The organism is Alkalihalobacillus deserti (assembly GCF_020734105.1).
In the GTDB taxonomy this organism is placed as follows: domain Bacteria; phylum Bacillota; class Bacilli; order Bacillales; family Bacillaceae_D; genus Halalkalibacter; species Halalkalibacter deserti.
This window is the reverse complement of the sequence record NZ_JAJAFR010000005.1, coordinates 230686-346028: the sequence shown is the minus strand read 5'-3', so window position 1 is coordinate 346028 and position 115343 is coordinate 230686. Positions and strand designations below refer to the sequence as shown.

The 115343-nt window shown below is 39.2% G+C and carries 106 protein-coding genes, 3 pseudogenes and 1 riboswitch (2 of these 110 only partly in view); of the genes and pseudogenes, 25 read left to right on the top strand and 84 right to left on the bottom strand.

From position 1 onward, the window contains the following. The 7 genes from LDX58_RS12605 to LDX58_RS12575 all read right to left on the bottom strand — a co-directional run. Nucleotides 1-4060: the 5' portion of a GH32 C-terminal domain-containing protein gene (locus tag LDX58_RS12605; RefSeq protein WP_227937179.1), read on the bottom strand. The gene continues 1502 nt to the left of window position 1, outside the view; only the first 4060 of its 5562 coding nucleotides appear in the window; the start codon lies at nucleotides 4058-4060; its stop codon lies beyond the left edge, outside the window. A gap of 154 nt (nucleotides 4061-4214) precedes the next feature. Continuing rightward, nucleotides 4215-5735 (bottom strand): glycoside hydrolase family 32 protein, encoded by a 1521-nt coding sequence (locus LDX58_RS12600; RefSeq protein ID WP_227937178.1) that lies wholly within the window; start codon nucleotides 5733-5735, stop codon nucleotides 4215-4217. 24 nt (nucleotides 5736-5759) lie between these two features. After that, a complete protein-coding gene (locus tag LDX58_RS12595) occupies nucleotides 5760-6416 on the bottom strand; it encodes a YesL family protein (protein ID WP_227937177.1) in 657 nt (218 codons plus the stop codon). Between the two features lie 16 nt (nucleotides 6417-6432). Beyond that, nucleotides 6433-7389, bottom strand: coding sequence for a PfkB family carbohydrate kinase (locus LDX58_RS12590; protein WP_227937176.1), 957 nt, complete (start codon nucleotides 7387-7389; stop codon nucleotides 6433-6435). Between the two features lie 33 nt (nucleotides 7390-7422). Continuing rightward, nucleotides 7423-8271, bottom strand: a complete 849-nt coding sequence (locus LDX58_RS12585) for a carbohydrate ABC transporter permease (protein ID WP_227937175.1) — start codon at nucleotides 8269-8271, stop codon at nucleotides 7423-7425. Between the two features lie 5 nt (nucleotides 8272-8276). Next, nucleotides 8277-9215 (bottom strand): carbohydrate ABC transporter permease, encoded by a 939-nt coding sequence (locus LDX58_RS12580; protein WP_227937174.1) that lies wholly within the window; start codon nucleotides 9213-9215, stop codon nucleotides 8277-8279. A gap of 221 nt (nucleotides 9216-9436) precedes the next feature. Further along, nucleotides 9437-10762: an ABC transporter substrate-binding protein gene (locus tag LDX58_RS12575; RefSeq protein ID WP_227937173.1), complete on the bottom strand. Its 1326-nt coding sequence runs from the start codon at nucleotides 10760-10762 to the stop codon at nucleotides 9437-9439. A gap of 553 nt (nucleotides 10763-11315) precedes the next feature. Between LDX58_RS12575 and LDX58_RS12570 the strand changes: the two genes are divergently transcribed. Next, nucleotides 11316-12314 carry a LacI family DNA-binding transcriptional regulator gene (locus LDX58_RS12570; RefSeq protein WP_227937172.1) on the top strand — a complete coding sequence of 333 codons (999 nt, stop codon included), beginning with the start codon at nucleotides 11316-11318 and terminating at the stop codon, nucleotides 12312-12314. A gap of 347 nt (nucleotides 12315-12661) precedes the next feature. On the opposite strand, the gene LDX58_RS12565 is transcribed toward LDX58_RS12570, so the two are convergent. The 9 genes and pseudogenes from LDX58_RS12565 to LDX58_RS12520 all read right to left on the bottom strand — a co-directional run. Further along, nucleotides 12662-15055, bottom strand: coding sequence for a GH32 C-terminal domain-containing protein (locus tag LDX58_RS12565; protein WP_227937171.1), 2394 nt, complete (start codon nucleotides 15053-15055; stop codon nucleotides 12662-12664). 381 nt (nucleotides 15056-15436) lie between these two features. Continuing rightward, nucleotides 15437-16783: a glycoside hydrolase family 68 protein gene (locus tag LDX58_RS12560; protein ID WP_227937170.1), complete on the bottom strand. Its 1347-nt coding sequence runs from the start codon at nucleotides 16781-16783 to the stop codon at nucleotides 15437-15439. 109 nt (nucleotides 16784-16892) lie between these two features. Beyond that, on the bottom strand, nucleotides 16893-18242 hold the full coding sequence (locus LDX58_RS12555) for a glycoside hydrolase family 68 protein (protein WP_227937169.1): 1350 nt from the start codon (nucleotides 18240-18242) through the stop codon (nucleotides 16893-16895). A 65-nt stretch (nucleotides 18243-18307) separates the two neighbouring features. After that, nucleotides 18308-19678 carry a glycoside hydrolase family 68 protein gene (locus LDX58_RS12550; protein WP_227937168.1) on the bottom strand — a complete coding sequence of 457 codons (1371 nt, stop codon included), beginning with the start codon at nucleotides 19676-19678 and terminating at the stop codon, nucleotides 18308-18310. Between the two features lie 560 nt (nucleotides 19679-20238). Next, entirely contained in the window at nucleotides 20239-21531 is a 1293-nt protein-coding gene (locus tag LDX58_RS12545) for an ABC transporter substrate-binding protein (protein ID WP_227937167.1), read from the bottom strand. Nucleotides 21532-21616: 85 nt separating this feature from the next. After that, complete coding sequence (locus tag LDX58_RS12540) at nucleotides 21617-22723, bottom strand: response regulator transcription factor (protein ID WP_265416658.1); 1107 nt, start codon at nucleotides 22721-22723, stop codon at nucleotides 21617-21619. Nucleotides 22724-22754: 31 nt separating this feature from the next. Beyond that, a complete protein-coding gene (locus tag LDX58_RS12535; protein WP_227937165.1) occupies nucleotides 22755-24560 on the bottom strand; it encodes a cache domain-containing sensor histidine kinase in 1806 nt (601 codons plus the stop codon). Between the two features lie 942 nt (nucleotides 24561-25502). Then, nucleotides 25503-25732, bottom strand: a pseudogene (locus LDX58_RS12525) (C40 family peptidase); the annotation flags it as partial. Nucleotides 25733-26203: 471 nt separating this feature from the next. Then, nucleotides 26204-26370: pseudogene (locus tag LDX58_RS12520) on the bottom strand (ATP-binding protein); the annotation flags it as partial. A gap of 12 nt (nucleotides 26371-26382) precedes the next feature. On the opposite strand from LDX58_RS12520, the pseudogene LDX58_RS12515 reads away from it, so the two are divergent. Further along, nucleotides 26383-26523 (top strand): annotated as a pseudogene (locus tag LDX58_RS12515) (ATP-binding cassette domain-containing protein); the annotation flags it as partial. Here the strand turns inward: LDX58_RS12515 and LDX58_RS12510 are convergent. Continuing rightward, the gene (locus LDX58_RS12510; protein ID WP_227937208.1) at nucleotides 26509-26718 is read right to left on the bottom strand and encodes a magnesium chelatase subunit ChlI family protein; all 210 of its coding nucleotides are present in this window, start codon (nucleotides 26716-26718) and stop codon (nucleotides 26509-26511) included. The pseudogene LDX58_RS12515 and the gene LDX58_RS12510 overlap by 15 nt on opposite strands. A gap of 285 nt (nucleotides 26719-27003) precedes the next feature. Here LDX58_RS12510 and LDX58_RS12505 point away from each other — a divergent pair, with 285 nt between their 5' ends. Then, the gene (locus tag LDX58_RS12505) at nucleotides 27004-27381 is read left to right on the top strand and encodes a PilZ domain-containing protein (protein ID WP_227937164.1); all 378 of its coding nucleotides are present in this window, start codon (nucleotides 27004-27006) and stop codon (nucleotides 27379-27381) included. 729 nt (nucleotides 27382-28110) lie between these two features. Here the strand turns inward: LDX58_RS12505 and LDX58_RS12500 are convergent. Together LDX58_RS12500 and LDX58_RS12495 are read right to left on the bottom strand one after the other, a co-directional pair. Beyond that, nucleotides 28111-28620, bottom strand: coding sequence for a hypothetical protein (locus LDX58_RS12500; protein WP_227937163.1), 510 nt, complete (start codon nucleotides 28618-28620; stop codon nucleotides 28111-28113). 89 nt (nucleotides 28621-28709) lie between these two features. After that, on the bottom strand, nucleotides 28710-28949 hold the full coding sequence (locus tag LDX58_RS12495) for a magnesium chelatase domain-containing protein (RefSeq protein ID WP_227937207.1): 240 nt from the start codon (nucleotides 28947-28949) through the stop codon (nucleotides 28710-28712). A gap of 410 nt (nucleotides 28950-29359) precedes the next feature. On the opposite strand from LDX58_RS12495, the gene LDX58_RS12490 reads away from it, so the two are divergent. Further along, nucleotides 29360-30247: a hypothetical protein gene (locus tag LDX58_RS12490; protein ID WP_227937162.1), complete on the top strand. Its 888-nt coding sequence runs from the start codon at nucleotides 29360-29362 to the stop codon at nucleotides 30245-30247. 205 nt (nucleotides 30248-30452) lie between these two features. After that, on the top strand, nucleotides 30453-30944 hold the full coding sequence (locus LDX58_RS12485; RefSeq protein ID WP_227937161.1) for a competence protein ComK: 492 nt from the start codon (nucleotides 30453-30455) through the stop codon (nucleotides 30942-30944). Nucleotides 30945-31195: 251 nt separating this feature from the next. Here LDX58_RS12485 and LDX58_RS12480 read toward each other — a convergent pair whose 3' ends face one another. From LDX58_RS12480 to LDX58_RS12470, 3 genes are all read right to left on the bottom strand, one after another. Then, entirely contained in the window at nucleotides 31196-31429 is a 234-nt protein-coding gene (locus LDX58_RS12480; protein ID WP_227937160.1) for a magnesium chelatase subunit ChlI family protein, read from the bottom strand. A 458-nt stretch (nucleotides 31430-31887) separates the two neighbouring features. Further along, entirely contained in the window at nucleotides 31888-32973 is a 1086-nt protein-coding gene (locus LDX58_RS12475; RefSeq protein ID WP_227937159.1) for an AbrB family transcriptional regulator, read from the bottom strand. 79 nt (nucleotides 32974-33052) lie between these two features. Then, on the bottom strand, nucleotides 33053-34135 hold the full coding sequence (locus LDX58_RS12470; protein ID WP_227937158.1) for an isocitrate/isopropylmalate dehydrogenase family protein: 1083 nt from the start codon (nucleotides 34133-34135) through the stop codon (nucleotides 33053-33055). A gap of 116 nt (nucleotides 34136-34251) precedes the next feature. On the opposite strand from LDX58_RS12470, the gene LDX58_RS12465 reads away from it, so the two are divergent. Then, nucleotides 34252-35127 (top strand): LysR family transcriptional regulator, encoded by an 876-nt coding sequence (locus LDX58_RS12465; RefSeq protein ID WP_227937157.1) that lies wholly within the window; start codon nucleotides 34252-34254, stop codon nucleotides 35125-35127. Nucleotides 35128-35168: 41 nt separating this feature from the next. On the opposite strand, the gene LDX58_RS12460 is transcribed toward LDX58_RS12465, so the two are convergent. From LDX58_RS12460 to tcuA, 4 genes are all read right to left on the bottom strand, one after another. Then, nucleotides 35169-35621 (bottom strand): tripartite tricarboxylate transporter TctB family protein, encoded by a 453-nt coding sequence (locus tag LDX58_RS12460; protein WP_227937156.1) that lies wholly within the window; start codon nucleotides 35619-35621, stop codon nucleotides 35169-35171. Next, nucleotides 35596-37107 (bottom strand): tripartite tricarboxylate transporter permease, encoded by a 1512-nt coding sequence (locus tag LDX58_RS12455; RefSeq protein WP_227937155.1) that lies wholly within the window; start codon nucleotides 37105-37107, stop codon nucleotides 35596-35598. Before LDX58_RS12455 ends, LDX58_RS12460 begins: the two co-directional genes overlap by 26 nt. A gap of 89 nt (nucleotides 37108-37196) precedes the next feature. Continuing rightward, nucleotides 37197-38285: a Bug family tripartite tricarboxylate transporter substrate binding protein gene (locus LDX58_RS12450; protein WP_227937154.1), complete on the bottom strand. Its 1089-nt coding sequence runs from the start codon at nucleotides 38283-38285 to the stop codon at nucleotides 37197-37199. Nucleotides 38286-38494: 209 nt separating this feature from the next. Next, nucleotides 38495-39997 (bottom strand): FAD-dependent tricarballylate dehydrogenase TcuA, encoded by a 1503-nt coding sequence (tcuA, locus tag LDX58_RS12445; RefSeq protein ID WP_227937153.1) that lies wholly within the window; start codon nucleotides 39995-39997, stop codon nucleotides 38495-38497. A gap of 196 nt (nucleotides 39998-40193) precedes the next feature. Between tcuA and LDX58_RS12440 the strand changes: the two genes are divergently transcribed. Next, entirely contained in the window at nucleotides 40194-41138 is a 945-nt protein-coding gene (locus LDX58_RS12440) for an NAD(P)-dependent oxidoreductase (protein ID WP_227937152.1), read from the top strand. Nucleotides 41139-41349: 211 nt separating this feature from the next. Here the strand turns inward: LDX58_RS12440 and LDX58_RS12435 are convergent, their stop codons facing one another. The 18 genes from LDX58_RS12435 to LDX58_RS12350 form a co-directional block, all read right to left on the bottom strand. Then, nucleotides 41350-41985: a hypothetical protein gene (locus tag LDX58_RS12435; protein ID WP_227937151.1), complete on the bottom strand. Its 636-nt coding sequence runs from the start codon at nucleotides 41983-41985 to the stop codon at nucleotides 41350-41352. 405 nt (nucleotides 41986-42390) lie between these two features. Further along, nucleotides 42391-42570: a hypothetical protein gene (locus LDX58_RS12430; protein ID WP_227937150.1), complete on the bottom strand. Its 180-nt coding sequence runs from the start codon at nucleotides 42568-42570 to the stop codon at nucleotides 42391-42393. A 566-nt stretch (nucleotides 42571-43136) separates the two neighbouring features. Then, nucleotides 43137-43985, bottom strand: a complete 849-nt coding sequence (locus tag LDX58_RS12425; protein WP_227937149.1) for an SDR family oxidoreductase — start codon at nucleotides 43983-43985, stop codon at nucleotides 43137-43139. Nucleotides 43986-44036: 51 nt separating this feature from the next. Next, complete coding sequence (gene uxuA, locus LDX58_RS12420; protein ID WP_227937148.1) at nucleotides 44037-45098, bottom strand: mannonate dehydratase; 1062 nt, start codon at nucleotides 45096-45098, stop codon at nucleotides 44037-44039. A 21-nt stretch (nucleotides 45099-45119) separates the two neighbouring features. Continuing rightward, nucleotides 45120-45770, bottom strand: a complete 651-nt coding sequence (locus LDX58_RS12415; protein WP_265416656.1) for a bifunctional 2-keto-4-hydroxyglutarate aldolase/2-keto-3-deoxy-6-phosphogluconate aldolase — start codon at nucleotides 45768-45770, stop codon at nucleotides 45120-45122. A 24-nt stretch (nucleotides 45771-45794) separates the two neighbouring features. Beyond that, nucleotides 45795-46811 carry a zinc-binding alcohol dehydrogenase family protein gene (locus LDX58_RS12410; RefSeq protein ID WP_227937147.1) on the bottom strand — a complete coding sequence of 339 codons (1017 nt, stop codon included), beginning with the start codon at nucleotides 46809-46811 and terminating at the stop codon, nucleotides 45795-45797. A gap of 23 nt (nucleotides 46812-46834) precedes the next feature. Next, nucleotides 46835-48109 (bottom strand): TRAP transporter large permease, encoded by a 1275-nt coding sequence (locus tag LDX58_RS12405; RefSeq protein WP_227937146.1) that lies wholly within the window; start codon nucleotides 48107-48109, stop codon nucleotides 46835-46837. Next, the gene (locus tag LDX58_RS12400; RefSeq protein ID WP_227937145.1) at nucleotides 48103-48585 is read right to left on the bottom strand and encodes a TRAP transporter small permease; all 483 of its coding nucleotides are present in this window, start codon (nucleotides 48583-48585) and stop codon (nucleotides 48103-48105) included. Before LDX58_RS12400 ends, LDX58_RS12405 begins: the two co-directional genes overlap by 7 nt. A 99-nt stretch (nucleotides 48586-48684) precedes the next feature. Next, on the bottom strand, nucleotides 48685-49716 hold the full coding sequence (locus tag LDX58_RS12395) for a TRAP transporter substrate-binding protein (RefSeq protein ID WP_227937144.1): 1032 nt from the start codon (nucleotides 49714-49716) through the stop codon (nucleotides 48685-48687). A gap of 108 nt (nucleotides 49717-49824) precedes the next feature. After that, on the bottom strand, nucleotides 49825-50775 hold the full coding sequence (locus LDX58_RS12390) for a sugar kinase (protein ID WP_227937143.1): 951 nt from the start codon (nucleotides 50773-50775) through the stop codon (nucleotides 49825-49827). Between the two features lie 46 nt (nucleotides 50776-50821). Beyond that, nucleotides 50822-51505, bottom strand: a complete 684-nt coding sequence (locus tag LDX58_RS12385) for a GntR family transcriptional regulator (RefSeq protein ID WP_227937142.1) — start codon at nucleotides 51503-51505, stop codon at nucleotides 50822-50824. Nucleotides 51506-51723: 218 nt separating this feature from the next. Further along, nucleotides 51724-52473, bottom strand: a complete 750-nt coding sequence (locus LDX58_RS12380) for an amidohydrolase family protein (protein WP_227937141.1) — start codon at nucleotides 52471-52473, stop codon at nucleotides 51724-51726. A gap of 21 nt (nucleotides 52474-52494) precedes the next feature. Further along, the gene (locus LDX58_RS12375) at nucleotides 52495-53985 is read right to left on the bottom strand and encodes a tripartite tricarboxylate transporter permease (protein ID WP_227937205.1); all 1491 of its coding nucleotides are present in this window, start codon (nucleotides 53983-53985) and stop codon (nucleotides 52495-52497) included. Between the two features lie 33 nt (nucleotides 53986-54018). Continuing rightward, entirely contained in the window at nucleotides 54019-54468 is a 450-nt protein-coding gene (locus LDX58_RS12370; RefSeq protein ID WP_227937140.1) for a tripartite tricarboxylate transporter TctB family protein, read from the bottom strand. Between the two features lie 35 nt (nucleotides 54469-54503). Then, complete coding sequence (locus LDX58_RS12365; RefSeq protein ID WP_227937139.1) at nucleotides 54504-55469, bottom strand: tripartite tricarboxylate transporter substrate binding protein; 966 nt, start codon at nucleotides 55467-55469, stop codon at nucleotides 54504-54506. A gap of 134 nt (nucleotides 55470-55603) precedes the next feature. After that, on the bottom strand, nucleotides 55604-56335 hold the full coding sequence (locus tag LDX58_RS12360) for a GntR family transcriptional regulator (protein ID WP_227937138.1): 732 nt from the start codon (nucleotides 56333-56335) through the stop codon (nucleotides 55604-55606). 628 nt (nucleotides 56336-56963) lie between these two features. Further along, nucleotides 56964-58643 (bottom strand): glycosyl hydrolase family 18 protein, encoded by a 1680-nt coding sequence (locus LDX58_RS12355; RefSeq protein WP_227937137.1) that lies wholly within the window; start codon nucleotides 58641-58643, stop codon nucleotides 56964-56966. Between the two features lie 31 nt (nucleotides 58644-58674). Then, nucleotides 58675-59322, bottom strand: coding sequence for a hypothetical protein (locus tag LDX58_RS12350; protein WP_227937136.1), 648 nt, complete (start codon nucleotides 59320-59322; stop codon nucleotides 58675-58677). 841 nt (nucleotides 59323-60163) lie between these two features. On the opposite strand from LDX58_RS12350, the gene LDX58_RS12345 reads away from it, so the two are divergent. Continuing rightward, complete coding sequence (locus LDX58_RS12345) at nucleotides 60164-60574, top strand: hypothetical protein (RefSeq protein WP_227937135.1); 411 nt, start codon at nucleotides 60164-60166, stop codon at nucleotides 60572-60574. Nucleotides 60575-60740: 166 nt separating this feature from the next. Here LDX58_RS12345 and LDX58_RS12340 read toward each other — a convergent pair whose 3' ends face one another. The 6 genes from LDX58_RS12340 to LDX58_RS12315 form a co-directional block, all read right to left on the bottom strand. Beyond that, entirely contained in the window at nucleotides 60741-61412 is a 672-nt protein-coding gene (locus LDX58_RS12340; protein ID WP_227937134.1) for a hypothetical protein, read from the bottom strand. An 893-nt stretch (nucleotides 61413-62305) separates the two neighbouring features. Further along, a complete protein-coding gene (locus LDX58_RS12335; protein ID WP_227937133.1) occupies nucleotides 62306-63577 on the bottom strand; it encodes a TRAP transporter large permease in 1272 nt (423 codons plus the stop codon). Beyond that, complete coding sequence (locus LDX58_RS12330; RefSeq protein ID WP_227937132.1) at nucleotides 63555-64094, bottom strand: TRAP transporter small permease; 540 nt, start codon at nucleotides 64092-64094, stop codon at nucleotides 63555-63557. The genes LDX58_RS12335 and LDX58_RS12330 overlap by 23 nt, the downstream gene beginning before the upstream one ends. 74 nt (nucleotides 64095-64168) lie before the next feature. Then, on the bottom strand, nucleotides 64169-65203 hold the full coding sequence (locus tag LDX58_RS12325; protein WP_227937131.1) for a TRAP transporter substrate-binding protein: 1035 nt from the start codon (nucleotides 65201-65203) through the stop codon (nucleotides 64169-64171). Further along, nucleotides 65200-66528 (bottom strand): Zn-dependent hydrolase, encoded by a 1329-nt coding sequence (locus LDX58_RS12320; protein ID WP_227937130.1) that lies wholly within the window; start codon nucleotides 66526-66528, stop codon nucleotides 65200-65202. Before LDX58_RS12320 ends, LDX58_RS12325 begins: the two co-directional genes overlap by 4 nt. A gap of 131 nt (nucleotides 66529-66659) precedes the next feature. Continuing rightward, entirely contained in the window at nucleotides 66660-68438 is a 1779-nt protein-coding gene (locus tag LDX58_RS12315; RefSeq protein ID WP_227937129.1) for a helix-turn-helix domain-containing protein, read from the bottom strand. Between the two features lie 388 nt (nucleotides 68439-68826). Between LDX58_RS12315 and LDX58_RS25985 the strand changes: the two genes are divergently transcribed. After that, nucleotides 68827-68952: a hypothetical protein gene (locus LDX58_RS25985; protein ID WP_265416655.1), complete on the top strand. Its 126-nt coding sequence runs from the start codon at nucleotides 68827-68829 to the stop codon at nucleotides 68950-68952. Nucleotides 68953-69307: 355 nt separating this feature from the next. On the opposite strand, the gene LDX58_RS12310 is transcribed toward LDX58_RS25985, so the two are convergent. Beyond that, on the bottom strand, nucleotides 69308-70306 hold the full coding sequence (locus tag LDX58_RS12310) for an HD-GYP domain-containing protein (protein ID WP_227937128.1): 999 nt from the start codon (nucleotides 70304-70306) through the stop codon (nucleotides 69308-69310). A gap of 554 nt (nucleotides 70307-70860) precedes the next feature. On the opposite strand from LDX58_RS12310, the gene LDX58_RS12305 reads away from it, so the two are divergent. Next, nucleotides 70861-71046, top strand: a complete 186-nt coding sequence (locus LDX58_RS12305; protein WP_227937127.1) for an aspartyl-phosphate phosphatase Spo0E family protein — start codon at nucleotides 70861-70863, stop codon at nucleotides 71044-71046. A gap of 704 nt (nucleotides 71047-71750) precedes the next feature. Here the strand turns inward: LDX58_RS12305 and LDX58_RS12300 are convergent. The 4 genes from LDX58_RS12300 to LDX58_RS12285 all read right to left on the bottom strand — a co-directional run bounded on the left by LDX58_RS12300 (nucleotide 71751) and on the right by LDX58_RS12285 (nucleotide 76057). Beyond that, a complete protein-coding gene (locus tag LDX58_RS12300) occupies nucleotides 71751-72860 on the bottom strand; it encodes an HD-GYP domain-containing protein (protein ID WP_227937126.1) in 1110 nt (369 codons plus the stop codon). Between the two features lie 208 nt (nucleotides 72861-73068). Continuing rightward, a riboswitch (cyclic di-GMP riboswitch) is annotated at nucleotides 73069-73153 on the bottom strand. 450 nt (nucleotides 73154-73603) lie between these two features. Continuing rightward, a complete protein-coding gene (locus LDX58_RS12295; RefSeq protein WP_227937125.1) occupies nucleotides 73604-74002 on the bottom strand; it encodes a helix-turn-helix domain-containing protein in 399 nt (132 codons plus the stop codon). 649 nt (nucleotides 74003-74651) lie between these two features. Continuing rightward, nucleotides 74652-75263: a thermonuclease family protein gene (locus tag LDX58_RS12290; RefSeq protein ID WP_227937124.1), complete on the bottom strand. Its 612-nt coding sequence runs from the start codon at nucleotides 75261-75263 to the stop codon at nucleotides 74652-74654. Between the two features lie 140 nt (nucleotides 75264-75403). Beyond that, entirely contained in the window at nucleotides 75404-76057 is a 654-nt protein-coding gene (locus LDX58_RS12285; protein WP_227937123.1) for a peptidylprolyl isomerase, read from the bottom strand. A 193-nt stretch (nucleotides 76058-76250) separates the two neighbouring features. Here LDX58_RS12285 and LDX58_RS25980 point away from each other — a divergent pair, with 193 nt between their 5' ends. Then, on the top strand, nucleotides 76251-76397 hold the full coding sequence (locus LDX58_RS25980; protein WP_308017509.1) for an N-acetylmuramoyl-L-alanine amidase family protein: 147 nt from the start codon (nucleotides 76251-76253) through the stop codon (nucleotides 76395-76397). 169 nt (nucleotides 76398-76566) lie between these two features. After that, entirely contained in the window at nucleotides 76567-76770 is a 204-nt protein-coding gene (locus tag LDX58_RS25975) for an N-acetylmuramoyl-L-alanine amidase family protein (RefSeq protein WP_308017508.1), read from the top strand. 586 nt (nucleotides 76771-77356) lie between these two features. On the opposite strand, the gene LDX58_RS12275 is transcribed toward LDX58_RS25975, so the two are convergent. Both LDX58_RS12275 and LDX58_RS12270 read right to left on the bottom strand, forming a co-directional pair. Beyond that, nucleotides 77357-79270, bottom strand: a complete 1914-nt coding sequence (locus LDX58_RS12275) for an iron ABC transporter permease (protein WP_227937122.1) — start codon at nucleotides 79268-79270, stop codon at nucleotides 77357-77359. A gap of 48 nt (nucleotides 79271-79318) precedes the next feature. After that, on the bottom strand, nucleotides 79319-80338 hold the full coding sequence (locus LDX58_RS12270; RefSeq protein WP_227937121.1) for an ABC transporter substrate-binding protein: 1020 nt from the start codon (nucleotides 80336-80338) through the stop codon (nucleotides 79319-79321). Between the two features lie 217 nt (nucleotides 80339-80555). Here LDX58_RS12270 and LDX58_RS12265 point away from each other — a divergent pair, with 217 nt between their 5' ends. Both LDX58_RS12265 and LDX58_RS12260 read left to right on the top strand, forming a co-directional pair. Further along, nucleotides 80556-81380: an ABC transporter ATP-binding protein gene (locus LDX58_RS12265; RefSeq protein ID WP_227937120.1), complete on the top strand. Its 825-nt coding sequence runs from the start codon at nucleotides 80556-80558 to the stop codon at nucleotides 81378-81380. 148 nt (nucleotides 81381-81528) lie between these two features. Continuing rightward, on the top strand, nucleotides 81529-82539 hold the full coding sequence (locus LDX58_RS12260; protein ID WP_227937119.1) for a DUF3231 family protein: 1011 nt from the start codon (nucleotides 81529-81531) through the stop codon (nucleotides 82537-82539). Nucleotides 82540-83765: 1226 nt separating this feature from the next. On the opposite strand, the gene LDX58_RS12255 is transcribed toward LDX58_RS12260, so the two are convergent. After that, nucleotides 83766-85955 (bottom strand): SEC-C domain-containing protein, encoded by a 2190-nt coding sequence (locus tag LDX58_RS12255; protein ID WP_227937118.1) that lies wholly within the window; start codon nucleotides 85953-85955, stop codon nucleotides 83766-83768. Nucleotides 85956-86313: 358 nt separating this feature from the next. Then, nucleotides 86314-87543: a dicarboxylate/amino acid:cation symporter gene (locus tag LDX58_RS12250; RefSeq protein WP_227937117.1), complete on the bottom strand. Its 1230-nt coding sequence runs from the start codon at nucleotides 87541-87543 to the stop codon at nucleotides 86314-86316. A gap of 331 nt (nucleotides 87544-87874) precedes the next feature. Between LDX58_RS12250 and LDX58_RS12245 the strand changes: the two genes are divergently transcribed. Next, on the top strand, nucleotides 87875-88486 hold the full coding sequence (locus LDX58_RS12245; RefSeq protein ID WP_227937116.1) for a cell wall hydrolase: 612 nt from the start codon (nucleotides 87875-87877) through the stop codon (nucleotides 88484-88486). A 107-nt stretch (nucleotides 88487-88593) separates the two neighbouring features. On the opposite strand, the gene LDX58_RS12240 is transcribed toward LDX58_RS12245, so the two are convergent. The 18 genes from LDX58_RS12240 to gvpA form a co-directional block, all read right to left on the bottom strand. After that, a complete protein-coding gene (locus tag LDX58_RS12240) occupies nucleotides 88594-90414 on the bottom strand; it encodes a bifunctional diguanylate cyclase/phosphohydrolase (protein ID WP_227937115.1) in 1821 nt (606 codons plus the stop codon). A gap of 145 nt (nucleotides 90415-90559) precedes the next feature. Further along, nucleotides 90560-91144, bottom strand: coding sequence for a DUF5317 domain-containing protein (locus LDX58_RS12235; RefSeq protein WP_227937114.1), 585 nt, complete (start codon nucleotides 91142-91144; stop codon nucleotides 90560-90562). A 625-nt stretch (nucleotides 91145-91769) separates the two neighbouring features. Beyond that, a complete protein-coding gene (locus tag LDX58_RS12230) occupies nucleotides 91770-92438 on the bottom strand; it encodes a hypothetical protein (protein WP_227937113.1) in 669 nt (222 codons plus the stop codon). Between the two features lie 484 nt (nucleotides 92439-92922). Beyond that, a complete protein-coding gene (gene thpD, locus LDX58_RS12225; protein ID WP_227937112.1) occupies nucleotides 92923-93852 on the bottom strand; it encodes an ectoine hydroxylase in 930 nt (309 codons plus the stop codon). Between the two features lie 629 nt (nucleotides 93853-94481). Further along, complete coding sequence (gvpU, locus tag LDX58_RS12220; protein ID WP_227937111.1) at nucleotides 94482-94886, bottom strand: gas vesicle accessory protein GvpU; 405 nt, start codon at nucleotides 94884-94886, stop codon at nucleotides 94482-94484. 23 nt (nucleotides 94887-94909) lie between these two features. After that, on the bottom strand, nucleotides 94910-95632 hold the full coding sequence (gvpT, locus tag LDX58_RS12215; RefSeq protein ID WP_227937110.1) for a YtxH domain-containing protein: 723 nt from the start codon (nucleotides 95630-95632) through the stop codon (nucleotides 94910-94912). A 22-nt stretch (nucleotides 95633-95654) separates the two neighbouring features. Next, nucleotides 95655-95981 (bottom strand): gas vesicle protein, encoded by a 327-nt coding sequence (locus LDX58_RS12210; protein ID WP_227937109.1) that lies wholly within the window; start codon nucleotides 95979-95981, stop codon nucleotides 95655-95657. A 24-nt stretch (nucleotides 95982-96005) separates the two neighbouring features. Then, nucleotides 96006-96290 carry a gas vesicle protein K gene (locus LDX58_RS12205; RefSeq protein ID WP_227937108.1) on the bottom strand — a complete coding sequence of 95 codons (285 nt, stop codon included), beginning with the start codon at nucleotides 96288-96290 and terminating at the stop codon, nucleotides 96006-96008. Then, entirely contained in the window at nucleotides 96256-96528 is a 273-nt protein-coding gene (locus LDX58_RS12200; protein WP_227937107.1) for a gas vesicle protein, read from the bottom strand. Before LDX58_RS12200 ends, LDX58_RS12205 begins: the two co-directional genes overlap by 35 nt. Nucleotides 96529-96544: 16 nt before the next feature. After that, nucleotides 96545-97351, bottom strand: coding sequence for a GvpL/GvpF family gas vesicle protein (locus tag LDX58_RS12195; protein ID WP_227937106.1), 807 nt, complete (start codon nucleotides 97349-97351; stop codon nucleotides 96545-96547). Nucleotides 97352-97361: 10 nt separating this feature from the next. Beyond that, nucleotides 97362-97616: a gas vesicle protein GvpG gene (locus LDX58_RS12190; RefSeq protein WP_227937105.1), complete on the bottom strand. Its 255-nt coding sequence runs from the start codon at nucleotides 97614-97616 to the stop codon at nucleotides 97362-97364. Beyond that, on the bottom strand, nucleotides 97616-98380 hold the full coding sequence (locus tag LDX58_RS12185; RefSeq protein WP_227937104.1) for a GvpL/GvpF family gas vesicle protein: 765 nt from the start codon (nucleotides 98378-98380) through the stop codon (nucleotides 97616-97618). The genes LDX58_RS12190 and LDX58_RS12185 overlap by 1 nt, the downstream gene beginning before the upstream one ends. 14 nt (nucleotides 98381-98394) lie before the next feature. Further along, nucleotides 98395-99309, bottom strand: coding sequence for a gas vesicle protein GvpN (gvpN, locus tag LDX58_RS12180; RefSeq protein ID WP_227937103.1), 915 nt, complete (start codon nucleotides 99307-99309; stop codon nucleotides 98395-98397). Between the two features lie 23 nt (nucleotides 99310-99332). Then, entirely contained in the window at nucleotides 99333-99599 is a 267-nt protein-coding gene (gene gvpO / locus LDX58_RS12175; RefSeq protein ID WP_227937102.1) for a gas vesicle protein GvpO, read from the bottom strand. A gap of 68 nt (nucleotides 99600-99667) precedes the next feature. After that, complete coding sequence (gene gvpJ, locus LDX58_RS12170; RefSeq protein ID WP_227937101.1) at nucleotides 99668-99928, bottom strand: gas vesicle protein GvpJ; 261 nt, start codon at nucleotides 99926-99928, stop codon at nucleotides 99668-99670. Nucleotides 99929-99954: 26 nt separating this feature from the next. Further along, nucleotides 99955-100401: a gas vesicle protein GvpQ gene (gene gvpQ / locus LDX58_RS12165; protein ID WP_227937100.1), complete on the bottom strand. Its 447-nt coding sequence runs from the start codon at nucleotides 100399-100401 to the stop codon at nucleotides 99955-99957. Nucleotides 100402-100436: 35 nt separating this feature from the next. After that, a complete protein-coding gene (gene gvpT, locus LDX58_RS12160; RefSeq protein ID WP_227937099.1) occupies nucleotides 100437-100922 on the bottom strand; it encodes a GvpT/GvpP family gas vesicle accessory protein in 486 nt (161 codons plus the stop codon). Between the two features lie 39 nt (nucleotides 100923-100961). Then, on the bottom strand, nucleotides 100962-101219 hold the full coding sequence (gene gvpA, locus LDX58_RS12155; RefSeq protein WP_227937098.1) for a gas vesicle structural protein GvpA: 258 nt from the start codon (nucleotides 101217-101219) through the stop codon (nucleotides 100962-100964). 889 nt (nucleotides 101220-102108) lie between these two features. Between gvpA and LDX58_RS12150 the strand changes: the two genes are divergently transcribed. Then, entirely contained in the window at nucleotides 102109-102486 is a 378-nt protein-coding gene (locus tag LDX58_RS12150; protein WP_227937097.1) for a hypothetical protein, read from the top strand. Between the two features lie 347 nt (nucleotides 102487-102833). On the opposite strand, the gene LDX58_RS12145 is transcribed toward LDX58_RS12150, so the two are convergent. The 5 genes from LDX58_RS12145 to LDX58_RS12125 all read right to left on the bottom strand — a co-directional run bounded on the left by LDX58_RS12145 (nucleotide 102834) and on the right by LDX58_RS12125 (nucleotide 107649). Then, on the bottom strand, nucleotides 102834-103847 hold the full coding sequence (locus LDX58_RS12145; protein ID WP_227937096.1) for a potassium channel family protein: 1014 nt from the start codon (nucleotides 103845-103847) through the stop codon (nucleotides 102834-102836). 452 nt (nucleotides 103848-104299) lie between these two features. After that, a complete protein-coding gene (locus LDX58_RS12140) occupies nucleotides 104300-105541 on the bottom strand; it encodes a glutathionylspermidine synthase family protein (protein WP_227937095.1) in 1242 nt (413 codons plus the stop codon). A 14-nt stretch (nucleotides 105542-105555) separates the two neighbouring features. Continuing rightward, the gene (locus LDX58_RS12135) at nucleotides 105556-105972 is read right to left on the bottom strand and encodes a DUF350 domain-containing protein (RefSeq protein ID WP_227937094.1); all 417 of its coding nucleotides are present in this window, start codon (nucleotides 105970-105972) and stop codon (nucleotides 105556-105558) included. Beyond that, nucleotides 105969-107213 (bottom strand): glutathionylspermidine synthase family protein, encoded by a 1245-nt coding sequence (locus tag LDX58_RS12130; protein WP_227937093.1) that lies wholly within the window; start codon nucleotides 107211-107213, stop codon nucleotides 105969-105971. Before LDX58_RS12130 ends, LDX58_RS12135 begins: the two co-directional genes overlap by 4 nt. Next, nucleotides 107194-107649: a hypothetical protein gene (locus tag LDX58_RS12125; RefSeq protein ID WP_227937092.1), complete on the bottom strand. Its 456-nt coding sequence runs from the start codon at nucleotides 107647-107649 to the stop codon at nucleotides 107194-107196. Before LDX58_RS12125 ends, LDX58_RS12130 begins: the two co-directional genes overlap by 20 nt. A 914-nt stretch (nucleotides 107650-108563) precedes the next feature. On the opposite strand from LDX58_RS12125, the gene LDX58_RS12120 reads away from it, so the two are divergent. The 4 genes from LDX58_RS12120 to modB all read left to right on the top strand — a co-directional run bounded on the left by LDX58_RS12120 (nucleotide 108564) and on the right by modB (nucleotide 112015). Then, complete coding sequence (locus tag LDX58_RS12120) at nucleotides 108564-109229, top strand: hypothetical protein (RefSeq protein ID WP_227937091.1); 666 nt, start codon at nucleotides 108564-108566, stop codon at nucleotides 109227-109229. A 24-nt stretch (nucleotides 109230-109253) separates the two neighbouring features. Continuing rightward, complete coding sequence (locus LDX58_RS26445) at nucleotides 109254-110462, top strand: efflux RND transporter periplasmic adaptor subunit (protein ID WP_227937090.1); 1209 nt, start codon at nucleotides 109254-109256, stop codon at nucleotides 110460-110462. Nucleotides 110463-110606: 144 nt separating this feature from the next. Further along, on the top strand, nucleotides 110607-111362 hold the full coding sequence (gene modA, locus LDX58_RS12110; RefSeq protein WP_227937089.1) for a molybdate ABC transporter substrate-binding protein: 756 nt from the start codon (nucleotides 110607-110609) through the stop codon (nucleotides 111360-111362). Continuing rightward, on the top strand, nucleotides 111362-112015 hold the full coding sequence (modB, locus tag LDX58_RS12105; protein ID WP_227937088.1) for a molybdate ABC transporter permease subunit: 654 nt from the start codon (nucleotides 111362-111364) through the stop codon (nucleotides 112013-112015). The genes modA and modB overlap by 1 nt, the downstream gene beginning before the upstream one ends. 49 nt (nucleotides 112016-112064) lie before the next feature. On the opposite strand, the gene LDX58_RS12100 is transcribed toward modB, so the two are convergent. Beyond that, a complete protein-coding gene (locus tag LDX58_RS12100) occupies nucleotides 112065-112559 on the bottom strand; it encodes an endolytic transglycosylase MltG (protein WP_227937087.1) in 495 nt (164 codons plus the stop codon). Next, nucleotides 112549-112935 carry a hypothetical protein gene (locus LDX58_RS12095; protein ID WP_227937086.1) on the bottom strand — a complete coding sequence of 129 codons (387 nt, stop codon included), beginning with the start codon at nucleotides 112933-112935 and terminating at the stop codon, nucleotides 112549-112551. The genes LDX58_RS12100 and LDX58_RS12095 overlap by 11 nt, the downstream gene beginning before the upstream one ends. A gap of 248 nt (nucleotides 112936-113183) precedes the next feature. On the opposite strand from LDX58_RS12095, the gene LDX58_RS12090 reads away from it, so the two are divergent. The 5 genes from LDX58_RS12090 to LDX58_RS12070 all read left to right on the top strand — a co-directional run. Beyond that, on the top strand, nucleotides 113184-113387 hold the full coding sequence (locus tag LDX58_RS12090) for a DUF1659 domain-containing protein (RefSeq protein ID WP_227937085.1): 204 nt from the start codon (nucleotides 113184-113186) through the stop codon (nucleotides 113385-113387). Nucleotides 113388-113422: 35 nt separating this feature from the next. Continuing rightward, nucleotides 113423-113638 (top strand): DUF2922 domain-containing protein, encoded by a 216-nt coding sequence (locus LDX58_RS12085; protein ID WP_227937084.1) that lies wholly within the window; start codon nucleotides 113423-113425, stop codon nucleotides 113636-113638. 232 nt (nucleotides 113639-113870) lie between these two features. Continuing rightward, nucleotides 113871-114047: a YvrJ family protein gene (locus LDX58_RS12080; RefSeq protein ID WP_227937083.1), complete on the top strand. Its 177-nt coding sequence runs from the start codon at nucleotides 113871-113873 to the stop codon at nucleotides 114045-114047. Nucleotides 114048-114860: 813 nt separating this feature from the next. Beyond that, complete coding sequence (locus tag LDX58_RS12075; RefSeq protein WP_227937082.1) at nucleotides 114861-115250, top strand: GntR family transcriptional regulator; 390 nt, start codon at nucleotides 114861-114863, stop codon at nucleotides 115248-115250. Beyond that, on the top strand, nucleotides 115243-115343 hold the beginning of the coding sequence (locus LDX58_RS12070) for an ABC transporter ATP-binding protein (protein WP_227937081.1). The gene runs 799 nt beyond the window's last position; the window shows 101 of its 900 coding nt (coding positions 1-101); it begins with the start codon at nucleotides 115243-115245; its stop codon lies off the right edge, out of view. The genes LDX58_RS12075 and LDX58_RS12070 overlap by 8 nt, the downstream gene beginning before the upstream one ends.

Here is a 115343-nt window from a genome sequence, read left to right as displayed (position 1 = left end):
TCTCCGGATAGTTCGCGTAATCACCAACAAAAAATGGCTTTTCGTATGTCCAATTTTCTAAGTCTGTTGACGTATAAAGCAGGGCTGTTCCTCCTACACTTTTGTCACCATTTCGAATACCAGAACCGACTAACTGATACCACGTATCACCGTCTTGCCACACATATGGGTCTCTAAATTGTCCGTACCAAACTTCCCCTTCATCCGCGTGTAAATTTGGTTCTTGAACGGTTACAGGCTCCTCATTCATTTCCCAATTTGGTAAGTTTACATCACCATCTTCAGTAAATGTACTTCTTGCAAGTCCTGTCATTTGATTTGGAACTTTGCTATCATCACCAGCTGTAAACAATAGAACTGGCAGGCCATCTTGATCAAACGTAGCATCCCCTGACCATACTCCATCCGGTGTCACAGATCCTCCCTCTGGTGCTAAGGCAACCGGCATATCTTCCCAGTGGATCATATCATCACTGACAGCATGTCCCCAGTGAATATGGCTCCAATATGGACCTTGCGGGTTATGCTGATAAAAGATATGGTATTTTCCATTATAATAAAACGGCGCATGCGGCTCATTCATCCAATGTTCAGGCGAAATAAAGTGATATTGCGGTCGATGACGATCTCCGTCAAAACGACTACGATCCATTGCTAAATTCGGCGTTGGCTGCTCGCTGTTTTCAAATGTGTCCACATATTTATTGTAAATCTCGCTTACCTTTTCTGCACTATAGGAAGCATTAACAATTTTCACTTCATCCATTAATCCATTAAACATATTCGCTGAAAATGTTCCATTAATCACGGCTGGATGATTATGCTTCCCAATAATAAGCGGCTCTATTGACGGCGTAATATTTGCATTTAATGGCGTTTTTGTCGTTCCGACTGCTTCTCCATTTAAATACAATGTCAACTCACTCTTTTGCTTATCATATGTTGCGACGATATAGGACCACTTAAACTTCTCTAACGGCTTATCTTCATCTGCCCAAAGTTCAATCCATTCCCCGTTCATGCCGACTTCAAATGACCAGCTCCCATGTCGACCCATTCCTAATGCAAAGCCTTCATTTTTACTCGTATCATGCTGGTTCAAAATCATCGACTTTTTGCCTTCATTTCCCCATTCATAGGCTCTTGGTGCTACCCAAGCTTCAATCGTGAGGGTATCTGTGATTTTGGTGAACTCACTCGCTTCTCTTTCAATAAAAGTAGAATAGCCGTCAAACAGCAAAGCCCTGCCAGCAATTCCTTCTCTCCAAAGCGGATCCGATGATGGTTTATCAACCGCATCATTAAAAATATAGTCAATATAGTCTTCGGTTCCACTGATTTCGTCTATGACAGTCGTTCCTGTGCCTTCATCAAAAGACCAATACGAAACAGGACCATGATGTAAGACGTTAAAATCATCGACATTAATATGGGTCCAACCGCCGGAATCATCGTTATCAACGATTAACAGATACAGCTCTTCTCCGATGTACTCAGAGGCATCCCACATTACGCGGTGGTAATTCTCGGAATCATCAAACCACTCATTCGTTTGCCGCATTAATTCTTGATCATCAGACGCTCTCATTAAGGCAACGTATTGATTTTCAAGGTCGTTTCCTCCACCGATTAAAAACGTAATCTTCCCCGTACCAGCTAGAACAAAGTGACTAGATTTTATTTTTGCTATCTTCTCATCTTTTCCCCACAGGTGATATTCGCCAGCTTTATTAATCGGATCAGAATGCCAGTAATTGACTTCTGACATTACATCATCGTCATCATACGTTCCTTCAACAATCGTCCATCCAGTTAAATCTCCTGTTTCAAAGCCTGGATTTTCAATCTCGTTCGGAATGACCTCCTCACTTGAATTTAACACACGAAAATCATCAACATTAATGTGGCCGAAGCCGCCAGAATGTCTATCAACGACTTGAATAAACACCGCTTCACCTAAGTGTTCTGAGGCGTTCCATGACACTTTACGATATTGTTCTGTATTTCTGCCTGTCGTTCTAAATAACTCTTCTCCAGTTGAAGCCTTAACCAAAGAAACGTATAGATTCTGATCGTTTTGTCCTCCCCCTATTAGGAAGTTAACGGATCCATTTCCATCTAACTTAAATAAGCTAGATTTCATCACACCTGTACGGATGTCTGACTGATCATCATTATTTGCACCAGCAAAACCCCAAACATGGTACGCGCCTTCTTGATTAAACGTCCCACCCCAAAATTGAGTTTCATCAGACACAACCCCATTAAATGCACTTCCATGCGTAATCCAACCAGTTAGATCGCCCGTTTCAAAACTTGCATTTTCAATGTCAGTTGGTAAGCTCTCAACATCAATTTCACTAGGAAAATGACCATAGCTTCGTTTAAAGTCATTTTTATAGCCTGGTGCAAATTCAGCGCTATTTAATTGATAGATTTCTAGATTTTTTAGATGAATGGTTCCGTCATCTGCAAATAACTCCAATCCCTTACTAGTTGGATCAGGGAAGATTTGTTCCGTAAAGACAGCCTCACCATCGTTAATAAACACTTCGACAGAAGAACGATCCACAAACATATGCAGTTTTAACGTCTCAGCATTTGTTTCTAACGAAGCCGTATGTTTTGCAGCAAAATCAGGATGGAAATCTACTATTCCTGAATTTTGTCGATCGACATATGCTTCTTTCACATCCTCTTGATAGCCAATCGTAGTATACTCTGTATCGCTTTTTCTTACGTTAAAGCCTACTTCATTGGCAGTCGTTTTCTCCATATCAATTTCAGCAATGATCTCTAACGTATCTCCTTCAACACTTGATAGAAGAGTATTTGTACTTTCTACCGTCTCATTCTCCCAACTCACTTTTTCTCCACGCAAAGACTGTAACTCATTAACTGGAGCTTGCGCTAAACGAATTCCTGCATCCGTTTGTTCTAACCTTAGCTCTCGCGGTAGTGTCATTGCACTTCTCCAAGGATCAGTAGGTGTTTCCCCAGCATATTTTGGCGGACTCATCCAGCCAAGTAACGTCGGGCGATCATTTGGTGTGTTACTCCATGTAACACCCGCATAAATATCTGAACCATAGTCGAACCACTGAATTTCTTCTTCATCTGGGGTGAAGTTCGTTCCATCGAACTCTCCAATAAAGTAGCCCATTCCTTGTCCACCAGTTGGACCATTCGCTACACTGGTAATGAGAACCCATTTTTCTTCTATTCCACTTTCTGTTGTGACAGGCAACTTAATTAGATCGGAACACTCCCAAATTCCAAGATCTCCATTAACCGCTGGATTTTCAAAGCGACTTACCTTTGTCCAGTCTTTTAAGTTTGGTGACGTATAGAAGTCTACTTGTTTTCCGCTAGCTATAACAAAGACCCACTCATTATTGTCTTCATTCCAAAATACTTTCGGATCCCTGAATACACCATCTCCACCATTGCTCACTTTCGTTTCTTCTGGCATATCAATCACAGGATTCCCTTCATACTTTTCCCATGTTCTCCCTTTATCGTTGCTGTACGCTAAACCAACTGTTTGATTATCGTTACCTAACTCATAAGTGAATATCGCTACTAACGGCGGCCCGCTCCCATCGCCTAATCCACTTGTTTTGTTCTCATCAACAACCGCACTCCCCGACCAAATGAACCCGTTTTCATCTGGGTATAAAGCAATCGGCATATGCTCCCAATTAACGAGATCTGTACTAATCGCATGACCCCAATACATCGGTCCCCAAACTTTATCAGTCGGATTGTGTTGATAAAACAAATGATATTCTCCATCTACATAGACCATTCCATTTGGATCATTCATCCAATTTTTTTCTGGTGAAAAGTGAAATTGCGGTCTAAACGTTTCATTATAATAGCCTGTAGGCGTATTCTCACTTGTTTCATTTTCTATCGGTGGTTGTGCTTCTTCTTGCGATTCTTCCTCTTCAGATGCTTCTGTTTCCTCAGCTGACACTGGATACTTTAAGAATGGTTGACTTACTAATAAAATTGTCAGAAATAACAGCATAAATTTCTTAAACTTCCTTCCTTTCATACCCTTCTCCTCCTTGTACTTATTTATAGAGGCGCTTTCATTTCAATGTATCATGCAAGCGGTTACATAATCGTTTGCGTAAAATTAAAAATGGCTTCTACTACACAACCTTAGTCCAGTAACTTACCGAACTAAGGTTGCTTATAATCATTTTTTAAATTTCAGACAGACTTTTAGAATGAACAGGTTCGCACCCTACACTTTCGTTTAAACTCCACTTTCTCAAACTCTTAATTGAAACCGTCCCCTCAGCAAAAAACTCAATCCCAGTTGACGCTTGCACAGGGTAAATTCTTGATGTCATCACTTTCTCTCCACCATTAACAAAAGTTTCGACAGAGGATTGATCCATGAAAATTCGCAAATGAAGCTCGTTATCCTTTAACTCAACAGGCGCTTGACGAATACCATCTAATCCTTTTCCTGATTTGTTGCGATCCAGCGTTAGAAAACCTTCAGCCAAGTCATAACGAACAACCGTTTCTTCGCCTTGCTCTTCATTTACTCGTAACTTCAAACCAAACAAAGAAGCATCTTTTGCATCGATGACTACGTCAAGCTCTAGGCAATCACCAGATACCCCTTCTAGTACTTTCTTTCCTTCAAAAATTACATTTTCATATGCCGTTAGCTCATTTCGTAATTTCTCCACTTCTGGCATCGGTCTACTTATGATCTTCCCGTCCTGAATGAATAACTGGCGCGGCAACGTCATAGCTCCAGCCCAGTTAAACTCTTGTTCTGGCATATCACTTTCCCACATCGCCATCCAAGCAACCATAACTCTTCTCCCTTGAGCATCAATGGTCGTTTGCGGAGCATAGAAATCAAAGCCATAATCAAGCAGTTCAAAGCTGCCATGGTCTAGCTTCCCACTCTCATAACCTAATTCGCCAATCACGTAACCCGACTGATGAAGATTATGATAAAGGTAATCTTCAGGCTCCATTCCTTGTGGCGACATCACGAGGACATCATGACCATCAAGATGGAAAATATCCGGGCACTCCCACATGAAGCCAAAGTTGCCTTCTCCTTTTGCTACTACATTTACAAACTCCCATTCTACTAAATCACGAGAGCGGTAAAGCAGAACCTGGCCTACCTCGTCCTTCGTTTTATTCCCAATCACACAGTAATAATCGTCTCCACGCTTCCACACTTTCGGATCTCGAATATGATGTGGATGAATATCCCCAACAGGTGCAGCGCCAATCACTGGGTTGTTTGCTAGTTTTTCAAAATTCACTCCATCTTCACTAACAGCAAGACACTGAACTTGCTCTAAATCTTCATCTTGGTTATCCCCTGTCCATTTGTGGCCCGTATACATAAGATACAGTTTTCCATCCTTCTCGATCGCACTACCTGAAAAACAACCATCTTTGTCATACTCTTCACTTGGCGCAAGGGCAATCGGAAGATACTCCCAAAATGTTAAGTCTTTGCTTTTCACATGGCCCCAGTGCATCGGACCCCACTGGGCAGAATAAGGATGGTGTTGATAAAACAAATGATATTCTCCATTGTAAAAACTAAAGCCATTCGGGTCATTGATCCAATAGGCTGGAGAAGATACATGATACTTTAGTCGCCACTGATTCGTACCGACTTCTTCTTTTACTTGATTAATCGATTTTGTTGCTTTTTCAACTGCTTGCTTATGTCGTGTCATATGGTACCTCCTAGATATCCTTCTTTACGCCTTAACCATCTTTTCACTCTCTATCGGTAAACCTTCATGTTTCTTTTTCTGTTCACGCTCAAAAATCGGCGATAAAATAACCGCTGTCCACATTCCAATAAGACTCACACCATAAAATGGAATCATTCCCGGGAAAGACCTAATAATCAAATACAAAAGACCGAACCCTCCTACTAACACCCCTGTACGAAGTGGATGCAAAGCACTCGTTATAAATGACATTTTGAATGTATTCCATACTCCTTGAGAATGATGTGAGAAAATCGGCAATACATAAAGAACAATCATGCTATAAAACACGAACAACACGATCATTCCATACTTTAAGAAGACGTGTAATAAGCCATCCATCGCTTGAACGATATAAAAATTTGCAATAAGCACCGCACCAACCATGACAGCAAAGACCAGCAAAATATTCGCTTTTACAAACGATCTTTTAAATACAGCAACGAAATACGGCACAACTTTACATTCTTCTTGATTGATCCAACGATTAAGGACGGATAGCATGGCAACTGTTGCAGGGAATATCCCAAATAGCCCGAGACCAACCAAAGCAAATAATAACCACAATAGATTTACTATTGCTAGTTTCATCAACCAGTCACATACTTTGTATATTCCGCCTGTTATTCCACCTACTTGCATATCCGTCACTCCCGTTCTACTTTACTTCACTTAATACCGGCAAAGCTGGAATCGCACCGCGACGTGTCGTTGTAATTGCCCCGCACGTACTCGCAAAATGAACCATCTCTTTGACCTTCTCTTCATCTATTAAAAATGATGATACATTTCTATTCTTCATTTCTTTTTGTAAAAAATATAATAACCCGCCAACAAAGGCATCTCCTGCGCCTGTTGTATCTTGCGCATCAACCTTCAATGCTGCAACCTCACAAGTAAAACCATTCGTATAGATACTCGAACCAAGAGCCCCTTTTGTGACGATCACGAGTTTGTTCATTCCACCAAACAACCCGCGAACAGCTTCTGCTTCGTTTTCTATCCCCGTTAAAAACAAGAGCTCCTCATCACTAACCTTTACGATATGAGCCCGGTTAAAATAACAAAGAATGCTCTCTTTTGCCGTATCAGCATGATCCCAAAGAGCAAGACGAACATTCGGATCAAAACTAATAGTTAACCCTTTTTCTTCTGCAATCCGAAGTGCTTCAACCGTCGCCTCTTTCACAGGACTATGGATTAAAGAGACAGATCCAAAGTGATAGATATCCCCTTCTTCAAACCACGTTTCCTCCACTTCATCAGCAGATAACATCATATCGGCAGATGGATCACGGTAAAACAAAAAATCTCTTTCACCGTTTGCTTGATTCGAAACAAAGGCCAGCGCTGTTTTATACTGATCACTTTTTAAAAGAAAACGAGTGTCTACACCGGCCTGTTGTAGTGCTTCCTCAAGAAAGTGCCCGAAAGCATCATTGCCCACTTTCCCAACAAAACTTGCCTGACCTCCAAGTTTTGCAATAGCTGCGACAACATTTGCTGGTGCTCCGCCTGCAGCTTTTTCAAATTCCATGACGTCCTTTAATGATTTTCCTTTTTCCTTTGGTACAAAATCAATTAACAGCTCACCTAAGCTCATCACTTTCCCCATTGCAAGTCACTCCCAATCGTTGTTACATCTAAATCAGTTTTTCGAACCTGTATGTGTTAACCCTTGAATATAATATCTTTGTAAGAAAATAAAGATTAATAACATCGGAACCGTTGTGACAGTAAGGGCTGCCATTACTTGCCCCCACTGGATAGGTGGTTGGTTCATGAAATACTGCAAACCAATTTGAATCGTTCTCATCCGGTCCTCAGTCGCTACTACTAAAGGCCATAAGAAATCATTCCAGTGGTTAATAAACGTAAAAATCGCAACAGTGGCAAAAATCGGTTTAGATAGTGGCACAATGATCTTAAAAAAGATACCAATCTGTGAACATCCATCAATTTTCGCCGCTTCCTCAATCTCTCTTGGAAAATCTATAAAGAACTGTCTAAAAAGAAAGATACTAAAGGCATTTGCTATAAACGGAACAATTAAGCCTGTATACGTATTGACCCAACCAAGATCATAAACAAGGACATACAGCGGTAAGAAAATACTTTCTGGTGGAATAATCAGTGTCGCAATGATGACTGCTAACCAGAAATGACGTAACGGAAAATGAAAACGTGATAAAGCATAACCCGCCATTGAATTCACAACTAACCCACAAATCAGAATTCCAATTGTGTATATTAAGCTATTTAACATATAACGGAATAAATCAACACGTTCGAATGCCGCGATGTAATTGGCAAAATAGCCACCCTCTGGTGGTGCTGGTGGTAAAAAAGCCTTAATCGAACCGATATCCTGAAAGATTTGAAATTCATTTTTCAATGAAGAAACTAGCATCCAAATAAGAGGAAATAAGAAGATGAACGCTAATAATGTCATAAAAAGGTAAAGAATCGTATTTTTGATTACTCTATTCTTTTCCATTACGTTCAACCCCTTTCCTCAGTAACGACCTTACGTTGTACGATCGTAATAATTAATACTAATATTGTAAAAACGACCGCCATCGAAGACGCGTAGCCAACATCCCGATAGTTAAAACCAGTTTCATAAATATGGTAAACTAATGTTTTCGTCGATCCTAATGGCCCACCTTGTGTCATAATCATCGGTTGAACCAATAGTTTCACAGCAGCAATGGTGATCGTAACGAAAATAAACACTGAGACATTTCTTAGACCTGGCAACGTAATATTCCAAAGTCGTTGCCATGGAGTTGCTCCGTCAATCGAAGCAGCCTCATACAAATGCTTCGGAATATTTTGCAATCCCGCAAGGAAAATCAACATTTGGAACCCCGCCCCTTGCCATACGGACATAACAATAATCGAATTCATCGCTTGATTTGGACTTGTTAAAAAAGGTTGTGGCGATATGCCGAACATTCCCAACATTTCATTAATCAAGCCCTCATTTGGGTTATATAAAAACGTCCATAAAATTGATACAACAACTAACGACATCACGACTGGACTGAAATACGCGGTACGGAATAAGACTTTCATTTTTAATTTCTGATTAATTAATAAGGCCAACCCTAACGCGACAGCCATTTGAATTGGTACAACTAGAAGTGCAAAATAGGCTGTATTTTTAAATGCTTGCTTAAACTCTGCATCTTGGAAAATATAAGTGAAATTTTCTAATCCAATAAATTGGATCTGATCCGGTTTTAACAAATAGAAATCTGTGAAGCTATAATAAAAAGCCATTCCCATTGGATAAAGCAAAAAGACTCCTAGTAGTACTAAAGCAGGAAGTAAAAATAAATAACCATTTATCGTTTCTTGTGACTTTTGAGAATTGAAGTTAAAACGTACTTTTGGTTTTATCTGACTCTTCATTTTCAAACTTTTCTCAGTTTTCATTACCTATCACTCCACATCAGGCATTTAACAGTACTAGAGGTTTGAAGCCGCCTCTAATACTGAGTGTGTTCAATCTCACTTTAGGTGGTGCAATGGCTTCTCCCGCTGCGCGTCTTCTATGAGAAACCCGCTCATAGAAGACTTAAAACCTTGCAGCGGTTCCGCTCATTGCTTCGGGATTTTCCTAAAAGGTAAAATGCGACCTTTTTGGAAAATCTCTTTTATTTGTTAAATCTGCGTAGTTCGCGTTCTACACGTTGTACTTGTTGGTCTAATACTTCTTGAGGATCTTCACCAAGCGCTACTGCGTGAAATGCTTGTGCAAATGCGTCTGTTAATACAGGGTATGCCGGTGTCGTAGGACGAGCATGTGCTGTATTAACAACTTGGTCACGCATAATCTTCTTTGGTAACTCATTGTATGGTTCCATGCTTTCAAAAGCAGACTTACGAGCAGGAGGCATTCCTGTTACTTCAGATAATCCAATTGTTGACTCTTCATTTGTCATCCATTGCATCACTTTGTACGCTGCTTCTGGATGTTCAGCTTGTGATGAAATCGCATAAGCCATACTACCTGATGGAGATTTTGGAACTTCACTATACGGATAAGGCATCATGCCATAGTCAAGACCTGCATTTTCTGCAGAGACAGCAATCCAAGGTCCTCCAAGGGCCATTGCAGCTTTCCCTGATTCAAATTGCGTTTCTGAAGGGGTTAAGCTTACAACGCCCTCTTCAAACAAACTCTTCACATATTCAAGCGCTTCAACACTTTCTGGTCCATTTAGATAGCCATCAACCGTTGTGCCATCTTCAGAAATTAACGCTCCTCCATTTGACCAAACAAACGGTGCACCCATATACGTATACCACTCACCAACACCATAATCCATAAACAAGTTAAGTCCGAAACGATCTTCTGTCGTTAATTGCTTAGCTACCGTCATAAACTCGTCCCAAGTCCATGCATCTTCAATCGTTGTTGGAGCTTCAATTCCTTCTGCTTCAAAAATTTCTTTATTGTAATAAAGAACAACGGAAGATTCCATCGCACCTAACGAGTATAACTCCCCGTTGTACGTACCTTGTTCAATAATCGAATCAACAAAATCTGCTTTGTCTTCATCTGAGATGTAATCAGTAACAGGAGCAATAATCTCAGCATCTGCATAACTAGCAACAAAAGGACCATCAAGCGCTAATACATCTGGTAGATTCCCAGCAACTAAAGCTGCGTTCAGGCTGTCATTGTATGAGCTACCGCCATCATCCATTACAACCTCAACATTGATTTGAATCTCACCTTCATGAGCTTCATTAAAATCTTCAATGCGTTGTTTATTATAGTTCGTCTCATCTTCACCAGATTGATGGATCCACATATCTAATTCAACTACTCCAGCAACTTCTTCTTTGTTGCCATCATTTGCGTTATCGTTTTCCCTTTCATCACTTGCATTTGAAACATCTTGATTATTATTACAAGCTACTAACATAACACTAACAATAAGCATTAATACAAAAGCTAACTTAGCTCTAGTCATTAGTACTTCCCCCCTATATGATGATTGTTTTTTTCAAAGACTTAGGAAACTAGCAACCTTAAAATTTCAAATTGTACATTCACACCTCCTCATGTAAGGGTTTACACAAAGTATATATCCATAACTAATTATATGTCAAACGTTTTCATAAAAATTAAACACATGTTTTTTTGTGATTTTAAATAAAACCGTATTAAATCAACGATTATACAAGATAGAATATATTTCATTTCACTAGAAAACACATAAAATTGGATAAAATCGTATAAATTTAAGGTTACGTTACCATCTTTCAAACTAACTCTACCTATTTTTCTAACTGATTGACTATAAAACTATGGTACGGTATGGTAAAACGCTAATTATAGTGCCTTTTCTATCATATCCATCATTAAAAAATTAATGTGTCATACGTTACCACATCTATGCTACACTTGTTAATAAGTCAGAAGATTAGATTGAAATGGAAGAGCTTTTACTTTCTCATTCGATTCTTGTCTGCATTTTAAATAAAAAGCGTCTGTTTTTTGAATTCTAAATAAAGGAGATAACTATGGTAAATATAAAAGATGTTGCAAAAGAAGCAGGTGTGTCTGTCACAACCGTTTCACGTGTGCTTAATAACAGAGGCTATATCGGTAAAGAGACACGCAAAAAAGTTGAAAAGGCCATGGCTGATATTGATTATTCTCCAAATCAAATTGCTCGAGCACTGCAAAAAAGCCAATCCTACCTATTAGGCGTGATCGTTCCTGACTCCGAACATCCTTTTTTCGCTGAATTAATAAAACATATTGAGATATTCGCTTATAAAAACAACTATAAAATCTTGATCTGCAATTCGTTAGATGAAGCTGAAAAAGAAACAAAATATATAGGAATGCTCAAGGAAAATCGAGTCGATGGGATTATTATGTGCAGCCAAACATTAGATATAGAAGAATATCGAAAGGTGAAGCTTCCGATTGTATCCTTTGACCGTATCATGTCAAAAGACATCCCGTATGTAGGATCTGATAACTTTAACGGCGGTACGATTGCAACGCAACACTTGATCGAAAGCGGTTGCAAGAACCTTTTGCATTTATCCGGCCCGCTCGATATCGATGTGTTGCCAAATAGACGTGCAGATGCTTTTAAACTGGCGTGCATGAAACACAATATCCATTTTAAAGTCATCGAAAAAGAATATAGCAGACATTCATTCTCTGAATACTACAATTACGAGCAATTTATTGAAGAACAAGTGTCACATGAGCTCACAAATTTTGATGGCGTGTTTTGCAGCAATGATATGTTGGCTTACGCTCTTTATATCCATGCACAAAAAAAACAGATTAACGTACCGAAGCAACTAAAAATTGTTGGATATGATTTCAATTCCTTTACCCGGATGTTACAGAATCCAAAGCTAACAACAATAAAGCAACCAGCTGATCGACTCGGACGAGAACTATGCTCTACCCTAATTAAGATGATTGAAGACAAGGATGACGAAAAACCGAACAACACGATTGTTGATGTCGAACTGATAAAAGGAGAAACGACGTAATGATCAGACGCTTTTATCGGGCACCTGGCTTGTACGCTTTAATGCATCACCTCACTGGGGGGCAGGCACTTTTTTCAAAGGCACCTTTTCATGAAAAAGGGTCAGTCCCCCCTGTATTTTTGCGAGCGAACTGAAAAAGGTTGCTTTTTACCTTTTTCAGTGGTCTCTAAGCAATGAGCGTAGCCGTTTCCTGGTTTTAGTGCCTGCTATGAGTGGGGTTCTCGTAGCAGGCGCGCAACGTGCGGAGCCATTACCGCTTCCTCGATGGACTTATTTTGTGACTTCCGATTTTCCCTTTTCAGTTCACTCTACTTTTGCAATCGGGGTCTAACCCTTTTTAATTCTTATTAATACGCACTTCCCATTCTCCATACATTCATTTTCTGCACTTCAGACTCTCCTTCTGAAAATAATTCTAAATAGAGAGAATCGTCTCTTGATGGATAGACGCGTGTCGTTAAACTGTTTACGCCATTAATATAGGCTTCAACCATGGAGCGATCAAGAAAGATACGGAGGCGTAAAAGGTCGTCTTCAAACTCAACCTTTCCTCCTTGAATTCCTTTTTCGACATGATCTGAAAGACTGGAGCGCTCCCGATCGACATTCATCATTTGTTCGTCAAAATCATAGAATAGGAGCGTTTCTTCCTCTTGATCTGGTGATTGACGAACTTTTATCCCGACTTTTTGAGCCTCTTTTCTTTCAATTTCTAATTCAATTTCAAGCATGTCTCCACTGAGGTCTGCTATTTGTTGGTTCACGTCTTCTATGGTAGAAGGGGTGTCGAGTGCATAAAGGTGTTCTTCTCTTAAACGTTCTACTTCCTGAACAGGTTCCACTCCTAGACGGTGATTGTCACGAAGCGAAAGGACGATTGGTAAACCAGCATTATGTGCCCATCCGGCATTGTACCGACTTTCTTCCGTTCTTCTATCCTGTGTAATCGAAAAAACAACGGCTCGGCCTTTATCATCGACCATTCCACTTGGTCCTGTAAAGTGTTCGCCGACATCTAGCAACTGCGGATCCTCTTGATCAGGGATAAACTGATAGGTTTCATCATCCCACGAGCCGATCCAATACCAGACGTATTTCACCGCATATTCACTATCGCCGTCAAACCATGGATTAATGAGAAAAACATATTTTTCTTCACCGCTATCGTTTTTCCCAATCGGTAATAGAATGGGAAGCTCCCACACATCACCCGTTTCCGGATAGTTGAGGACATTTCCAATCATAAGAGGATGCTCATAATGCCAATCGATTAAGTTATCTGATGTGTAAACAAGCGCCGTTCCTCCAACTGACTCCTCGCCATCTTTTATGCCTGAACCCACAAGTTGGACCCATTTATCTCCAGATTTAAAGACAAACGGATCTCTAAATTGACCATGCCAAACCGTTCCTTTTTCCGTTTGAATCTCTTCTTCTTGAATGGTTACGGGTTCTGGATGCTTGATCCAATGAACTAAATCAGGATTTTGATCATCTAAAAACGTACTTCTTGCTAGACCTGTCATTTGATTTGGCCTCATGCTATCATTTCCTGCGGTAAAAAATAGAGCTGGGTTGCCTTCATCATCGATAATCGAATCGCCAGACCATACACCATCAGGGTCGACTTGATCTGCTTCAGGGGCTAAGGCAATGGGTAAGTCTCTCCAGTGAATCAAATCATCACTGACTGCATGTCCCCAGTGAATACCGCCCCAATAAGGACCAGCTGGATTAAACTGATAAAATAAATGGTACTGTCCGTTAAAATATAGCGGGGCATGCGGTTCGTTCATCCAATGCTCTGGGGGTGTAAAATGGTACTGGGGTCGATGACGATCCCCCTCATATCTGCTTCTGTCCCAGGCAAGTTCCGAACTAGGGTCAGGAAGCTCTTCACCAAAGAATTGATCAAAACGCTCCACAATGATATGCGGCTCAAGTGCTGTTTGATAAAGTTTCACCTCATCAATTAACCCATTAAACAGACTCGCATCAAATGTATCACTTATTTTAGCAGGGTCATTATTTTTTCCGATTCGAAGTTCTTGATCGGGTAAGGCGATCTGAGTATGAGGCGGAATCTCTAGACGGCCCGCTTGTTCGCCATTACGATAAAGGACGACTTCATTTCTCTCTTGAGAAAAAACAGCCACAAGATGGGACCATTCATTTCTTGGAAGTCTAAATTCCTCATCTGCCCACACTTCGAACCATTCCTCACCTGTACCAAATTGGAACGACCATGTTCCATGACGAAAGACACCTAAGTGAAAGCCTTGATTTTCCTCTTGATTATGAAAACTAATAATAGAAGAAAGCTTTCCTTCATTTCCCCATTCAAACGCACGAGGCGCCACCCAAGCATCAATGGTCATCGCATCTTCTGGAAGATTTAGTCCCGATGTATCTGCCGAAACCCAGGTTGAGTAGCCATCAAACAGCAAAGCATGCCCAGAAACCCCTTGTTTCCAAAGAGGATCGCTGCTCGGTTTATCTACTGCTTCATTAAATACATATTGAATGTGGTGCTCTTGATTGGAACGTGTTTCAACGGTTGTTGTACCTGTTCCTTCATCAAATTTCCATACGGCAGCCACATCCTCTAAAGATTCATCTTCTTGTTGTAGTTCAGGCGGCTCCTCTTCAACTTGCTCTTGCTCATTATTTAATTCTTCGGTCTTAAACCAGATGATTAGTGCTGTAACAATAATAAAAAAGATGAATAGATAACGTTTCATGATGCTCCTCACTTTCCTATATGAAAATTAGATGAAAGCAGCCTCTCACTTTAACCATAAAAGGGTGACTCGATCATTATTTGATGACACCTTGTCCTATATCACCATATGCATACGGTCATGATTTAAAGCAATCGCGGGCATCCCACCAAAATGTTCAACTTGATATTCAGGAGTTAGAAGACCAACGTCTGCAAGGTTAGTAAAGTGTACAAAGATAATGACCGTTCTAAAAGGAACTATATACAATGGCGCTCAGTAAAAAAACTGAACGCCATTGCTTGTCCTTCTCGTTTATTCCTAATCAGGCAGGTAAAATTTGATAAGTCTTGCTAGCCATCAGGGGGGGTTGAAAAATAACCAACTGATGAAAGTCTCACCTTATTTAAAAACCCCTTGCTTCTTTTCATGAAGGATTTTGGTTTCATTACGTGTGATCGCTATTTTTAATGAAGGTGCCAGCATTCCACCGAAATGTTCCATTTGATAGTTGGGTGATTGCTCGCCAATTTCATAAATATCTTTATCATCCACATCCACATAATTCACAAAACTAATGACGGTGCCATTCGACATAACCATCCAAGAATAGGCTTGATACGGGTTATCGGTCGGATTTGCGATGACGAGCCCACTTTCATTCAAGGGTTGATAGCCTCCAAAAAGGGAATCTGAAGTAAATCCATATAACCCTTCCGGTGCCTTAAGGCCGGAGGCGAATTTCTCACTGTGCGTCTTTACAAAAAGATAATAGTTGTTTCCTTTTACCATCACACTTGGTCTCTCTAGTTCATCATTTACATAGTTTGCTTCTAGCAATGGTGGCAGCAATTTAAATTTAGACAAACCTTTATTCGTTGCTTTGGCAATACCCACACTGCCATTAAACGCTTTTGATCCATCAGGGATCACATGGTTTTGACGAAATTTCGCCAAGCCAATATATTCATGTTTATATGGTCTCTTTTCAAGTGTCCCTGCGGAGTTTCCTTCAAACAAAAGATATTCTTCCCCAGTTTTTGGATCCTGGAAAAAGTAAGGATCACGGAATGCATATGAAGATTCTTGAGGACCTGTTTGTTCACTCGTTTGATAGTGTTCTCCATCCGCTTCAAGAATGATTTCATGTGTGGACCAATCCTCAAATGTCACACTTGTGTTCGTTGTTTTTATATTTGCCGTTGCGGTTGCGATTCGCTGATCATAGCTTAGGTGAGTTTCACCTTTCTTACCTGTTGCGGTGTAAAAAAATTGTAATTTCCCATCTTTGTGAACAATCGAAGATCCAGCCCATTGTCTTGAGCCTAATGCTTCTCCATCTTTGAAAACAGGGCCACCGGATTCCCAGCTCTTCCCGTCCTTTGAAAAGAAATAATGAATTTCAGCTGTATCATGTCGCTTCCCAGGAAGGACATCCTTAGGCACTGACAAAGCAAAAATAATTTTAAAGCCGTTGACGACAGCTGGATGGCCATTCTTTTCTTGCAATGGCCAAGTATCCCAAATATAAGAGTCTGATGTGATTTGAATAAGTTCGTCTTTGTCAATAGTAGGTGCCGTATTTTGAGTATTCATTGAAAGAGTACTAACATCTTCACGAGTCCAATTAGAAGGATCCATATTTTCTTTGGCAGATACACCTGTGCTTACAAAGGGAGCGAATACAGCAGAAAGACTTATCATTGCTGCTAAAAAAAACTTACCCTTCTTATCTCTTTTGCGTTCCATTTATGTTCCCCCTATTCTTCAGTCAATCATAGACTCATACTTCCTTAAAATGAACAGAAAGGCCAGCTAATATTTGTACGATTAGCCGACCATTTCTATTATCATTTTCTTATTGCTTAATCCAACCAGGACTAAACTCTTTTCCTATTTTGGTCGTATCGCCTTTGATGGAAAGCTTAACGGTTGGAGGCAATGTTCCTCCAAAATGTTCAAATTGGAATTCATCTGACTGATTTCCAACATCACTAATGGACATATCACCTAAATCCCCAAAATGAGCAAACGCTACTACATTTAAATTCGGAAGAACTAGCCATGAATAGGCTTGGTATGGATTTTCCGGAGGATTAGCTAAAACTAAACCACTTTCATTCAACGGCTCGTAACCACCGATCAATGTATCAGAAACAAAACCATACAGACCTTCAGGACCTTGAAGCCCTTCAGCATATTTATTGATATGGGTATCAGTGAATAAATAATATTTATTATCCTTTACAACGATATGTGGACGTTCTAATTCTTCATTTACATAATTGGCTTCCAAAAGCGGTGGGAGCATTTTAAGATTTGAAGGGTCGCCATCAACTACCTCTGCAATACCGATGTTCCCATTCGCATGTACAGCACCTGCAGGAACTGGGTTTTCACTAGTGTACTCAGTACTTCCTGCATATTCTTGTTTAAATGTGCGATCATCTACAGCACCGCCTGAATTCCCTTCAAACAGAATATATTCCTTATCGGTTTTTGGGTCTTTAAACCACATAGGATCACGGAAAGCATAGCCTCCGCCTTCACCTTGCTGAGCTTGCTCTCTTGACTGATAATAGTTACCGTCCGGCTCTAAAATGATCTTGTGATCACCCCAGTTTTCAAAACGGACTCCTTTGCTGTCAGCAACGATATCACCTGTAGCCATCGCCAATCGCTGTTCAAACGTCAAAGGCTCTTGACCTCTATGTCCAGTTGCTGTATAGAATGCGTGTATTTTACCGTCATCCGTCATTGCAGATCCAGCCCATTCACGAGAACCTAATGAAGCTCCCTCAGGGAAAAGTGTTCCACCAAGTGTCCAATCTTTCCCGTTTTTCGAATAAAAATAGCGGATTGTTGCAATGTCATGTACTTTACCTGGTAGCACATCGTTAGGAGCAGATAGTGCAAACAACACTTTCCAACCTTTAATTGAAGCGATATTTCCATCGCGATCAGTTAGTGGCCATGAGTCCCAAATATGATAATCTTCCGTAAATTTCTCTAGTTTACTTATATCTAGATAAGGTAAGGTATTATCTTTATTTAGCTCAATTTTTGATACTTGTTCACGAGTCCAGTTAACAGTCGTGTCCGCGACCTCGGCGTGAACAGGAATAAGCGCAGAAACAGCAAGGGTTGTCGCCAAAGCGAGACTCGTTAGAGCTTTCCCTTTTTTTTGAAAACTTTTTTGGATAGACATGTTATCGCTCCTTCGTTTCAAGAATTTTGGTTCACCCATTACATATACCCTTCGTACTTACTCTTTTAGCGTAAAGATCTACCGTAAGGACCGAATGGTTTGATTTCTCCAGCTTGCATTTCTTTCACGATCTTTGTTGTGTCTCCGTCAAAAGATACCTTCAGCGTCGGTGCAAAAGTTCCACCAAATTGAACCTGACCATTCTCGTCTAAAGGTTCATTAATGAAGCTGATGACCTGACCATCCGGAGCCGCCCACCAAGAATAAGCTTGAAATGGTTTTTCCGCTGGATTGGCAACAACCAGACCAGTGCCATTGACCGGCTTATAATCTGTACGCAAGCTTCCCTCACCGACAAAGCCATACAATCCATCAGGACCGCTTAAGCCTGGGGCAAACGTAAATTCGTGACTGATCGTAAGTAGGTAGTAAGTGTCGTCTTTTACCACAACATGCGGACGTTCCATCTGATGGTTGACCCCAACCGACTCAAGAAGTGGTGGTAATATTTCCAGTTTAGTTATATCGTTGTCAAGCACTTTCGCAATCCCGATATTTCCGTTGTAAAATTTCGCATGATCCGCAACGGTATGAGTATCGCGGTATTCTTTATCACCGATATTTTCCGGTTTTAAATCATTTCTGTTAGTGCCTGCCTGGCCTTCCCAAATAATGTATTCTTCGCCAGTATTCGGATCTTGGAAGAAAAACGGATCGCGGAACCCAGTGATGATATTTCCGTGCTCTTGGAACTGTTCGATCGTTTCATAATGATGGCCGTCTGCTTCAAGAAGGATTTGGTGATCACCTTCATTCGTCAGATGTACTCCATTTTTGTCTGCACTGATATCAAATGTCGTCTTAGCGAGACGTTGCTCAGCTCTTTGCACCCATCCGTCTTTATTAAATTCTTTACCACCATTGGCATTCATATCAGTGGTTGCCGTATAGAAGAAATGCACTTTCCCTTTCTCGTCCAACATAGCAGAACCAGCCCATTGCATATGTCCTAACGCGTTGTCATAGTCATATGGAATTCCAGCGTAAGTCCAATCCTTGCCGTTTTTAGAGTAGAACATACCGATTCTTGCTTCAGTATGACGGTCATGCCAAGTATAAGTACGAGGTGCAACCAATGCGAATGCAATTTTGTAGCCTTTCACGTTCGCAAGTGAACCGTCTCTGTTCTGAAGGGGCCACGTATCCCAAACCCACACATCCGGAGCTACGTCTTCAAAGTCCATATCGATGATTGGAGCTGTCGTCTCTTCCGTTAGAGCCACTTTCTCAGCTTGCTGTCTGGACCAGGCCGACGTGTAATCATCCTCAATACTCCAGTTAGAGCTCGCAGCAACGCTAATGCTTGTCAAACCGCTCGCTAAAATCGCAGCACACAAAACTAATTTCCCTACCTTTTTACGAGTTTTCATTTTCATTTGTTCTTTCCTCCCTTGAATTGATGAATCTTTTTTCTATTACAAACAACTATTTTTTCATTCTTACCTCCTATCTTTTTGTTTGGTGGGATAACAGACCTAAAAGGTTCATAGATTCCCGTACCGTACGGTTCGTCTTATAAATTTTGGTTTTCCTGTAGAAAAACAGTAACAATCCCGCCATACTTCGTTTACATCTTAAATTATAATTAAATCTACCTTTTTGAAATACGGTTTAAATTGAGGAGAATTTAGTCTTAAATTGATGCTGTATGATATCTTTTGGAAGGACTTTGGAATAATAAATTTTATATCATTCACTTCACATTGAAGCATTGGATCGAAGGAAACCCGCATCAATGGACTGTAACGAGTTATATAAGAAGGATGGTATTACGGCTGCTTTTTCGTTTACACTTGGACAAAAAAAATAGAAAGAGCACTGGCTAGAGCGGACAGTGGTACTCTTTCTACTTTTTCTCTTTAGGCTGGTCTTACCTAGCCGCATCGGTGTCGAAGAAATGAGTTGATAAGGAGGATCACCTCTGCGGGATGATAAATTACTTCCTCGCAGCCTTCTCCCACGACTTCTGCAACTCTTGTAGCAATTGATCATGATTAAGCTGTTTATCTACGTAAGCTTGCATGGCAAGCCCGAACTCATGATCGAACTCATCCCTTGCTCCCCCAGGGTATTTAAACCAGTTGAAGGACAACGTCTTCTCCTCAATGGTGTAACGAATAATATCGTCTGCGAGCGGTCCTAAATGGTTGGTCTCAATATGTTTAAACGCCGGAATAAATTTGAATTGTTCCGTCATAAATTGTTTTCCTAGTTCTGAAGAAACCATCCAGTTTAAAAATTTCTTTGCTTCTTTCTTCTTCTCCGGGGTCGATTGTTTATTCACAACCCAGTAATTGGGTACACCGACCGCTAAGGCATCGTTTTTAGGATCGTCATTAATCGCGATTGGCAGAAATCCGATGTTCATATTTGGCGTTTGTTGATCGATCATTGGTTGAATCCAGTTACCTTGCTGAATCATCGCTGCTTTCCCAGTGGCAAACAGGTTCACTTCCATGTTGTAATCCGTAGTCAACGGATTCTCGTTGCCATATATAATCGTTACATCCAACAATTTGACCAGATCTTTGAATTTTTGATTGTGTTCGATTTCTTGCGTTCCGTCATTCAGGCCTTTAATAAAGGCATCCGGATCTTCCTGTTGCGCAAAGGCAATATTTAAAAGATGACCCAATTTCCACTTTTCATAATATCCGTTTGCAAAAGGCATGATGCCCGCTGCTTCCAATTTTTCTGCTGCTGCTATTAATTCCGTAAGTGTTTTTGGCAACGTTTCAATGCCTGCCTCTTTAAATAAATCTTTATTATAAATGAATCCGTATCCTTCAAGGTTTATCGGCATTCCGTAAATTGCGTCATCGATTTTCATGGATGCCAGCGCATCTTCAAACGCATTCTCAACCCAAGGTTGATCAGAAAGATCTTCCAAATAGTCACTCCACATTTTGGCCTCTTCATATCCACCGTTCGTAAATATATCAGGACCTCTTCCAGAAGCTAACTGTGCGATTAGATCGCTGCGGTCATCGACCCCTCCGCCTACGGTACGAACGATAATATCCACACCCTGGTTTTCCTTTTCATAAGCCAGAACCATCTCTTCGAACTGTGTGGAAATTTCGACTTTCCGATTCCACACTTCCAACGTGGTCTTCTGATCTTCACTTATCGTTTCTGATTTCACTGTTCCATTGTCAGCCTCACACGAGAAGAGTGATAGGATGAGCATACCGGTCCAAAACATTTGCAAAATAATCCTTTTTTTCATTGTCTCCCCCTCAGGTAAATGTAACTATTTATAAATACTTCTTGTTTTAAAAGACGAAAACGGATCTATTTTTAGTTTTTCTGCTTTAGCACTTCTTGCCGTGTTTCCGGTACTCGATCGGTGTCATCCCAACCATTTTTTTGAATAGCTTCGAAAAGAAGTTTCCGTCCTGATATCCAAGCTTTATGGATATCGAGTACACCTTCTCGTCCGTTTGAATTAACCACTGTTTCGCTTGTTCAATTCTTAGTTGAGTGACGTATTCTGACAGGGTCACTCCTTTTTCTTGTTTGAATCTTCTTGAGATATGTTCGCGACTCAGGAAAAACCGGTTGGACAGTTTTTCCAAACTCAACTCTTCTGTATAATACTTCTCAACATAAGCAACCATGTCATGCATGCGCATCGCATCATCCACATTGGTCAATCGGTGTATGGATCTGAAATGTTGATCAGCCATTTCTTTTTGCGCAGCTTGAAAAGACGTAGGTAGTTCTTCCAATGAGTTCAATGGAACGCTAACAAGACGAATGGGGACATCAAAGTGATGACTAATCCATTCTTCTACCGCTACCGACTTGCCATGTACATTAATAACCACACAGAGATTATAGTCGTTCAGAAACGCAAATGCATTCCCCCACTCCCGATCACATAGCTCATTAGCCAACAACTGAATATAAGAATCGGAATCGTGCATTTGGTAAAAGGAAATTAAAGCAAGATCGTATACATCAGCTTGCGGAAGACATGAGGCAATTTGTCCAGCGTCAAAAGGCTCGCGGTTACAAGCTGCCGTCACCACCCGGTTCATACGCAAACTTTTGACATCTTCATAGAAGCCCGACTCTTTGTTATGGCGTTCCTCCTCTTCATTAGCCCAAGCATTAACAGCTCCGAACAATGCTTTATTTAGCGCTTCAGCTTCAATCGGTTTCAACAAATAATCGAAGCTACTGTACTGAATCGCTTTACGCATGTATGAATAGTCGTCACACACCGTGACCAAAATCACTTTACCCGGATAAGATATAGCATCTAACCACTCGATTAATTCAATACCGCTCATTTCGGGCATTTTTACGTCTGTAAAAATGATTTCCGGGGATTCCCGTTCAATCAATCTTTTTGCCTCTTTGCCATTGTTGGCTTCCAAAACAGTCGTAATCCCGTATTTTTGCCACTGCCCCAAAGAGCGAATGACGTCCCGTACATTGAATTCATCATCCACCAACAGAGCTTTCATGTATTTCATCCTCCTTTGAAAGTAATGGAATCATAAGCCGCACGGAAAACCCTTGTCCATCCTTCGTATCTAGTTCAATTCCTGCTCCCGGTCCATAATTTAGAACTAATCGATCATGAATATTTTTCAAACCGATATGCTCGTGTGAATAGGCTTCATCATCCGATGTATAGATTTTCTCCCTTAATGTCTTTAGCTCTACATCCGTTAAACTAGGTCCATTATTTTCTACAACCAGATATAAATGTTCTTCTCGTATTTCTCCGTAAATGCGCAAATGAGCTTCATAAACCCCCGCTTCATAACAGTGTTTAAAAAAATTTTCAACGAGCGGCTGTAGGATCATACTTGGAACGATCCTATCAAGAATCGTCTCGTGTATATCAATAGAGTAGCTTAAACCGGTTCGAAAACGCTCCATTTGAAGTTCCAAATATGCTTTTATATAATCCACTTCGCTTTGAACCGACACCCATTGATCTGCACGAATGGAGTATCGCATCATTTTAGAGAGGGACGTCACATATTTATACACATCCGGAGAATTGGACCTTAGAGCAACCGCACCAATGGACTGTAATGAATTATATAAGAAGTGCGGATTAACCTGAGACTTTAGAGCCTTGAACTGGTTTTTCCTATTCTCAATCTCCAGTTTATATTCACGTTCAATATGAAGATTAATCCGGTCCATCATACCCTTTATATGCTTTTCCAGATGGCCGATTTCATCTTCCCGTTGATCATCAAACAGCACGTCCATATCCATATTCTCGCCCTCAATTTTCCGTACTTTCCTGCTAAGGAGTTTGATTGGACGAGTAATCTTGTAAGAAATAATGACAACCATTAATAAACCCAAAAATACCACTCCCACACCGACAATGATATTTGTATGGGCGGTTTGCCTCACCTCATTGAAGAGGAACTCACTCGGAGTTATCTTAACTAATTTCCATTGTTCCAACGGCCCAGGCAACGTTCTGGACAAGATAATATCACCATCATCAGAATAGATTTCCTCCTGATTGATCTGCGACTGTAAATCGGCAGGTATAGGTTTTCCGATCAAGTCTTGATCACTTGCATATATGATTAAACCATTCGAATCAATTAAAAATGCCGATTCCTCCCCCCCCTGAATGAGACGGTCACTTATGCGGGTATATTCATCCATATCGATATCAATCGTGATGATGCCAAGAAGTTCGTTTGACAGGACATCTATGATTTTATGATGAATCGTCAAAACCATCGTTTTGTCCGACTGGGGAATAATCGCGGCATCGGTATAATTCTGAATCTGATGCGGCGGCTCAATCACAAAATTCTGGTCAGAGTTGACCAGATCCTGAATCGAAGCTAGCTTCAATAAATCTGGTTGATGCTTACGGGTACTGATCATCGCATTATAAACAGAAAACGAGTTTTCTTCGTTAGCAATATAATACCGAACTTGACGAATTTCTCTTCGCATCAAATAAAAAGTTTTCAGGGCTTTTTCAATAACCAATGGGTTTGAATAAGTTGAATTTTCAAAATCATTTTCTGAAATTCGAAATAAATCAGCATTTCGATACAAAATATACGGAAGATGGATCATGTCATGAAAGTATTGTTCGAGATGATCAGACACCTCTTGCATTTGATCGTGACTGCTTGCAAGCTCATACCGCTCCACATTCTTCTTCGTATACCCATAAATCAAAAGCACAGATAAAAAATACGGCAAGATGATAAAAATAATAAGCATGATCAATAGGCGACTTTGAATGCTTTTCACAAGAATGATCCTCCTTTCGCTCAGAAGCGATTGCCCTGTATGTGGCCATCGCTACTTACTAACGCTACTAGCTCTCTAAGATTCTATATAACTCTTACATCTGGATGTATCGTTCTCTATAGCCCCTAAACAGACTGTTCAGTTATAGTGAAATAACTTATTCTTACGATCAAGGGGGCTTTTATGATGAAACGACCAAAACACTAAAGAAGAAATTAAACGGTATAAGAGAAGTACTTGAAACAGGGAAAAAATCGATTGTTGCTCGTCACTACAAATTAAATCCAAACATAGTTAGTCGTTGGATTAGAGAATACAATGATGGCAAGTATGGAGACACGCAAGCAACCAATATAGAACTCTTAGAAGTTAAAAAATTATCTCAAGATAATGATCAATTAAAAAGCTATTAGGTGAGAAGAATCTTGAAAAAAGGGCTGTTCTACAAGGCCTTATAAAAAAGAAAAACCCTCACTTGCTGAAAAATTTGAAGTAGCTGACAAGTGGATCTCCAAAGGCTACGCGATACAAACGGTGCTAAGAATCATTGGCATTTCTCGTTCTACCTACTACGATCAAAAAAAATTATTAAGTAGAAGAGAAAGAAGGAAGTGAGGGACGTCCACCACCAGGATACACATCACAGAGGCCGATCAAAAGGTCCCAGACGAACTCATTATTGGTTACTTGAAGAAATAGCTGGTGATGGATATGAAGCCGGCTATCGAAAATGAACCAAGATTATTCGCTCAATAAAAAGAAGGTCTATCAACTGTGCAAGGAACTCGATAGTTTGCGTCCACAGCGCGAGAAAAAATGTAAGTTTCCTTGAAAGCTGTATCATCACCACTTCCAAACAATTATGGGAAGTGAATTTATATCTTCAAGAGGTTAGTACGATTGAGCTTGTACTCTTCGCTTACTGAATACAGAAGAAAATTTTTATCCAATCCTCTTAACACGACCATTAAAAACCTTCGCCCAATATCCGGAAGTCATATCTACAAAAGCTACTCCTGTACTAGATTGCGCTCCTAAAAACTGACCATCACCGACGTAATCCCAACACGACCGTCAATTTTGTACGTATCAAAGAATACTAGATCTCCAGGCTTCACTTCATCAGGAGGGACACTTTGTCCCATATGTTTCAACGTATCTGTTGTAACCGAATGTAGACGGCTTATATTCCTGGGGGGCTTGATCGTGAAAGTCATGTTGACTCATCAATCCTCACCCCCGTTACTAACTATTCAGTCAATTCCAATAATGAAAGACTGGTCATTTAATCCAAGTTTTGAACGTTGAAATAACAACCTATCAGCCATTTCTTTTATGGCCATTCTATAACCTCTCTTTCAAAACTACCCATCCATCTTTCAGCCTGAGCAATATATATAAGATTATGGTATTTAAGTCACTCAAAGTTAAGGATACAGGTTTAGGTACTGACATTATTTTTACGATAATCTTCTTTAGAGAATACCACAAACAGCACGGTCCTTGTATTCACTTATTGCATATGGAACCATATGGACGATAATTCCTTCTTGTTCCATCCCACTTTACTCACGCGATTTTTCCAGAAGCAGGATTATCGCATGTTCAAAGAAGCGTGATCAAACCAACGAGCAAGTATAAAAAGGTGCCTGACCCCCGCCAATAATCGCAACAGAAGAAGCGGAATGATGAGGGTGTCGATAAGGGGCAGTCTGAGGCGATCCCAACTTCTCATGAGCAAGCTTTTCCCACAGCCAGGAGGACCGCTCATCAGTACATTATGGCCTCCAGCTGCCGCCACTTCGAGCGCATTGAATTAGTGGGGCTTTCCCAATATGCTGATTTTCCGATTCCCTCTCTTTCTGGGGGGATGAAACAACGGGTTGCGCCTACTAGGACACTTGCTACAGAGCCAAAACTTTCATTGTTAGATGAACCATTTAGTGCGCTAGATGCGCAAACTTTCGTCTGTCACCCGTGACTCTCCCTCTAAATCAGAAATGGTTCTTGCAAGATGGTTCATTTTAACTTGGACACGATTGCTCCATTGCTGCTTGGATGAAACTTGAGTGATCATTTTTTGTTGATTCACTGTTAATGGACTCACTTCTGCTAGTTGCTCAAAGGGAACTCTTGCTTTCGTTTTGGCTAACACCATCGCCATTCATCTCCCCCTTCCAGCGCTTGAAGAGGGGAGTCTTCTGTCGGGGAATGATAAATTCATTTTTAAAATTATCAATTGCTGCAGGATTCAATACAACTAAAGTATTATGATCCTTACACAATTTCAACCTGGAGCGAATATTCAATTATCATCCAAAGAAATTGGGTTCGAGGAGTGACAGGTACCAGAATTAATTTCATCAGCCTTTACAAATTACGACAAATTTCTCGGGTGATTAGCACTATAATCAGTGTAAATACGGTAAATGCGAGGGCTAACATGAAAAATCGATTATATCCGAGAATATTATTCCAGCAACCACTAGAAGGTTATCTTGTCATTCATACCATTAATGAACAAGCGATAGACTCTAATAAGAGAAAAGTAAAGATCCATAACATTGGGCTCGGGGGGTTGTCATTTTCGACAGACCTTGACTTCCCTATGAAAGATGGAATTTCACTAACTCTAAAGGTAGACATTTTATCTTTAGGTACTGTAAGTGGTGAATTAGCATGGAAACAAAAAAAGTATAACGATACCTATTACTATGGATTAAAAGCAATAGTCTGTAATTTAAACTATCTAAAGGGGTGCCTTAACGCAACCATTGTGGGGGAAACACCATACAAACCATTCAATAATCGTGTTTTATAGAATCTAAGTCAACCTGGAATAAAAGAGAGGAAATGCTAAGAGCGGGACAAGAGACTGGTTCCGTCCTTAACGAACACAATGAATAACACTTTTGATATCCCCGTTATTCTCGACAACTGTCTTACTGTCACTCCATTTAGCTCTTTAAGCATGATGGATAAGTAGTGCCTTCCTCCGTCAGCCTACCTCCTCACTCCCTCATAATACAGCTTCCTCCTATCCTCCACCGTTCCAACATAATAATCCAATATCTCCTCTATTTTCATAAACCTCGGCTGCATCGCATTCGGGTAAAAATATTGAATTTTCAATAGATAAGGGATCTAATATTCGTCATACGTTTACTTTTAAGGGTACGAGGTATATTTTGTAAGAAAAAAGTGTAGAAAAATGCAAGTATTGGTGCAGAGTATTGCCACCCAGTGATTTTAATTACCTTGCCTATGGTCATGCTTATGACGTTGTTACAAACAGATTAGCTTTCCTTTTGAAAATGAGTTCTTTAAAATGTGGGGTCTGTAACAGAACGTTGCACTTTGATGTTCGAATGGTGATAGGAGATTGTTAGAGTTGTCATAAGAAAATTCGTGTTTACTTAAGGGGTAGAATTGTTTTAAGCGTTAGGTTTGCTTTTTAATAGATCTATCATATACTATTTTATTTCAATTTTCAAAAAATATTTATTTGGTTTAGGAAGCATGGGAACCGTTCCCATGCTTCCCCTGCTAATTAATCTTCAATTACAACTGTTACTGTAGTTTGTGTACCTTCTATTGGAGCATGATTGTTTTCTGCTAATTCGATTTCCACTTCATAAGTTCCAGCAGGGAATTCCTCTGAGTCTAGCTCTTTTGTGAAGTTGTAATCGTTGATACCTACTCGAGTCGCAGGTCCTTCTTCACCTTCTTGTTTGAACCAAAGATGAGCATGCCCCTCACCATCAACATTTTCTAGACCGTAGTTATCTACTGAAAGCTCAAAGTTTGTTGGCTCCCAATCAAAAGTTAACGTGCGTCCATCGATGTTAAAGTCATATGTAAAGTCAGCTTGTGCTCCTTCTACTTCTTCTTCTTCTACTTCTTCTACTTCTTCTACTTCTTCTTCAGCCTTAGCCTCTTCTTGCGCATCAACCTCTGCCACTACTTCTGTAGCAGCTTCCTCTTCATTTCCACATGCCGTTAGTGCAACAGAAGCAATAACCACACTTGCTAACACTGTTTTCATTTTAAATTTTTTCAACTGTAATACCCCCATTTTTTTCTAAAATTTACATTTTTCAATATATCATATCTACAATTGGTCTACAATGAATTTTTTCAATTTTATGCCTATTTTGATATTATTGTAACCGTCAAGTAGAATTCAACAGTTTTACTCAATTTCAAATGGTGAACAACGGCGCATTCAATCCCTTCTAACATCTCAATAGGAAGAAGCCGATCATATGGAAGAAAAACTTGTTTAAATCCTAGCCCTTTGGCTACAATCAAAGCAGGCAACATGCCTTCCACTTTTACCACGTGGCCATCTAAAGACAAGGCTCCAAGGAAGGCCGCATCTTCATGGATCTTATTCCAATAAGCTCTATGATTTTTTGTCTTCTATAACCAATTTACCGCTAAAAAACTATAGTACCTTTGCGCTTTAAAGGGCTGGGTGACAGCCACGCAATACCGTGATTCCAGTCGGAAGATAGTCGGACAGCTTTTCTTTTGTTCGAAATTTTCATCGGGGTTCTATTTTCATTTTTTTGGGAGTGACAGGTACCTCCCCCTCGCATCCCCAAAATTACACCATTTCCACAAAACCACCTTCACTCCCACTCCCATTCTTGCAAAACGGCTAGATCAAACTTCAAAAACCATACCTATTCACCCTACCAAATATCCTTTTTCACGATATGACGGATCGTAAAAACTCCATTATGGTAGAGCTACCAGCGAGAAAAGACACAACTTCTATCTAAGGAGGCTACCAAATGAAGCCAGGTCATGTATCAAAATTCGCGCACTTAAGTCCGTTTGAAACGGTGAAGGAATTCAATGAATCGATGAAACAAGCCCAGTATCTACACGGACATCATTTCACAAAAGGAGAACGCACCGCTTTGTTCACGCTCGCACAGTTTAGTGTCAAACATATTGGTGTTTGCAATGCACGAATTGATAAGCTAGTTCAGGCCTCACAAACAAAGAAACAAGCCATCTCCCGCTCGACCTTTGAACGCATGCTTAGAAAAGCAAAAAAATACAACATTCTTTCGGTCCACCATACGATTAGAGAGAAAGGTGGTTACTCCCATAACGTCTATATCTTCCACCGCTTTGACGGAGCGATTTTGACAGACCGTAAAAAGCTCCCAACTCCAACACCAACAATCACTCCAACCACAAATCAGCCATCTGAAACTAGTTCTATTAAATCTATAAAATCTTTAAAAAATCATCTAATACAAAAGATACGTATAGAATCAGTAGAATCACTCGATTACACCTTTGTTCCTTCTAATGTTCCAGAACCTTTTGTCACAGCCGTTAAACCTTTTTTCAACAAAGCAAAGGAGATTTGTAGCTTATGGGATCGAGCGAGGTTGGCCCACTATAGTAATCGATTAAGCCAACCCATTGATGTACATGTCTACACTGTGATTCAAGCTTTCAAACAATCCATCTACCAACTGAAGAGCAATCAAATCAAAACAAGCTTCATTCCCTATTTCTACGGGACGGTGAATAAGATGTTCACTACGGAAAAAAGAAAAGAAACTCCCGTTGTGGAGCATTGGAATTGGTTAGATACAAACGAAGCACGGATTAAGAGTGAATCTTTTCCTGCGTGGCTATCAGGTGCACAGTCAGGTAGCTAACTTACTAACAATCCAAATTAGATTCCGTATCACTCCTAATTCCTAGCTACTACTACTAGCTAGGAATCTACCAAAAAAACGAAACAACTTCAGAAGGGACAAGCACATAAAAAAAAAATTCTCTTTCTAACCTTCTTTGTGGACGATCGTCCGTCGTCAAACCTTCTTCTTAAAACCCAATTCAATCTAAAGGAGCCCGAAAACGATGCCAAAAATCATTCTTGAACACTACGAAATCAACCCGGATACTTTTGCTCTACTCCCCGCCTATCATACCGATTACGACACCATCGTTTGGGAACGAGACCAACTGCTTTATGTGAGAAAAACACCCCTTCAACTGTTGAAAGAGGCCTGCTTAGAAGGAGGAGCTGAATACGACGGCAGACGAATCGCGGTCACCCACAAAACAGGCATCCAAAGCAAAATCCCGATTCCAGTAAACCCACTTGAGCACATTTATGCCTTTCCCACCCACTCACCGAAACAATCTGAATGCAGTTGGATCTTCTATCACCACATTAAATCAATCAAACGCCATCCAAAGAACTCGACACAATCCATTATCACCTTCAAAAACATCAAAGAATACTCGCTCAACGTTTCGTACCACGCCCTAGACAAACAAGTGCAACGTACCTCTTATTGCATCGTCCGCTTTTCCCATCGACCCAACCACCAACTGTATTTCAATTAACACGATTGTCTACCTATTAATAAAAACAATCGAAAAAAGGAATCATTCCTAAATTCCCGCATTTACGTCAAAAACTAAAGCAGTCATAAGCCGAATACGATATGCTCTTTGACAAAATCCGGGTGGTAACAGCACCCGGATTTGGGGATTAGATGTGGATAGTTCATCCCTTGATCGAAATAATCTTAGTCACCTTTGTGGATAACCAACGTAATGTGGAAAAACCTATGTATAAAGTGAAGGTTGTCCACTTATTGTGAGAGAAAGTCGGTTTCTCTCTTACCGGATTTTTTAACTAATCCACAGCCTCTGACGCGATTACTCCATTGCTGCTTTGATGATACTTGAGTGATCATTTCTTGCTGATTGTCTGTTAATGGACTCACTTCTGCTAGTCGCTCAAATGAAACTCTGGCATTGCACAATTCTGCCTGATAGCGATCATATTGCCTTTGTCTTGCTTGTTCCACTCTTTTTTTAATCACCAAAGATGACTCCCTTGTTTCAAAAGGCTGATCAAGACTCACAGGGTATAATGAAAGTAATACATCGGTTCGGTCATAGATGGGTCCTGAAACGCGGTTTGATACGTTCAGGAAAAGTCACAATCAGTAGAGCGCACTCCACCGTTACGTATCCATCCTTTTTTTCAAGCGGCTGCCGTAACATCGCCATGTTGACGAAAGGATAAAAAAGCGCAAAATAAAATAGCCCATCACCAATTAAGGAAGTGAGCTAATAGGGCAAGTTTCTTCTATATGATTATTTTATAACTTTAATCTTTTTGAAACCTTCTTAACGAAATATTGATTACTTACCATTTTGTTTCTTTCCAGTATCTCCGTAAAGAATTCCGACCTTGTTTTGGGTTCCTGCCCCCCCATCCTTTAACGTATCAACGTATTAGGGGTCAGGAACCTGCAGGAACCTACAAGGCACGATCTTATTTACTTTCCTTCTTTATGTAAATCTGTTTTTCTCGTAACATAGTTTCGTTTTCTTTGATTTTATCTGATTTCGCAAACATCTTAATTAAAAATGGCAACACAAGAAATAAAGCCAACACCCTTGCCATCTGTAATGTAGCTACCATGGATGGCTCAATGTTCAATGCTGTTGCCGTTGACGCCATTTCTGCAGCACCTGCTGGGACAATACTTAATAAACTTGTAAACCAATCAATCGGTGTTAGCAGGAAAAAAATCGTTGCTAATCCTAAGCTCATAAAAAAATACATCGTTAACGTAACTCCGCTTATGAATCCAATACTTTTTATTTGCTTAAATGTATTACGGTCAAATCTCATCCCAATAATAGCTCCCATAATACCTTGGGCTATACCTGTAATAAATCCTGGCATTTCAACAGCTGGAAACATTAAGTGTGCTAAGAATCCCAACCCGATCGCAAAAAACAATGAAGCGCCAGGAAAGCTGAAGCGTTTACTTAGAACTATTGTTAACACCATTACAATAAACAAAAGGAAAAGAGCAAAAACATATTGAGTAAAAGCATAATTGGTCGTTTGAAAGGCTTGAGTGGAAATTGGCGCATGTAAACCAACGACTAATGGAATAACTAGGACAAATAAGGTGATTCTCGTTGTATGAAAAGCAGCCACAATTTGCTGATTAGCTCCGTATTGATCACTTAGTCCAATAACTTCTGATGCTCCCCCAGGCAAACAGCAAAAAAACGCTGTATTGGCATTTAAATTGGAATACAGCTTCAAAAAAAGTCCTAAAGAAATCCCCCCAGCAAGCGTCAGAATAAGAGTCAAAAGAAACGGAGCCATAAGTGCGTGGTAGTCCAAGAATTGGTCTGGCCGCAGCATCAACCCAATATTTCCTCCTATCATTGCCAGGGATAACTTAAATAAATTATTGGGGAGATGGATTTTTACAACGAAAAATGCACTCACAATCCCAGTTGAAATCGAACCAAGTAGCCAGCCTGCTGGAACGTTAAGAGATGAGAAGAGACCACCAATTGCAACAGCTATGCAAATATACAAAACTTTTTTAATCATAGGGTTCGCCTTCTTTGATTTTAAAAGAGAAAAAAGGAAAAAGCCTTTTCCCCTTTTTAGAAAATTGTATAAATGACTGTTAAACTATAACACTATTCTCCATAATTTCGATTAGCTTGTCACCAAAATCTGTTGTTGATAGAGTACCACCTAAATCAGTAGTCTTCATGTTTCGCTTGAATGCTTCTTCAACTGCACAATCGATAAGAGCCGCGGCTTTACTGGCACTCTTGTCGTCGTTTCTGATGCCGAGCCATTCTAGCATCATTTTTGCAGACAAAATTTCTGCAACTGGGTTTGCCTTATTCTGTCCAGCAATATCGGGCGCAGAACCGTGTGTTGCTTGCGCGATTAAAAAAGAATCACCTAAATTCAAGCCTGGTGCAAGTCCTAGCCCTCCAACTAACCCAGCAGCTTGATCAGATAGAATATCACCAAACATGTTGGTCGTTACGACTACATCAAAGTCCTCAGGCCGTTGAATTAAATGCATGGCAAAAGCATCAATATGATAATCATCGATCTTGATATTTTCAAATGATTCTCCTATTGTATGACAACTTTCAAAAAAAAGACCGCAGCCCTTTCTAAGTACGTTTTTCTTGTGAACGATCGTCACCTTCTTTTTACGGCTTTGAGCCAACTCAAAACCAATGCGGGCAAGACGTTCACTACCTTTACGTGTAATGACTCTAAATGATAGTACTGTATCGGGGTTCGGCATGAATTCCCCTGTATTAAAATGCATGTTTCGATCAGCGTACATTCCTTCTGTATTTTCCCTTACAATAACAAGGTCCACATCGTTAAACCTAGTATCGACTCCTTCATATTTTTTCGTAGGTCTAATATTGGCATACAGATCAAAAAACTTTCTCAATGCGCCACTAGGATTGACCATATTAGGGTTTTCAGTGTCGTAAATATGTGTAGTTAAAGGCCCAAGCAGTCCGGCATCACAGTTTTGTAAGCCTTCTATCGTTTTCTTTGGGAGGGTTGCCCCATTTTCTTGATAGGATATAAGACCAACAGGATAATAGTTATATTCTAAAGTTAAATCTTCAACGATGTCTTGAACAGCATTTAAAACCTTAATTGTTTCTCCAACAATTTCCGGCCCAATGCCGTCGCCTTTCATTATGCCGATTTTATAATGTGCCAATACAAAAACTCCAATCTATTCCTTCACTTGAAGGTTTTTAAGTGAATAAATTACCAATTTACAATCGTATGGAAAGTGGGTGTATAGTATACTTTTCATATAAGGAGTTGGCTACTATGGATGAAAAAGACTGGTTAATCTTAAAAATGGTTTACGAAGAAAAAAATATTACGAGAGCTGCTGAAAAGTTATTTATTTCTCAACCTGCCCTTACATATAGACTTAACCATCTTGAAGAGGAAGTTGGCGTTAAAATTTTATGGCGTAATAAAAAAGGGATTAAATTCACATCTGAAGGCGAATACCTAGTAAAATATGCCGATGAAATGTTGTATAAGTTACAAAAAACAAAAGATCATCTTCTAAATATGAATGATAACTTAGAAGGCATTATTCGCCTAGGTGTCTCTAGTAACTTTGCTAGATATTTACTTCCAGACATTCTAAAAAACTTCTTAGATAAATATAACAATGTTCAATTCACTGTATTTACAGGCTGGAGCCACAAAATTTTAAAGCACCTAGAGCAAGATAGTGTCCATATCGGTATTATCAGAGGAGACCATCAATGGCATGAAAATGCAATTTTATTAAACACAGAATCAGTTTGTGTTATTTCAAAGACACCAATTGATTTAACTCAATTACCGACACTCCCGAGAATTACTTTTAATACAGATCCAAAACTCCAACAAATTATTGATAAATGGTGGCACCAACAATTCTCTCAACCCCCAACGATAACGATGGAGATTGATAATATTGAGACATGTAAAAAGCTAGTAGCCAAAGGTTTAGGATATGCTATAGTCCCTAGCTTAGGGTTATCAAATATCCCAGACTTAGAAAAAATAGAACTAACTGATTATGAAAATAATCCATTACAGAGAAATACTTGGCTTCTTTATAAAGAATCAGAAATAAAATATCCAATCGTAAAAGAATTCATTGATTTTTTAATTGAATATTCTACTGCTCACGTCAAAAAATAATATCTAATCATCGAAAACCTCCTTAGGAGGTTTTTTACCTTTTATAAATTTAATAAGTTTTTCGGCCAATTTAAATTCAAATACCAATCGCCAACTATAATAAAAAACAGCATGACACAAGCAATGGCTATGACTGTTTTGATCCAGCTAAAGCCTGACTCCATTTTTAAAAATGCAAGTAAGAATAAAACTGCTGCTAGTTTAAATCCCATGATAAAGATGAGTAATAAAAAGCTCCCTACCCAAGCAATATATCTTAAAGCAAGTTTCAAATGTGGGTGAAACAACGTAGGATCACCGTGTGATTGTTTTTTAGTTTTAAAAAACGTAATAATAAGCTCTAGAGAAATAAGAACGATTCCAGATGCAGAAACATACAAAGGAAAGAATCTTGCTGCTTCTGCAAAGTGAAGCGCATCAATAAAGGTATAGACAAAAACAACAATTAACAATCCTAAGAAAATGAAGTTAATTTTTGAACGTGTTAGTTCCATGATGCATCTGTGCCTCCTCTTGTTTCTTCTCTCTTGAGTTCAAAATAAAACCACCTATTAAAACAAGGATAATAATGATGCCGATAATAATAACACCCGGTCTCATAAGCCAATCATATTCGTACCTTGTCATTGAAATCCATAAATATCGTTCTGTTGAAGCCGCTAGGACAAAACCAATTAACATCGGAGCTCTTGGCCAATCCAACCGACTCATCACCCAGCCAAACAAACCAATCACCACAAACAAAAGCAGATCTCCCCAACTTGTTGTACTTTGGTAAGCCCCAAGTAAGATGATAATTAGTAAAAACGGCATTAGTTTATTTGCTTGAATGAAGCTGAGTTTTGAAATTGGTTTAATTAATAGAATACAAAGTGCTGCACCGATGACATTGGCAATAATTAACGTCCAGATTATCGATAATGTTAACGATAATTCTGTTGTCACTAACCTCGGACCGGCCTGTAAACCCATTAATGTTAGGCCACCTAGAAGAATGGCTGTTGTTCCACTTCCAGGAATCCCAAACATTAACGTAGGTATTAATGCTCCACCTTCTTTTGCATTGTTTGAGCTCTCCGGTGCAATTACACCTCGAATGTCGCCTTTTCCAAAGTTTTCACTGTTTTTAACAGTTTGTTTCGCTACGCCATAAGAGACCCAGTCTACAACACTACCGCCAATCCCTGGTATAAATCCGAGGATTGCCCCTAGTACAGCGCTTCTAAAGATGAGAAACTTGTGTTTAACTGCCTCTTGTACTCCACTAAACCATTTGCCCTTTACCTCCGTTTTTTTCGAAATGCTACGGTCAGCAGCTAGAAGGTCAATAATCACAGGGAAAGCAAATAGAGCAAGAGCAAATACGGCAAGGGGAATTCCACTGCTTAAATATAAACTATCAAACGTATAGCGATACTCCGGAGTTGAGGGCGCACTCCCAACACTTCCAAGCATTAAGCCGATTACTCCAGCAATAACCCCTCGAATCGGAAATTTACCTGCTAGAATACCTACCATACTGAGTCCGAGTAAGGCAAGCATAAACAATTCGGGAGAACCAAATGCGAGTACTAATGGCCGAACGATTGGAATTGAAAGAAAAAGGACAACTCCACCAATAACTCCACCAATCATTGATACAAAAAATGCTGCACCAAGAGCTTTAGATGATTCCCCTTGTTCTGCCAACGGGTGACCATCCATAATCGTTGCCTGCGATCCTGAAGAACCTGGTACTCCTAGCAGAATCGAAGGAAATGTATCGCCTGTATGCAATACGGCTGCCATTCCAATTAACAAAGCCATTCCTGTAAAAGGATCCATTCCATAAACAAATGGTAGTAAGATTGCCATCCCTACTGTGCCACTTAAGCCCGGTAAGACCCCAAGGGTTAAACCAATAGCAATTCCTAAAAACATAAATAAGAGTCTATTTGGATCTAAAATCATTAATAGTGCTTCATATGCAGCTTCTAGCACTCTACCCCATCCTTTCAATTACTCCTTTTTAAAAACCTGTTCTGATTTCTGACCATATTGAAATCAGAAATCAGAACAAAAGAACCTTCCTATTCTACTGTCACATCATACTTTTCCTTAAGGAAATTCTTAACCCAATTAATATTTTCTTCTGAAACATTAACAAAGCTATCATCGAAAACGCTTTCAAGTTCTTCTCCAATGTACGGTTGATATCCTCCTAAAATCTCCTCACCTCCTGCAAAGAACGACTCATCATCTAGCAAACTAGTCAACCCAGCGTTAAGTGTATCAGCTGCTTCTTCTGGGGCATCTCCATGAACAAAGATCATTTTTTGTAAAGTGAACGCAGAGCCTACAAATGTCTTATAAGAGTCCCAGGCTGGTCCAGATGGTTCTTTCCCATGAAGTTCTTCGTAAAATCCCTTAATACTTGGTAGATCTGGGAATACAGGATCCCGAACAATTTCTCCCTTTTTCATTTGACCGAAAGAGAATAAAGGTTCTGCGAATCCTTCTTGAACAAGTGGCTCAACATTTGTTAAATAGGCAGAGGTTGTTTGATAATCAATGGTTGACTCCCCTTGCTCGAATGCAACACGGGAAGGTCCTCTTCCTTCATATCCTAAAACGCTTTGCACATCTAGCTCCAGTACTTCAAATGCTAGAAGTGTAACAAGGTCAAGTCCTGTTGCACTAATTCCCGCATAGACTAACTTTTCATTTTGAATATTCTCTTTAATTTCTGGAGTTGTATAAACAACGCCACCTGAAGTAAATCCAACTAGCGGAGTTAATTTTGCTAAATCATATTGGACTGCACTTTCTCCTAGTAAGTAAGGCGTATGAGTAGATCCACTCGTTGCAAGAAGGTTCAATCCGTTTGCTTCTTTAGATCTGTAAAATTCGTTTGCACCTGTAATACTACCGCCTCCTGGTACATTTATTACTTGAACTTTTGGCTCGCCTTCAATGTTTTCAGTCATATAAGGTCCAACAAACCGGGCAAATACATCTGTTCCTCCCCCAGCACCAAATGGTACTAACATTTCAATGATTTCATCTTCATAAAACTTACCACTGTCTGAACCGGCTGATTCATCTGACGAACACGCTGCTGAAAACAATGTAACCGCTAACAAAATAGTTGGTAGAAACATCTTCTTTTTAAAAGTCATTTTTCTCCCCCTTAAGTAAGATTGACACTCATAAACTTTATTAATAATTTCTAACTGTATAGAATGTTACATCAACATCTTTGATAAGTGAAATATAATTATTTTATTAATCTTAATAAAAAAAACTTATTTTATTTCAAGAAAGTATAATCATGGATACAAAACCAAAAAACCTCCTTTTCTATTAAAAAAAGAGGTTTTTCTAGTATTTATTTTATTGTATCCGCTTTCACTTCATTTGCATATTGAGCTGCAGATTCGCCTGCTAGTTTGCCAAAAACAGCACCTGACATTAAGCCAGATCCACCAGGATAATTTCGGTAAAATATCCCTCCTACCATTTCACCTGCTGCAAACAGTCCAGATATCGGTTTCTCTTCTTGGTCTAGTACTTCACCAACTGAATTTACATGTAAAGCTCCAAAAGAGAACGTAATACCGCATGTAACTGGGAACACATAAAAAGGACCTTCTTTTACCTCTAATGCCCAATTCGATTTTGGAGGGGTAATTCCTCTTGTGTTTTTGCCGTCTTTTTCTGTAGGGTTATAATTCCCTTCTTGTACAGCACTATTATATTCTTTTATCGTCTGAAGGAATTGCTCCTTATTTACAGGCAATTGGTCTACTAGTTCTTCAAGAGTTTCAGCTTGATAGAAAGTCGCTTCTTCGAGATCATATTCTTTTCGCAACATTGGACGAACTTGTGAATCATAAACTTGGTAAGCAATATGACCTGGTTGTTTGAGAATTTCACGTCCATACTTAGCATACGTATAATTTCTAAAATCTGCTCCTTCATCAACAAATCTGTAGCCGTCCTTGTTAATCATGATTCCAAGAGGATATGAATGCTTTTTGAAAATATCACCAGGCTTTGTAAAATCACCAACCTTAGGAGCATTAGCATCTGTTCCAATTGAATGGCATCCAGACCATTCCCCGTAGCGTTGTGCTCCTATTTCTAACGCCATTGTAATTCCGTCACCTGTATTAAATTCAGTTCCACGCACAATAGCCGCTTCCCACTCCTCTCCTATATGCTCACTACGCATTTTTTTGTTTGCCTCAAAACTACCACACGCTAGTACAACACTCTTTGTCTCGACTGTAACTTCCTTATCACCTTGTTGAACAACAATAGAGGAAATTCGTTGATCTTCCGTATTTAATTTAATAGCTCGGGAGTCATACCAAATATCAATCCCCAGTTGTTCGGCACGTGCATTTAACTGTTTAATTAACCCAACACCTTTGTCTTCTGTCTTGACAGGTAGGCCACCCCAAAATTGATAAACACCGTCTTTCAAAAATGATTGATTATCATAGATGAGATCAAAGTTGACTCCTTGTTCTTTCATCCATTTAATCGTTTTATAAGATTTAGTTACAAGTTGCTTGGCTAGCTCTGGATTACTTTGTCCGTTTGTGACTCTCATGAGATCTTCATAATAATCTACTTCACTATATCTAGGAATATTAATTTTTGATGCTTCTTCATCTGTTAATTTAGGAATGATTGCTCTTATGTCATCCTTACCATTAAAAGCAAAACGAATGGCACCATCTGTAAAAAATGAGTTACCACCTCTTTTGTGGCGAGGTCCACGTTCTAGGACCAATACATTTACACCTTTCTCTTTTGCAGAAATCGCAGCACAAAGAGCTGCATTTCCTGCTCCAACAACTACCAGGTCAAATCGTTGTGGCATAATAGGCCTCCTCAAATAAGTATAATTTTATCTACATAATTACTTTTTCTTCCTAGTTCAAATCGTACATGAACCAATTATGTAAGTGAAATATAATTATTTTATCAATTATCATAAGTAATTTTTATCTTAAAATAGATTTAAACAAAACTAATTTTATTGTAATATTTAAAGTAACCAATGAGGAGGTAGAGATATGAGTACGATCACTATATTAGGTGATTATGAAAATGTTTTTTCAAACTCAGAATTTTACTTAGAACTACTAAAAGCAGGACATGATATTCATCTTCATCATGAAAAAATGAAAAGCAATCAAGAGATTATTGATGTTTTAGAAGATACTGAAATTGTTGTGCTCATGCGTGAACGCACTCCACTAAATGGAAGCGTTATAAATCAACTACCAAGCTTATCTTTAATCTCTCAAACCGGTAAAGGCCTAAACCACATTGACCAAGTTGCTGCCAAAAAAAACGGCATTGAGATTCTCACTACGGAAGGAGTTTCTTCTCAGTCTGTTGTTGAATTAACTGTTGGGCTTATGATTGGTTGTGCCAGGCAATTTTCATACCATCAAGTTTCAATTAAAGAAGGAAAGTGGGAACAGTTACCCGGTATTGAATTAAGAAATAAGCGCCTAGGATTAATTGGCTTTGGGAAAATCGGGAAAGGAGTTAGTCAAGTAGCTAATAGTATTGGGATGGAAGTTGTTGCTTGGCGTCCTCGAGGTAGAGAAGGAAATGAAAAAGAAGAGTACAATGTAGAAATCGTCAGTCTTGAAGAAGTTCTTGCTACTTCAGATATCGTATCTTTACACTTGCGACTCCTGCCTGAATTCCGTCAATTATTAGACCGTGACAAACTGTCTTTGTTAAAAAAAGGAGCTATTTTGATTAATACATCTCGAGGTGAGCTGGTCGATGAGCAAGAATTAGCAAGAATTTTAAACAATAATCATCTTTTAGGTGCCGGAATTGATACTCTTTCTACTGAGCCTTTAGTCGAAAATCCATTTAAAAATTGTTCAAATACAATTCTAACTCCACATGTAGGTTATATAACGTATGATGTCTTAAAGCGATTTGCCGACTCTTCTTTAAAGAATGTCTTACAATGGTTATCTGACAATAAAAAATAACAAGCTCCCTCCAATTTTTTAAGGCCAGTGAAAAAGGTACGGTTTTCCCCTTTTTCACTGGCCTTTAAAGCAATGATCGGAACCGTTGCTTTGTTTTACTGCTTTTTAGTGGATTTCTCATAGCAGGCGCGCAACGTGTGGAGCCATTGCTTTCCCGGCGCTTTACAGCATTAACGCAGTGGGGGTCAGGCACCAAAAAGGGTACCGCAACCTACTCATCAAACGCATCAGGATACACCGTTGTATCAAACACCTCACCTGTCTCAGCATTTTTAAAATGTACCGTTACTTTCATGTGATCTGGATCATCTCCATTAAATTGTTGATAATACATTCCTGTCATCGCCAGCCCTAATGCCGCCAACCCATCAAAACTGTTTTCAAAAGCTTCTTGATCAACGACTAAAGTAAACTCAGAATAGGAGTTATTAGCAGTTACATCCTGAATGGACGGATAGTCTTCACTATCTTTTATTTCCTCAAGGTTTTCGTTGATTCCTTCTTCCATCTCCTTTATCATCTCATTATGTGTCGCCCTAGACATTTCATAAGTAAGCGAGCCATCTTCGTTTTCTGTCGCTTCTCTTACACCAGCTTCTTCTGCATCCGCAATCAATTGCTCTATATCTTGGCCTTCAAGCATATCTGGAGGGATTGTAATCACGACGCTTAAAAGACCTGTATCAACGTCAACCGACTGATCCTCGTCAACAGCCTCTCCCTCTTCAACTGGTATAGGTTCCACTTCTTCTTCCCCAACCGCCTCATCTATTGCTTCCGATTCACCACATGCTGAAATCATAGCAAAAAATAAAGCGAGCATCATAAATGTGATTCCTTTTTTCATATGTAAAATGCCTCCTGTCTCTTTCTGTAATCAAATCCCCAATGTCTTTTTAGTATTTATTATTGTGACTAAAAAAGACAACTGAGCTACTAGTAGTATAACCGCTACTAAAAAAGTTATAGCAGCGAAAGTTGTACCTGCCATTGGCTAATCTAGGTTCCTCCCCCACCACAAGAACTATAACGCTTTATAACAGAACTCCAAAAAAGAACCAAAGCCCATTGGCGCATTATCCGGGGAGAGACAGGCACCATATCCATTGCTGAAAATACAAAATGATTGTACCTATGACCATATTTTTCTATATTATTACAAATTTCTACTTCCTAAGAATGAAGTCATTACTAGATTACTGTAAACAAAGACAGCCAACCTAAAAGGAGACTGCCTTTATCATTTTTTAAATTAGCAAATCGCACTAATCAATAACCGGTTCGTGTAATGCGGCAGATACCCTCTCTTTCGATTCTTATCTGGCAGTCCTACGACGACAATGGATTCGAACCCATCAATGAGTTGAACTTCCGCTTGGACACGATAGCCATCTAAGCCTTTTATGCCAATACTCGTTATTTTCGCTGGCATATGTTTTCCTCCAGACATAAGAAAATGGTCTTATTCGATTTGTATTTCAAAAAAATGATGGGAGATTACTTGTGTGATGACTGGGGCTTACTTTCTTCTATGAAGGTCTGTTAAGGTTTTTGAGGTTTGCTATCCGAAGGGAAATGGTAGAATTCATTTCTAAAAATTACGATGATGAGGTTTTTATACTTTAAAAGTAGGTTGACTTGCTTTTACTTATTTGAGTTAATAAAGTAGTTTGCTTACCTGTGAGCTCTTTTGGGTTCATATATAGTAAAAAGTAGGCACTTTGCTGTTCCATAGGTGATAAGGTGATTGCTTGAAAAGAAATGATCAAGAGGAATTTATGTTTTTTTTAAGAGGTTGAATAGTATCAAGAGTAGTATTTCCTTTTAATAAATTTATCATATACTATTTCATTGCATTTTTCATCCATTTTTTGTGTGGGTTTTTAAATAGGATGTAGGTACTATAGAAGAATCCTTTATCTTTCCATAGGTTCTTTGGTTACATTGCGAAAAAAGATTTGGAAGCATAGGAACCGTCCCCATGCTTCCCGTAAACGCCTAAACACCCGAATACGCCATAAATCCACCATCAACCGGGATGGTTACACCTGTTACAAATCTAGACATATTGCTGTCAACTAACCATAATAATGTTCCAAGTAAATCTTCAGGATCACCAAATCTTCTCATCGGTGTATGTGTAATAATCTTATTCGCTCTCTCAGTGAGTGAACCGTCTTCATTTGTTAATAGATTTCGGTTTTGTGCTGTTAAAAAGAAACCTGGTGCGATGGCATTTACACGTACTCCTGCTTGAGCCATATGTACGGCTAGCCACTGTGTAAAATTATCAATACCCGCTTTTGCCGCACTATAGGCAGGAACCTTCGTCATTGGGGACGGGGCACTCATTGACGACATATTGATTACAACCGCATCTTCTTTTTGAATCATTTTCTTTAAAAAGATTTGTGTTGGGTTTACCGTTCCTAAAATGTTCAAGTTAAAAACATGGCTAAATCCTTCACTCTTTAAATCAAAGAAAGTAGAGACGTCATCCTTTTCCAAATCTTCTTGTTGGAAGATTTCATTTGTCGTAATTCCGTCTGGATGGTTTCCGCCGGCTCCATTTATTAAAATGTCACAAACACCAAATGTATCTGTTACGATTTGTTCTGCTTTTTTGATGTTTTCAATATCCAGAACATCACAAGCAATCGCTAAAGCCTCTCCTCCCGCTTCTCTAATACTTTGTTCAACTTCTTTCCCTTTTTCTTCCGTTCGATTAAGAATCGCTACCTTAACTCCCTGTCTGGCCAGTTCCTTTGCCATCGCACTACAGAGGACACCACTTCCTCCAGTAATCACGGCTACTTTTCCCTTAAGGTTTTCATTTAGTGGCAACATAACCCAACACTCCCCTCATAAATTTACTATACTTGCAAGAAGTCTTCACACTTACTTCTGTCTTTCAAGAGAATCCCAAATTCCCCACATATACATAATTCCTAGCGCACGGTCATATAACCCATATCCAGGTCGGCATTCTTCGTCCCAAATATGCCTTCCATGATCGGGTCTCGCATATCCTGTAAAGTCATTCTCATGATACGCTTTGACAATGTCGTAAATATCAACTGAGCCATCCTCGGTTCTGTGGGATGTCTCGATAAAGTCACCATTTTCATATATTCGAACATTGCGGATATGAGCAAACGCAATGCGATCTGCAAATTCACGAACCATTTCTCCGATGTTATTATTCGGATTGGCTCCTAAAGAACCGCTACATAGCGTTAAACCGTTATACGGGTTATCAACAAGACTTAACAATCGTTGAATGTTTTCGCGATTAATAATAATCCGCGGCAAACCGAAAACCGGATATGGCGGATCATCTGGATGAATCCCCATTTTAATATCATGTTTTTCTGCAACTGGAATAATTTCATCTAAGAAGTATTTTAAGTTATCCCATAAATCTTCTGTTGTCACATCTTTGTAAGCTTCAAATAACTTAGCCAAATGAGAAAGTCTTTCAGGTTCCCAACCAGGGATCGTTAAATTTGAGTTTTTACTGATTTTTTTGACTAAATCCATTGGATCGATATTTTCAATTTTCGATCCTTCATAAAAAAGCGCCGTTGAACCATCCTCAAGCTCTTTAAATAGATCTGTACGAATCCAGTCAAATACAGGCATAAAGTTATAACAGATCACCTTAACCCCGACTTGCGCTAACTTCTCAATGGTCTTTTTAAAATTTTGAATGTATAAGTCCCTTGTAGGCAAACCAAGCTTAATATCTTCATGAACATTTACACTTTCCACAACATCAATATTAAGATCATGCTTATCAGCTTGCTTTTTCACTTCTAAAATTTTATCCATTGGCCATTCTTCTCCAACGGGGACATCATGAAGCGCCCATACTACACCTTCTACGCCCGGGATTTGGCCAATGTGTTTTAAAGAAACACTATCGTTCCCTTCCCCGAACCATCTAAATACCATTTTCATATGATCCACTCCAATATTCTATTACATTTCAGCTCTTGCTTCTTTAACGAGATCACAATATTGTTTAGCTAAAGCAGTCACTTCTTCATAGTTTCCTACTTTAGCAGGTTTGGCTAAGTCGCTGCCAATTCCGACTGCAACGGCTCCACTTTTGATCCACTCTTTTGCATTTTCAAGATTAACTCCGCCTGTTGGCATAATTGAAACTTGCGGAATGGGACCTTTAATTGATTTCACGATTGATGGTGAGTAATGATTTCCCGGGAACATTTTGACAATTTCTGCACCGTACTCCATCGCCGTTTTCATTTCCGTTACTGTCATGCAGCCCGGCATGTAAGGGATTTGGTACCTGTTGCACAGGATGGCGGTATCTTGATCAAAACAAGGACTTACAACATATTTTGCCCCAGCAAGTATCGCAATCCGAGCTGTCTCACTATCTAAAACGCTCCCGGCACCAACGAGTAAGTTTTTAAACTCAGGCTTTTTCGCCAAAGTCGAAATAACATCTGCTGCCCCAGGCACGGTAAACGTTACTTCAATCGATCTAATTCCACCTTCCATACAAGCACTAGAAGTCTGGATGGCTTCCTCTTCACTTTCTGTGCGGATAACTGCCACTACGCCAGACTCCACCATTTCCATTATGATCTTAGATTTTTGAATCATCGTATTTAACCCCTCAATCATTTTTTAAAATGTGACTACTACTTTGCGGATTTCATTAGGAGACTTTTCAATTAATGAGATCGCATCTTTAATCTTCTCTACTGGAAATTCATGTGTCACCATATCTTCTATTCCTAACGTCTTTTCATTGAATAATTGAATCACTTCAGGAAATTTATCCGTTTGTAATCGTGAACCGACAACCGTGACTTCCTTTTTCGTAATAGGCAACTGCGGAATACTAGAAGCAGCTGTATCAAATCCAAGCACGACCACATATCCAGCAGGAGAAACCACTTCAACGGCATCCTCAAATGTTTTCGGGATACAAACCGCATCGATGACAATGTTTGCCCCTTCGCCTTCGGTTATGCTCAATACTTTTTCTCTTACATCTTCCTTTGCGGCATTGATCGTGATATCTGCTCCCCAAGACTTTGCAAATTCTAGACGATCCTCACTTAGATCTGTAATCATACAGGTTGCGCCTTTTGCCTTGGCCATCTTCAAACAACAAAGACCAATTGGACCAGCACCCATGATTAACACCGTGTCTCCCTCTTTCACATTTCCACGCCAAGTGGCCTGTGCCCCAATTGTAAATGGCTCAACCAATACAGACTCTTTCCAATCTAAATCCTGACTCACTTTATGAACTAAGTAGTCTGGCATGACTAAGTATTCTTGCATTCCGCCTTCCAGGTGAACGCCATATACTTCTAACTTGCTGCAGACATTCTTTCTTCCCGTACGACAGGCATAGCATTCACCACATGTTTCAATGGGCTCTATGACTACTTTATCTCCAATAGAAAGGCCCGTCACATTAACTCCAATTTCTTCTACTTGACCTGTGACCTCATGCCCAATAATTCTGGGCAGTGTCGCTAATGGATTGGTTCCGTGGTAAATATGCATATCTGACCCGCAAATACCGACCATTTTCACTTTTACTAGTACTTGATTTGCCTCTGTTATGACTGGTTTTTCCTTTTCAATAATCGCAAGCTTATGTGCGCCTGTTACTTGAACAGCTTTCATGAAACACTCAACTCCTTTTAAAATTAGTCTAATAAGCTAGGTAAATACAGCGTTAATTCTGGTATAAATGCAACTAACAATAACACCAAAATACTAACAGCTAAGAATGGAATAAGAGCAACAGACGTCTTTCCTACAGATACCTTCCCGATACTAGAGGCAACAAATAGACAAACCCCGACTGGTGGTGTTGAAAGTCCAATAATTAAACCAAGAACCATCACTACTCCAAAATGGACAGGATCCATTCCTACTGACGTTGCTACAGGTAAAAGCACTGGGAACAAGATGACAAGTGCTGCGATCGTTTCCATAAAAGTACCGACAAAGAGCAACAGTAAAATAATCAGTAAGATGACAACAATCTTACTATCCGAAATCGATAGAATCGTCTCTGCCACTAATTGAGGAATTCTTTCACTCACTAAAATCCATCCAAATAAATTTGCCAAACCAACTAGAATCATAATCGAAGCTGTGCTCTTCATTGATTCCAATAAAATAGCAGGAATTGCTTTTACTTTAAGATCCCTATACACAAATAAACCGACTATCAACGCATAAACAACCGCAACAATAGAGGCTTCCGTTGGTGTAAAGTAACCGCCCAAGATTCCGTACATAATGACAACGGTCATCATTAGAGCCCAAAAAGCATCCATAAATGATTTTCCAATGACTGATAACTTTTGTTTTTCTCCTTTTGGATACTTTCGCTTAACGGAAATAATGTAGACGGCGATCATCAAACCAATCCCTAAAAGTACTCCTGGGATGGCCCCCGCTAAAAAGAGATCTCCAATAGAGACACTTGCTAACGTACCAACAATAATTAATGGCAATGAAGGCGGAATAATTGGACCAATGGTTGATGATGATGATGTAACAGCAGCAGAGAAATCAGCATCATAACCTTGTTTTTTCATGGCTGGAATTAAAACCGATCCAATACTGGCTGTATCTGCTAAAGCTGTACCAGATATACCTGCAAACCCCATTGAAGATCCTACATTTGCAAGCCCTAACCCACCACGGATATGGCCTACGATATTATTGGTAAACTGAATAATTCTTTCCGTAATTCCCCCTGCATTCATTAAACTCCCTGCCAAAATAAAGCCCGGAATACACAAAAGAACAAAAGAGTTTAATCCACCAAACATTCTTTGTGGAATAATCGATAAAGAAATATCCGCCATCAACAAGTAGATGACCGAAGAGATGCCTAAACTAAAAGCAATTGGCACACCTAAAAAGATTAATAATATAAATGAAACAAATAGTACAAGCGCTAGCATTCGTCTTCACTCTCCCTTTGGAGCCCTCTAAAATAGTCAATCATATGGAGAAATGCATAAACTCCAATGAATAACATCGTAATAAAAATACACGCATGGATGATCGACATGTCTATTGCCATTGTTGCAGACGTTTGGCCACGGCCAATTCCGATAAATTTATACCCCCAATACGAAACGACGGCACTAAATAATACAATGGTCAAATAGATGAATCCCTCATAGATTTCTCTTACTCTTTTAGGAAGATAATTGAGCAATAGATCTACATTGATAAATTCTTTGTCTTTTAATGCCAACGGAGCACCAAAGGAAACTGAAAATAAAAATAAAAACCGTGATAATTCTTCAGTCCAAACAAAAGTCTGTGGTAAATAGCGGGAAACAATTTGGATAACAACTACAATGATTAAAGCTATAAAACATAGAATTGTAGCTATTTCTAAGGTGCGGTTTAATATTTTTGTACTCCTCACTTTTCTTCAATCCTTTACCAATAAATTAGGTACACCACTCACTTCATGATTGTTCATTTATTTGATAGTAGCGGTGTACCTTCTATATTTCAAGTATGACTATTCTACTCCCAAGATTTGTTCGTAAAGAGAATACTGTTCTTCAGATAAGCTTTCTTTTATAGCAGGCATCATCGCTTCACGGAATGCATCTTGATCAACATCACTATTGAAATTCATTCCTTTTTCCGTTAACTCTGCACGATAGTTCTCAAATTCTGCATCAAATAGTTCTTTACCGTAAGTTTGAGCTTCTTTTGCAGCTGTTAAAACGCCTTCTTTTAACTCATCAGATAAACCATTGAACTGTTCATTTCCTACTAAAATATAAATCCAAGAGTAAACGTGTTCTGTTTCATTGACATAATCTTGTACTTCAGCAAAACCAGCACTATGAATTAAGTCTAGTGGGTTTTCTTGACCATCAATTACACCTTGTTGTAATCCAGTAAATACCTCGTTAAAGTCCATGACTTGTGGTCTTGCACCTGCTGCTTCCCAAACACTTAAGAACAATGGAACGTTTGGTACACGCATTCTAAAATTCTTTAAATCTTCAGGTGTTGAAATCGCTTTATTTGACGTTAAGTTACGAGGTGCACGTGTGTGATAGTAAAGTGGTGTTAAACCGACTTTTTCGATAATCTCATCTTCAATTTGTTGACCGATGTCCCCTTCAATGACGTTTACTAAGTGATCTTCACCTTTAAAAGCATAAGGTACTGCCATAAGTGCTGCTTTTGGAGCCCAGTTTGCCATTGTTTCTCCAGAAATAACTAAGTCCGCCGAACCTGCTTTAATACTGTTGATTGTATCCGTTTCCCCACCTAGTTGGTTGTTAGGATAGATTTTAATTTCGATTTGACCATCTGTATTTTCACTTACCAACTCACTGAATTTCTCTGCTGTTTTATGCCATAGGTGATCTTCAGCTGCCACATGTCCGAATTTCCAAGTAATCGTCTCACCTGCTGCTTCTTGAGCTGAATCGCCACTTCCATTTTCTGTCTCTGATGAAGATTCATCAGATCCACATGCTGACATTACAAACATTGCTGCAAAAACGGCTGGTAAAAATTTTGATTTTTTCACTCTAAATCCCCCTAAAATGTTAGATTATTAGTACTAGCTTTTTGGAAACCGACTAACTTTTGTTAAGTTCAACCACCCCCCTGGATAATATCCATTCATGATCATGTCTTATCTTTCAATAAATTCTTTCTCTCCTAATTTGATCAGAACATCCTCTAGGTATGGCAGCCCTTCATTATCACCTTTAATACTTACAACTATTGAGCCAATCACGTTTGCAAACTTTAATGTTCTCTCTAACGGCCAATTATTTAAGACACCGTAGACAAATCCTGCATCAAAGCCATCTCCCGCTCCGACAGTATCAACAACCTTTTTAGGCACAATTGGAGCAACCTCTATATACTTGCCGTCATGGTAGCCAATGGCTCCTTTATCACCAAGTTTAATGGCTGTATAAGAAATCCCTAACTTTTTACATTCATTTATGATTTCTTTTGGTTGATTCGTTCCAAGTAAGAGCTTTGCTTCATCTAACCCTGTTAACAAAATGTCCACGTGAGGCAGGAATTGAAGTAATACTTCTTTCGCTCTTTCTTTCGTCCACAACTTTAAACGAATATTTGGATCAAACGAAATGAGCATATTTTGTTTTTTAGCTTCTGAAATAGCCGTATGAATTATCTCAATGTTTTTTTCATCAATAGCTGGAAAAACACCTGTAATATGCAGTAATTTAGCGCTCTCAAAATAGGTGCTTTTAATGCTATCAGGCGATAAAGTTAATGTTGGTGAATTAGAACGATAGTAAAAGGTGCTTCCTTCTCCACCCTCCATAATCTCTTTAAAATTTAAAGAGGTAGGAAAACCATCGACTAACTTTACTTCTGACACATCAATTCCCTCTCCACGAACAGTGTTGAAAATATGCTTACCGAACTCATCATTTCCAAGCCTGCTAATCCAACCAGTCTGTAAACCGAGTCTCGAACAGCCAATCGCAAAATTTAACTCTGCCCCGCCAACTTTTCGTTCAAACGATTGAACAAACCTCATGGGTCCCGTTGAACTGGGATTAAACGTAATCATTGCATCGCCTATTGTAATGACATCTTTCATTGTGCTTCACACCTTCCAAAGAACCTATTAAAATGGATTGATCACTCTAAAAGTAATCTGGGTACTTTTTATTTAATGCCTTTCTGTCAATGACAACTAAATTTAAATGTTCACGGACAACCTTCTCGGCACGCACCGGATCTTTCGCACGAATCGCATTTACAATCTCATGGTGTTGAGCAATAATTTCATCCGTATTTAATTCTTCAGATATACTTAAAAATCTCATTCGATTAAAATTAATGCTCATCATATTTTGCAGCACATTCCAAATTCGTGCTTTGTTACACTCTTTGAAAATAATGGAATGAAAATCATCGTCCAGATCATAGAACTCTTTATACTTTTTTTCACTAATACACTTTTCTTGTGCCTCTAGGTTAGCTGTCATGAGCTGAAAACTTTCTTCAGTAAATAGCTCACATGCGAGTATCGTCGTAGCTACTTCTAAATGCTCCCTCATAAATCTTGTTTCCTCTAAATGATCTAAATCAATTAAAGAAACAATCGATCCTTTCTGAGGGAAAACGGTTACTAAATCCTCTTGAGAAAGTTTTAAAAAGGCTTCTCTCACAGGCGTTCGACTTACTTGTAACCTTTCAGCTATTTCATTTTCACTAATTGATTTACCTGGTGGCATCTCTAAGCTAACAATTTCTTTTTTCAGATATTCATATACTTTTGTTCCCATCGAGGTGTTTTTTCTATTTGAAAAATCAATAACAGTCATTTTTTTACCTCCAGATACATGAAACGAAGTAGAATTCGTTTTCTTCCATACTTGTATACTAGTATATAAGTGAAAGCGTTGTCAATTACTTTTTTTTTACTTTTTCGATTACATCTGCGATAGAATAGCTGTAGTGTATACAGATAGCTACTCCCGAGAAGCGCCGGGACGGTTCCACAAAAAGAAAAGGACGGTGTGTCAACCGCCCCTTTCGAACTTCACTTTTTCATATACCATTTTTGGGCGTTCGAAAATAATACATTTTCTGCCCCCTTTTCACCGAGCACTTCGTAAATCAATTCGATATCCTCAACTTGAAATGGCCTCTTAGCCCTGGTTGAAGGAAGATCCGTACCAAACAGTAACGCTTCTGGATTCACACTATAAATGGACTTTAGTGTTTGTTTAATGTTAAAGTCTACCCGACCAAATCCTGAAGCCTTTACCCTTACTCCATGATCCACTAGCTCAAATAACTCCGATTGTCCTTCTTCTTCCAAGCCTAAGTGGTCAATGATCACAGCTGGAAGCCGCTTAATTAATGCTGCGATTCCGTTTAACGAAGGAGAGGCAATATGTAGTTCGACATGCCAGTTTGCCAAGTCATAGACCCGATTGGCCAGGCGTTCTAGATAATCCGGGTCTGCTGAGAGGCCATTGTAAATGTTGAACCTGATCGCTCTTACTCCGTGTCTAGAAAGCTTGAGAATCTCCTCATCTGTCGTATCCTTCGGCAATTGTGTGACTCCTACAAAATTGGGTCCTAGTTTTTCTAGAGCCTCCATTAGGTAGGTTTGGTCATATCCTTGATAGGAAGCAGAGACAATGGCTCCACCTTTTATATTAAGTTCTTTTGCTCGTTTCATATATTCATTGAAAGGGAATGGATCTGGCAGAAACCCTCTATTTCTCTTAAGTGGAAACCTAGGATCAATAATATGAAAATGAGCATCAAAAATTGGATTCATAGTCGTTCCTTTCAAACTTTTTTATAAACTTTTCTTCTTGAACATACGTTGAAACAAAACCACTAATAAAGGCATAAATAGTGCCAATACGGTTAAAATCGCTAGTACGAATGAAATGTTAGACGCGTAAACAAAAGAAACGGGCCCATCTGACATCGTCACGGCTCTTCTGAAGTTTTTCTCCATGTCCGCACCGACAATAATCGCTAAGATTAAAGGGGCAATCGGAAAATCTAATAACTTAAACAATAACCCTAGTACACCAAAAATTAAGAGAATATAAAAATCAACCGTACTATATCCTAGAGTGTAGGCTCCAATGAAAGATAAAATAATGATCAATGGATACAAAACTTTAGGTGGAGTATCTAACACTTTCGTTAAGACACTAATCAAAACAATATTAATAATGACTAACATAATGTTTCCGATAAACATACTGTTAACAAGTGTGGAAATTAATACGGGATCGTTTTGAAACAACAAGGGTCCTGGTGTGATCCCAATCATGATTAATGCCCCTAACATTACGGCTGTTGCTCCAGAGCCTGGAACTCCTAATGTTAACATCGGAATCATCGCACCAACGCTGGCTGAGTTGTTCGCTGATTCCGGTGCTGCTAGGCCTTCGACGGCTCCTTTCCCGAACTCCTCTGGATGCTTAGAGAGCTTTTTCTCCGTTGTATATGCAAGCAAGGAGGCAACAACGGCTCCGGCTCCGGGAAGAACCCCGACAATGAAACCTAATGGACCGCTTCGAATAATCGGCCATTTCGAACGCCTCCATTGCTCCCTTGAGAACCAAATCTTCCCTATTTTATTTTCCATTTTGTCCTTAGGCTTTGAATTGTTGATGTTTAACATATTTTGAAAGACTTCTCCTAAAGCATATAACCCAATGATCACAACGAGAAAATTAATTCCATCAACGAGATGAGCTATCCCAAACGTATTTCGATAAACCCCTGTTTGCAAGTCAACACCAATCGTACTAATTAACAATCCCAAAAACACGGACGTATATGCTTTGATCAACTGCCCACTTGAAGAGGAAACAAAGGCGGCAAGTGCAAATAACAATAAAAAGAAATATTCAGTTGGACCAAAATTCAGAGCAAACTTCGCTAATGGCGCTGCTAAAAAAATAAATCCAATGACAGCAATGACCCCGCCAATTAAAGAAGCTACCGCAGATATGGCTAATGCAGGTCCTGCTTCACCTTTTTTGGCCATTGGATACCCATCAAAAGTCGCGGCGATCGCCGTTCCGTCTCCGGGTGTATTAATTAAAATCGAACTTCTAGACCCGCCATACATCGCACCATAGTATATAGCAGCCATTAGGATAAGAGCACTGGTCGGATTCATCCCAAAGGTTAGCGGAATTAAGACCGCAATCCCTGTAGCTGGCCCAAGTCCAGGTATAATTCCAATCACCGTACCTAAAAACGCACCTACGAGTAACCACCATAAATTACCTGGTTGAAGAGCAATAAATAACCCATCCAACATTGTTTGTATTTCCAACTTTATCCCCCCTTTTCGTTAAGGTAGATTCACCTTTAAGGCAATGTTAAATAAGTACCAAAATGTAAAGGATGATAGCAAAGCCACACTTACATTTAAAACCCACCTCTTAGGGCCGTTCAGATAAAACATTAACGCCCCTAAGAAAAGAATCGTCGAGAACAAAAAGCCGATTGTTTCAAATAAAAAGGAGTAGATTAAACAAAGAACAATGATCGTTCCAATAATCTTTACGCTTTTCTTTTGAACGAGCCTCTTTAAATCTTCACTGTCTACCAGTTGTTTCCGCATTTCTTGGACCAAGTAGGCGATACTTAGAATAAATAAGCCAACGGACGTAAATAGTGGAAAGTAGAGTGGCTCGCTTGGATTACTTAAGCTTGCTGTCTCAATTGAAAAGGTATTTATGAAAAAGAAGATACTAATTAACATTAAGAAAATAGGCATTCCATAACGAACTGCATTCAATTTTGGTCTCTCCTTTCTCATAATAGAGCTAAGAGTTAATCAATTAACTTTGCACTTTGTAGTAACTCTCTAGCATTATCATTTTGTTGCTCTAAGAATTCTTTTGTCTCTGCACTATTTTTATAATAGTTAGACATACCTGTATTTTTTAAGAACGTTCTCCATGTTTCTGTTTCAACCATTTCAGCAAACTTGTCTTCCCAATACTTCACTTCTTCTTCTGACATGTTAGGAGGACCTACGATACCTCTCCAGTGAGGGAATTCTAAATCAATACCAGCTTCTTTAAATGTTGGAACTTCCGGTAGCTCTTCAATACGCTCACTTGAGCTTACAGCCAAAATATTAACTGAACCTACTTCATGATGTTCAGCAAGAGCTGCTACTCCGTGTGTCACGACGTTAACATGACCACCAAGTAACGCATTTGTAACTTCCCCACCACCTTCATAAACGACAATATCTAGCTCAGAAGGATCGATTCCGGACATTTGAGCAGCTTGCAAAAAGAGTAAATGGTGATCCCCACCCAAACTTGGGCCAAATGCTAGCTTAAGAGATTTTGGATTTTCGCGAAGTTGATCAAACACTTCCTCTAAACTTTCCAATCCTGACTCGGCATTTACCGCTAAAACAAGCCATTCAGATGCTAATGTCACAATGGGTGTTAAATCTTCGTATGATAAATCACTCTTGTCACGTAAATAGTTGGTTAAAAGTAAACTTGTCGTCAAACCGACAGAATGACCATCTTTTTGTTTCTTAATATGCTGCCAAGCAACCTCTCCACCGCCACCAGACTTATTGGCCACGATGATGTTTTGTTCCATTAGCTCTTCTTTTGTTAACGTATCTTGTACCGCGCGTAATAATCGATCATTCCCGCCTCCTGCAGATGAAGGAACAACGAGCTCAACATTTTTTTGAGGAAAGCTCCCCGTCTGCGACGAACAACCTACCACCATAAATAACAAAGCAATGACTAATAGTTTTAATTTCATCTTACCCACCCCTTAAATAAATTAATTAAAACGCTTACTAAAACAAAAATAATAATGACAAAAGATCTAAAATGCACGAATACGATTTCAAAAGTTTCTTGTTTGGGTCATTTAGAACCAAACAAGTTTCGCGATTATGATTCTGAGCTTAGAACTGATTTATATTTGTACATATCCCCGCGATAGAAGGATGCTCCAGCTAACACACAACCATATAACTCCACTCGTAAATCGACACTTCTGTACAAAATAGGAGACCCTGTTGAAACATTAAGTGTTTCAGCAACCTCGTCATTCGCCAAAATCGCCTCAATCTCGATCTCACCCTCGGAGAAAACCCAACCAAATTTCATTAAGAAAATATGAGAGAATGAATATTGAACATATTCATCATCGCTAATTTGCTCCCCATACTCTTTTAAAAGGTATCGATTATCAATAACAACGGGAATGTCTTCAGATAAACGCAGTCGCTTAACTTGGTACACGTCATCCCCAGGACTAACTCCAAGCTTATCCGCAACTTCTTCGGGACAAGGCACCACGCCTCTAAATAGTAACTGAACGGTAAAATTCTTTTCTAGATACCATCCCTTAAAAAAAGTATTTAACTTAGCAATATCCGTTTTCAATTTATCCTTCCGAACAATAAAGGTACCTCTTCCTTGAATACGCTTCAACAATCCCTGATCAACCAACATCTGAACGGCCTGACGAATCGTCATCCTAGATACATCAAACATCTTAATTAACTCATCATCACTCAAAAACTTGTCTTTACCCTCTTTATATAATTCATCTACTTTCACTTTTAAATGTTCAGAAATTTGAACATATTTGGGAATTGGAGAATTATTATTAATCATTTAAACCCCTCCTCACAGTCTAGATATCTAGATGAATTATAACAAAAAAAATAGAACATCACCATTCAATTCCCATCCCACTCAATTAATCTATACATCTAGATGACTTGATCTTATCTTATACGATGACTCAATAGGAAGTCAATATATTCGTAATGTTTTTTTAGTTTTAGCTACTTCTTGGCTAAAGACTACTCCTCTTGGAAGAAGCCCCGGGACGGTTCGAGACTGGTGAAAAAGTCCATTTTCATTTGATGAATTGTGTTCAACTACAACAAACGGCACCTTATTAGATGCTATATGTCTATATATGGTATTCCGAATAATAGTTTTTGTTTCACTGATCTCGAACCGTCCCCGTGCTTCCCTTTACATTTCCCCCTTTCCACTCATCTCCTCCGGTTATCAACCTCAAATAGCCGGAGGGAGTTCCAACCGGCTATTTGACAAATGCGATAAACATCGTAACAATCAATGTACCGAATTGAAATAGCATGTTCATTGCTTCATGTGTCACCATTATTTGAGCGTTTTCCCTCGACAAAATATTACAAACTTCGAGGAGTGACAGGCACCATATCCACAGGCACCTATCCAAACGATGCCTGATATAGGCTAAAAAGAATGATTAGTTTTTCATATAATTAACTTTTTTGCGATCATCTAAAATGTAATAGCCTCCTCCCACTTCAAATTTGTTGCCATCAATTGAATAAACTCTATAGGTCTCTCCTTTTTTTAGCTTGCGATATTCCATGCCTTGAGGTGTGTATAGTGGAGTATCTTGCAAAGTCGTAACGAACCCGACAAAGAATAATACGTTATGGTCATTCTTTATATAATAGCCTCCTCCCACTTCGAATTTCCCTTGATCAAAGTTGTATACTCGAATCAACTCATTTGTCTTTATCTTACGGTGAGCTTGCCCATCCGGCCTGTAAAGTGTCGTTTCATTTCTGATACTTAACCTTCCTATTAGTAATTTCATTTTGTCATATTCGTGTTTTACAAAATAACCGCCGCCCACATGATAATAGTGACCTTCAACTCCATATGTACGGTAAAATTCATCCCGACGTAACATCCAGGCTTCTGTATAGGAACCATTAGCTTCTTTTTTCATTAATGGTACGGACTGACGGATGTGTAGTCTTGCAATCGGATGTCTATGATTCACATCCCAAAATCCAGAATAAATTTCAAATGGTGGATATAATTCGTCAATATTATCTCCATTCAGCCATTGCTTATAATAATCCCATGTATCTGGCGTTTCATGTAAAAGGGCCCAGGAACCCGTGCCCTTGATGTCAAACTTTCGCGGGGCATGTAATTTCGCTTTGATCGATTTTTCATTTTCATACCAAATGACATAATCGCCTTCAGTTAGTTTAGTTGCCCCTACAAATGTACTTTGTCCTTTTGGGATAGTAAAGGTGACATAGGGGGTTTGCGATTGTTCGTCATACAAAAATTGACCATTAAACTGCTTTGCAAGTGGACTAACTTGCCTGTTCGAAATCCCTCGTCCATACAGATTCACTCCTTCTAACGTCGGACCATCTAACTTCCACATCCTCCCGTAAAACGGAAGTCCATTAACGACTTTGTTATTCGGTACAGCTTGATTGAGTGCATATTGTATAGACCGCTCAAAAAAAGAGAGACTCGAGACAGGACCAACAGGACTATCCGGAGATTCCCAGCTTTCGTCATACGCCATAATCATTAAATAATCAGCGTATCCTGATAACCCTTTGTAATCATAAAAACCATGCCACCCGGTTTGCCAACCATTTGGATTAGCTGCTACAGCAACCGATACTTCTTTATCATTTGGGATATATTGGCGTAAAAGCCTAATGAAGTCGGTATGCTGATCTCTATACGTATGACCAATACCTTCTATATCAACATTTACCCCGTCTAAATTATACTTTTGGATCGCAGCTGCAACATCTTGAGCTAGCATTTCTCTATTCTCAAGTCCGTTTATACCAGCCATACGATTCCAGTGATTTGCTAAAAACGGAACGACACGAACTCCTCGTTTATGCATTTCATCAATAAATGACGTTTGCAGTCTCCATGTAATCTCTAATTGACCGTCTAGATTTAAGTCAAAGTAGTTTGGTGAAACAACATGAAGACTTCCTTTTGTATCATCAACTTGCTTTACATACGTACTCGGACTACCAAAAAAGAGATAGGACATATTGAACTTTTCTACATCAGCTAAAGATTTACCTGAAAATAGGAAAATAACTATTATCATTATCGCAAACAAACTTACTTTTTGTGCTTTCATCTGCACTCATCCCCTCATTTCATAAAACTGTTTATGGATAAGTTGCCTCGAATAAATAATGTCCTCCTTCCTTTGAAACAGAATAATGAACTCCTCCGTAGGTAAAAGTTGTATTTTGCACTGCTGTTACGTCAGCATTGGGACCGACTCCAACACCTGCCAGCAGAATATCAATATCGGATAACGAATCAACCGAATTCGTAATCAACACCATTTGCCACCAGGCAGATATCATTAATAGATGGTCTGAGCTTGTAAAACCATTCTCGACTACTTGAATCCGATTAATGTGTTCCCTATCTTTAAAAAGTTTTAACTGTAAATGACCGTGATCTAGTAAGGCTAGGTAGTATGGTTCATTTTCAACTTTTTGCAGGGAAACAATATAATTCTCTAAGGTGTATTCATCTGAAATTGCATTCCATCTCTCTTGAAATTCACTGAAGGGAAGTGGCTTTGCTTTTGGCTCCTCATGTTGATAGTCGTCCTTTCCCACTTCTTGTTGATAGTCGTCGCCAGATCCTTCATTAATCTGGTCCTCTTTACTTAATGTTCGATGTAATGAATTTTGTGTTTTTTCATAGGTTCCTTGGTCCTGTTCGTCGATAGGTGGAGTCATGCATCCACTTAGGTTTAGAACCATGAAAATCAGGAACAGCTTATGTATATTGCGTATCATCCTATCCCTCCACTTTCACTGATAGTTTTATTAGCTTCTTCAGGATTGACTTACTTTATTTATCTGATTTTTACTTTTTTGATTTCTCTTTCTCCTTTTTTCATATTTGAAATAAGGTTAGATTTACATGCAATTGAGATTCGCTTACAATCATGCTTTATCTTGATACGTTTAATTAGCGTTTAGCTTTACTTGGAATCAAAGTTTTTTTAGGATACAGATAATTCGTACTACCTCAAATTTGATTTGGAACTTTTTAAAAAAGAGTTATATAATATATTGTCTACTAATTTTTCATCGAATCCTCTAGTGAAGTTTTTCGAACTTTGTCACACCTACAGCTTTATCAAGTATAATAATAATTGGGTGAATATGTATAAATGAAATGTAGTGGATCAATGTCGTAATACGTTGTCCAGGAATTACGATTGCGTCGTGACAATACCCATTCCGTTCTCCCCCATCTACCGAGCAATTATTTACAAACCCCTTTTTCGATTCAGCTTGTTGAATTTCCTTGCAAAAAAAACCGTCCACCTTGTTGCTTTTGGTTTATTGCGTTATATTTATTTTCAAGTCTAGGGGTCAAAGGGGGAAACTGATGTTCGACTGTTCTATCCTACGCTGAATAATGAATGTACGGTTTTTATCCCATCTTTATTTAGTTTCTACCTATAAGGAGATATTTTGTACAAATTCGGATTGGATTAGTAAATGATAAAGGATTATTTGTTAAACAAAGGTTTGCTGTGGCGATAAAAAAATGAGCTTCCCAATTACCCGTTGTTTGCAACACCTTAATTAGGAAGCTCACCCAAGCTACCTGAAAGGACGAATCATCATGTTAAAATGGATAGTAGCTGTATTTATTGTCATTGGCCTTGTAGGATTTTTCGGTTATCAATTTGTTATTAGCAAGGGCTCTAATCTATTAGTTGATCGAGTCGTCAATCAAATAAACAATGATGAACTCCAGCAATTAATCGATGATCCAACATTCCAGGCATTCACTTCAAATGTTGATGTCAACACAGACAAAGACCTTCCTTTTGAAACAAAAGAAGAAGCGTTAAAAGTCGTACTCAAAGAATTCTCGATGAGTGAGATTACCGATGTAGCCACCAAAGCTCAAAAAGGTGAAATAAATGTTGCCGAGGTAGAAGCGCTCCTCCAAGAACGTTTCACAGAGGAAGAAATCGAAGCGTTGAAGATCATTGCTATTAAGGAAATACAAGCTAAACAATCTAAGTAACGATGAAAGCTAATGATTTTTTCATTGGCTTTTTTACTTGTATTAAATGTTGCAAAGGTAAAGTCAAAGCTATAGTACTAAAAGCCGCCTCCAAAAAAACGAAAGCACAGGATCGCTCTCCCACGCTCTCGTTTTACCTTAACCCCATTCAATATGATTGCTGCCTTTATTTTTTTACAAGCGTCGTTTGAATCTCTTGTTCCTCTAAGAAGTCTTCGGCAAAGGTTTCTGAGTCAAACGCAGAAGAAAGAACAAACGTTAAATTCTCGACATCAGGGTCTTCAACCACGACTCCAAATTGACTTTCTTGCTCAACCCCACTTAACATCGTCGAACCTGAATTATCTTCTGTCACAAAGTCATCAGTAATTAAATCAATTTGAGTACTTCCGGCAGCTAACGTATGTACGCCGGTAAACTCGATCGAGATATCGGTGTTATTTTTCTTTGTTTCTGTTCCAATCACCGCATAAACGGATTCAGGGAGTTCGCTCACGTCATCAACACCCATTCCCCACATCAATTGAAATTCTCCATCTTCTGTATAATCTTCTATTTTAACAAGTTTGATATTCGTTAATTCGTAATCGACACTTTCATTTCCTTCTAGGACAAATGGCTCTGCTTCACTGAGGACTGTAACGGTTCCGTAATCATGAACATAGCCTAATTCTTCATTTCCACCTTCTTCTCCGTTTTCAGTCGTTTCTTCTGGAATTTCTTCAACGATTTCTTCTTGTTCAGCAGGTGGAGCAGTCTCTTCTTCCGTACCTCCACAGGCTGCTAAAAATAAGAGCATCGACATTGCTACTAGTACTTTTTGATATCGTTTATGCACAACAATCTCCCTTTCTGATCTATACTGTTACATCATATACTTTCCTATTCTCTTTATTTAATAAGTCTTTTTAAAAAAATCTTATGTAACAGGAGCTGTTGTAGTTCTTCTAGTAAAGGAGATAGGGGGAGGTTAAGCCATGTGGGTTGGTTGCAATCGATTAGCATAGGTGGCAAAGTGACTTTGATGTTGTTACTTAAGGATTTAGGATGTGATTGAGGATTGACTAGGTTCGTTTAATTCAGAAAAATGCTATTGAGGGATTCGATGAGCTTCTTGACGACCGCTTCCTTGATGATTGGCCTTTTCGGGCTTTATTCGCCTCTTTAACGACCGCTTCCCCTCATTACTGGCCTTGACGGGCTTTATTCCGCTTCTTTAACGACCGCTTCCTCTCATTACTGGCCTTCCCGGGCTTTATTCCCCTTCTTTAACGACCGCTTCCCCTGATTATCTAGTAATTTGGGTGCCTTACCCCCGCCCCGGTGCGATGAAGCAATAAAGCTATACTGTTTAAATGGCATTGGGGTCATTAACAAGGGATTCATTCAGTTGAAACAAGGGGAGCTGTGGTTTTAGAAAAGAAGAAGGAATTTAAGGGGCTTGGTGCAGCTATTGGATTGATCTAGCTACCCATTTGTCTAAAACCGTTATTCGGTTTGACAGGTGGTTGATGGTTCGACAGGCGGTTGATGCTTTCACAACTGGACGTCCAGAGAATAACGTCAGGCAGTCGGTTTGGGTTCTAAACAAGCTGAAGGAATGTAGCTATCATTTCTAGCAACATTCCTTTAAGAGCCTCTAGTCATACCCATTGCTAGAGGCTCAATCTCATAATTAGTATCATTCAGTTTCAGTTTCACTTTCATCCACTATCTATTAGGCAACCGGTCCTACTCAAACCATTCCGGCAACCACAGTGTAAAGAACGGTACATAAGCAATTAAAAGGACAACGACAATCCCTGCTACAAAGAATGGAAGAATGTCTTTAATCGTTTTCTCAATTCCAACCTTGGCAATGTAACACGAAATAAATAGCGTTGCCCCTACTGGTGGTGTGAACATTCCTAAGGCAAGACTGACGAGCATGACAATGGCAAATTGCATCGGATCCATGCCAATCTCTGTTGCGATTGGGAAGAAGATCGGGATAAATAAGAACAAGTTAGGAACAAGCTCCATCACCATACCGGCTACTAGCATGATCGCAATTAAAACAAGTAGCAATGCCCATGCCGGTAATCCAAATCCTTGCAGCATCCCTGCAATCAGTTTGGGAATCCCTTCTGAGATTAACACCCAAGTGAAGATCATCGATGTACAGACCGTGACCATGACGACACTTGTGCCGTGGATCGTCTCTTTGAGCGAGATCATTATATTTTTAAAGTTGAGGCTGCGGTAGATAAACAATCCAACTAATAACGCGTAAATAACGGAGAGTGCAGCTGCCTCTGTTGCGGTTGCAATTCCGAGCACAATTGAACCTATGAGAATGACCGGCAGCAACATCGCCCACGATGCTTTTTGCAGGTTTGTCGCAAATTCTTTAAAGGTTGGCTTACTCTCTCTAGGGTAGCCTCTTTTTACGGCGATCATAACGGTTGTAAGTAAATATATAAGTCCAATTAACAAACCTGGTAAAATACCAGCGATAAACATTTTCGCGATAGAGAGGTTGGATAACCAGGCAATGATAATCATTGTACTACTTGGCGGAATGATAATCCCAACAACCGAACTCGATGCATTAATGGCCGCTGAAAAAGACGCGGTATAGCCTTTTCGCTTCATTTCTGGAATCAGGACACTTCCTGTTGAGGCAGCGTCGGCTACAGATGAGCCTGAAACACCCGCCATTCCCATACTAGTCACAACAGATACACAGCCAAGCCCACCTGGTAATTGGCGAACCATCGAATCCGCTACATTAATAATACGGTGTGCGATTTTCCCGTGAATCATTAAGTTCCCAGCAAGAATAAAAAAGGGAATCGCTAAAAAGGCGAAGGATTGTGTATTTGAAAAGAATCGTTGAGCAACCATTTCAAGCGGGATTCCGGCAACCATAATGTACATTAACGCTGATGCGCCCATCGCAAAGGCAATCGGAACTCCAAATACTATTAAGGCAAAGAAACTAGCGATCATGACCCAAATCATTTAATACATCCTCCTCTCTTGGTGGTTCTAGACGGTTCATCAAAATCAAGACAATTTGGTAGATAAGAATAATCGTGATAAAAGCGAACGACACGGTCAACGAAGCAAATAACCATGCTCTTGAAATTCTTAACATCGGCATCACCTGATTCACAACTGATTCGGCTAGTCGATAACTTGATAACATCATGTAAACCGAGAAATAAAGCATGACCAGCTTTGAAAACAAGAAAGCCCATCTTTGCATAGCCGGTGGCAATTTTTCACGAAAGACATTGATCGAGAGATGCCCTTCATTTTTTGTTACTGAAATGGCCGCGACGAAAATGACCCATGGAAAGAGAAGCATCGTTAATTCATTTGAAAACGTAAGCGGCAAACTGAATGCATAACGACTGACTACCTCAGCAAACACAACTAGCGTTAACAGGACCATCATGATACTAGCAAGAACATCAATGACATCAATAAAGCGGTCGATCATGGCAGCAATGATGTTTTTCTTTTCTGTTTCCATAAAAAATCCCTCCTTATGCAAGAATGAGGCCCCGATGAGGCCCCATCTAACAAAGCTATTTACTAAACACTCTATTATTTCCGGTATTCTTCAAGAAAGCTCTGCATTTGCTCGATAATATCTGCACCCATAACGCTTTCTACTTGTTTGTAAACGGGTTTAACAGCCTCTTGGAAAGGTGCTAAATCCGGATAAGTCACTTCTTTAAATTCTGCTTCCGCTCTTTCAAGATAACCTGCCTCATCTCGTTCAATAATAGCACGTGAAGCTTCTTTTGCTTTTTCAGATCCTTCAAGAACGACTTGCTGTAACTCAGCATCCAATCCGTTAAATACATCTTGGTTAATAATTAAATAACAGTAGTAGTACGTGTGATTGGTAATCGCTAAATAATCTTGAACTTCATGCATATTTTGATCAAAAATATTCATTAACGGATTAAATTGTCCATCAATTACACCTTGTGAAAGTCCACTGTAAATTTCCGTATAGGCCATCGTTGAAACCGGTGCTCCTAACGCATTAAACGTTTCAATTAAACTAACGTCGTTTGGTGATCTCATCTTGATCCCTTTTAAATCTTCTGGTGTGTTAATCGGACGAACATTGTTTGTAATTTGAGTAAATCCAAGTTCGACGTCTGCCAATGCTTTAAATGAATGCTCGTCACTTAATTCCTTTAAATGATCGCCTACAGGTCCATCTAAAAGAGCATGTGCTTCTTCAGATCCTTCTGTTAAAAACGGCAATGATAAGGTCGCGTATTCAGGAATCACATTCGCTAACTCATTCGCACCTGGAATGGCCATTTCAAGGGCACCGACTTGAACGGCATCGATCATTTCTGGAGAGCTTGCGTACGTTTCATTTGGGAAAAATTCAATTTCAATTCGACCATCTGAATGCTCTTCTACATACTCTTTAAACGCTTTTGCCGCTTCTCCTTTTGCATCGTCATCGACACCAGAGTTCCATCCTAACTTCCACGAATAGGTCGGTTGGTCCGTATCAGTTGCCGGCGCCTCCGCTTGTTCATCTCCGCCTCCACAAGCAGTAAGACCTGTCATTGCTGCAATTGCGATAACACCTAACCATTTCATCTTTTTCATTTTTGTTCTCCTCCATTGTCTTCGCATAGTTGCTCAATTAAATTTTTTAATACGTGAATGGTTTGAACACAATCACCAAGTGATGACCACTCTTTCGGATTATGGCTAATCCCATCTTTGCTTTGCGTAAAGAGCATCGCCATTGGTACATAACGACCAACGACCATCGCATCATGACCAGCTCCACTTGGTAAGAGGTAAGGACTCAATCCTAGTGAGTTTTCAACCGCTGTTGCTGCCTTCTCTCTCATTTCGTCACTGATCACAACTGGTTTTACATTTAACGTTTCGTTTATCATTACGTCAATCTCGTACTTAGCTGCTTTTTCTTCAGCAGCTTTTATCACAAGACGAACGACCTCATCTTTTGTATGTGCTTGAATGTCGCGAATATCAACAGTCAATCTCACTTCACCCGGGATCACATTGACCCCATTAGGACGAACTTCTACTTTCCCAACCGTTGCCACTGCTGATGAACTAACGGTTGGAGGAAAATCCTTCACACTCGCAATAAATTCACTTGCTGCAATTAAAGCATCTTTCCGATCATTCATTGGTGTATTACCAGCATGACCAGCCTCACCTTTAAAGGAGATATTTAACCAGGAAGGACCAGCAATTCCCGTAACAACCCCAACTGGCAATCCTTCTTTTTCAAGACGTTTACCTTGTTCAATGTGAACTTCAACAAAAGCGGCAATGTCTGAGAGATCCCTTTTCGCTTCTGTAAAACTGTCTAGCGTTAATCCATCTCTGCCAACGACTTCTTCAAACGGATCGTCATTAAAGTCCCTCAACTGTTTCAGCTCATTGACATTAATTGCACCGACCATTGCCTGACTACCTAGCAGTCCTCCATTAAAGCGAGCACCTTCCTCATCTGTGAAAATGACGACTTCATACGGCTTGTCTGGTTGAAAGCCAGTTTCTTTCCATGAAGCAGCCACTTCAAGAGCTGCTAGGACACCAAGTGGACCATCAAAATGTCCACCCGTTGGAACACTATCAACATGAGATCCAGATAACACAGCAGATCGATCCTTTTGTCCCTCGTAACGACCAAAGACATTTCCTGCCCCGTCTTCTCTGACCACAAGTCCTGCTTCCTTCATCCACGTCTTCACTAACTCTTTTGCTTGACGCTCTTCTTTTGAAAAGGCCATTCGATTACAGCCTTCTTCATTCGTAAGACCAATTTTAGAAAGCTCGGCAAGTCTTTCTGCGACTCTCTTCCCATTCACTCCTGAATAATCCAAGGACGTGTCATACTCTTCTATCAATTTAGTCAAGAAACGTTCTTGAAACGACTGAGTTTGTGACACCTTAATACCCCCAATTACATTGCTTTCGATTCGTTCATGTACTTGAAATTATAAGATAATTCTTGAAATTAATTAATGTCGTTTAAGCACAAACATAACAATCGATATTTATCTGATTCCAACAACCTTAACTATTGAACTTTTAAATACTCGTATATATAAAGGCCCAATTGCAAATCAAATGCCTTTCTACCATCTAGCGAATCCAGATCGAGGATTTGTTTGATCGTGCGCAGACGATATTTAATCGTATTCGTGTGTACATAGAGTTTTTTAGCGCTTTGAACCATATTTTGGTTACACTCTAAATACACCTTTAACGTTGGCAAAAGCTCTGTCTCATGTTTTTCATCATAGGAAAAAATCTCCCCAAGCGTATCGGCAACAAAGTCTTTCAATTCATCGACCTCAGTTTTTAAAAATAAACGTTGAATTCCTAACTGTTGATACGACAGCACCGTCTCTTCTATTTGAGTCGTTTGCAAATAGTCCACACATTTCTTCGCATCTCGGTACGAAAGCTTTACCTCATCTAAAGTATGTACAATTCTACCAATCCCAATCAAAATTGATAAATTAATACTTCGATTGGCACGTCGTTGAACCGCTTTAAACAATTTTCTAATTTGTTCATAGATTCCTTCCTCGGCTAGATGGCTTGGGACCACAAACATAAAAACAATTTCCATGTTTTTATCAAGAACCAATGCCTTAAAGTGACTATTTGAAAGTTCACGATAAATGAGTCGCAACAGTTGATGCTTCTTTTCGGAAATCTGCTTTAACGACAATAAAGTATCCTTGATCTCAATCTGAGCCGTAATGTAGTGATGCTTCTGATCTTCAAATAGGTTCAGCTTCGATAATTGTTGTAAAGAAAGTTCATTGTGTTGATGATGCAAGAGCTGGTCTAACACATAGCCCGAATACGTTAAGTCATGAAAGTTTGTTCTCTCTCTTCGATTCATCTCAAGCGCAAAAATCACACTCGCTTGTTCAATCGCAAAGCGGTCGAGCGGATCTAAATCAACGTTTTCCTTTAAAAAGATCGCCAAGAGACCAATCGTGTACTGCCCTGTTTTGATCGGAAAAAAGTAAACATCTTTCGTGTTTTTCGCAAATTCAATACTCTTATGTGTCACCGTATCTTGATTAATTGCATCATCAATCAAATCTCCAAACTGCAATACGGTTTCCTCAGCAGCCTTGCCTGCAGCCTCCGAAGATGACTCCAATACATCGTAAAATTCATTATAAACGGCCACTTTGCAATCAATAAGCTCTGCTAACGCTTTCGTCATTTCTATTAATCCACCTTGGGTTAATGAAACCTTCGATAGCTCTTCATGGACTTTCTTTGTACGCTCATTGCGCGAAAACAACATCGCATTTTCAATCGCAATCGTTGCTTGAACCGCAAACGTTTCTAGTAACCGTAAGTCCTGTTCATCAAACTCAATATTTTTATCAAAAATATCAACCGTCAAAACTCCGATACAGTCATCCTTTGTGATAAGCGGAACACAAAGCGAACTAGCCGGATATTGAAAATCACCAAGAGATTTGCCATATAACTCTCTTGTTTCGGGCCTTATATCCTTCATCCCTTGCGTCGTATCATCCCTTGATAAAAAGATTTTCCCCTTGCCCGATAAAAAAGTTTTCCCACTCATCCCTTCACCCGGATCTAACAAAATGTCTTTTAAGTACTTCATATCAAACCCAACTGCTGCTTTCGGGTAAAGTTTATCTAGCTTTTGATCATATAAAAAAAGGACACTCGCATTCGATCCTTCAATAACATTTAAAACCTCTTTAATCAACTGATGTAGCACCTTATCTAAATCAAGAGTCGACGTTAATACCCTTGCCGAATTAATTAAACTAATGAGCTTTTTTTCAGTATTCATATGCTCTTCCTCCTTTGCCTTCTATCAGAGAAGATATCCTTTTATTATAGCATTCGGATAAGCTTAATTCGGTCCCTTTTGGAGAATAGGAGTTCTGGAGCAAATGGTTAAGCGGTAAGCATTATACCATTCTGTTGTAGTTAGTTGTGGCACCAGTGCTGAAAAAATGTTGCCAGCAATGCCCGTACGCTGCAGAAGCGCTTTAACAAACAATTGCGTCTCCGACAACGGTCTGGATTTCCGAAATGCTTATAATATAGGATCGTGTAACCACGTTGATGTTTGAAAATATATATGTCGAGTTAGCGAATGAACTTTATTTTGTACATAACCTCACCTGTTTTCGTTAAAAATATCCTTAATCTTTCACAAAGGAGCGAATCAAGTTATGAGCAAACATTCAAAGTCAAAGCGCAATATGATTGAAAGTAAAGATGCTGTCCAACCAAGTAACGGCGAAGAAAGAATTACGATCTCGAAATCGAATAGAGCATCACGATCTCGAAAACAGTAGGATGTCGTGGGTGGTTACGGAAGGTAACCGCCCTACATTTGTAAAAAAGGACCTAAGAGTGTGGTCAAGGTTCCTCACAGGAGGCGCTGCTCGCTCTATTATTTTAAAAAAAGATGTAGCTGCTTCGTTCAAAGTACCTCAAACCTCCTGAAAAGATAAAAGTCTAATCAAAGTTAATACGAAAGGGTGACTTAACGAAAGCCTTCCCGCCTCCTGTTAAGTCACCCTTTTTAATTACCGTTGCAATGAGGCCACTGAAAAGGCTTCGGACTTTTTCAGTGGCCTCTTTTTAAAGACATCATCTTTTTTAGCTAGAATTCCAGAGAATTTAAACTTCTATAGCAAGCAAAAACCATTACTGACCGATATTTTTCAAGTCTTCCTCTTTCAAAATAGACTCAATCAAAAGCGTAGGTTGTTCACCTAAATCGATCTCCTTATTTAATCTGTGAATTCTCACAATCGGCCGATGAGGGTTTGAATCAATTCTAGTGACAATTCCGCTTCCAATTTTTAATTGCACATTTGTTCCAGGAGGGTAGGAAATAATCCCTTTACTAAACGCCAAAACAATGTGATATTCATACTTTTTTTCAGAAAGAGACATGATTTTTTCTAATGCTACATGTGGAAGCAATCCAGCTGAGACAAAGTTATCAAAATCGTTTGCGATGCTACAGATCTGCGCGAACTCGAGTACTTGATCTCCGCTAAGCTGTCTCGGGAATCCTTGTCCATCTAATGTTTCATGGTGTTGATAGGCAATATGGGCTGACATTAAACTGATTTCTCGGTACGCTCGCAAAATGTTAAAACCATTTTCCGGATGGTCTTCTTGTTTGATCGTTGTCGCTTTGCCGATATCATGCAGCATGCATCCGATACCTAGATCGTTTAATTGCGAATTGTTGTATCCAAGTTTTTTCCCTGTTTGTAACGCAATAATCGTGACGTTTACAGCATGGGCAAACGGTGTTAAAGAACTTTCTACAGCTGTCGTCGGAATAAGCATTACCGCATTCCGTTTGATGACTTCTTCAATTAATTTTTTAACTGATTTCCGTATATCAAGTAGGGGAATCAATTGGTTTGCTGCTACTGCTTTAAAAGCATTCTCTACAATCGCGAGGATATCCAACCATGTTGGCATTTCCATCATATCTTCAAGAGAGATTCCTTTTGAGGTGATATCTTCAATAAATAAATATTTGATGCCTAGTTGCTTTAATTTAGCTAAATATTTTGGGTGAATCTTAGTACCGATTCCGAGTAACACTCTTCTTTTCGAGTCGTAAACCGGTTTTGCCAGTTGCATATAGCTGTCATTGTATTCGTTTAATTCAATCAGTCTCACACTAGTCACCTTCTTCACTTATTACCTTTTTGTGTTATTATTGTAAATCATCGTCTATTCATTGGAAGAGATTAGCTCTACCCATTCCATTTTTCTAACTAACCTCTTCCAATTTTGAGGCGTTTTCTGTAGCTTTTCCCCAATATCCTAGAGCTTGTTCAAAAAGGGAAGACCACCCTTTTTGAACCTTTAGTACCTCTCTCCTAATGCGGAGTTGCAATGGCTTCACTCACTGCGCGTCTATCCGAGAAAACCACTCGGATCGACTTAAAACATGGCAGTGGCTTCGCTCATTGCTTCGAGCTTGTTCAAAAAGGGAAGACCACCCTTTTTGAACAAGCTCTAATAACCAATCTATCTGCTTTATGTATAAAATAGATTGGTTCCCTTGTCTATTCGGTGTCCAACCAGTAACTTTACTTTAAAGGATTCCGTTGAGTTTTGTCGCATCGCTAGAAGCTTTGTCGAAAAGCTTCACAGCACGTAAATTAGATATATAATAATTCCAATTACCTATGTAATAGATTTATATAGGAGATTGAAGGAGGTTTGACATGTCAACAATTGCGTCGAATGACACTGAATTAGATCATGAAATTAATGTAGTACGGTTCCAAATGATTAGGAACGGTCTATTAAAAGGACTTTGCCATCCTGATACGATTGAATCCAGCCAGAAACTCGATCTTCTTTTAAATCAACACATTAAAATGAAGCAATTAAGAAAAGTTGATTTGTAATTAGTTCAGTGATTTCAAACCTTTGAATCTACTTTAATAGAATAAAGGTAAGCGGTATTTTCACGATTTACGTATGATGGTCTTTTCAAAAGAAAAGGAGGCAAATAACATTTCCATTTACGATAAGTTACCAATAAATGTACTGACAAGTTTCTATTATGAAATAAAAAGCAATATAGAACGAGGCTTGCTTTCTGACATCATGATTAATGAATTAGACTTAATTCACACTGCAGCTAAACGACGGGGCATCATATTGTACGGAAGGTTTACTCACCTAAATCTCCAAAAAAACAACAATGAATTACGTTCACGATTCACTGTATAGTTTTTTTGGGGATTTATTTTTTCTAACTGCATATTTGGTTTATTTATGATTGTGACACACGCTACCGGACCATATACTAAAATCATTCTTTTCTTAAATTCGGCCATTTTGTTTCCTACGTAAAAGCGTATTTAATGAAACATTCGGTTAGTCGAAATTCGATATAATGAGACGTGTGGTGTTCCTCTTATAAGAGTTCTAACTTTTTTAAATTTTGATAAATCCTCTTCCTAGCATTCTTCGCAAACATCATGTTGCTGCTTCTGAAAAATTTTATCACATTCCGGACAGTTTTCAACATTCATTTGCTTTCCCTGCTTCCGACTGATGATTTTAAAGGTTTCTTTTTAGTAATCATATTTTCGTGCAGATTGTCTTATTTTAATAATACGTCTGCTTCTACAATCTCCACAGATAGATGGTCGTTTGATGCTAAATCAATTTCATACGGTTTTGTTTCCTGTTGCTCCTCATCGCCTATTATCCTTACCCAAGGTCGTCCAACGGCATTATAATTATATTTACTGACAATACCCGTTCTACCATCATTTAATTTAACACTTAATCCTTGAGGATAAATCGCCACACACCCCTTAAACAATTCAACCTGCTTGCTTTCAAATTGTGTTCCTTTTCCAGCATCAAGTAAATCAATAGCTTGGTGTGGCAACAATGGAGGTCTATATACTCGGTGACTCGTCAAAGCGTCAAACACATCGGCCACACTTATTATTTTCGCGTATCTGTGAATTTCGTCTCCCTTTAAACCGCGCGGATATCCAGTCCCATCTATTCTTTCATGATGTTGAAATGCACAATGAGAAGCCGGTAGCGGAATCTCATGTACCTTTCTCAGTGTATCAAAACCTAGTTCGCTATGAGCCTGTATAAGCTCAAATTCTTTCTTAGTTAGCTTTCCTTGTTTATTTAAAACTTCCAGCGGGATATACATCTTGCCGATATCATGGAGCATGGCGCCTAAGCCTATTTCTTCAATATTCTTTAAGGGCAACCCATTTTCAATCGCTAACTGGCAAGCATAAATAGCTACATTGACACTGTGAGTGTATACATAGTTTTCATGGATTTTTGTGGAAGCCAATAAATTTAAAGCGATTCGATTGTCCTTTAAACAACTATGAATGTCTCTAAATATCTTTTGAAAGCTGCGGACTGCCCTTCCTGATTTAATCATTCCGCGGATGTGTGCTGAATTGGAGTTTAGCCCAACGAGTGCATCTAACCCTTCTGTAATGAGATGTACCGCTTCAGCACGGAGCTCCTCGGGTATCGCTTCGGCGATGTCAATTCCCTCAGACTCGACATCATCTATATAGATTGTAAAAATACTATATCTCCTTAACGCGGCTAGTAATCTGTCGCTTAGTTCTGTTCCTTTAGCTAACAGAACCTTCCTATTTTCATCGTAAATCGTTTTGCCTAATTTTGCTCCCGGCTGACATCTGTCGAGCGTGATTAAACGCATTCCTTTTGCCTCCTATCTTTCCATTTACTAATACTGTTTATTTTTGAATTAAATCCAAAGTTTTATAGAGCTTGTTCAAAAAGGGCGGTCTTCCCTTTGAACAAGCTCTTATAGAGCGATCCTACTAAATGAAATTCGTCCAATCATCGTCTAGTCTTCTAGTTTTGTTCAAATAAAAAGATGGATACCAAAAAAGGCATCCATCTTTTTCGGTAACTCGGCCACCATTGTACGTTCACTTTAGGTCCGTAGCTTTGCGTCCTTACCTTTCGATAAGTTTGCCATTAGCAAAAGTTATATTTAAATAGCTCTTCCCGATTAGCTAAGTTGGAAAAGGCTGTTTGTGTTGGAGAATTTTTTTCTGGTTTTTTAGAATAGCCAAAGGCCTACGATGATTTTTACATTTCTTAAGCTTAAGGAGAACTAGGTAATTATTCCTACTCCCTTTTCGTTCGTTCCATCTAGAACGGGCTATTAGTTCATTTATATCATACCCAAAGACATATTACTACAATTTTCAACATTGTTTGACAATTTTACTATAATAGGGTTGAACGGCAATCTCACGGCAGCGGTTTTTGGTGCTAGAAGGTTCTCTGTCCTAGGCGCGTTTGAATAACGAAAAGTATCGTAAATAAAAAAGGGTGACTTAACTCGTCGCTCCTCGCGCCCTGTTAAGTCACCCTTTTTATAAGGAAATGATCGTTCTCTGTTAGCTTCTTTTTAACCAATCGAACACTTACCTAATTAAAACTAAACCTATCACCAGTAACTGATTTTTCACTGAACATTTCAAAGTAGTAAGCACTTGGCATTTTCGGTGATGTTGTTTTCGAACTTAGTTCTTTCACAAATCCGATAAATTCTATGTACTCTTCTGTTGTCATTCCTGCTTCGAGTGCATCTATAACAATATTATCCCAAACTGAATCCGAAGTTTCGAGTGAGCATTCAACTAATAATGCATCGATAGACATGCCTAAAACAGGAGTGATTTTTTCCAGAACTTGTAAAGAAGGGGTAAAATGAGTTTTTCCTTCGATAGAACTAAGAAAGGATTTGTCAACACCTGCCTGCTTTGCTAGTTCAGCAAGAGATAAACCTTTTTTCATGCGATGTTTTTTTACCAATTCACCAACCATATCTTTTCACTCTCCTATTAAAGTAATTTCGTCACCTATCTATAGATCTATACGTGGTTACCCGACTTTTTTAGGGGGTCCATTAAAAATTAATTAGATTTTTATTACTAGAGCTAGTTCAAAAAGGGCGTTCTTCCCTTTTTGAACTAGCTCGAAGCAATGAGCGAAGCCACTGCCATGTTTTAAGTCGATCCGAGTGGTTTTCTCGGATAGACGCGCAGTGAGTGAAGCCATTGCAACTCCGCATTAGGAGAGAGGATATTAAAGGTTCAAAAAGAGTGGTCTTCCCTTTTTATACGAAAACTTAGGCGTTAGTCCTAGTTTTCATTCATCGTGGTGTTTGTTAAAACATGGTTGTTTTGAACAAGCTCTACTAGAGCTTGTTCGAGGTTGGTAGTAATACGATAGAAAAGCAGAAATCAGGCGAAGTTGTCTGACCCTCTTCGCCTGATCTTATATTACTGTATTAAGTCACCTGTCTATTACTAAGCCGTTTGGTTAAGAGGGAGAAAAAAAGTTAACAACTATTTAACAGACCGTTTGACCGTCATTTTGGAGTAATAACTATATTAGCGACAAGGGATGCTGGATTTAAGTTGTCTGGTAAATGGTATGCTTTTTAAAGGTTTCTCCGTCTGTTTCGAACCCGTTAGTTTACCGCATCCATATTAAATCCGCGTTCAGTCACATACCCTTCAATCGAGTGGATCGATAACTGTTCAGTACGGGCTTTTTTTTCTGCAGCCAAAAAGTCATCGACATATTGATAGTCATCGTATAAATAGGCCACTCTCGCTAAGCCATTTCTTAAAAGCAATTGCTGGATATTGGCGCCTTCAACGGTGAACGCATGTCCAAGTAAACGGTCATACTTATCAAATGTTGCTAGTGGATCGATTTCGATGATGACTTCCTTTCCTTCCAACAACTGCTTAACAAGTTCAGTGCTTTCTTTTCCGTACACTTGCTTAGTCTGTGTATTTTCCGGTGTATCAATAGCTAGAAAACGTACTGTGACAGCAGTATCTTGGTCAGAAAGTTTTTTAACTACCTGCTGATTTTCAACATGTTGTAAATTTAATTGAGAAATCACAATTGTATCTCCATCGATAACTCTATCTACCTTAGCAACGATCCACTCCCCTTCAAGATAGACTTGATTTTCTTCATCGATTTCTATGCTATCTGGTAGTTTGTTTTCAGCTGGAGCACAAGCACTCATTAAAACCAGTAAAAGGACAAAAATATATTTCAATCTCATTGTTGATAACTCCTGTATTTTTATTTCTATTAAGAGACTAGCAGGGTAAATTCGAGTAAGGAGGTTTAGCGGAGAAGGAAAGGAATGCTTCCTTTTTAGTTGGAGCATTCCTTATTATTATTCATTAACTATGAACGAAACTACTGTACCTTTGGTTCAGGATACTCATAGCCTTTCGTATCAACTGTTACAGTTTTCATCGCTTGTTCTACTACCGGTTTATCGTGGTAATTACGTTTAGTTGCGACAATTGCATCTACGACTTCCATTCCTTCTATTACACGCCCAAAAGCAGCGTAATCTCCATCAAGTTCTGGGGTATTCTCTACCATAATAAAAAACTGCGATCCTGCTGAATTCGGTTCACTCGACCGAGCCATTGAAAGAATGCCACGCTCGTGTTTTAACGGGTTTTCAAACCCATTTGCTAGAAACTCTCCTGGTATTGAATAACCCGGACCACCCGAGCCATCTCCTTCGGGGTCGCCACCTTGAATCATAAATCCTGGTATCACACGGTGAAACGTTAAACCATTATAAAAATCTTTTTCAATTAGAGAGATAAAATTAACAACCGTATTGGGCGCAATATCTGGATACAGCTCGGCACGAATTTCTCCGCCACCCTCCATGGTGATTGTTACAATCGGATTTTCTTCTACTGTAATTGATTCTGTTTGTACCTCTGCTTCCTCTGTTGGCTGCTCAATAGTTTCTTCCTTTTCAGACGTTTCCCCGCAGCCTGTCAAAGTCAATAGAAACCCTGCAATTATTAGTATTAGCCACTTTTTCATCTCAGAGTCCTCCTTTTATCTTACATGTAAGACATTTTATCATAGTGTTGCCCGGGTCAAGTAGTTATTTTGACCAAAATGTCCTCTTTTCCTAGCTACCTTCCTATAGCCCTATTATTAAAAATTACAGTCCTCACCATACAAGCTTTCACGTATTTGAATAGTTTAACCGTAAAGGAAGGTGATGAAACGAGTGAAACTATATTTAGATCCTGGTCATGGTCGCTCAGACAGCGGCGCTACTGGAAATGGACTTGAAGAAAAGGACATTGCCTTAGATATTGCTCTTCGTATCCGCGATATACTAGAGAATGGTTTTCAAGATGTTGAAGTCGAATAACAAAACACTTATGTGAGTTTAACTCAACGGACGAAGGAGGCAAATTCGTGGCGAGCCGTTTTTTTTGTCGATCCATATCAATAGTTTTAACGGTACTGCACAAGGGTACGAAGATTATATCCACAGCAGTTTGTCTAACTTATCTTAAACCGCACACTACCAAAATATCATGCACGAAGAGATTACGAGAGTAAATAACCTAGCGAAACGCGGGAAAATGCAAGCCAACTTCCATGTGTTACGCGAGACAAGCATGTCGGCACTTTTAATAGAAAACTTTTTTATCAAATCTGCTGCAAAACTAAGTGATCCCAACTGGCGTCAAACAGTAGCCGAAGCATCTGCGGAAAGAATTGTAGTGGAGAAAGTTTAGTCAAAGGTTTTTTTAAGAGATTGCCCCTTCTAGTTTACGCGTGCTATGAGAAACCGGCTCATAGCAGGCAAAGCACTAGCTTCATTATGCTACTTTGACCGACTGCTTCCTTTACTTTTAGTCATACTCGGGCTTTATTCTGGCTCATTAACGACCGCTCCCCTCACTTTTAGCCATACTCGGGCTTTATTCTGGCTCATTAACGACCGCTCCCCTCACTTTTAGCCGTACTCGGGCTTTATTCTGGCTCATTAACGACCGCTTTCCTCATTTTTAGCTATACTCGGGCTTTATTCTGGCTCATTAACGACCTCTCCCCTCACTTTTAGCCATACTCGGGCTTTATTCTGGCTCATTAACGACCTCTCCCCTCACTTTTAGCCATTTTCGGGCTTTATTCCTCTGCTTTCACAACCTCTTCCCCGTTTATAGCCTACTCGGGCTAATAAAAAAACTGATGAACATTACATTCATCAGCTAGTTAGTTCTTCTATTTTCATCTTAGCCAGTGTGTCAGCCAATGTAGCCCCCCAGCTGCTCTACCCTATTACCACACCGGGGATCAGATCCGTACGTTAGCAACTGACTACTTTATCTTCCGCAACAAATACAACAAATAAGGCGCGCCAATTAAGGCAACAACCAACCCAGAAGGTATTTCTTTAGGAGCTAATAACACGCGCCCAATGAAATCAGCGAGAACAAGTAAGAATCCACCAACTAACATACTTGTCACCATCAGCGGTAAATGTGAATACCCGACTACGCGCCGAGCGATATGAGGAGCAAGCAAGCCAATAAAGCCGATCGTTCCAACGATAGAAATCGCTCCGGCCGTCAATGCGACTCCAATGATCAACGCCCAGATTCTTGTTCTTGAGATTTCCAGTCCGTGACTTGCTGCGACATCATCGCCAAAGGCTAATGCATTTAGCGATCTTGTAAAATAAATCGCAAATGGAATTAGTAGTAAAAAGATGATCGTTACGAGTTGAACATCTCCCCACCCTTTCGCATACGTACTACCCGACAACCAAACAAGTGCCGCGGCAACGGCTAGTTTTGATTTGACGACTAGAATTTGAATAAGAGCCGAACCAAACGCGGATACGGAAATCCCAATCAATGCCACTAATATCGGTTGAAAACCCGTTCGCCAAGACGTAATGAAAATGATCAGCATCGCAACGCCTGCTCCGATGATCGCACCGACTGGCATCCAGGCAATGGATAACGTAGGAAATAACACGAGAAAGACCATCGCACCGGCGCCACCTAAAGAGGTGATGCCGAGCACGCTTGCATCAGCTAACGGATTTCTAAGGACGCCTTGTAATAAGACCCCACTAACTGCTAGCAGTGCCCCAATGGCAAACGCCGTTATTACCCGCGGAATACGAAAGTTCCAAACGATTTTCGAGGTCCACTCTGATACAGGGATCCAGGTTTCACCATTAAAAGAGAACGAAATAAATACAACAACACCGATCACAAGCAAGATCGACGGGATCAAGATTTTTAGCGATACCGGGTTTTTAGTCCCACCTAAAGGCTTTTCTCCTCTTTTTTGGCGCTTAGCTGTCCGATAAGCCAAGTACATTAACCATGGTCCACCAACTAAAGCGGTCATCGCCCCTACCGGAATTTCCTGAGCCGGTTGGATCCACCTCGCTACGACATCAGCAGCAATTAAAATAACACTCCCCCATAAAAAGGAATGAACCAATAACGCTCGATGTCCACGGATTCCCATTAAACGAACAATATGTGGAGCCATGAGCCCAACAAAGCCAATGACACCAACCACACTCACGGTTACAGCAGCTAACACGATAGCAAGCGTCCATGCTAATACCTTAACTTTTAAAACAGATTGTCCTAAAGACGTCGCAAGCTCTTCTCCCAATGAGAGGGTATCTAACGCTTTTCCTGCAATAATAGCTACGATGATCGCTATCATGACAAAGGGATAAGCGAACGTCACACCGGACCAATCTAATTGAAAGAGCGTTCCAGCTCCCCATAAAAATAAGCCATTTGTTTCATTTTCAAAAAGAAGCTGCAACGCTCCTGTTACCGAGGAAAACAATAATGAGATAATCATTCCTGTCAATGCCACTCGAACCGGATCAAGCGCTTTTCCAGCTAGTCCCAAAACGAGGATCGTAGACAAGACCGCTCCAAGTACCGCAACTAAAAAAGGGTATTGACCAAGAAAGTCTGGGAAAAAAATAATTGCGACAACCACACCAAAATAAGCACCCGCATTAATCCCCAATGTACTTGCAGATGCGAGTGGGTTATTCGTTAACGTTTGCAAAATGACACCTGCCACAGCTAAAGCTCCGCCAGCTAATATGCCAATCACTAGTCTCGGCAATCGAATTCCAAGAATGATATCTTGCACTCGACCTTCTACCCAAACATCTGATAACAATTCACTAACTGTGTAATCAGCTTGTCCTTGAGTCAGGTGGATTAGACAAACGATGATTAACAAGAAGAAGCCCCCTAATAAGGAAAGGGACTTCGGGCTTATTGAACGCAATTAGTTTGACACCATCTTTTCAACAATACGGTCAACGACAACTTTAGCTGATAACGGTCCACCAAATAACCATGCATCTCCACCTAATGCATACATGCGATCTTCTTGGACAAAGTTTAAGTTTTTCCATACGGCATTGTCTTTTAATTGATTCTCAAAAACATTGTCCTCATCTTGGACAACATAAACGAAGTTAGCTTCTTCATATTGTGGCAAGGCTTCAACATTTACTGTACTAAAGCCATATACTTCAAATTGTTCTGACTCATGAACATTATTTAAACCAATCTTATCCAAAATGACGGCTGCCATTGAATTTGGCGTGAAAATACGAATTTCTGGAGCTTGATTTGCACTATATGCTTGAGATAAAACAACATCTTTAGTAGCTAAGTCACTAGCTTCAATTGTTGTTTTAGCTTCTTCATATTTTTGCTCTAAATCTGCAAGTACTTGTTCAGCTTCAGCTGACTTGTCGACTGCCTTAGCAACCTCTGTGAATGTTGATTCCATTTCATCATACTGACTAATTGTCTCATCAGTTGGATATGGATCAAAGAATACGGTAGGTGCAATCGCTTCTAATTCTTCCTTGATCGCTTCGTGTCGGAATTTAATTGCAATAATAAGGTCTGGCTCAAGCTCGGCAATTTTCTCCAAACTTGGCTCTTGACGTGTTCCAACATCAACTACGTCACTGCCTAGCTCTTCTTCAATTTGAACCCAGCTGTTATATCCTTCAATGTCAGACATCCCAACAGGTTGTACACCAACAGCTAGTAAATCTTCTGCATACGTCCATTCTAACGCAACAACTTTTTCTGCAGGCGCTTCTAATTCAACATCTCCTAATACACCAGAGATCGTAATGGCTTCTGCTACTTGTTCTGTTTCTTCCGTTTCAGTTGCTGTTTCAGTTTCTTCTGTCTCATTTGCACTTTCTGGTTCTTCCGTTTGCCCGCAAGCAGCCAAAAGTAAGAATATCATAAGTGCGGATAATAATAGTGTAAATTTCTTCACCGGATTGCCTCCTAAAATCATATGTAATGATCATGATAATTATTCTCAATCAAATTGTATAGCTATTTAAAATAAATTGCAACATATTTTTTAAAAATACTAAATAGTATAACCGCTTATTGACAAAATCACTTCTGACTACTAAACTTAAATGATAATGAATATCGTTATAGGCTAATATAAAAACTATACTTTGATCGCTGAGAGGAGCGGTAAAATGTATCCAACGATTTCAACTGAATCATTATCTCTCGGTTACGGTGATACGATTATCATAGAAGATTTGAATTTGAAGATCCCTAAAGGACAAATTTCCGTTTTCATAGGAGGAAACGGTTGCGGCAAATCAACCCTTCTTCGCTCTGTTGCTCGTTTATTAAAGCCTAACTCAGGTAATGTGATGCTCGAGGGCAAAGCCATTGCAACAATGAATACAAAAGACATTGCGAAAAAAATGGCGATGTTACCGCAAACTCCGATTGCCCCTGAAGGCTTAACGGTTTATCAATTAGTGAAACAAGGGAGATATCCGCATCAATCATGGTTTAAGCAATGGTCAACTAAAGATGAAGAAATTGTTCAAAGGGCGATCGAAGCAACACGTTTGGTTGATTTTCAAGATAAAGCAGTCGATGAATTATCCGGCGGTCAACGGCAACGAGCATGGATTGCGATGACGCTGGCACAAGATACAGATATTATTTTACTAGACGAACCAACAACCTATTTAGATATGACACACCAAATTGAAATTTTAGATCTTTTGTTTGAACTTAACGAACAAGAAAACCGCACGATTGTGATGGTTCTACACGACTTAAATTTGGCATGCCGTTATGCTCATAATTTAGTCGCGATAAAAGATGGCAATGTGTATGCAGAAGGACAGCCTGAAGATGTCATTAGCTGCGAGATGGTTCGTGACGTCTTTGATATGGAATGTCAAGTAACTGCCGACCCTCTATTTGGAACTCCTTTATGTATCCCTTATGGAAAAGGCCGTTGTTTGATTAAAAAGCCGAAGTTGGTTGCTGAAGCTTAGAAAAAAGCTAATTATAGTCTATAAGCAAGGAGAGTCGATGATCGACTCTCCTTTTTTTATGTATAATTTTTAGACAAAACGAGCAAACTTCGGATGGTGATAAAATACTGGAAATTCATTTGCATTTGTATTAAGGAGCTGAGTAACATTGCACGCCGAGCCAAAGATCAATCTTACATCTTCAGAGTTAAATAATTTATGGTCCAATTATATGAACGATACGCTCGCAATTTCTGTTTTTAATCATTACCTTCAACACGTTGATGATAATGAAATACGCTCAATCCTTGAATTTGCTTTACAATTATCTGAGAGCCATGTTCAAAAAATAACTGAAATTTTTAAAAAAGAACAGGTAGCCATCCCTCTAGGATTTACGGAGAAAGATGTAAATTTACAAGCACCACGACTATATAATGATATGTTTTATCTCACCTACGTATATAATCAAGCTAAGTTAGGGTTACATTCTTATACGGTTGCTTTATCAACGTCGGCTAGAGCCGATATTCGGCAATTCTACTCTGAAAACAATCTCACATCGACAGAATTATTTAACCGTTCTTCAGACCTTCTTCTTAAAAAAGGGATTTTTCTAAGAGCCCCCTTTATTCCTATGCCAGAAAAAGTTGAATTTGTTCAGCACCAAGGCTTCTTATCAGGTTTTGGTGACAAGAGGCCATTAAATTCCATTGAAATATCCAATATCTTTTTCAACTTAATTCGAAATATAACGGGTGTCACTCAATTAATTGGATTTAGCCAAGTTGCTCAGTCACAAGAGGTAAGGGATTATATGGTTCGAGGAAAAGAGATCGCGCAAAAACACGTACAAATTTTTAATACTCTTCTTACTGAGAATGACCTTCCAGCTCCAAATTTATGGGATACACCAAGAGACTCCTCTGTTGTCACTTTTTCAGATAAACTGATTATGTCTCATGTTGAAGCAATGAACGCTGCTGGTATTGGCTATTACGGGGTTTCGTTAGGTTCTTCACCGCGAAAAGATTTAGGAGTCGATTACAGCCGTCTTATGCTTGAGATTGCCCAATATGCTGAAGATGGAGCTAACATCATGATTAAAAATGGCTGGATGGAGAAGCCGCCACAAGCTCCTGACCGTCAGGCTATTGCTAAAAATAAGAATGAGCGCTAAGTGAATTCTAAGTTTTTAGGGTACTGGAATCGACTAGAATGTCCAATTGATACAACAATTTAAATACGGTAGTCGTCCTAAGCTTCACGGTAACATACAGGCTTTTTTTATCCTTGTATTTACACGTCTTTGCTTGAGAAACTACCGTAAACGATCATTAAAATAGATCCTCAACATACATAATTGGTTTACTCAATGCTAGTGTATATAATTATGCATCTTTTACGTCCTCCTGCATTTAAGCGACTAGTCCTTAAATCCGGTGTACTAATATATTGTAATTAGGTATACCTATGTGCCAATCTTCTATAGTAGAGTAATACGATCATTTTTAAGCCCTTCTTGCGTGAGTGGAAAAGTATTAGTAAGCGTTAGTAACATGATAAATTGTATATTGTTCCGGGCGGGCCAGTGTTTCGGAGCTATGACGACCTTTTCACTCATATTAAAGTGAATTTGGGCGTTATTCTGACTCTTTAACGACCGCTTTTTCTTTTTCAAGCGAATTCGGGCGTTATTCCAGCTCTTCAACGACCTCGTTACTCATATTCAAGTAAATAAATCTGGACCTTATCTCAGCGCTTTGACGACCTCGACTCTCATATTATTCGCAAAACCAAACTACTTGATTTGTTACATTTTGCTTTGAAAAGTATCACTCAATACGGAAATTGGAAAAAGGAATCCCCCACACATATGTATAGAGGATTCCTTTTTATTTTGGAAAAATTAAACGAATTTCGAATGAAAGATTACTTCCAGAAATTCAATTTGATTCGACATTTTCCGGGAAATAGTGCATGCTAAAATAAAAAGACTAGCTAGAAAGCTAGTCCTCGGGAAGACGTCTGCAGTCAACTGTGAATCTCCCCTTACAGACCTAAAACCTACACTATTTTATACAGCCTTTCATTGTTGGTATTGATAAATGAGCATTTTCGACTGTTTTTAAAATTCGTATGAAAACTCCTTTATAGACGCGAACCAGAAAAGCTTCTGCAATAGGAGTTTTTCACTAAATCATTTTTAAATAGTCAAGTCCACTAGATCAACCACAGATCTGCCTTCTATACCAACAACCCCGCTAATTCATTTACATGCTTAACAACCTCTTTTTCATAAAATCCAGCGTTAAACGAACCATCTCTATACAGCAATTATCGTCATGTCGACAGGACGGAGAATGCCAACTGTTCCAGATATACTGGCCAAATCACGTTTTAGTCTTAAATACTGACTGGTTCTACTTGCTCTAGCAAATAAATAAGCGCTTCACTCACATAAACTTGATAGATATCAACAAACTCATAGGTAGCTGCACTCTTTTTCTCAATTTCAGCTACAAGGATCATTCCTTCTTGGGCAAATTTAAGTTCGTTGGCTGGCATTTCGACCGTTATTGGTTCCGTGTTTTCATCTAATGCTTTTACCCTGATGCTACCTTTGTTCTTTTTTTCAACTTCAAACGTTCCATTAATGACTTCTTTATGTTCACCTGTCATACTTTTAATAATTTTGGTTAGTTCAGCCATCTTTTCAGTAACTTCATTCATATAACGACGATTTGGATTGAATTGAGTTAAGAGCTCTGCTGCTCCGATCAATTCAGCTTCTTCTTCGGAAATAAATGCTGCAACCTCTTTCGCTATCTTTGTTTTCTTATTTTTATCAAGCCATTTCGTAAACATTTTGACCGTTGATAAGAATTCCTTCAGATGCGATTTACTTACAGGCCCGTTGATTTCAGCAAAATCAAAAACGATTAATCTCTCCCAAAATCCTGCATCAATTTTGCTCCAGCTATCAAAAGGAAAGGCCTCCAACGCTTCGCGGATATCATAGACGTTTTTGTTGTATTTTCTAATCGTATTTTCACCTTTTCCGACTGTTTTTTCTTTATAAAAGTCGATTAGATCATCCGTATAAAAGTTGTCAATCGTTGTTGGTGTGAATCCTAGCTCTTGATAAATAGCAATGTCTTCTTCAGAAAGAGAGGACCGCTTTTGATTTTGTGGATCGATCGCTTTGATAGAAGAGAGTCGACTTTTCCCTCCTGTCACAAATGGTGAAAGGGGTAACCCTAATGTGTTTCGTAAGGTGTTAACGTCTGCGGTAAATTCAACTTCCCCATACTCCTGCTCGGCCATCTGAAAAATTTGGTATTCCATTTGTTTCAACCACTGAACAGCTTCTTCTGCTCGGTTTTTTTCGATTAATTCCTTTAAGGAGAGATGGTCGTATTTAGGGATTGCACCCGTTACATCGATCAAGCCAACAGCCTGGACGTAAAGAGCTGCATATGGCGGGACATTGTCTCCCGTTTTAATCAGTGTGTTTTGAATTTCGGCATTGATTGGCAGTTTGATCGTTTCTGTCTGCTCCTTGATATTGGCAATCGCTAGGTGCACATCCTTCAGTTTATCAAGAAATGCCTGTTTGGCCTTTTCATCATGGCACGTGTATGTGAGCGCGCTCTCTTCGATGATGAGCTGACCGTCTACATCGGCTAGAATGATATCTCCTTCTATTTCTGTATCTTGATAGACTTTCCAATTTTTAGCCCACCCAGCTCGCTTGCTTGATTCGCTCCATTCTTCAACTACGAATTCCTCAAGTTGATAAAAATAAGAAGCAACGGTTTCTTCATCAAGCAGGTCGGCTTGAATTTTAAATAAGTAAGTATCCTTTTGAGCACGATCATCTACATTTTTTGTGCTAAGGGCAGCAGCCAAAATTTCCGGGTAATGTTCAAGGATGACTTGTTCATTCTTATAAGCTGTCTTTTCTGAAAATGCCTCTATTGTTTGCTTTGCAGCCTGTACACTTTCAGGGGAAAGCATGACATTGACACCATGAAAATGGTAATTCCCTTCAAACGGTTCAAGTAAAGCTAATGTCCCGTACCAAGGACTAAAAGTGGTTAACTTTTCACTTGGGTATAAAATGGTAAAGGTTTCCTGCGTGTATACATCCGTAAATAAAATCGCCGACTCAGTCTTGCCAGTCGCTTCGATCAATCTTGGTTGTAAGCCTATCCATTGTTTGATCAGTTCATGATCGGTTCGTGATAACTTGGCTCCACGCTCTTTTGCAAACCATTCAATGCCTCGCAAACCATTTTCAAAACGATGGAAATAAAAAAGCCAAAAGTCAAAAAATCTTTCCTCTACTCTTTTTGAAATCGTTCGATCTGTCCGCTGTTTAAACAAGTTATACTGCTGTTGATATTGAGTATATGAAAATTTTGAATCGATGAAATCTCGTAACATGTTTGTTAAAGAATGCTTCTGTTGTAAAAAGCGCTCTTCCTTCACTTGCTGCAGTTGAATTACATTGTCTTTGTTCATGCAACATTTTTTATACTTTTTCCCACTGCCACATAAGCAGGGGTCGTTTCGCTGAATCGTAACGCTCATCGATTGGTCCCTCGCTCCCTATTGATTTTTATTCTATCATATCACAGATGTGAACGTAGGTCAGACCCTTAGCGCACGTGGATCAAACCAATTCGGTTGTGTGCGTTTGGCTTTCGTTCGGTTAGTGAGATCCAGCCTACATTTCTAGAAGACTAACGGACTTATATATTGGGTGGGTGGTTGGGGGTGGGCTTTATTCCAGTCCTTTAACGACCGCCAAATCCCAAAAAGGCAAGGCTAGGGCCTTAAGAAGCTTTTTTCTAGCTTCATGCACAGTAACAAACAAAACGAAGCATCTCTTTCACTCCAAAATGAAAGAAATGCTTCGTTTTTATAAATGTAAAGGGGGTAACAACCCTTAAGCCGTCTTCATCTTATCTTTCCCACCTTCACTCCGTTCGACGAATACTGCACATGCTGCGTCTCCTGTAATGTTAACAGCAGTCCTAAGCATATCGAGGATTCGGTCAACCGCTAGGACAAGGGCAATTCCCTCGACTGGTAAACCGACCGACTGCAAGACCATCGCCAGCATAATCATTCCGACTCCAGGTACACCGGCCGTTCCAATACTCGCAAGCGTTGCTGTTAATACGACGGTTACTAAGGCACCGACTGATAATGGTTCGGCAAATACTTGAGCAATAAAAACCGTTGCGACGGCTTGCATGATCGCTGTGCCGTCCATGTTAATCGTTGCGCCAAGCGGCTGCACAAACCCAGATATCGGTTTGGAAACGCCGAGTTTTTCCTGAGCGGTTTTCATTGATATAGGTAGGGTTGCATTGCTACTTGATGTACTAAAAGCAACCGTCATCGCAGGGAAAAAGCCTTTAAAGAATTGAACCGGATTCATTCTCCCTAAGAAATAAGCTGTTCCTGAGTAGACAAGAGCGACATGTATGATCAAGGCTAAAATCACACAAATCATGTACATCCCCATCGAAGCTAACGCGTCTAGTCCTAGTTTGCCTAATGCCGAAGCAATAAGACCAAACGCTCCGTATGGCGCAAGCTTCATCGCAATCGTAACGAGAAACATCATAATCTCATTGCCTTGCTCTACTAATCTGAATATTCCGCTCGTCTTTTCACCAAGATGAGCCAATGCAAAACCGATAAAGATCGCAAAGAAAATAATTTGCAACATTTGCCCCGTTGCCAACGCATCAATTGGGTTTGTTGGAATAATGTTCAATAATGTCTCTATTACTGGCGGTGGCTCTTGCGCTTCAAAGTCTGCTCCCCCTGCCTCACCCATTAACCCTTCTTGACCCGGTTGGATCACAAGAGCTACGGCAAAAGCAATGCAAAGAGCGAAGACGGTCGAGAGTAAATAAAACCCAACGGTCTTGGTTCCGATCCGGCCTAATTTTTTCGTATCACCCATACCTGCTGTTCCAAGCACAATGGAAAAGAAGACAAGTGGCACAACCAACATCGTGATCAGTTTTAAGAATATCTGTCCAAGTGGTACTAACACATAAGCATCGACAGGCCCAAAGGCAGTAGGAGCAAAAAGATTAAATCCCAAGCCTACAGCTACCCCTAAAATCAGTGCGATGATAATTTTCTTCGTTAAACTCATTTGATTCTCCCTCCCCATGATATCGTAAGTGATTAAAATTATTTCTATAACTACTATACTTTCATTTTTTGTAGTAGTAGTCAATATTTTCATTTTTTGTAGTAGTATTCAATTAATGTGATCGTTGCTATCTTTCTATACGCCAGAAATCTTCATTTTAGACCTTGCTTGATTATTTTAGATATATCGGTTCAGTAGAAAAGTACCTTTCTTTCTTGAAATCATTTCATACATTTTCATAATCTAGGAGCTTCTTCTCAAATACTAGATTATGGGTTGGTTTTTATTTTATTTATGTTTAAATGATTAGAGAAAAGGAGGTATGTTTTTTATGAAAGTCATGTTTTTTGCTTTTCTTTTACTTATTACGATGCTCGGATTTCCTAAGGAACTATTTGCTCAGACTTCTCTTCAAAAAGAAGACGTTGGAGCGGGAGTTATTGAGTTACAAGAAAAATTGATCGCTTTAGAGTATTTACATACGAATGCTACGGGGTATTATGGCTCGCTTACAGAAGAAGCCGTTCGCCAACTTCAACAGGATTTCCAGTTAACAGCCGATGGGATTACTGGAGCAAACACATTTTATCGGTTAGGTGAGATTGAAAAATTAGCTAGAATCGTTCATGGCGAAGCACGAGGAGAGCCTTATGAAGGACAAGTTGCCGTAGCTGCCGTTATAAAAAATCGTCTGCATTCTTCCGAGTTTCCCTCCTCCATAGAGGAAGTAGTCTATCAACGGAATGCATTTACAGCTGTACATGATGGCCAATATAATTTACCACCGACTTCCATTTCCTATAAAGCAGTACGTGATGCTTGGACTGGTTCGGATCCTTCTAAGGGAGCTACCTATTATTATAATCCACAAATTGCAACATCCGAGTGGATTTTCACACGCACACCAACGTTTTCAATTGGGAACCATCTCTTTGCGGAGTAGAGCTTTTTGCAGGAAAAAAACCTAAGCTAGCTTAGGTTTTAAGTAGAATAGGCCTGTCATCATATCGATTTAAAGTCGAGTGATGACAGGCTAATCTATGTCTCTATTTACTTACTAATATTAGGCTCGCTATAAACACTTTCTTCCATCATTTCAATAAAGGCTGGAACATACCTCGCATCAAACTGTTGACCTGAGCACTTTTGTAATTCTTCAATCGCTTCCTCAAATGTTTTCGTTGCTTGATAAGGTCTCTCAGACGTCATTGCATCAAACGAATCAATAATACATAAAATTCTTGCTAATTTAGGAATCTCATCCCCTTTTAGTCCATGCGGATAGCCTTTGCCATCATAACGTTCATGATGTAACTCAACTAAAGGAATTAAACCGTTAAGGTCCTTATTGGTGGAGATAATTTCTTTGCCCCATTTCACATGTTTCTTCATCATTTCCCATTCATGGGGCTCTAATTTTCCTTTTTTATTGATAATATCTCTTGGAATTTCTAACTTTCCGATATCATGAATAAGGGCACCCAAGATCAATATCTTCGATTCATGCTCATTTAATTGTAACTTTTTCGCAAAGTTAATCGCATATTTGTACACGCGCTTGCTGTGTTTGTACGTATATACATCCTTAGAAAGAAAAATGCGAACTTGTTGTTCAAGCAATTCAATTTCCTTATCTTCGTCAAGATTCTTTTGAATGACATCCCCCTCATTATAGAGATGGACACCATTTTTTCCTTGCGCTTTCGCATAGTACATCGCTTGATCTGCCTTTTCTAGTAATTCTGATGAATTATAAACAGACCCTTCATGTGAAACAATTCCTCCTGAAAAAGAAAGACAACCTTGTGGTAGAATTTCCACTCCATGAAAATATGTATCATTTATTTTCTTTCGTAACCCATTTAGAAATTGATAAGCCTGCTTTCCCGTGGTCTCAGGCATTAAAATAACAAACTCCTCGCCACCATATCGCGCATAAGTGTAGTTGAAAGGTCTACATCCTTCTTTCAACAAGGAACCAAAACATTGAAGCAAGTTGTCACCTTGAAGATGCCCGTAAAAGTCATTGTACTTTTTAAAATCATCTATATCGATCATCGCTAAGCTAAATCGATGATTGTCTTTCGTATTTACATAGTCCACTAACACTTCTTTGAAGTAACCATGATTGTATAACCCTGTTAGATCATCTCTGTTCGCTTTTTTAGAAGCTTCTTCGTACAGTTCGAAATGGTGTTTGAAGGCTAACGAAAGCATGAGAATAACAGCAGCAAAAAGCATTATTCCTATCACTGGTTGGTGAACGAGCATAATTCCTAATATTAGTGATAAGACTAAGGTACTTAGATAACTATAAATAGACTCTGCTAAGAATACTTTAATTATTGAAAATAAAGGATCGTTACTAATTAACCAGAAGAAAACACCAATCGTAAAAATATTCAGCAACATATAAGTTAACATTGCTAAAAGATATAAATGTATATACTCAAAACGAATTAAGCCTATTTCTCCACCTGTAAATGTAAAAGTAAAATAAGCGGAAAGAATCATAAGTGAAAAAGTAGAAAAATTGAATAGATGTTTCCACCATGCTGTTTTAACTTGATAAAGAGAAACAATCAAGATACTTAACAAAAGAATCATCAATGTCATGTCTAAACCAAAGATAAACAGCGAAGCTAGATATATAGTAGAATCCATTACAAGAGAATTTCCCTTTGGTGGAATTAAAATGATAAAATGCTTAGATAAAACATTTACAATAGCTAAACTCAAAATCAGAAGCCAATCACTAGAGCTATAGGAAAATGTAATATTTCCAAATAAGACGAACAAACTACAGCCTAACAACGATAAGCTTAGTACATATAAATTAGCCTTTTTGTTAACCACACCATGATTATTCATTTTTTCTCACTCTCTAAAATAGATTAAAGGAGAAGCCCCAACGCCTTCTCCTTCATATAATTAAACTAATTGATAACCAGACGTTAAAGCAACAACAAGAGATGCAACAATTACTAAATTAATGAATAGCTTCTTCTTATTCAATTCATTCACCTCCTTTAAAACTAGCAACAGATGGTTTTACTCGTTTATGTAGTAACATGAGGTGTTGAATAAATATGAAAATACCAATATTCATAATGATATCGCCAATACTAATTACTTGGCTCTTTGGATATGGGGACGTAATTGGAATCACATCGCCGAGAAAACTGAAGTTGGTAGACTCCGTAATCATTGCATGTTTGGCGTATAAACCACTTTTTAAAATTTCTGTGTAATAAGGGTCAAGTGCAATCGCAGCGGCTTCATAGGAAACCGGCATTCTTCCGTCGTTTAAAGCGATAGCAATAAAATTAAAAAAAACCCCGACAAACAATAAGATAAACCCTTTATTCGCACGGTTCACCCATAGAAAAAATAAGCCTATTACATAAATGAGGATAAACAAAAACCCACTTATCTGTTCAAGGAGTTCGAATCTTCTTTGTAATGTAAAAATAAGAATCTGTATCCCTAGCAAAATAGGAAATATCCATCCAAATTTTAAATTTAAATCAGCCAAGCCTTTTAGCGTACCGCGCCTTAAAAAACCAACGATGAGTGATAGTAAAATTCCGTCAAATACCATAGTTCAACACCTTGACTGTTTGTCTTTATGTAATAGCAAATAAATAAAAGTAGCAATTAATTTGAGCTAAAATATATGATCTTATTTTAGCAATAATAGATTCAGACATCAATGGATATATGAGTCAATTGGCTAGTTCAATAGTATCGAGTATTCACTATTTTCCCATTATTCTACTAGACTTCTTGATGATTTAACTAACTCTATTGTTCGCTTATTCTAAGAAAACAAATGAACTACCAAACTGGTAGTTCGTTTTTAAAATTAAGTTAAGACTTGATTACACTTATGAAAAATCAAGCTCATTAAAAAAAAGGGATCTGACTTCTACAAATCAGATGCGTATTTGTGTAGTTGCTTGCTCATTTTTTCAATTTCATCACTAAAGGATGCAAGCTAGTAGGGGATAAGCACTTAAACAATCATGGTCTTTTTCAAAAGACATTTAACGGCCTTTCCCCGGTTGAATACCGAGAAAAGGCCGAAGCTTCATATACTCTTTTTTCATAGTCCACTTAAAAGGAATGTGCAATCTTCCCTCAACGTTCATACTACTCAAACAGTATGTTAAGTAGAATTAGTTTCTGTTGTTGTTATTGTTATTTATATTGGTCGTAGATTCATTTCAAGAGGATTTTCTTCCACCCTTTTGACCGATTTCCTCAAAATGCTTCCTATTGTGCTTTCTAGCGTTCTCTTCTCCACCTTTTCTACCTGCTTCCTCACGACTCATTGTTCCGCTATTGCCGTTGTTACTATTGCTGTTACTACTGTTGCCGCTATTGCTGTTACTGTTGCTGTTACCGCTGTTACCATTGCTGTTATTGCTGCTACCGCCATTGTCGTTGCTGTTATTGCTATTTATATTGGTCGTAGATTGATTTCCAGAAGATTTTCTTCCACCCTTTTGACCGATTTCCTCAAAATGCTTCCTATCGTGCTTTCTAGCGTTCTCTTCTCCACCTTTTCTACCTGCTTCCTCACGACTCATTGTTCCGCTATTGCCGTTGTTACTATTGCTGTTACTACTGTTACCGCTGTTGCTATTACTGTTGCTGTTACCGCTGTTGCCATTGCTGTTATTATTATTACCGCTATTGTCGTTTCTGTTATTGCTATTTATATTGGTCGTAGATTGATTTCCAGAAGATTTTCTTCCACCCTTTTGACCGATTTCCTCAAAATGCTTCCTATCGTGCCTTCTAGCGTTCTCTTCTCCACCTTTTCTACCTGCTTCCTCGCGAGTCATTGTTCCACTAGAGTTGTTGTTTTGGTTTGAATTGTTGTTAGCCATTTCAAATCTTCCTCCTTGGAATGTTAGATTGGGTGTTACATAACTCTGTTTACCACCTCTATTATTCACTTAAACTATTTATATTTTTTTAAAAAAAATAGTACATTCTATCTAAATTTTGTATCACATGCTCCTTGTAACGTTTTTAGCTAAATCCTTCCCTTTGTACTACCCCCTCCTATACGATCGCTTAGAGATGGAAGATAGTCCATTCAATAAGGCAACAATTAAGCCAAATGATTCTTTCTGTAAGAATCCATTTGCAATTTGAAGGCAAGAAGGAAAGCCACCTTAAATAAATGAAAGAATTCCACTGGGAAGGTCAGCTTAGTTTTGGTAATGGTGCTGTAAAATTAAAAAAAACATGCGATTAACATGGTTTTTCCTGGTCGTTACTTGTTTTCTATAGGCTTATTTGGGTTAATTTAAAGAACGGCTTTTGACAAATACTTAATCTTATGTAAGTAAGAAGCTTCTTTATTTCTTATCGATTAAACATCTCTGTCAATAGCCCACTTTGAGGTTCAATCGGCTCAAAGCTTTTTCGATTAGCTAGGAACTCTGGTCTTGGCGCTAGTCCTGAGAACGGCTGTACTAGCTTATTTTCAACCGAGTTGAAAACGAAGAAAACGTTACTGCGCGGGTACGGGGACAAGTTCCCATTTGAGCCATGCATCGTGTTACTTTCGAAGAATAATACAGAACCAGCAGGACCTGTAGCCCGGTCAATCTTCCCACCCGCTTGTTCAGTCAACCATGAAAGACTTTCTTCATCTGGAGTACCTGCCACTTGTTGCTTTAATGAATATTTATAGTTATCAGCAGGTGTTTCGCCTGCGCAAGAAACGTACCATTTGTGAGAGCCGGGAATAAGCATTAATGGCCCATTAAATTCATAGTTATCTGTTAGAATAATAGAACAGCTGACGGCACGCATATCCGGCATACCGTCTTCCATATGCCAAGTCTCAAAATCAGAGTGCCAATAAAACTCTTTTCCTTTAAATCCTGGTTTAAAATTAATTCTCGACTGGTTCATATAAACTTTACTACCGAGCAATTGTTCCGCAACTTTTATAATGCGCTCATTTTGTGCCAATCTTTGAAAGAACTGGCCATCCTTATGCACATCGAATACCGAACGGATCTCATTGCTAGTCGGCTCTTTAATAACCTCTGCACCTCCGTGCTGTTTCTCTTTCATAGTTTTAGAGAGTTCTGACTTCATAAGTTCAACCTCTTCACTATTGAATACATCTTCTAGAATAATATAGCCTTTGTCTTCATAGCTCTGAAGCTGATCTTTCCTTAAAGGGCCACCTTCTCCACTGGAATACACAATTGGCGACTGGCGCTCAACCACCTTTGCTTTGTTTTCTTTTCGAGAGGGATATAAATCCTTCTTAATGTTCAAGAAAAACACCTCCTATGAAATTCTAAGTTCGTACAATCCATGTTGTACCCGCTTACTATCTAACAAAACATAAATATTGAAACTTTTTTCAAATTAAGCAAAAGTTCAGATCACGCATATGACGATAGACTTAGGTGATTTGTTATGCTAAATAAAATGTTGTTTTTTCTCCCTGAAGTAAGCTAAAGTCTAACTTATAGCTAGAGACTACTCCCTAATACCTATATAGAACTAGGAAAATCAGTAAAAAACAGAGTAAATATACAAACGAAAATGAAAAATAAATCTTTAGAGTAACAAAAGCACCTATCTAAATTGATTAACTAGATAGATGCGTTAGTTGTTGTTGCTCGAGTATTAAGTATATATGTTTACCAAACAGACAGTGCCACCGCTCGTTTTGTTTTGTCTTTTTCGCCCATTTACCAAACAATAAGCGGAATATAACCGACTAGTTAACGTATTATGCTACACGTGATTTTTCATGAAATTACTTCTTTTTTAAGCAACACTATGAAATGACTCTATGCATGCACGAGCATAACAGTTGCCCTCTCTGCTCATGTTAGTTGTCATCTTATTTTCACGTCGTAATTTTTTTGTGATTTGTTTGAGGCATCTTTATAAACCTATGTCTTTTTCGTACTATTATCTGAGATTCTTCCTAAAAAGAATCCGTTTACTTCAGATAGCTTCCCTCTCCAGAGAATTTTTCCGCTTGAAGGAGTTGGTTTACTGTCGCCACAATAGACTTTCGTGTTTTTCAAATGGATGAAATGGGCTTCGAGATCATTACTCGTTTCAAATGCATCTCCTGCCTTTGCGAATTTGTCACTTAATTTTTCAGCAACCTCACTACCATCTTCAAAGGTTTCACTTAGAGTCTCAAAGTAATCCTTAGCAGAAATCAGTGTTCCTGTAATCACCGCGCCATTTACGTTTAATGTAATATCCAAAGAAAAATCATGCTTATTAGCCGCTTGCACAAAGAATTCAAGAATACTATCTTTCATTGGACCTGGTCCATTACTCATGTTCACTTCTCCTTTCAAAGCCATTAAGAAGATGTATCGTCATCGCTTAAGAGGGATGTGCTATCGCTCTCACTCTCATCATCGTCCTTAGTCGACTTTTTAGATTTTGACGTTTTACTAGATGGCGTACGTTTTTTCTTATTTGCTTTGCTAGATTTACTGTCAGTACCATTTCTATTGCTCTGTTCTTCTTCTTCCTCGTTACCATCTTCTTCTGAGTCTTCTTCTTCATTCTCCTTTTTTGATTCGCTATCTTCCTCAGAATCTTTATCTGATTCTTCATCTTCTTCGCTATTATTTTCAGTTAGTTTTGTAAGCATCTCTTCTAGTCTACCTAAACGATCATGTAGATGATTATTTTCTTCTTTTAACGATTCTTTTTCGTCTTCACTTGATTCCTTTTCTGTGCCTGATTCAAGACTTGTTTCATTCTCAGTATCTTCCTCTCCATCATTTGAATCATCCTCATCTTTATGGAACAAGTTCCTTGCTGAGTTTTTAATGGAACCTGCAGCTTTTTTAGACTTTTCTTTAGCTACTTGACTTAAGTCTTGTCCTTTACTCTTTAATTTATCTCGATCAATGCTTTCCATAAGCTTCTTGCCGTTTTCAGGAGTAGCTAAGTACCCTACTGTTGCCCCAATTAGGCCTCCTGTGACTGAACGTTTTAGACGACTACTTTTTGAACCTGTTTCAGTTTTCGTATCTTTTTCCTCTGTTTGATTTTGAACATTTTCTTCTTTCATTGTGAAAACCTCCCAGTATTAGTTAAATTCCGTCCGAACTTATACGGTTTGAACTTACTTTCTTTTCAAGAGATTCAAGTCTCTCATGTAATTGTTTATTCTCTTCTTCAAGCGCTTTCGTATGGTTGTCAACAGCTTTAGAGCTTAAGTATGGGTCTGTTTCCCACCAATCCATGCCAATCTCTTTTGCTTTATCAACAGAAGCGACAATAAGTCGGATCTTAATGGTTAACAGTTCAACATCGGCAATTCCTACCGTGATATCGCCTGCAATCACCACCCCTTTGTCTAAAATTTTCTCTAACACATCTACAATCGTATGTGATTGCATCGAATGTTCGACTGACATAATCGATCCTCCTTGGCATTTCGATTAAAGCAAGCTCCCTAAAGGACCAAGATCTATATTCAAGTCTTCGGCATCAAGACCGAAAACGTCTTTTAATTCATCCATTTTTTCTTCGAGATTCATTAAAGCCTCGCCTAGATTTTCAATTTGTTCGTCTGTCAAAGTCCCACCTTCTACGCGCCTGATCGCATGCCTTTCGACAATTTGCCTCAGTAGCTCAATGACCGTTAACACAAGCTGGGCTAATCCATGCTCTGCTTTATCTGGGTCTAAGTTAATTCTCCCACTTGTTGGGCTTTCCGGTTGCATCAATTAACTCCTCCCTTTGTTGATCAAAATTTACTGAAGATATGGTTTGATTTCCTTGCTGAGCTTGAACAAGAGATTCTACCGAAGCAATTAAGACTCGTAGATCTAAATAGACAAGATCAACTCCAGCAATAGAAATCACTAAATCAGCTCTTATCGCAACACCCTTATCGAGGATGACATCTAAAATATCAATTAATGCAATCTCCTTGTTTTCAACTGATTCCTTTAAAGACATAGATCGTCTTCCTCACTTATAAAATGTTTGAAAAATGGTAAGCCGGCCAAGGTCCTGTTACCTCAAACTGCCATCCCATTTCTTTCATTTCTTTTTGATAGTGTTGAATTTCATTTAAAAAAGACTCGACTTTCGGTTCAGAAATAAGGTACACACTATTCCACGTCATGTTTTCCTTTCTTCCTGTCACGTCTTTACTCCAATTGCTTTTTACATTCCCCTGAAGAACATACTCTTTTAAATGAAGATGAATGTCCTCACTTACACGATTTTTTTCTTCTTCAAGTTTTGATTCAATCAGCTTTTCTATTTTCTTCTTTTCAAAAAATTGTCTCCCTTTAGGTAACGAAGCAATGTCAGCTCTTTTGGCTTCTATGGTTGGATCGCTCTGACTTATTTGTTCTTTTAAAAGCTGATCGTCACAGTAAATTTTTAAATTCCACTCTTCATTTCCAGCTAATAAGGCAAAGGTTCTTTCCATCTTTTGTTCATTTGTTTGAACTGCTTTTGCTAGGCTGTCTTGATTTTTATATAACGTACAAAATTTCAACGGGATCACGGTGAACATCTTGGCTAGTTTCATGACTGTTTCATGGTGGTGAAACGCTTTTTCTTTCAGCCATTCCATGTCATGATTAACCTTATCTTTAATCTTCTCTTCAGAGTACTGGTCTGAATCGAGATTACAAACAATCGCTGTGTTCTGTTCGATCGGAATGGTGTAAATGCCACCTTCACCTTCGAACCCTTTAAAAGATGGTAACGATTGATTAATCGTTTCATTAGTTGGGACTAAGCCATATAAGTAAATTAGATCGCCCATCTTCATCCCCTCATTTCTTCTTTGTCATCTGCTCCCATTGTTCCATTTCCAGACGTTTTGCTATTTCATAACGCATCAGTAATTCTTTTTCTTTCTCTTTATAAGCATCTTCCGGAATATCACCAAGCTCATACATCATCTGCAGTTGAATGAGTTTTTGCTGAATGGTTGGAAGGTCATATAATTCTTTGTCAGCCTCTTCTTTCACCTTTTCCCCGATTTTTATGACGAGGTTAATAGGAGCTGATATTAATTTGTGTAGCATTAGCCATTCTCAACTGTTAATCTAATATTGACAAAGTTATATGCTGGCCATGGACCGCTGTAATTAAATTCGACCTTATCCTTCCAATTGTCATGCGCTTTATTTACCTTTTCGTCAAACTCCTCTTCTTTGTCTCGATCAATTAAAAAAGCGGCATTTAATAGCATTTTCTCTCCAATTGGCTCGTTTGCTTTTGCTGCTACAGCTGACTCTTTTAATGGAACAAACAAGTCTTGTTTTACCTCATTTCTTAGTGAGGTAAAGATTTTTTGAGCAGCACCACCGAGTTGAATTCGCTCATAATAACTAGCTGCTTCAGTTTTACCTCGAACCGCTTCTGCCATTTTTTCAATCTCCGAATTCTCACTAACTTGTGCTTCTAGCCAATCTTTTTTCCCAATTACTTTTAATCCGACTTCCATTTTTCCTTTTATCTCTGGAAACAGTTTTTCAAATTGGGGATATAGATTTTCTAGTAACACAGCTACATCCTCTTTTGACTGAAAGACATTGCCAAAACTAACAGGAATGACGGTCTCATTTTGCTTCATCACTTGAGAAACCGCATGTTGATGCATCATTAAATTGTCTTTATTAGGATGATAGATTTTCATTGGGACATCGGCTGCCACAATCGCTGCATCTTTATAATCGATCGTAAAGAGCTTTCTTGTCTCACCTTCAATGTCAATCTCGCCAAACTCATCATTCGCTTCTGTTTGAATTCCGCAAAAAATATAAATACCGCTATTCTCTTGGCCCATTGTATGACTCTCCTTTATTCGACCTTCATGTTCTTACAAGCTTTTATAATCAATTGTTCGGCTGTTTTAACGGGTTGATCGGATTCTATACAGCGACTTATTTGATGGCCTACGATATCGATACATAGACGTTGAAAATCTGCATCTTTTCCATCTACTGGAATATCTTCTTCTGTCGCTAATTTTGCAATCATCAACGATGCTCGTAAGCTCGGGCCAGTATCTTCTTTACATTCTTCGCGTAACTCCGAGACGAGAGTCGTAATGGCCTTGGCTTCACTGACTTTAATATCGATTTTTTCCGAAACAATCGCTGTCTCCCGGTCAATGTCTTTATAATCAACAAAGATCGTAATCAATCGATCTAGTAGCGCATCTTGTGTAGCATAGACGCCTGCATATTCATCAGGATTGCTTGTGAATATCACAGAAAAGTCGGGATGAACACGGACAAAAGGTTCTGTTAACTTCGAACCATATAGAGGAAGGATGCCTTCTTCTAAAATCGATAAAAAGATATTATTCGTCGTTGGCTGCGACCTAGTAAACTCGTCGTAAACGAGTGTGTATCCATTCTTGACTGCCTCTAGTAAACGTCCGTCTTTCCAAGTCCCTGTCACACTTTCGTCTTTCTTATAGACAGAACGAATATAGTTATCGACAACCTTTTTACTCGTATACCCCGTAAAGTCACCAATTAAATCTTTATTATTTAATTCATGGTTACCATGAATGAGCATAACTGGTCTTTTCTTTTTTTTTGCTAGAGCAAGTGCTAGAGAGGTTTTCCCTGCTCCAGATGGACCTGTAAAATGAATAGGGTAGCCAGCTTTTGAGTATTGTAATGCGCGATGAAGCAAATCTTTTGTTTCAGAGTCTTGTATTAATGATCGTTGATGCTTCTTGAATGTTTCCTTTATGACCGTCACTAGTTCCCTCCTATCACCAAGTCCTACACTTCTTGACCAATTGCGCTTCTATAACGAATATCACGTCTTTTAAAAGATGTAACTTCCTTGTCTTGATTAAGGTAAACGTCATACACGCCTAGCATTTCGTCTTTCGCATATTTTTTCATGTATTCCTTTTCTTCAATTACTTCAACAGTGAGCTTCCAACCATCGTTATCGATTCCTTCGACTGAGGTAATTTTATGAATGGGCGCTACATGTTCATTAAAGAAGTCAGCAACATTTCCCATGATTTTTTTTATTTCCATAGTGCCCTCCCGCTACTGATCGGATGTAGGCCAGGGTTCGACTACCCTGACTACATCCTCTGCTACACCTAAATACTAAAGCTTGCATTTCTTTCATTTGGTTGTGGTGGAAGCCCATTTTCTTCAACGCCATCTCGAAGTAATCCAACCGCCTCTGCATAACGTAACCATGTATCGACACTTGCAATAACCACTCTTGCTTCAACGGTTAAAATTTCAATCCCAACGACCGAGACTCTTACAAATGCATCAATGACAATCCCTTTATCTAAAATTCGGTCGATTACCTCTGCTAAACTAGAGCTATCTGCACTTTTTTGAATGGACATTTCTCATTCTCCTTTCACGATTCCAATTAAGAAGTCATCGTCTTCATGTCATTTGAGGATTTGATGTTAGTCGAACTCTTAACATCGTTATAACTCTTAATGCCGGTAACACTTTTAATGTTTCTAACACCTTTAACTTTTCGACCATCGTCTTTATTAGAAGTGGAGATCTTATCTTGAAAATCCTCTCCAGCTTCTACAACGTTACCGACCTTATCTCTGACAGACAGTAAAACATCTTGAGCCTTTTCTTTCGCTTTTTCTGCTGTGTCATGGACTTTATCAGCATTTTTATTTTTTGCGTTCTCTAACTTGCTTGCAGCTTCATCGGCTTTCTCTTGGATGTTCTCAACAAACTTGTCTTTAGCTTTATCTACTACGGTTTCTTTTACTTTTTCCTTAATTGGCTCAGGAGTATGCTCTATCGCCTTTTCGGCAACTTTGCTTACGGCCTTTTTTACGGGCTCTCCCATTCAATTACCCCCTCTGGAGTTATCGAAGTGGACTGCTACTTCTTTGAATCCACTAGCTGATTTAGGACGTCTTCAATTTTATCAAGGCGTTCATTTAAGTTTTTGTTATCTTCTTTGATTTCGTCATACTGCGAGGATTGTTCGTCCTTATCTGAATCACTTTTCTCCTCTTTATCATCGTTTTTCTTTAAATTGGGCAGTAAACTACCACCGGATTTATTCATGTAACCAGAAGCTGTTTGTCGAATGCTGTTAACGGCTTGCTCCGTTAAGATCTCTTGAGCGGTTCTTTTTAATTCTTTACTAGCAACTCTCATAACCTCTGATTCACTTAAACTTTTCATGACTCTCTGGCTCGTCCCAGGGCTAGATAATAAGCCAATTCCTGCCCCAACAATACCACCGATTATCGCTAGATTCATGGAGTTGCTTGATTCATTACTATTTTCTTCTTTTTGGTTATTTTCTGCTTTTACCTCTTCTTCCGGCTTTTCTGTTTTCTCTTTTACTGTCATATTCATCGACCTCATCTCATTCCATATTTTCAAATAGCCTATTGTTTAAAAACTAAATTGCGGATCACGGTCTTGTGTTCTTAGAAGACCTTCTTCTTCTACTTCATCCCTGAGGAGTCCAACAGCCTCTGCGTAGCGTAACCATGTATCAACACTAGCAATGACCACTCGAGCTTCAACCGTAAGAATTTCGATCCCAACTAGCGAGACCCTAACAAAAGCATCAATCACAATTCCTTTGTCTAGAATTCTGTCAATTACCTCTGCAAGGCTTGAACTATCTGTACTTTTTTGAACACTCATCTGTTTTTCCTCCTCTCCACTTCGTTCATACGTGAATCAGATTGCTTGGACAATTTATATTCGGTTTCTAATCCATACCATCAATTATTGAGATTAAAACAACAACTTTTTTCATATTTATACAATAATTTTAAAAATTTAGTAGAGTCTACTCGAATTTCGCCTCTTTGAAATATTTGAAGATTAATAGCTATGCTATTTTCATCCATTTTCCATATCAGAATGTTATATAGATTACATTTTTGTTACATCATTAAAAAAACAGAGAAAAAATAGGATAGAGATTCCTTTTTCAAAGAAATTGGGAGAATTACCTTAGTAAATATTTGGGATTAGCTTAATAACAGCTTATCCGCAATTGATTAGTTAATTGGTCTTGATCGATGTATAGAAAGCAGGGGACTTCACATTTGAGATGTCCCCTGCTTTTTATCCTGTACTATGTATGAGACTGTTAAGAGATGCACTCTCAGTAAAAGTAGAGATCAAATAGGCGAATTGTGCAATTCATCACTGTTTATGTGCAATTATTTTGAGATTTATGCAATTATTCTCTGATTTGTGCAATTACCCTCTGATTCGTGCAATGATCCTCAGTTTTGTGCAATCGACCGAATTTCACGCAAAAACCAGCCTACTCTGACTAGAAAGTTGGCTGGTTGTTTAACTCAATCTCTCAAATGTAGTATAAAATAAGAATTTATTCTTATACTTTTATACCCAATTTTTCTAATGTAGTTGAAACATACCAAAATACAAACGATCAGAATCTTTTAACCTGTTTAGAATTGAGTCGAAAACTTTATAAATTTTCTGTCAAATTGCGACAGCTTTTATAACTGGTTTGCCCTATGATAATAGTATAATTTAGTAAAGTGAGGGTTTCCTTATGAAAACCAGTCGATTCTATCCAATGATGTCCTATCAGAAACCTTTAAAAGCTTACCTAACGATTGAGGAGATTAATGGGATGACTTTCTCTTCTAGTAAGTCAAAAGAAATTGATGTGCATGAAAGTAACTCATTAGGATTATCTTTTTCAACCGATCTAGATTTTCCGATGAAAGAAGAAACCCCACTGACGTTCAAAATAAAATTTTTTACATTAGGGGAAATGACCGGGGAGATCACACAGAAGGAAAAGAGATATAATGGTGGTTATTATTATGATTTAAAAGCCATTGCCTGTAACTTGCAATACCTCAAAACATTTGCCACTTTTCATGAGACACCCGTTGATCGAATGAGTTATTCATTAATTAGTTAGAGGCTTAATTAGAAAGTGGATGACTTCGTTTGATGAAGCCGTTCGGTGAGGGAAAAAAATTGAATTAACAACTTATTTAACAGACGGTTTTGACCGCGATTTCAGAGTGGGAATACTTACTATATGAGCAATAAAAAAGGACGTATGAATTGGCATACGGCCTTTTCTTGTTGAATAAAGTTTACGTGCAATTATTTTGAGATTTGTGCAATTATCAACGGATTTGTGCAATTATTCTCTGTTTTGCGCAATTATCAACAGATTCGTGCAATGATCCTCAGTTTCGTGCAATCGACCGAATTTCACGCAAAAACCAGCCTACTCTGACTAGAAAGTAGGCTGATTGTTTAACTCAATCTATCATAGGTCTCTTTATTACAAATAATATAAAGTACCGCTTCATCTGGAATGCGCTCATCGAGTTTTCTGTTAATGTCTAAATTGTCGCGATCAGCGATAAGCGTTGCGCCTTGTTTAAGTAAGTCTTGAAACGCATCGTTGTAAAAAACCCAGCTTGGATGTTTCGCAAGCTGATAGAGGTCCTCACCATGCTGTCGACTAATGAGTTGAGAGTAAACTTTACTCACTCCTTTATACAACGCTGAGCGCACAGCTAACCTTGAAATTGTCTCCTGAGATAAAATAAATTCATCGATTTTCACATGTGAGAAGTTGGCAATGTTTTTCTCTGTCATCACCTCAGCGGTTGTGTGAACCATTGGGGCGAGGCGTTCAACCGTGATTGAAACAAGCAAGGTTTTCGCATCTTTCAATGAGACGTCTTGAATATTGTCATCGGAAAAGATGATGACAGCACTGGCTTTTGAGATATTTGCTTTTTCAAATGGTTCCTCTGAGGTTGGATCTCCTTGTATGTAATGAAGCCGGTTGTTAGTTAGTTCGACTGGGGCTTTAGGTAGAGTATCAATGATCACAACTTCGATTTTGACGTCTGATTCAAGTAATTCTTTTATCGCAACTTCTGACTTTTTTCCCCAGCCAATGATGATAATGTGGCGATCGTTCATGTAATTCATCCTTCCCTCTTCTCTCATCCTTCTAAACAATGTAAAGGAATCAATAATTTTTCCAATCACAACCCCAAGTAAGCCAATGCCAATCAAAAACATGAACACCGTAAATAGCTTACCAGCAATCGTCACCGGCGAGTAATCTCCGTACCCAACTGTTGTAAAAGTCGTCATCACAAAGTAAAAAGTGTTTACTAGTGTTTCAAAGTTATCTGGCTCAAGTACATACATAATAACCGTGCTTAAAATAATAAAGAGTGCTGTCGTTACAAATAACGTTAAGTTTTTCATTCTGATTAAGCCTAGGCTGATTCTGAGAAAAAAGTGCATGGTTTGGTTGTCCTCCTAGGTTCTCGGTTTGCGAGAAGGTAAAATGGCTGAAAACAGGAAGATTAGATAGGTTGGAGCTTGGCTTCCTGTAATAAATTCGCTGAGTAGAAAAATTGTAAATAAATGAGACCACTGATATATTTCTATTTTCGCTGATATTATAAAAGACTTTATTCGAGAGACGAATCCGGTGTGAAACCTTCCTACGGGGCATGAGAAAGGTGCCCTTTATCTCCTTAATCTACCTTACAGCTCAGTAAAATGGCAAATCCCTGCTTTCTAATCGGAAAGAATGATAGCGGGAGTTTCTATTAAAATGGCTAAGTCACCCATAAAAGGAGAAAGGTGCTATTACCCCAATTGACACAAGAGAAATCCAGCTTACATTGCCACCGAATTTCTACTTTTGCCGATCATCTTCCCCATCAACGCTTTACCGGAGAAATGCCTTTCTACCTGGTCGTATAGGCCACAAACATCGATAAGTTACCCGTAATCATACCACCGACTCGGAAAAATAATCCACTTGGCTGACCATTGATGACATGAGAGCCGATCAATAATTTCCCTGTATAAGGACCGTCCCATGTATCAATCGTTTGATCAGGCATCGGGAAGTATTCTTGAAAGACAACGGACTGATTCTGATAATAATCCACGTCTTCATCTAAAACATTCCCGTCTGACACAATTTGAATGCCACCGCCTTCGCGTCCGAGAACGGGTTTTTTTACATAAGATTGCAACGAACTGGCCGTATCATAAGTTGGTAAAAAGTACTGATCAATGATTGCTTGCTCTGACCTTGTGTACCACTCTTGTTTTTTCTCGGTAATTAACGATAAAATCGCCTTCGATTGCATCAGTAGAGCGGAAGGCGGATTAATCACTTTTACTTTATCGTTCATCATGTGAACGATAAAACGTTCGCCGATCAGCTCGCCTGTGCCGCTTTTTTCTTCCAAAAAATACTCAAGTGGGTAGAGACGATACAAAAAGTCGATTCGCTCACCTTCTTGGGTTTGGACGTCCTCTTCGCCGACAACAATCTCCTCAAGTGGAACGTATTTGGCTTGCTGCGGGTATAAGCTCATTAAATAGCGCACCGTTTGTTTGTCTTCGTCATGCCAATCGGCACAAGTGAAATAGAGTGTATCCGTGCTACCAATGTTATAGTCTCTAATGATCTGATTCCAGGCATTTTTAATATTGGCGCCGATCTGCGCATTTGGATTTGTACTTCGATGTTCTTGACAAAGAACGTCCTGCGCAACAGCCGCTTCTACTAGACCAACTGGAGTATCCGTATTTCCCTCTAACACTTTCAGACCGTTCGCCGAAGCAATAAAATCGTAGCGGACAAAATAAGAAAACGCTGTTTTGTTTTCAGCGAGGAGGAGATCCCAGAGAAAAACAGAAATGCCCGTCTTGTGAATAATCGAACGGTCTTTTAAGATTTGCTCATGCGTTTTAGCGAAAATATCGTTCACCGCTCTTGAGGCGTTCTCTACTTCTCGCACCAATGAGGGCGGGACGACTAAAAGCGAGTCGCTCATGTATTGATTGTCTTCATAGTTTTCGTAGAGTGTCGCCCAAGTAAAGCCTTTAGCAGACACTTTTCGCTCGAGATCGAGCCATCTTTTTAAATAGGCATCTGCTTCAAATGGTTCGGTAAGTGATTGATATGGAAGCATTCATCTCCCCCCTTTTAGTAGCTAATCGTGGCTGCAACAATAAGCCCAACTAGGACGGAGACGCCTCCTAAGAAAAGACCTACTGCTACGTTGCCGCTTTCAATTTCTTTCGCTAGGCTCGTGTTGCGTGTGAATACATACTCGATCACAAGGTGAAGAACAATTTGAACAATAATGGCGATAAATGCCCAGATTGTTAAATCAATTAAGTTGATCGAGCTCCGGATTGCCGATTGAAGAACAACGACAAGACCGGTCATTTTCCCAAGAAGCTTTAATGCTACCGCGGTATTTCCCTTTTTAATTTGTTCACGCTCAGAATATGGAGTAAGCATTTTGAAAATATACGTTCCGATCAGAAAGAGCACAAGAGAAACGGCGAGATAGATCAGAAAGTGATCAAGCGTTTGAAGATAATACGTGATATTCATTCTATTGCTCCTTTCATTCCACAAGGTAAGAAATAAGATAGATTGTCGGTAATCTGTGCACCTGCGCGAAAGCCAAAGGCGCTTGCTTTTTCATTGATAATAAAGCTTCCTATTAGAAGATGAGCGTCGGTGGCTCCCTTTTCAGTTTGGATTGTTGCGACGGGCAAATCAACATACTTTTGAAAAACTTTTACATAGTGATCATATGTATGTTCTTTTTGTGAGAAGAGGGTTGCTCCGTTTTGTTTGACTTCAACCGTGTCTCCTTCTCGACCGAACACGGGCTTCGAGACATAACGATCTCCTTTTTCAATAAAAGGTTCTTCATCCAAATACGTTGGCAAAAAATAACGAGCAATGATCTCGTGCTCAGACCCGGTAAAAAATGAATGGTGATGTTCGTGCATCCCCCATATTGCCGCCATCACCGCTTTGCTTTGCATAAGGAAGGCAGAGGCTGGGTTTAACATTCCGACTTTCCTCGTGCTCACTAGCTTCATAAACTCGATTCCGATTGGAAATTGATCATCAGCAACATCTGCTAGTAAAGCTTCTAATGGATATGTATGTCGATAGAGAATATCAATTTTATTTCCTGCGAAATCATAAACACCCTCACCAGCTTTAATTTGCAATTGATTTAATGGCACAAAGATGGCTCCTTTTATTTGCGAGAGCTTCATCAAATACAACATCGTTTCACGATCTTCGATATCCTCCTCATGTGCCGTAAAAACCACATTTGGATGACCGCTCAGACCGTTCGCTTGCGCGCAGTGATAAACACTGTTGCGAAGCGCTTTTCCAAGATAAATTTCCTCTTCCACGTTTGGATTAATGGAACCAAATTCAGAGCAGACAAGCCCATTCACCTCAAATAGCTCGCGAATAAACGTTGGTGTATCTGAATTGAATTCAATCATTTTCAAGCCTTGATCCGTTCTGACAAAATCAAAGCGCCCAATGACGGTTTCATATGGCAATGGTGTCATCCTTAGATAGGATACGGCACTAGCAGGAAATCCTAAATCTAGGAGCGTTTCATCTGGGGCGTTACGAATCATCTCGTTCATTTTTTTATAAATCGAGTAAACGTTTTGCGTCGCTTGTCTAATGTCATCAGCTTCATCTTCCTTCAACACCAAACAGTCATATAGGGCATACTCCATGCCATATAAACGGTCCCAAAAAGCAGGTATCGCCTTGTAAAACAGCTCGCGTTTAGCCTCCAAATATACCACCGCCGCCCATCCCAGAGCGTGGTTTATTCGCTTGGTTTGGATTTGGTTGTTGATTTGGGTTCGGCTGGCTTACATTAGGATCTGTTCGTGGGTTGGTAACGGCCGGCTGGCGCATTCCACCACCGCCTCCCATCGCTCTCCCCGCCATAAAAGCAGCGATCGTCGGAAACCAACTTCCCCCATAGTAATAGTGGCCACGATTTTCATTGCCTTCTTCCACACACTGATAGCCTTCTGCTTCCTCATCCCACTTCCATGTATCGCAATCCGCTTCCTCCGGTGAAGGTGGCCCCGCATCCGGCTGAACATTGGGATCTGGCTCGGCTGGAACGGCAAACAGCTCTTCCTGTGCTGCAGGCGAGCATGCCGTTAAACCCATTAACGCAACGCTCGATCCAAGCAGCCCCTTTAGAAGCTTATCCGTTTTTGGTTTCATCGTTTCAACACCTCCCATTTCTGTATACGAACTTCATGTACTTCTGGTTTCGCTACCACTCGTATAATACCCTTCCTATTTTATCCTAATTGTACTCTACCAATCATTGACCAAGAGAAAAAGCTGGTCGAATTGAAGCGCGATATCTCCAAAAAACGTTGCCTTCCCGCTATCAAAACCATCGACAGCAGGTTTTAAGTTACTGCACACCACTTGGAGTTTACTAAAATAAAAAATGAGGAATACAACTAGGAAGTACCTAAAATGTAAAAAAACTAGAAATAGCATCAAGAGTGAAATTGTTTTATACTTTTTCATATATTATGTCAGTATTGACGCCCTCTATGCTCGATTTGAGGTGCATCTGGGCTTTAATGCACTGCTTTCACGACCTCCATTCCCGATTTGGGGCGTTTCTGGGCTTTAATGCGCTGCTTTGACGACCTCCATCCCAGATTTGAGGTGCATCTGGGCTTTAATGCGCTGCTTTAACGACCTCCATTCCCGATTTGGGGCGTTTCTGGGCTTTAATGCGCTGCTTTGACGACCTCCATTCCTGATTTGAGGTGCATCTGGGCTTTAATGCACTGCTTTCACGACCTCCATTCCCGATTTGGGGCGTTTCTGGGCTTTAATGCGCTGCTTTGACGACCTCCATTCCCGATTTGAGGTGCATCTGGGCTTTAATGCGCTGCTTTGACGCGCAGCAACCACGAAAAAAGGCGTATTGGCATCAAAGAGACTTATATGAGGATCCCTCTAGATTCAGTCTGTTTCAGCAGACCTGAAACCGTTAGGCTCTCACTTTGAGAAAATCACGCAAGCATTAGATGGTAATTGTTTCAAATTCCACTAATTTCCGATAAAATGTATTATGATAGATTCATATAAACACTTTGGGGGATTAGCCTAATATGACGTTTCAATTAGAATTAGCAAAAAGCTTGAAAGACCCGTACTCAAAATTTTATCAATTAAAAATTGCAGAAGTTATCCCTATTCATTACGGTAAAATAGCTTTACTCATATTCGTTAGCGTATTAATTGCCTTGATTCGTTCATTTTTTGGGTTGGACACAGCTAGCATCTCTCATCAAATAGCGGAGTATTCGATGAGTGAATTTGAATGGATGAAAGTCTTGATTGGACTCGGTGGACTACTAGATGGCTTCCTCTCTCCCCTTGTCTATTTGTTCTTTACTAGTTTTTGTTTTTGGGCGTTTCTAGATGAGGTTTCTTTTCGCCAATCCTTTGTCGTAATAACTGTTAGTCTCTTTATTTTCACAATTGAAAAAGTAGCTTTGCTTCCTTTTGAATTATGGCTAGGCATTCAATCGTCTTCTTCTCCATTTGCGTTAGGAGTAATTGTAAGCACCCTAACAGAAAACGACTATCTCATTAACTTTTTTGGAGGAATATCGTTATTCTGGATAGGCGCGATCATCATCCAAGCTTATGCTTACTCAGTATTAGCTACCAATCGAAAACGATTTATTGTCCTCCTGACGGTAGCGATCCATGTACTTATTCTTTTAGTTGCTGTTCTCAAAACATTCATAGGTATTTATCTAACTCTCTAATTGCGATAAAGGTGGTCAAACATAGTGAAAGCTTGGATAAAATATACACTGATCTTCATTGGTACGCTTTTAATTACCTTAAATATTGTCTTGATTTTACAAGATGAAAGTCAAATTGACCGCTTACAAATAATTGATCGGTTTCTATCTCCATTACAAGTAGATATCGTTGAATCGATCGAAAAGCCAGGCATCATCTCCTCCATAAGTGAGGAGCATATTTATTACAATGAAAACCTTGGTTCTCTTGGTACGGTTTTTGTTGAGGAGGGCCAGGAAGTTCAGTTTGGCGAGGTTTTATTTAGCTATCATAATATTCAACTTGGTTCTGCCGAAAGAGAACTAGAGTTGAATATAGAAAAAAACAACTTACGATCTTCTCAACTTGCTGATGAGATTTACACCCTCACCACCATCAAAGATACATTGGTTAGTAACGAAATGGTACCCGGTCAGGAAACGCTTTCTCTGGAAGCTCAATTGGCACAATACAATGTTCAAATTGAGGAAAAGCAGCATCAAATGGCCACCCTTCAACTTGAAACAGAAATGTATCACCAATCTCTTTCGACTTTAAGTGAACAGCAGGCTGAACTAGAGATTACCAGTCCAGCTACTGGTGTAATCAAAGAAATCAATACCAATCAAAACATGCCATTTATCACTCTGTTACCTACTCCTTTTGTTGCAAAAGGAAAGCTAACAGAAGCCGAATCGCTAGACATAGACGAAGGAATGAAAGTAGAAGTACAGGCAAATGACCATGAGCCGATCGAAGGGATGTTATCAAAAATTTCACAATTCCCGAGTGAAGAACCTTCAATCGAACAAGTTACGTCTTATCCTTTTGTTGTTGAGCTCACTGATTTGGAAGCCGATCTGAAAATTGGCTTTCATGTCAATCTCAACATTATTCAAAAGGAAATTCCTAATGCGATTGTAATTCCTGCTGATTCCTTTCTCCTCCAAAGTGAGGAAAAACCTGTCGTTTATGTAGCGGACGAAGGGAATATCGCCGAAAAGACTGTTACGCTCGGGATGATTGCAAAGGACAAGCAGGAAGTAATATCCGGCTTAACGACAGCGGATTTGCTTGTTGATGATCCACTAAAGGTGATTTCGGGGCAACCGTTTGTTACGAAAGTAAGGCTGAGTGAATTAGAGAAATCAACTTTATCTTCTTTTAGAAAGAAGGAGCTGTTGAAGTTAACGTTACGAGGATTTCTTCAATAGGCGTTTCGAAGACTTAGATGGGACTGCCCACCTAAGTCTTTTTTTAGGTAGAAACCTTGTTAGGTTTTATCCGCACAATAGTGAAGGACAACGTTAAATGCTATACTATGAATATACAGTTATCCGGAAAGGTTTAGAGACATTATGAAAAGTAACTTCTTTTTATTATTCTTATCGATTTTTTTCCTATTTGGGTGTACAAGCCCGGAAAATGAAAATGAAACCCTTTATGTAGCTGCCGCTTCTGACCTTCATCACGCTCTAACAGAGATAGGAGAAGCGTTTACCAAAGAAACGAATATCCCCTTAGAATTCACCTTTGGCTCAACAGGCCTTTTAACACAGCAAATTCAAGAAGGGGCTCCTTTTGATTTGTTTTTAGCGGCCCATGAATCGTATATTAATCGATTAATTGAAAGAGATGCACTACTAAATGATTCAAAAGAGTATTATGCGGTTGGAAGACTCGTTGTCATGGGGTCACCCGAGCAAGAAGGCACCAGACTTAATCTTGAGTATTTATTACATCCAGAAGTAAAGACCATTGCCATTGCTAACCCAGAACATGCTCCTTATGGAAAAGCGGCACAGGAAGCTTTGAAATCACAGGGTATATGGGAAGACGTTCAACCGAAACTCGTTTACGCTGAAAATATTAGACAGGCCTATCAATATGTTGAATCAGGAAATGCGGATGTTGGGATTATTGCTTTAGCGTTAATGTATAAAACGGAATTTCCGTATCAGTTAATCGATGAAGACACTCACCTTCCTCTTAGGCAAGCGTTAGGCATTCCTACGCAAACTGAAAAGGCAGAGTTAAGTCAAGAATTTGTTGATTTTATTTTAAGTGAACAAGGTCAAAGCATTTTAAAACAGTATGGGTTTGATCTGCCGTAATGGATACGATTCTTACCCCTTTATTTTTGTCGCTGAAAATTGCTGCTATTGCCACGTTATTTGCTTTTATCGGCGGAATTCTTTTATCTTGGTGGTTTGCTTTTAATAAAAGTAAATTAACGGACATCCTCTCGATTGTGATTACGATTCCACTTGTGATTCCGCCCACTGTCTTAGGGTACTATTTGCTTTTGCTGTTAGGAAGAGGCAGTCCAATCGGTCAATGGGTGGAGAATCTAACCGGGCAGCCGATTACCTTCACTTGGAAAGCGGCTGTTATTGCAGCCACGATTGCAGCATTGCCTTTGTTAATTAGACCGATTCAGGCCTCATTTGAGTCGATCAGCAAAGATACGATTGGGGCGGCTGAAATCGATGGGGCTGGGAAATTTCAAATCTTAGTTCACATTATCATTCCACTCGCTTACAAAGGTGTGCTCGCCGGCTTGGTGCTAGGTTTCGCAAGGGCGATGGGGGAGTTCGGGGCAACGTTAATGGTCGCTGGGAACATCCCTGGTAAAACGCAAACTCTCTCGATTGCCATTTACGACGCGGTTCAAGCCGATCGGATGGCCGACGCTCATATGATGGTGATCATTTTAAGTGTTGCAACTATTTTCTTTTTGTATTTGATTCATAGGTGGTTTAGATGACGACATGAAGAAGCCGACTTCATTTGTAAGTCGGCTTCTCATTCAACATTTATTTGAAAATAATTGAAATCACTTCATCAAGTGACATTTCACTATTCACTTCAAACGTACCTGGTCGTAAATCGTTCGCTAAGCCGCGCTTCTCTACCTCTTTAAAAAACGTCATCGCGCTATCGGTAATCTCTGCTCGTACAAGAGCTTCCCCAACATCTATACTTGTCATTCCTGGTGAGATGGTTAATAGGGTGCGGTAAATAATGACTTCTTTTACTTCTGTTTTTTCTTCAGTCGCCTTTTCTTCAGCTTCTGGTTTTTCTTCACTTTCCGTCTCCGCCTCAAAAGCAGCTAGCTGTTCTTGCCATTGTTCTTCTGTATGAATGACATAGCCGTCAGCACCTAATAAGCTAATCATCTCATCTATAGTCGGTTTTTCTTGTGCTTGTGTTGTAGTCGCTTCACTTGGTCCAAAGAAATAAACGGCCGCACATACACTTGCCGCAACCAGTAGTCCTCCAGCAAAGCTTTGCATCGTATTAGCTGTCATTGGCTGCTTTTCTCCTTTCACTCGTTGGTTCGATGTAAGGAGCAAGCATCAGTTTGACCTCAAAATCTGTTATCTTTGTTTTAGCTGCAATTCCTTCAAACGAGTAGCCTCGTCTATGTAAGTCAATCGCCTCTCGTAGTCTAGCACGTTGCTCAGAAACCTCTTTTTTTATTCCTGCTTCTTTTGCGGTAATTTCATGATCTAGCTCAAGGTAACGCAATTGCTTTTCTAACTGTTGTATTTCTTCCATGATTGTAATTGAAAACTGTTCAATCTCTGATTTCTCTATTTGAGCTGCTTGCTTTGCTTTTATAATCGACCAAAACAATAACAATACGGCTATACCAATCAAAATGGATAGTGTCCATTCCATCATGTCGTAATCCTCCCCATATGAATCTATTATTTAAACCGAATCTATTATACAATGATTTCATTTTAAATTCGATGTAATTCGCGGAAATACCGCAATATAACAAGGTTTTTTACAAAAAAACGACTTATGTCACACACCTCTTTAGCGCTTAATACCTAGAGATCCCCAAAGAATCTAAAAAATATTTTAAATCTACTATGACATTTTCCTCCTTCGCTTATATATACACAGTGAAAGGAGGTGTTACCATGCTAATCGATTCTCGCCTAGTTTTACTTTTTTCAAATGGAGTGGATGAAGATGGGAAGGACATTCAAAAAACGAAGAGCTTTAACAACATCAAGCCAACTGCAACAGACGAACAGCTAACGGCTGTAGTCAATGCGTTAACTCCTCTTCAAGAATGGACGCTCATGAAAGCCGATCGTACTAACCTTCACAGTCTTGTTTAGTCTAGTCCTACCAACTATAGAAAGGAGGAACACCTATGAGCAAACGACTTGAATTGATTTTTGAAAACGAGATCGGTGCAAATGTCACACTCTCGCTCGACAACCCTGTTTACCCTGCAAATCCAGTCGCGATCAGCGCTGCAATGGATTCCATTGTCGCAGAAAATGCTTTTGTCTCAAGTGGCGGTGAAATTATCGCTAAAAAAGCTGCACGTATCGTCGACCGTACTGTCGAAGAGATTACAATCTAATTACTAGAAGGAGGAGGGCTGCCCGAAGTCACTAAAAAAGTCCCTTTTAGTAGATTCGAGGAAGCAGCAATGGCCTCAAACGTTGCGCGCCTGCTATGAGAAAACTTACTCATAGTAGGCTTAAGACAAAGTAACGGTTCTGCTCATTGCTTAAAGGCCACTGAAAAAGGTGATCATACCTTCTTCAGTGGCCTCTGCTACCCTTCTTCTTTTTGAAAGGAGGAACGCCGACATGGACATGTGGCTCCCGTTTTTAAGTGAATTTGGTTTTCCCGTTGTCGTCACGCTCTACCTGCTTCACCGAATTGAGAGCAAGCTCGATACGGTTAACCATTCGATCTTAAAACTGCCAGAAAACATCCACCAGCTCCTTTACGTTCGAAGTATTGAGCATAAGAAGAATGGATGATGTGGTTTATAAAAAGCAAAAATCGTTTAAAGGGGCAAAGGGGCAACCGACAAAAATAGCAGAATATTTAGAGGGTGAAATTGAAATGATTTCATCCTCTTTATATACACTGGTATTCACGTTTGAAACTTAGGTAATTACTCAAATTTCTATTACTACCCTAGCGAAGTGAACCGATAATTAAATAGGTTATTGGATATTGTTTTTAAAATCACTACTTAAGCTTAGCTCATTAAAACGAAAATCTAAAACATTTCTATTACATAGGTTCGAAATAACTCTGCGGATGGAGTGGAGTAATTTTTATGATTTGCGGGCTATTAATCTTCACTAGCTTACTTGTCATTCATAGTAGAAGCTGATAAAGGGTTATACCAATCTAAGCTACAAGGTAGGAACCGAATCACCCTTTTTGCATCCCAAACATAAATCGCTTAATTGAAGAAAAAGAGTTTGGAATATATTCCAAACTCTTTTTCTAGTGCTCATAGTTACACTGCATTTTCGTATGTTTTTGTCTGTTATTATGGTACGTTTTAGTATTTTTCGCTCAATAAGAGAATGGGTTAACTTAGGATTGATTTCTTTTGTTTTGGATTTCGGCCACGTTCATTGAGATTCCAACAACTCTTCTCACTTTCAGACTATTTCTGGCCTAGTATCAGCTGTTTCACGATACGATCTCTTTTCTTGGAAAAATAATTTCCAGTTTTAGTTATTTACCTATTGCTATAACACTCCACCTGTATTATAGTAAATAATACAGGTGGTACAGGTAATACAATTTGTCCGTCAGTTTGAAAGGAGGCCTATATGTTTCAACTAGACATCAGAAGCAGAGTGCCCATTTACGAACAGTTAGTTGAGAAATGGAAGGAATTGATTATCCATGAAGTATATCAGCCCGATCAGCAACTTCCTTCTGTAAGAGTACTTGCCCAAGAATTAACTGTTAATCCTAATACCATTCAAAAGGCTTACCGTGAGTTAGAAAACCAAGGCTATATTTACTCGATTCCAGGCAAGGGGAAGTTTGTTGCCCCTCAAGCTATAACAACAAATAATGAGAAGGTGACGAAATTGAAACAGGAATTGCTTAAGTTGCTATCTGAAGCGCTCTACCTCGGGATTGATAAAGAGGAAATCCATTCTTTAATTACAATTGCTGAGCAGTCTACAAAAGGGGGGAATCAAGATGATTAACGTGATAAATCTCCAAAAAGGATTTGAGGGTATTGAGGCGGTTGATGGGGTATCGGTTCATATAAGGAAGGGGTCTATCTATGGTCTTCTTGG

Bases quoted from the DNA above. Each gene is read 5' to 3' on its own strand.
- LDX58_RS12600 (WP_227937178.1), bottom strand. From the start codon at position 5,735: ATGACACGACATAAGCAAGCAGTTGAAAAAGCAACAAAATCGATTAAT.
- LDX58_RS12595 (WP_227937177.1), bottom strand. From the start codon at position 6,416: ATGCAAGTAGGTGGAATAACAGGCGGAATATACAAAGTATGTGACTGG.
- LDX58_RS12590 (WP_227937176.1), bottom strand. From the start codon at position 7,389: ATGGGGAAAGTGATGAGCTTAGGTGAGCTGTTAATTGATTTTGTACCA.
- LDX58_RS12585 (WP_227937175.1), bottom strand. From the start codon at position 8,271: ATGGAAAAGAATAGAGTAATCAAAAATACGATTCTTTACCTTTTTATG.
- LDX58_RS12580 (WP_227937174.1), bottom strand. From the start codon at position 9,215: ATGAAAACTGAGAAAAGTTTGAAAATGAAGAGTCAGATAAAACCAAAA.
- LDX58_RS12575 (WP_227937173.1), bottom strand. From the start codon at position 10,762: ATGACTAGAGCTAAGTTAGCTTTTGTATTAATGCTTATTGTTAGTGTT.
- LDX58_RS12570 (WP_227937172.1), top strand. From the start codon at position 11,316: ATGGTAAATATAAAAGATGTTGCAAAAGAAGCAGGTGTGTCTGTCACA.
- LDX58_RS12565 (WP_227937171.1), bottom strand. From the start codon at position 15,055: ATGAAACGTTATCTATTCATCTTTTTTATTATTGTTACAGCACTAATC.
- LDX58_RS12560 (WP_227937170.1), bottom strand. From the start codon at position 16,783: ATGGAACGCAAAAGAGATAAGAAGGGTAAGTTTTTTTTAGCAGCAATG.
- LDX58_RS12555 (WP_227937169.1), bottom strand. From the start codon at position 18,242: ATGTCTATCCAAAAAAGTTTTCAAAAAAAAGGGAAAGCTCTAACGAGT.
- LDX58_RS12550 (WP_227937168.1), bottom strand. From the start codon at position 19,678: ATGAAAATGAAAACTCGTAAAAAGGTAGGGAAATTAGTTTTGTGTGCT.
- LDX58_RS12545 (WP_227937167.1), bottom strand. From the start codon at position 21,531: ATGAAAAAAAGGATTATTTTGCAAATGTTTTGGACCGGTATGCTCATC.
- LDX58_RS12510 (WP_227937208.1), bottom strand. From the start codon at position 26,718: ATGGTGTTAGCCAAAACGAAAGCAAGAGTTCCCTTTGAGCAACTAGCA.
- LDX58_RS12505 (WP_227937164.1), top strand. From the start codon at position 27,004: ATGAAAAATCGATTATATCCGAGAATATTATTCCAGCAACCACTAGAA.
- LDX58_RS12490 (WP_227937162.1), top strand. From the start codon at position 29,360: ATGAAGCCAGGTCATGTATCAAAATTCGCGCACTTAAGTCCGTTTGAA.
- LDX58_RS12485 (WP_227937161.1), top strand. From the start codon at position 30,453: ATGCCAAAAATCATTCTTGAACACTACGAAATCAACCCGGATACTTTT.
- LDX58_RS12475 (WP_227937159.1), bottom strand. From the start codon at position 32,973: ATGATTAAAAAAGTTTTGTATATTTGCATAGCTGTTGCAATTGGTGGT.
- LDX58_RS12465 (WP_227937157.1), top strand. From the start codon at position 34,252: ATGGATGAAAAAGACTGGTTAATCTTAAAAATGGTTTACGAAGAAAAA.
- LDX58_RS12460 (WP_227937156.1), bottom strand. From the start codon at position 35,621: ATGGAACTAACACGTTCAAAAATTAACTTCATTTTCTTAGGATTGTTA.
- LDX58_RS12450 (WP_227937154.1), bottom strand. From the start codon at position 38,285: ATGACTTTTAAAAAGAAGATGTTTCTACCAACTATTTTGTTAGCGGTT.
- tcuA (WP_227937153.1), bottom strand. From the start codon at position 39,997: ATGCCACAACGATTTGACCTGGTAGTTGTTGGAGCAGGAAATGCAGCT.
- LDX58_RS12440 (WP_227937152.1), top strand. From the start codon at position 40,194: ATGAGTACGATCACTATATTAGGTGATTATGAAAATGTTTTTTCAAAC.
- LDX58_RS12435 (WP_227937151.1), bottom strand. From the start codon at position 41,985: ATGAAAAAAGGAATCACATTTATGATGCTCGCTTTATTTTTTGCTATG.
- LDX58_RS12430 (WP_227937150.1), bottom strand. From the start codon at position 42,570: ATGCCAGCGAAAATAACGAGTATTGGCATAAAAGGCTTAGATGGCTAT.
- LDX58_RS12425 (WP_227937149.1), bottom strand. From the start codon at position 43,985: ATGTTGCCACTAAATGAAAACCTTAAGGGAAAAGTAGCCGTGATTACT.
- uxuA (WP_227937148.1), bottom strand. From the start codon at position 45,098: ATGAAAATGGTATTTAGATGGTTCGGGGAAGGGAACGATAGTGTTTCT.
- LDX58_RS12415 (WP_265416656.1), bottom strand. From the start codon at position 45,770: ATGATTCAAAAATCTAAGATCATAATGGAAATGGTGGAGTCTGGCGTA.
- LDX58_RS12410 (WP_227937147.1), bottom strand. From the start codon at position 46,811: ATGAAAGCTGTTCAAGTAACAGGCGCACATAAGCTTGCGATTATTGAA.
- LDX58_RS12405 (WP_227937146.1), bottom strand. From the start codon at position 48,109: ATGCTAGCGCTTGTACTATTTGTTTCATTTATATTATTAATCTTTTTA.
- LDX58_RS12390 (WP_227937143.1), bottom strand. From the start codon at position 50,775: ATGAAAGATGTCATTACAATAGGCGATGCAATGATTACGTTTAATCCC.
- LDX58_RS12385 (WP_227937142.1), bottom strand. From the start codon at position 51,505: ATGACTGTTATTGATTTTTCAAATAGAAAAAACACCTCGATGGGAACA.
- LDX58_RS12380 (WP_227937141.1), bottom strand. From the start codon at position 52,473: ATGAATCCAATTTTTGATGCTCATTTTCATATTATTGATCCTAGGTTT.
- LDX58_RS12375 (WP_227937205.1), bottom strand. From the start codon at position 53,985: ATGTTGGATGGGTTATTTATTGCTCTTCAACCAGGTAATTTATGGTGG.
- LDX58_RS12365 (WP_227937139.1), bottom strand. From the start codon at position 55,469: ATGAAATTAAAACTATTAGTCATTGCTTTGTTATTTATGGTGGTAGGT.
- LDX58_RS12360 (WP_227937138.1), bottom strand. From the start codon at position 56,335: ATGATTAATAATAATTCTCCAATTCCCAAATATGTTCAAATTTCTGAA.
- LDX58_RS12355 (WP_227937137.1), bottom strand. From the start codon at position 58,643: ATGAAAGCACAAAAAGTAAGTTTGTTTGCGATAATGATAATAGTTATT.
- LDX58_RS12350 (WP_227937136.1), bottom strand. From the start codon at position 59,322: ATGATACGCAATATACATAAGCTGTTCCTGATTTTCATGGTTCTAAAC.
- LDX58_RS12345 (WP_227937135.1), top strand. From the start codon at position 60,164: ATGTTAAAATGGATAGTAGCTGTATTTATTGTCATTGGCCTTGTAGGA.
- LDX58_RS12335 (WP_227937133.1), bottom strand. From the start codon at position 63,577: ATGATTTGGGTCATGATCGCTAGTTTCTTTGCCTTAATAGTATTTGGA.
- LDX58_RS12330 (WP_227937132.1), bottom strand. From the start codon at position 64,094: ATGGAAACAGAAAAGAAAAACATCATTGCTGCCATGATCGACCGCTTT.
- LDX58_RS12325 (WP_227937131.1), bottom strand. From the start codon at position 65,203: ATGAAAAAGATGAAATGGTTAGGTGTTATCGCAATTGCAGCAATGACA.
- LDX58_RS12315 (WP_227937129.1), bottom strand. From the start codon at position 68,438: ATGAATACTGAAAAAAAGCTCATTAGTTTAATTAATTCGGCAAGGGTA.
- LDX58_RS25985 (WP_265416655.1), top strand. From the start codon at position 68,827: ATGAGCAAACATTCAAAGTCAAAGCGCAATATGATTGAAAGTAAAGAT.
- LDX58_RS12305 (WP_227937127.1), top strand. From the start codon at position 70,861: ATGTCAACAATTGCGTCGAATGACACTGAATTAGATCATGAAATTAAT.
- LDX58_RS12300 (WP_227937126.1), bottom strand. From the start codon at position 72,860: ATGCGTTTAATCACGCTCGACAGATGTCAGCCGGGAGCAAAATTAGGC.
- LDX58_RS12295 (WP_227937125.1), bottom strand. From the start codon at position 74,002: ATGGTTGGTGAATTGGTAAAAAAACATCGCATGAAAAAAGGTTTATCT.
- LDX58_RS12290 (WP_227937124.1), bottom strand. From the start codon at position 75,263: ATGAGATTGAAATATATTTTTGTCCTTTTACTGGTTTTAATGAGTGCT.
- LDX58_RS12285 (WP_227937123.1), bottom strand. From the start codon at position 76,057: ATGAAAAAGTGGCTAATACTAATAATTGCAGGGTTTCTATTGACTTTG.
- LDX58_RS25975 (WP_308017508.1), top strand. From the start codon at position 76,567: ATGCACGAAGAGATTACGAGAGTAAATAACCTAGCGAAACGCGGGAAA.
- LDX58_RS12265 (WP_227937120.1), top strand. From the start codon at position 80,556: ATGTATCCAACGATTTCAACTGAATCATTATCTCTCGGTTACGGTGAT.
- LDX58_RS12255 (WP_227937118.1), bottom strand. From the start codon at position 85,955: ATGAGCGTTACGATTCAGCGAAACGACCCCTGCTTATGTGGCAGTGGG.
- LDX58_RS12250 (WP_227937117.1), bottom strand. From the start codon at position 87,543: ATGAGTTTAACGAAGAAAATTATCATCGCACTGATTTTAGGGGTAGCT.
- LDX58_RS12245 (WP_227937116.1), top strand. From the start codon at position 87,875: ATGAAAGTCATGTTTTTTGCTTTTCTTTTACTTATTACGATGCTCGGA.
- LDX58_RS12240 (WP_227937115.1), bottom strand. From the start codon at position 90,414: ATGAATAATCATGGTGTGGTTAACAAAAAGGCTAATTTATATGTACTA.
- LDX58_RS12235 (WP_227937114.1), bottom strand. From the start codon at position 91,144: ATGGTATTTGACGGAATTTTACTATCACTCATCGTTGGTTTTTTAAGG.
- LDX58_RS12230 (WP_227937113.1), bottom strand. From the start codon at position 92,438: ATGGCTAACAACAATTCAAACCAAAACAACAACTCTAGTGGAACAATG.
- gvpU (WP_227937111.1), bottom strand. From the start codon at position 94,886: ATGAGTAATGGACCAGGTCCAATGAAAGATAGTATTCTTGAATTCTTT.
- gvpT (WP_227937110.1), bottom strand. From the start codon at position 95,632: ATGAAAGAAGAAAATGTTCAAAATCAAACAGAGGAAAAAGATACGAAA.
- LDX58_RS12210 (WP_227937109.1), bottom strand. From the start codon at position 95,981: ATGTCAGTCGAACATTCGATGCAATCACATACGATTGTAGATGTGTTA.
- LDX58_RS12205 (WP_227937108.1), bottom strand. From the start codon at position 96,290: ATGCAACCGGAAAGCCCAACAAGTGGGAGAATTAACTTAGACCCAGAT.
- LDX58_RS12200 (WP_227937107.1), bottom strand. From the start codon at position 96,528: ATGTCTTTAAAGGAATCAGTTGAAAACAAGGAGATTGCATTAATTGAT.
- LDX58_RS12195 (WP_227937106.1), bottom strand. From the start codon at position 97,351: ATGGGCGATCTAATTTACTTATATGGCTTAGTCCCAACTAATGAAACG.
- LDX58_RS12190 (WP_227937105.1), bottom strand. From the start codon at position 97,616: ATGCTACACAAATTAATATCAGCTCCTATTAACCTCGTCATAAAAATC.
- LDX58_RS12185 (WP_227937104.1), bottom strand. From the start codon at position 98,380: ATGGGCCAAGAGAATAGCGGTATTTATATTTTTTGCGGAATTCAAACA.
- gvpO (WP_227937102.1), bottom strand. From the start codon at position 99,599: ATGGAAATAAAAAAAATCATGGGAAATGTTGCTGACTTCTTTAATGAA.
- gvpJ (WP_227937101.1), bottom strand. From the start codon at position 99,928: ATGTCCATTCAAAAAAGTGCAGATAGCTCTAGTTTAGCAGAGGTAATC.
- gvpQ (WP_227937100.1), bottom strand. From the start codon at position 100,401: ATGGGAGAGCCCGTAAAAAAGGCCGTAAGCAAAGTTGCCGAAAAGGCG.
- gvpT (WP_227937099.1), bottom strand. From the start codon at position 100,922: ATGAATATGACAGTAAAAGAGAAAACAGAAAAGCCGGAAGAAGAGGTA.
- gvpA (WP_227937098.1), bottom strand. From the start codon at position 101,219: ATGAGTGTTCAAAAAAGTACAGATAGTTCAAGCCTTGCAGAGGTAATT.
- LDX58_RS12150 (WP_227937097.1), top strand. From the start codon at position 102,109: ATGAAAACCAGTCGATTCTATCCAATGATGTCCTATCAGAAACCTTTA.
- LDX58_RS12145 (WP_227937096.1), bottom strand. From the start codon at position 103,847: ATGCACTTTTTTCTCAGAATCAGCCTAGGCTTAATCAGAATGAAAAAC.
- LDX58_RS12140 (WP_227937095.1), bottom strand. From the start codon at position 105,541: ATGCTTCCATATCAATCACTTACCGAACCATTTGAAGCAGATGCCTAT.
- LDX58_RS12135 (WP_227937094.1), bottom strand. From the start codon at position 105,972: ATGAATATCACGTATTATCTTCAAACGCTTGATCACTTTCTGATCTAT.
- LDX58_RS12125 (WP_227937092.1), bottom strand. From the start codon at position 107,649: ATGAAACCAAAAACGGATAAGCTTCTAAAGGGGCTGCTTGGATCGAGC.
- LDX58_RS12120 (WP_227937091.1), top strand. From the start codon at position 108,564: ATGACGTTTCAATTAGAATTAGCAAAAAGCTTGAAAGACCCGTACTCA.
- modA (WP_227937089.1), top strand. From the start codon at position 110,607: ATGAAAAGTAACTTCTTTTTATTATTCTTATCGATTTTTTTCCTATTT.
- modB (WP_227937088.1), top strand. From the start codon at position 111,362: ATGGATACGATTCTTACCCCTTTATTTTTGTCGCTGAAAATTGCTGCT.
- LDX58_RS12100 (WP_227937087.1), bottom strand. From the start codon at position 112,559: ATGACAGCTAATACGATGCAAAGCTTTGCTGGAGGACTACTGGTTGCG.
- LDX58_RS12095 (WP_227937086.1), bottom strand. From the start codon at position 112,935: ATGATGGAATGGACACTATCCATTTTGATTGGTATAGCCGTATTGTTA.
- LDX58_RS12090 (WP_227937085.1), top strand. From the start codon at position 113,184: ATGCTAATCGATTCTCGCCTAGTTTTACTTTTTTCAAATGGAGTGGAT.
- LDX58_RS12085 (WP_227937084.1), top strand. From the start codon at position 113,423: ATGAGCAAACGACTTGAATTGATTTTTGAAAACGAGATCGGTGCAAAT.
- LDX58_RS12080 (WP_227937083.1), top strand. From the start codon at position 113,871: ATGGACATGTGGCTCCCGTTTTTAAGTGAATTTGGTTTTCCCGTTGTC.
- LDX58_RS12075 (WP_227937082.1), top strand. From the start codon at position 114,861: ATGTTTCAACTAGACATCAGAAGCAGAGTGCCCATTTACGAACAGTTA.